The following is a 115,343-nucleotide window of genomic DNA, read 5'->3' as shown; positions in this document are numbered from 1 at the left end:
TCAATACAAGAAGCTAGGAGCGATTCCTCACGCAAGAGGCGCGGATTACTCGTCAGCCTCTTCAGCCGCCTTGCCGCTGCGCTTGCGCTCGTGTTCCTTGAGGAAGCGCTTGCGCAGGCGAATGGCCGTCGGCGTCACTTCGACCAGCTCGTCATCGCCGATGAACTCCATCGCCTGCTCCAGCGTGTAGCGGATCGGCGGGACCAGCACGACGTTCTCGTCCTTGCCGGCGGCACGGATGTTCGTGAGCTTCTTGCCCTTCAGCGGATTCACGACCAGGTCGTTGTCGCGGCTGTGAATGCCCACGATCTGGCCTTCGTACACTTCATCGCCGTGGCCGATCATCAGCTTGCCGCGCTCCTGCAGGCTGAACAGCGCGTACGCGAGCGCCTTGCCCTGCGAGTTGGCGATCAGCACGCCGTTCTGGCGCTGACCGATCTCGCGATCGAGCACCGGACCGAAGTGATCGAAGATGTGATGCAGGATGCCGGTGCCGGACGTCATCGTGCGGAAGTCCGTCTGGAAACCGATCAGGCCGCGCGAAGGAATCGTGTAATCGAGTCGCACGCGCCCCTTGCCGTCTGCATGCATCCCCGTGAGTTGCGCGCCGCGCTCGCCGAGCGCCTGCATGACCGCACCTTGCGACGTATCGTCGAGGTCGACGGCCAGCGTTTCATACGGCTCACAGAGCTGACCTTCGATTTCCTTCACCACCGCCTGCGGACGAGACACCGCGAGCTCGTAGCCTTCGCGACGCATGTTCTCGAGCAGCACGCCCAGGTGCAGCTCGCCGCGGCCGTAGACGCGGAACTTGTCGGCGTTGTCCGTATCTTCGACACGCAGCGCAACGTTGTGCAGCACTTCGCGCGCGAGACGCTCACGGATCTGACGGCTCGTGACGTACTTGCCTTCGCGACCGCAGAACGGCGAAGTGTTCACTTCGAACGTCATGCTGATCGTGGGCTCGTCGACGATCAGCGCCGGGAGTGCTTCGGGATTTGTGGGATCGCAGATCGTGTCTGAAATCTCCGGGTATTCGATACCCGCGAACGCAACGATGTCGCCGGCGCTCGCCTCATCCACTTCGACGCGATCGAGACCGAGGAAGCCCATCACCTGGATGATGCGCTCGTTGCGCACCTTGCCTTCGCGATCCACGACGGTGACCGGGCTGTTGCGACGGATCTTGCCGCGCTTGATGCGGCCGATGCCGATGGCACCGACGTAGCTCGAGTAGTCGAGCTGGCTGACCTGCAACTGCAGCGGGCCGTCCTCATCGATGTCCGGCGGCGGGCAGTGCTTCACGATCGCTTCGAACAGCGGCGTCATGTCGGTCGCGAGCTGCTTCGGGTCATTGCCCGCGAAGCCCCTGAGGGCCGAGGCGTAGACGACCGGGAAGTCGAGCTGCTGCTCGTTCGCGCCGAGCTTGTCGAAGAGATCGAACGTCTGATCGAGCACCCAGTTCGGACGCGCTTCATCGCGGTCGATCTTGTTGATCACGACGATCGGGCGCAGACCGTGGGCAAACGCCTTCTGGGTCACGAAGCGCGTCTGCGGCATCGGGCCGTCGACCGCATCGACCAGCAGCAGCACGGAGTCGACCATCGACAGCACGCGCTCGACTTCGCCGCCGAAGTCAGCGTGTCCAGGTGTATCGACGATGTTGATGCGGTAGTCGCGCCAGCGAACGGCGGTGTTCTTGGCCAGGATGGTGATGCCGCGCTCGCGTTCGAGCGCATTCGAGTCCATCACGCGCTCCGGCGAAGCCTTGCGGGCGTCGAGCGTCCCGGATTGCTGCAGGAGCTTGTCGACCAGCGTGGTCTTGCCATGGTCGACGTGGGCAATGATCGCGATATTACGAAGCCGGGAAATGGACATGTGTGGGCACGGGCGCGAAATGGCCCTGGGAAAAGGGCCGCGCATGGTATCGGAAGAACGGGCGAATGATTAGGGGGTCGTGGTGGATAACCCCCTTACGCAGTCAAAAGCAGGTGGCGCCTGTAGTCCGGACCCTGGAAAGAACCCGGGGTCGGGTCTCACCCGCGCAGGCGGGTGTCCATACCTTTTTGATTCACAAGGCCCGCCTGAACAGCCCCTATCGAGTGGTTTCCTGCGCCTTCATGGGCTGCACGGCCTGGCCGGTGGCGTCCTTCACCGCCGGGACCGCCGGCTTCTCCTGGGCCACGGACGCACCTGCCACGAAAGGAATCGCAAACGTGCGGCCCAGCGTGGCTCCACCAATCTGTGTATCGACCGAGACGGTGATGTAGAAGACGCCATTCCGGTTCGCGAGCACCGACACGGTGTGACGATAGGGCTCACCCGCCTTCACTGTCGCAAAACTCGCCGCAAGTGATCCGGCCAGGGTGATGCCGTCCATGCCGCTGATCGTGGCATTCATCGAATCCACACCCGCGCTTGGAACGAGCGCGATGCTGAGCTCGACAGCCTTGCCCACTTCAGGGCGCGACGTGAACTCGTACTTGATGTCCACAGCGGCACCCGGTTTTCCGTTGCCGACGGCGCGCGCCATCTTGTCGGTCGGATCCGGCGCGGGAGGTGTTGCCGGTTGCGCGACCTGTGCTGGCGGCGGTGCGGCAGCTGTATCGGCCGTCGCCGTGGGCTCCGGATCCTTCGAGCAGGCACTCAAAACCGCCATGAGGCCGATGCACATGAGGCGTCGTACGTTTGTCATTCCATCCCCGGCGAAATACTGAAACTGCTTTTTCATGTGCCTGTCACCGATACGCTCATGCAGCGCGGCTGCAAACTCGTGGCGGCCAGATCGAAGTCATGGACTTCGATGATGTAAGTGCCCGCGGCAAACGGCCGTTGCGACAACGTCTCCGTCGCCCCGACGTTCAGAGAGGTCTCGATGAGACCGCCGCTGAACACATAGATGTCCGGATCGGTGGCCGCTACGGTACCTGCGCCCGCGGCGAATCCAGTGGCGACAATCGTGACTACGCTCGGGTTGGCGAGCGTCAGCCGCAGGTACCGGCGATTGCCCAGTTTGTTGTTGTTGTTGCCGACACCGAATGTTGCGCTGCTGCAAATGGCCTGCGTGACAGGCGTATTCAGCGTGACCGGAATGTAGAGCGGAATGGCGCTCGGGCTGCCGTCGGCATCCGTTTCATTGTTGCCGAACGCGTCGCTGTTGGAGATCGACTCCCCGGCAAGCAAAGCATTGATCGCTGCGGCATCCGCGGGCCGGTCGCTCTTCAGCGCGGCGGCAAAGGAGAAGATGCTCGTCAGTGCTTCCGTACCGGCCTGCTCTCCCGTCATCACCGAGTAGATCGGCGCAAAGCCCAGCGCCAGCGGGTCATCGTTGCCGGGGTCGAAGAGGTCCCAGAGAATCTCGCCGACGGATGCTTCGGAGAACCAGCCTTCATCCGTCGCGGTGTCCGTTTCCAGGTCGAATCCACCGTCCACGTCGACGCCGCTGAAGGAGTCGCGATAGAGAGGATCGTCGAGCACCATGCCGGAGTAGGCATTGCCCCAACCCTCGCCGAATGCCACGCGCATATCGAGATGATCGCCGGAGACATGTTCCCCGCCGATCGAATCCGACCGCGAGAAATTGTCTTCGACGTAGTGGCCGAACTCGTGGGCGATCACATGCTGGTCGAACTCGTCCGTATCGCCGTTGCCGTTCGCATAGTCACCGAGGACGTAGATGCCGCCTGGCAGCTCGATCGAGGGCGTGCAATTGCCCGCGTCCAGAGCGTTGGCGCCGTTGGTGTAGAACGTCGTGCCGATCTGACCATCCCGTGTACAGAACGTCGTCACGGTCGGACGGTTCGTCGGACTCCAGTAAATATCGAGGGGCGGAAACTCGGTTGCCCCGTCGGCATTCGCGATCAACTGAACTGCGCTATAGACCGTATCGAGGATGGCGAATGGGGCTGCCGCCCGGTCTGCATTCACATAGGAAGTCCCGTTCCAGCCGGTGAGCGCACGCAAATCGCGCGTGCTGCTTGCGGTGCCGCTGTTGAACTCCGCACCGTCCATGACATAGAGCGCATTGTCGTTCGTGTTGTTCAACACGCGAATGAGCCACGTCGGCACGGCTGCCGCCTTCACCATTTCGGCTCGCGCACGAATGACCATGTTCGTGTTCTCCGGCACGACCAGAGAATAGTTGCCGTTGTCATCCGTCGTGGTCGCCTGGCCGAACCGGGCGCCCGTATTGGGATTGACGGCTTCGACCACAATCTGCCGCGCCGGCTGCACCACGGGCGCATCGATGTCGAGGCCCTGTCCCGCGGCTGCATTGAAGGGAACGCGCTCGAATTCGATCAGTCCGCTGACGACGACGGCTGCACCCACGGCCACAGGGATCGTTTGGGTTGTTGTGCCACCGGGGCCTGTGCATGCCAGGGTGAACGATGTCGTGGTGGCCAGGGGACCGACCTGCTCGATGCCGAAGGTGGGACGAGTGCCCGTCCACCCTTCCGAGGCGGTGCATTCCGTTGCATCCGCTGACGACCACTCCAGCTCCGTGCTCTCTCCCGGCAGGATCGACGAGGGTGTGGCAGTCAACGTCACCGTCGGAGCGACCGGCGGAGTCACCGTCACCGTGACCGAGCGCGACACCGAACCTGAGGTGCCGTTGCAGACGAGCGTGTACGTCGTGGTGGCAGTCAGCGGTCCGACCACTTCGGTACCGGAGGCGCCCCGGGAACCGGTCCAGCCCTGCGATGCCGTACAGCCGGTGGAATCGGTAGTCGCCCAGGTCAGGGTAGAGGTCAGACCGGTAACGATCGACCCCGGACTGGCGGTCAGGGTCAGAGTGGGCGGCGGACTGGGCGGAGGCTTGCCTCCGCTGCCGCCGCAACCGGTGAGGAGAGCGGCGAGACCGAGTGTCCCAAGCAAGCCGATCAGGCGGCCTGTTTCCATCGAATGAAGCCCGGTCATAGTGTCTTTTTGATATCTCGGACTGAAGGCTGCGGACGCTACCATAACGACGCATACCGGTCGAAATCACGGCCGAAAACCGGCCGGCGATTCACAACTCCAGCGGACCTTCGGCGATGGCCGCCAGCTGTTCGCGCAGCTGCAGCACATGCGTCTCCCAGTACCGCGGTTCCCTGAACCAGGGAAACGCCTGCGGGAACGCCGGATCCGACCAGCGCCTGGCCAGCCAGGCCGCGTAGTGAATCATGCGCAACGTTCGCAGACTTTCGATGAGTACCAGTTCACGGTGATCGAAATTCGCGAAGTGCGTATACCCCTCCAGCAGCTGCGACATCTGCTCGGCCATTTCGGCCCGTGAGCCGGCAATCAGCATCCACAGGTCCTGGATGGCCGGGCCCATGAGGCAGTCGTCCAGGTCGACGAAATGCGGGCCGTCGTCGGTCCACAGGACGTTGCCCCGGTGGCAATCGCCGTGCAGGCGGATCTCCGCATGGCCCTGCGCCGTCAGAAAAGCCTCGCCGATCTGCTCGAGCAGGTCGGACGTCAGGGTGTCGTAGGCGGATTCCAGATGCGGCGGGATCCAGTTCTGCGACAGCAGGTAATTGCGTGACTCGATGCCCAGCGCTTCGACGTTGATCCGTCCCCGGTACCGGAAACGCTGTCTTCGTCCCGTCATGTGCATCCGGCCGAGGAACCGGCCCATCCATTCCCGTTCCGTGCGGGTCCCGAGCTCCGGCCAGCGGCCTCCCCGGCGCTCGAAAATGGCAAACCGGAAACCTTCGTACGTGAAAAGCGTTTGCCCCTTGCGCACGATCGGTGGGACGACGGGGATTTCCGCGGCCGCCAGTTCGAGCGCGAATCCGTGCTCCTCATGGATCGCTTCGTCGGACCACCGCCCGGGCCGGTAGAACTTCGCGATGATCGGGGCACCGCCTTCGATGCCGACCTGGTAGACGCGGTTCTCGTAGCTGTTGAGCGCGAGGATGCGCCGATCGGACACGCGACCGAGCGATTCGACGGAAGCAATGATCGCGTCGGGAGTCAATCGGTCGTACGGATGGGGGTCAGGTCGAGGCATCGAATGGTAAGAATAGGAGGAAAGCGACGATCCGGTGCGCTGATCCATGCGGTCATCCTGCAATGTGATTCCGTTCAACAAGCATCGGGCCTGCAGCGACGATGATATCCACGTTAGTCTTCATTCCTTCAACCTTCGCAACTGAATTTCCGAGCATCGATCCATGACCATTCTCGTGACCGGCGGCGCCGGCTACATCGGCAGCCATGTTGTACGTCAGCTCAACGACCGTAACGAGCGCGTCGTCGTCCTCGACAATCTTTCCACGGGTTTTCGTTCGGCGATACTGAATAGTCTGTTGGTGGTGGGCGACACGGGCGACCGCGAGCTCGTTTCCGGTCTGCTGCGCGAACATGGCATCGATACTGTTCTGCACTTCGCGGCGCACACGATCGTGCCCGAGTCCGTTTCGAACCCACTCAAGTACTACGGCAACAACACCTGTTCGACGCGCAACCTCCTGCAATGCTGCGAGGCTGCGGGCGTCAAGCACTTCGTCTTCTCGTCGACCGCCGCGGTCTACGGAATTCCGGACGGCGGCATTGCGGCCGAGGACAGCCCCAACCGCCCCATCAATCCGTACGGTACGTCCAAGCTGATGAGCGAGTGGATGCTGCGTGACCTCGCAGCCGCGAGTCCGTTGCGCTATGTAGTGCTTCGCTACTTCAACGTCGCAGGCTCGGATCCAGGCGGCCGCATCGGCCAGTCCACGATCAACGGCACCCTCCTCACCAAAGTCGCGTGCGAGACGGCGGTCGGCAAGCGGCCGCATGTGTCGATCTTCGGTACGGACTATCCGACGCCGGACGGCACCGGGGTACGCGATTACATCCATGTCGAGGATCTCGCGAGCGCCCACCTGAGTGCGCTCGACTACCTTCGCGCGGGAGGGGGTTCGCAGACTCTGAACTGCGGCTATGGCCACGGCTACAGCGTTCGCGAAGTGATCTCCACGGTGAACCGTCTTCATGGCGAACCGATCAAGGTCGTCGAAGGCCCGCGCCGCGCAGGCGATCCGCCGACCCTGGTGGCAAAGGCCACGCGCATCCGCGAGGTCCTGGGGTGGGCGCCCCGGCACGACGATCTGGAAGTGATCGTCCGATCGCAGCTCAACTGGGAAAAGCATCTGCTCGCCAATCCGGCGCTGCAGAAGAACTGACGGAGAATCGGGCCGTCGCCGGTCGGCGATGGAGCCCGAGTCGTCGGGCCGGGGAAAACCATCGCCCCGGCTCATCGTCATTGCCACGCCGTTCTTCAGGGCCAACCCTCCGGCGCTTCTGTAGAATCGGCACAATGCGTTTTCCCCGCCCGAAGTCGCTGAGCAGCCTGATGCTGACCGGTTTCGCACTGGTCTCCGCGCCATTGCTGCTGGCGGTCGTGATCGGTGCGGCCAAAGTGCGCGATCTTTCAGAGGAAAGCGCCAGCCTGGTCCGGACCGGCGTCGAGGCGACGCACTATTCCCAGCAGCTCTTCCAGCAGATCGCGTCGATGGAACGCGGCGCCAAGCTCTACCAGGTCCTGAACGACCCCGCCCTCCTCCAGGTGTATCGCGACAGCCGCGAGCGGCTCCTTGTCACGCTGAACAACATCGAAGGCGTCGCGGATGACCCGCTCCGCCAGACGCACATTCAGGCTTTGCGTGGTGGACTGCGTCGGCTGGACGCGGCTCTGCTTTCGTTGACACCGGCTTCTCCGGAAGTGATGCGTGAAGGACTCGAAGCTGTTGCCCCGATGTGGCAAGCCGCGTTCGAGCTCTCCAATGCAACCGGCGAGCAGATCGAGACCGGCTTGTCACGCATGCAGGCCTCGACCGCCGAAACCGAGCAATATCTGCTCTGGCTGTCCGCCGGACTGATCCTGCTGACTGCCGTCCTCGTGGGTGTCTTCACATTCGTGCTGATGCGACCGATCCGGCAGATCGACAATGCGATCAGCCAGCTCGGCAAGGGGACGTTCTCCAAGCCCATCGCCGTTCGCGGACCGAGCGACCTCGAGAATCTGGGGCGACAGCTCGAATGGCTGCGCATGCGGCTGCTGGAGCTGGCGCAGGAACGTAATCGTTTCCTCCGCCACATGTCGCACGAGCTCAAGACGCCGCTGGCGAATATCCGCGAAGGCACTGAACTGTTGATGGACGGCGCGGTCGGAGAACTCGACAGCGCTCAGCGCGAGGTCACGACGATCCTGCGCGACAACAGCATCAAGCTGCAGCAGCTGATCGAAAACCTGCTGTCCTTCAGCGCGTGGCAGGCCCGGCACGCCGGCCTGGAAGTGAGCGAGTTCCGGCTGCGCCCCCTGGTGAAGTCCGTGCTCGAAACGCACCAGCTGACCCTGCTGGCCCAGCGCCTGCACCTCGAACTGAAAGTGCAGGACATCGAATTACGCGCCGATCGCGCCAAGCTGAAACTGATTCTGGACAATCTGTTGTCGAACGCTCTCAAATACAGCCCGCGCGGCGGTACGATCTACATACATGCAAAAGCGGACGACGATCTGCTGGTCCTCGACGTTGGCGATACCGGACCCGGCATTTCAGTCGATGAACGAAGCGCGATCTTCCAGGCGTTCTACTCCGGTCGTACGCCGGTCGCGGGACATCTCAAGGGAACCGGCATTGGTCTTTCGGTCGTGAACGAATTCGTGCAGGCGCACGGCGGCTCGGTGGAGATCGTCGATGGCGTCTTTCCGGGTGCGCATTTCCGCGTCCGGGTGCCGCTCGCTCCGGCGCTCGAAGGTACGACGGTCTGAATACCCTGAACGCCCTGGACGCACAGAGCAAACAGAGCGCTTAGGACTCGAAAACGCACAATGGAAAGCAGGCGTATCAATTCCCGCTCACGGACCGCACTCGAAGGCGGCGCACGATTGTCGGCGCTCGCGCTGCTGTTGCTGCTCAGCGGATGCGAACTGGCCAACCTCGGTCAGCGCGAAGTGGAGCAGCCCGCCGCCGTACCCACGATCGCCAACGAGACTCTGCTCGCTTATCTCGACACGATGAACGGGCTCGCAAGCGCCGATCCCGCGCGTCAGGCAGATGTCTTCTACGAAGTCGAACGCGAATACACCCGCGCTCCGACGACTGCGAGCACATTGCGCTACGCAGCAGCACTCGTCACTCCTGGCCACCCTGCGTCGAAGCCCGCGGATGGCAAGAAACTGCTCGAAACCTTGATGGCGACACCGGAACGGATGACACCCGCCGAACGTTCACTGGCGGCCGTGCTCATCCTCGAGACCAACGCTCGTCTGAAGCTGGAGGCCGAGAATCGTCGGTTGCTGGCGACACTCGACGATCGCGGGCGCTCGCAGGCAAACTCGGACAAGCGTGTACAGGCACAGCTCGAAGAAAACGCTCGATTGCGCCGTGCCCTTGCCGAAACTCAGCAGAAACTCGACGCCATCAAGGAAATCGAGAAGGACTTAAGTGAACGCAGTTCCACGCCCCCTGGCAATCGCGACACCGCCAACAGTGAAACGCAAAGCTCGTCTACTAGTCGTTGACGACGATCCCGGGCTGCTGCGGCTGCTCACGATCCGTCTGCGCGCCGAGAACTACGACGTCGAAGCCGTCGAGAGTGCGTCTGCTGCGCTAGCTGCCCTCGCGCGGGTGCGACCGGATCTGGTGCTCACCGATCTGCGAATGGACCAGATGGACGGCATCGGCCTGCTGAAGGAAATCCAGAGCCGCGCTCCCGGCCTTCGCGTCATCATCCTCACCGCGCACGGCACGATTCCCGATGCGGTCCAGGCCACTCAGAGCGGTGCATTCGCCTTCCTCACGAAGCCCGTCGACAAGCAGGAACTGCTCGACCAGGTTCAGAAGGCACTCAAGGTTTCAGGCTTCGCCGATACGACCGAAGATTGGCGCAGCGAGATCGTCACCCGCAGCGCGGTGATGGAAGAACGTCTCGCGCAGGCGCACATGGTCGCGGGCACCGACGCGCGCGTCATGATCACCGGCGAGAGCGGCACCGGCAAAGAACTGCTGGCACGCGCGATCCACAAGGCCAGCACTCGTCGCAATCGTCCGTTCGTTGCGATCAATTGCAGCGCTATGGCAGAGAACCTGCTCGAGAGCGAGCTGTTCGGCCATGTGAAAGGCGCCTTCACCGGCGCGATCCGCGAACATCGCGGTCTCTTCCAGGCCGCCGATGGCGGCACGCTGATGCTCGACGAGATCGGCGACATGCCGATGCGCCTGCAGGTGAAGCTGCTGCGCGTCCTGCAGGAAAACCAGGTGCGCCCCGTCGGCAGCACCGATGCGATCACGGTGAACGTCCGCATCATTTCGGCAACTCATCGCGATCTGAAGCAGCTCATCATGGGCGGCCATTTCCGCGAGGATCTGTACTACCGCCTCAACGTGGTCCACATCGAAATGCCTTCGCTCAACAAGCGACGCGAAGACATCCCGCTGCTGGTATCGCACTTCCTCGAGAAGATCGCGCAGGAGACCGGCCTGCCCCGCCACATCTACGCGCCGGAAGCCGTCGAGGTTCTGGTGAGCGCCGACTGGCCGGGTAACGTGCGTCAGCTCGAGAACGTGGTCCGTCAGAACGTCGCACTGGCCACGAGTCCGATCATGAGTGCCGAGCTCGTGCAGGCTGCCCTCGGTGGCGGCCCGACGCGCCTGCCCTCCTTCGACGAAGCCCGCGACGATTTCACGCGAACGTACCTGTCGCAGATCCTGCAGATCACCGGCGGCAACGTGAGTCAGGCAGCTCGCCTGGCGAAGAGAAATCGCACGGACTTCTACAAGCTGCTCGCGCGTCACCAGCTGACGCCGGAAGACTTCAAGCAGCGCTAGTCGACGCAGCCGCTCGTCCTAGGCGAGCGGCTGTAATTCCGGATGGGCGCCAATGGCGTCCAGCGTCTCCGGATTCCTCATCGCTCCCCGATTCGTCAGCGGCTTGCCGTTCAGCAAGTCGCGCACAGCTTTCTCCGAGTACTTGCCGCTGTGCGTCGCCGGAAGGCCCGGCACCTGGACGATCACCGCGGGCACGTGGTTCGGCGAACCCTTCTGGTTCAGTTCCTTCTTGATTCGCAGCGTCAGGCCTCGATCGAGCACCACGCCCTCCTGCAGCACCAGCAGCAGCACGAGCCTCGACCCGCCCGGCTCACGCGGTGCCTGCTGTTCGACAGCCATCGCTTGCACGACGCCCGGCACACTGAGCACCACGCTATAGATTTCAGCAGGCCCGATGCGCACACCGCGCACATTCAACGTTCCGTCGCTGCGTCCGAGGATGCGCGCCGATCCGCGTTCGAGCAGGCGCACCTGGTCGCCATGAGTCCACATGCCTGGGTTTTCTGCGAAGTACGTCTTGTGGAAGCGATCACCGTTTGAATCACCGTAGATTCCCACTGGGCGCGACGGGAACGGATTCATGCACACGAGCTCGCCTTCGCCGTGTCGCTGCACGCCCTGCCCCGTCATGACCCGCACGTCCATGCCCAGACTCACGCACTGGCTCTCGCCGCGATACGTCTGCAGCAGCGGATTCCCGAGCACGAAGCAGCCGACGATGTCCGTACCGCCGGAGATCGAATGCACCTCGAGATGCTTGAACTCGGATGCGATCCAGTCGTACTGCGCGTCGTAGAGAATCGAACCCGTGGACTGCAACGTGTGAAGCTTCTCGAAGGGGGCGACACTCGCCGGCGACAGACCCAGTTGCTGCAGCGCATGCAGATAGGTCGCACTGGTGCCGAAGATCGTGACCTGTTCGCGATCGAGCATTCGAAGCAGTGCATCCTGGACAGGAAACGTCGGCGAGCCGTCGAAGACCACGATCTGCGTGTCGCACGCGAGCGCGCTCAACTGCCAGTTCCACATCATCCAGCCGGCAGACGTATGGAAATAGAGCTTCTCTCCCGAACCGAAGGAACTATGCAGCACATGCTCCTTGTGGTGCTCGATCAGCGAACCGCCCGCGCCATGCATCAGGCACTTCGGCGCTCCGGTCGTCCCTGAAGAGAACAGGACGAACAGCGGCTGATTGAACGGAAATTCGTCCCACTCGGACATCGGCAAAGCGCCGTAACCTTCCAACTCCTTGCGGAGCACGACGCGCACGCGAGTCTCGAGTGACAGCGATGCGATGTCCGGTCTCTCGTCGAGTGCGACCAGCGTCGTGACCGTACGCAGTTCCTTCGCGAGCAGTTCAGCTCTCTCACGCAGAGACTTGCGAACGCCATGGACGATGTACTCGCCGTGTGTGATCAGGACGACCGGATCGAGCTGGGAAAATCTGCCGAGCGCGGCAGCGTCACCAATGTCCGGTGCCACGGACGACCACATAGCGCCAATCGCAGCGACTGCCAGGCACGCCACAATGGCCTCTGGCGTGTTGCGGACGACTGCGACCACCCGATCGCCGGGCTTTACACCCAGGCTGCGAAGTCCTGCCGCAAATCGCTCCACTGCCGCGCGCAGCTCGGCTCGTGTGAGTGCGGCGCGGTTACCGTCCTCGCGCACGCCAACGACGGCTTCGCGATTCTCCGCCTCAGCGTCAAACGACCGCAGGAGACAGCGCGCGTAGTTGAGCCGAACGTTCGGAAAGAATTGGGCGTGCTCGCAATCGCTGCTGGTTACCGTGGGATCGGGCGAGCCGCTTACCGGAAGCCGGCTCCACTCGAGGAACAGTTTCCAGAACTCCGCCGAGTCGCGGATGGCCCATTGCTGAAGCTGCGCATAACCGTCGAACTTCAGTTGCGTCCGGTTCGCACAGAACCCCATGAACGCACGCATGGCGCTCGTGTTCGCGCGCTGTTCATCGACATCACGATAGAGATCCGCGCTCAAGCGGGTTCCCGGTATCCGGGCAGCACACTGATGTAACGCACGATCTTCCCGAGACTGTCGAAGTTCTCGGGCCGCACGTCCTTGCGGTCGATGCGAACGGTGAACGTGTCCTCGAGGAACAGCATCAGCTTCACGAAGCCGAGGCTGTCGAGGATGCCGTTGCGCAGGAATGATTTCTCGTCGTCTCCCGCGAGAAGCGCCTCGGTATCGCCGAAGTGATAGTTGTCATCGAGCCAGTCGACGACGCGTTGACGCAATGCGAGGCTCATCGTTCGTCCTCAGAATTGCTGGTACAGGAAAGTGCTCGCGCCCAGCGGCACGAACAGCAGCAGGTAGACGATGCCGAGGCCATAGGCCGCGCCCCGCACGGGTGCCGGCATGGCTGTGAACTTCTCCCAGAGCTGCGCAACTGACTTCGTCGCGATCGCATGGCACGCAACGATGAAGCCAAAGCCGAGCAGCAGGTTCGCGACCGCGACGATCCACAGATCGAAGGTACGCGTGCCCGCGGATGCAAAGAGTCCCGCGGCGAAATGGCCGGCGGTCGCCATGTCGGGCGACCGGAACGGGACTAGCGAGAGTACGAACGTGAGCTGCGTCAGCACCCACGCAACGAATGCGTAACCCAGCGTCTTGCGCCACTGCACGAAACGCCTGTCGGCCCTGCACCAGCCGCGATAGCGCTCATCCCATTGGCGCTGCACGATCATGCCCACACCGTGAATGGCGCCCCACAGGATGAATGTCGCAGCCGCACCGTGCCACAGGCCCGACGCGAGGAACGTGATCATCAGCGCGACATCCATCCGGCCGCGGAACCAGCTTCGGCCAGTCGTCAGCGGACTGTATATGTAGTCGAACAGCCAGCGATTCAGCGTGATGTGCCAGCGTCGCCAGAACTCCGGCAGGCTGCGGCTCAGGAAAGGCCAGTCGAAGTTCGGAGGCAGTTCGATCGCGAACAGTCTCGAACAGCCGATCGCCATCAGACTGTAGCCCGCGAAATCGCCGAAGACCTGCAGCGCATAGGCGACGATGGCGATCCAGTGCGAAAGCACACTCCACTCATCAGGGGCTGCGAAGACCGGATCGACGAGTGTCGGCCCGTAGGTATCCGCGATCCATCCCTTCAGCGCGTAGCCCAACAGGAAGGCGGCTGCACCCCGCGCGATCCAGGAAGCTTCGAGCGACCGCGGCTGCTCCAACTGGCGCAGCAACTCGGACGCCCGTGCAATCGGACCGGCAGTCAGCTGCGGAAAGTAGCTGGAGAACGCTGCGAACGTGAGCAGCGATCGGCCGGCGGTCTCACGGCCGACGTAGACGTCGACCACGTAGCTGATTCTCTGCAGCGTATAGAACGAGATGCCCAACGGGAGCACGATGCTCAGCGCGGGCGTCGCCGCATCGACGCCGAAGAGCTTCAATAGTTCAGCGGCGGACTCGATGAAGAAGTTCGCGTACTTGAAGAAGCACAGCGCGCCGAGATTCCAGACGAGGCTCACGGCCAGCGCGAAACGTCGTTGCCCCGCACCGGATTCGGCACGATGCGCTTCGATGTGCCGGCCGGCCCAGTAGTCGATCAGCGTGCCCACCCAGATCAGAGGCAGCCAGCGCCAGTTCCAGGTCGCGTACAGCGCCCATGACAACAGCAGGAGATAGGCGTTCTGCCAGCCCGCGCGACGCGGCAGCAACCAGTACGCGATGAGCGCGACCGGCAGGATGAAGAACGCTTCGATGTCGACGAAATCCATGCGTCACCGGGCCGTCATGCCGACTGTCGAAGTCGGCGTGGTGTGTTGCGCGAGGAACGCGAGATCGCCATCGAGAAGCCAGCCAGCCAGCTTGCGGTTGCCCTGGGCATTCACGTGATCGTAGTCGGCCATGTAATCGTCATTACCGAGCGGCGAACGCGTCGTGATGTCTATGAGCCGCACGCCGTGCTCATCGGCAAATTCGCGCATGCGCGCCGAGTACTCCGCGAGCGTGCCTTGAATCGCCTCTTCGCTCAGCGTGCCCGGCCTGCGGGCAAAGATGACGATCGTGACGTCGAGTCCCTGGGATTTCAGGTAGTCGACGATGTGCGCGTACGCTTGCGCCTGGTCGTCACTGAAGAGACAGCGCTTGCCGCCCTCGTTGTACTTCAGCCACCACTCGGTGAAGGCTTTCTCTTCCTCCGCCGTACGGCCGGTCGGCTGGCCCCGCAACTCCGCCATGCCGTCCTTGAGGATGGCTCCGCGACCACGATCCGTGACGAGCACGGAATCAGACAGCAGCCGCTTCCAGCGCCAGCGCAGATAGTTGCGATTGATGGGGGTAATGCCCTGCTGCTCGACATCGCGAACGAAATGCCCGAGCGTCCACGCGTGCGAAGGCAGTTCAACAGCGGGCCTGCCCTTCTCCCACGAACAGCTGTCCCACCATTCGGTAACCAGCAATGCGCGCTCCAGGTGATCGTGGACCCGCCTGCCGGTCGCATCGCGCTCCTCGATCAAGGGCCGCAGGCGCTCATCGAGCACGAACTGAAAGTGCGTGGCCTTGCCTGCTTCCATCGCGACCGACACCATGACGTCGGACTCGCCAGTTCTTCGCGCGAGTTCCTTGCCGACGACATCCATCGATCTTCCGTGACTCGAACTGATCGACAGGATTCGTGGATTGGAATGCGCGAAATCGCGGACGCCATCGTCGACCTGTCGCAGCCAGATGCGGGGCGTCACGTAGTGAAACGCGTAGTCCGCGGCAACGATCACTGCGATCGCCGCGAGGACGACGGCCCCGATGGAGCGCCAGGAAGCCTGCTTGCTCATGATGGATCAGGGGTCGGTACGGACCGCTGGTGCCTTCACGCGCCAGCGGCGTCCCGAACGATAGAGCGCAGCCAGGCCGAGAATGACCATCGGCAGCAGGACGAACACGGTGTAAACGATCGATGCCGCGAAGGCATTGGGCGCCGTCACATGGAAGGCAGCGAGCCCGAAGGTGAACCCGAGCTGCGTCGTGCCGACGTGAATCGGCGCAGCCGGCAGCGTCAGCCCCACGACGATGAGCACGAGCACCGCGATCGCGGAGACAGCCTCGGTAGTCAGTCCCAGCGACCGCATGCTGGCGAGAATGCCGATGAGAATGCACGTCCATTGCAGCACCGACAGGATGATCACTTTCGGCAGCAGCCTGCCATTGCGGATGGTGCTCAAACCGCTCAGCGCTTCGCGCAGGTGCCAGAGGATTTTCTCGCGCCAGCGCGGCGAGACGAAGAACAGGAGCTTCTCTGCAAGACGCAGCGCAGCGTCGGTCCAGAGGAATACGACGACCATTGCGAACAACGCGCAGATGACGAGTCCCAGTGCAACATAGCTTGCCGAGACGACCATCGGCGCCACTTCGTCAGTGGTCAGCACGAGCACGCCGAGAAACACGAGCACGGAAGCCGTATCGAAAAGCCGCTCGATCGCGATCGTGCCGAGCAGCGCGCTTGCGGGCACGCGATGGCGCTTGCTGACGATTGCCACACGCGCCAGCTCACCTACATGCGAAACGACGAGATTGACCGCGGTTCCGGCGTACACCGCCGTAATCAACTGGGTGATGCGGAAGTCGTAGAGCGGCGATAGCAGCACCCGCCATCGCCAGGCTTTGAAGCACATGAAGGCGATCGACGCGACGATCGCGACGAGTTCCCAGGGAAGATGCGCCTGCAGGGCGATGTTCAGGCTTTCGGACAGGTTCACCGACCGCAGCGACAGCCACAGGAATACGCTCCCGATGGCGAGGCCTAGGACGAGCCAGGACGGGCGTGACGTCATCTGCGGTACCGGATGAGACAGACCGTCTCTGGATTACTTACCATAAGCAACGAAAAACGTGGGAAAGTGCTCGGGCCAAGCAACTTTTGCGACCTCTGCAATGTTCCAGTGGGCGAGTGACGCGTTCTGTCGAAGCAGTCACAATCCCGCCGGCCAGACCAGCGCAATGACAGGAACTTAATAGTGGTAACGCCCCTTTCCCGCAGGACCTCGCATTGGCGCTGGACCACGTTCGCGGTTGCATTGCTGTGCACCGCCGTTGCGGGAGCGAGCTCGCTCGAGTTCTTCGAGAACGCGGCGAGCGATTACGACTACGGGCGGCAGAACACCATTCCCGCCGGGTTCGGCACCGGCGAGTTCACGCTGGAGATCTGGCTGCGGCCGGACAGTTCGCTGCCGGTCGGCTCCACGGACAGCGGCACGAATCAGCTGCGGAACTGGAGCAACGCGAACCCGACGCCGTACAGCTCATCGAGCTGGTGGTACGCCGGAAACTTCCTGCTCGATGGTCACAACAACACCAGCTACTCGAGCGGAACGTTCAGCCTGCAGTTCTTCAACGGCGGCCGTCTTCGCTGGTTGTTCGGCGACGGCGCACCCGCGGACGCACGCAGCGGCGACTTGCACGCCGTGCAGAACGCAAGCGGCGCTTCCCTGCTCGACGGCCAATGGCATCAGGTGACGCTGGTGCGGCGTCAGAGCGGCAGCGGCGCAACGCTGGAAATGTGGATCGACGGTGCGCTTTCCGACACCGAAACGACCAGCGAAATGACGGACATGCGGCAGTGGTGGAACAACTGGACCGGCTTTCCGCAGGCGGGCTGGATCTGGGGCGCGGAGAAGCAGGCAGCGCTCGGTCAGATCACCCAGTACGAAGACTACAAAGGCAACATCGACGAACTCCGGTTCTGGTCGATCGCCAAGTCCAGCACGGACATCGCACAGAACTATCGCGCACGGGTGACTGGTGCCGAAACCGGGCTCGCGGGCCACTACACATTCGAAGCGACGAGCCCATGCAACCAGGTGGGCGGCGGCGGTGCCTGCATCAACGCAAGCAATCTGAAGTCAGGAGCTCTTTCTTCCGCCGAGCCTCCGCTCACTGGATCGGGTGGCGGCAGCGATACGTCGGCACCTACAGTACCCGCTAACCTTCGCGCCTCCGGAGCCACCGCAAGCGGCGTAAATCTCGCCTGGGACGCAGCCACCGATAACGTCGGCGTCGCCGGCTACGATCTCTATCGCGACGGCGACCTGATCGCCTCTCCGACTGCTACGAGTTACACGGACTCCGGGCTCACGGCCGCGAGCACCTACATCTACACGGTGCGCGCCCGTGATGCTGCGGGCAATGCTTCCGACAGGTCCGGCGGTCTTACCGTGACGACGATTACAGTGACACAGCCGCCGCCGAGCGGCGGTTCGGGTGGTGGTGGTGGCGGCGGTCAATTCGGACTCGGATTCATTGTCTTCGGCTTCCTCGCCTTGCTCGCACGCCGCGGATACAGCTCGCCGACCCTTCGCGTCGCGCGATGAGTTCCAACAAGCGTTGGCTCGCGCTCGGCGCGGGCGTCGTGCTGAGCGCCATCCTGCTGGTGTTCGCGCTTCGTGATGTTGACGGCGCAGAACTGCGCCGCGTGCTTGCGGCGGCACGATGGTGGGTGATCGGCCCCTTCCTGCTGAGTCTCTTCGCCTACTACTGGGTGAAGACCGTTCGCTGGGCATACTTGCTGCGCAGCGTGGTTCCTGGCGTGACGGCGGGCCGCCTCTTCGCGCCGGTCATGATCGGCTACGCCGCGGGTGCGTTGCTGCCGATGCAGTTCGGCGAGATCGTGCGCGCGTGGCTGGGCGCTCAGCGGTTGAACATCCGGATGCTCGCCTCGCTGATGTCGGTCGCGCTCGAACGGGTGTTCGATCTGCTGTCGATCCTTCTGCTCGCGGCGCTGGCCTTCCTGACGGCGAAATCGGCTTCAGCATGGCTTTCGTCGGTCATCTGGCTGCTGGCCGCCGGCGCATTCGTCGCGCTGATCCTGTTCCTGATCTTCGTGTTCCGGACGGAGCAATGCCTGGCTCTGTGCGAGCACCTGCTCGGCAAGGCGCCGCCGCCTCTGCGCGCCCGCATCCTCGATCAGCTGCGCGCGGCCGCGACCGGCCTCAACGCATTGCGCAGCATCCGCTCCATTTCCGCCGTGATGGCGATGTCGATCCTGCAATGGCTGTTCATGTTCGCGTGCATCTGGCTCAGTCTCTACGCCATGCACCTGGACCTGGGTGCACTCGCCGCGGTGCTGACGACAGTCTTCACCGTCATCGGCATCAGCCTGCCGAACAGCCCAGGTTATGTCGGAAGCATCCAGCTCGCCTTCACACTCGCCCTGGAGCCGTTCGGCGTTCCTGGCGCGGAAGCCATCGCGGCATCGTTGTTCTTCCACCTGCTGGCCTACGTTTCGGTCGTCGTCTGCGGCCTCGCGATGCTGCCCGTCGTGGGCATGAGCGTCCGCGACGTGGCGAAAGGCACGCGTGAAGCGAACGCTGAAAGCAATACCCCGTAAGGACCTGTCGGACAGAAATCGCCCTTTCGGAACAAGAATTTGCGCCAGTTCACACTTTTCCCTCACAGCGCGTCGAAATAGTTAACAGCGGGCCTCCGTCGACCCTCGAAAAACGCGATAACCGAATGAACTGATTCAGCTTTTCACTCTTGGTACGGGGCTTGCAACTCTTGGTGCACTGTTAAGTCGATGCCCAGAGGTCCGAGATCGTGAAAGCGTCGTTGTTCGGTTCCACGTTCACTGCACGGTTGATTGCAGTGTTGCTCATGTTCGCGGCAGTGGTCGGGACGGCCCAGGCGAACATTACTGACGACTTCCAGAGGACGGACAGCGCCACCATCGGCAACAACTGGGTCGAAAAGAACGCCAGCGCGTTCTCCATCGCCTCCGGCCGCGTGACCAAGCTGTCGGTCGGCACCGGCTACCCGGACAACCTGGTCTACCGCCCGGCCGCCGAGAACGTCGCGGACGTCGAAGCATCGGTAGAGCTGCGCTTCACCGGCAGCCCGGGCTACCCGCAGGTCCATACGCGTGTTCAGACGAACACAGTGACCTTCGCAGGCTGGCTCGACAGCTACATGCTGTACATCAACGACAGCACATCGCAGGCCATTCTCGGACGCCAGAGCGGCACGGCCTTCGTCACGACACTCGCTACGATCTCGCTGTCCCCTGCCCTCAACACGACGGACAACTTCCGCCTCCGCCTGCGGACCACAGGCACGAGCCCGGTCGAACTCGCCGCTTACGTGGAACGCTTCAGCGGCGGCAGCTGGCAAGTCGTCGGCCAGGCGCTCTACAGCGACTCGTCGGCACAGCGCATCGTCAACGCCGGCTCGGTGGGTTTCTCCGGCTACGTCGAGACGACCTACAGCTTCGACAACTTCGTTCGCACGAACCTGACCGGCGCGCCTTCGAACCCGACACCGACCCTTTCCAGCATCGCTCCGGGCAGCGCCCTCGCCGGTGAATCCGGTCTGACCCTGACGGTCACCGGCTCCGGCTTCGTTGCAGGCTCTGAAGTTCGCTGGAACGGTGCTGCACGCACGACGACGTTCGTGTCCGCAACGACGCTCGAAGCAGCGATCACATCGGCCGACCTCGCAAGCGCCGGTTCGGCTTCGGTCACGGTGTTCTCGCCGACTCCGGGCGGCGGCACCTCGAACGCACAGACTTTCACGATCAACCCGAACGGCGGCTCGAATCCGGTCCCCGTAACGGCCAGCCTGAACCCCTCTTCGCGCACCGTGGGCGCGGGCGCCTTCACGCTGACGGTGAACGGCTCGAGCTTCGCGAGCGGCGCAGTGGTGCGCTGGAACGGCTCGAATCGCACGACGACTTTCGTGTCGAACTCGCAGCTTACGGCGGCAATCACCGCGTCCGACGTGGCGAGCACCGGCTCGGCTTCGGTCACGGTCTTCAATCCGACGCCGGGCGGCGGCACCTCTGGTGCGCTGACCTTTACGATCACCGCGGCCACGAATCCCGCACCGACGCTGTCGAGCCTGAACCCGACGTCGCGCACCGCGGGTGCCGGCGCCTTCACGCTCACCGTCACGGGCGCGAACTTCGTCCCGTCGTCGGTCGTCCGTTGGAACGGTTCGGCCCGCACGACGACGTATGTCTCTGCTACCTCCCTCACAGCTGCCATCACGGCGGCCGACGTCGCGACCACAGGCTCGGCATCGGTGACGGTGTTCAGCCCGACGCCGGGCGGCGGCACTTCCGGCGCACAGACGTTCACCATCAGCTCGAGCGGCGGTGGCGGCGGCACGCCCGTCCTCACTGACCTCGCACCGATCTCCACGATCGTGGGCTCGGCGAACGCAGTGGTGACGATCAACGGCTCCGGCTTCACTGCCAGCTCCGTGGGTCGCTGGAACGGCTCGAGCCGCACGACGAACTTCGTCTCGGCGACGCAGATCCAGGTCACGCTGACGACTGCCGATCTGAACGGCGATCGCATCGGCGCCATCACGGTCGCGAACAGCACGAACGTTTCGGGTCCGCTGAGCTTCTACGTGCTCCCGGGCACTGACTCCGCGTTCTTCGACGGCTTCAATCGTGGCCCGAACGCCAACATCGGCAACGGCTGGGTCGAGAAGACGCCGACCGCGTTCTCGATCAACGCGGACGGCACGGTTTCGGCGGGCAACACGTTCCCGGTCGACTATCACGATGCCATCGTCTATCGCCCGACCGGTGAAGACCTGCTCAACGCGGAAACGTCGATCGAATTCATCCGTCAGCCGAACGGCGAACGCTTCGCTCAGCTGCACTCACGCGTACAGCGCAACACCGTGCAGCAGACCGACACGCTGCACAGCTACATCCTGTACGTCGAAGACTATCTCCCCTCGCCGGGCGCGCTGGCCTTCGCAATCCAGCCGCCGACCTACAACCTCGGCGAGTGCGTGCTGCAGTTCGTTCCGCTGCCGAGCCCGCTGGTGAACGGCAACCGCTACCGCCTGCGTTTCCAGGTCACGGGCACTTATCCGGTCCAGCTGAACGGCATCCTCGAACGCTTCAACGGCGGCTCGTGGGACCTGGTCGTGTCGGGCTCGATGACCCACGACAACAACACCCAGGACAACGGCTACTTCTGCCCCTACGCTCAGACGCCTGCACCGATCGGGACGGCCGGTTCGGTCGGCTTCGCGAAGTGGGAGACCAACTCGGAGGCCTACGACAACTTCCACTACCGCACGCTGTCGAACGGCGCGCCGGTGAGCAACGTGCCCGCGGTCTCCGGCATCGTGCCGACGGCCACCACAGCAGGTGCTGGCGCGTTCAACCTGGTCGTGAATGGCGCGAACTTCACCGCCGGCTCGGTCGTCCGGTGGAACGGTGCCAACCGCACCACGACATTCATCTCGCCGACCCAGCTGCAGGCGGCGATCACTGCGGCTGATGTGCAGTCGGCAGGCACAGCGAACGTGACGGTCTTCAACTCGGGCGCCAATGGCGGCACGTCGCCGCAGAGCCCGCAGTTCACGATCGTCGCGGCTGGCGGCGGCGGCTCGTTCACTGATGCGTTCGGTCGTTCGGATTCGGACACGATCGGCAACGGCTGGGTCGAGAAGACCCCGTCGGCCTTCTCGCTGGTCGGCGGCCGCGTCGTGAAGCAGGCATCGACGGTCGACTACCGCGACACGATCCTGTATCGCCCGTCGTCCGAAGCGCTCCTGAACGCGGAAGTTTCGACGGTGCTGCGCATGTCGAGTACTTCGATCGGCTATCCCTCGCTCTTCACACGCGTTCAGTCCAACACCGTCGCGCAGAGCAACGTCGTCGACGGTTACATGCTGTACTTCGATGACAGCTCGACGAGCGTGGTGCTGGGTCGTCAGCGCGGTCAGCAATTCGTGACGACGCTCTCGTCGTTCACGCTCTCGACGCCGCTCAACACGACGGATCTGTTCCGCTTGCGCCTGAGCGCAACGGGCACTTCGCCGGTTCAGCTGCAGGCGGTTGTCGAGCGGTTCGTATCGGGCAACTGGACGATCATCGGCCAGACGACGGCGAGCGATTCGGCATCGGATCGGCTCACGACGCCGGGCGTGGGTGCACTCGGCGGCTATGTCGAAGCGACCTACTCGTACGACGATTTCACGGTCACGACGCTTTGATCTGACCTGAAGGGAAAACGTCCTTCTGCTCTCGCAAGGGAGCAGAAGGACCGAAGGGATGCATCAGGCGCGCAGCAGCGAAACGCCTGTGTAGAGCCGGACCAGCTTGCCGCCGATCGGCGGCACGAAGACTTCGTCTTCCACCTTGAAATGACGCTTCAGCGCGGGCAGCAGCCGCTGCCGGCGATCCGAGTACTGCTTCGGGCTCTCGCCCGTCGACAGCTTCAGCGCGAGATCCCAGATCGGTGAAACGCCGGGCGTCGCGATCGCGATGACACCACCCGGCTTCATCACGCGAATGAGCTCGCGGCAGGCCTTGTCGATGTCATCGACGTACTCGATGGCGCTGACAGACACGGCGCAATCGAAGAACCCATCTTCGAACGGCAGCGACTCCGCACCGGCAGTCGCAAGCGTCGCCTTGATGCCATGCTTCGCGAGCGCGGCCTCGACTTCCCTCGGCATCGGATGAGGATCGATGCCATACAGCTCCGACGCCCGCTGCGCCAGCTCCGGCATGAAGACGCCGCTGCCGTAGCCGATCTCCAGCAGCCGGTTGAACTGGCGCCCCGCCAGCAGGCGGCGAATCAGGCGGAAACGAATGCGCTGCACCGTTCCGATGAAGGGACGGTAGTTCCAGTCCGCGTGGTCGACGGGCCCGGTGCGCACCAGCGCAGACTCAGGCAGTAACTTCAATTCGTTGTCCGATGCGCCCATGAGGGTCCTTTGTGTTGGAGGGCGAGGGATCCGCTTATCCCGCGCTTGCCGGTTGCCAGAGAAATTCGACGGTCTTCTTGCGCCAGCCAGGCACGACATCGAGACCGGGTTGCCAGCCGTTGCCCAGATAGAATAGCCGGGCCTCGAGGTTGTCCGCATCGACGATCACGCGCGCACGCGTCACCTTCTTGTCGGCGAACTGGCCCATGGCTGACTTGAGGAGGTCCTGGCTGATGCGCAGTTTCGTACGAATCATGAACTCGCGCGCACGGAATTCGGGCATCACACCAAAGGACAGCACCTCACCGGACTGGGGTGCGTTCGGATCCGGCGGCGGCAGATTGCGCATGATCTGGAGCGCCTCCCACACCGCTGCAATCCGCTTCGGGTCCTTGAGGACGGATGTCGCCATCACCCAGCCGATTCGGAACAGACTCCGCCGGATTGCCTGCTGCATGAAACCGGAAGAATCATCGGTGACCACGATGAACCCCGCGGGCCTGTCGTCCATGTAGGCCACTGCGCCGGAGATGAGCCCCATCCGCGGCAGGACGCTGTAGTAAAACCGGCTCATGAAGTCAGGGCCCAGCAGCGCCACGGGACTGTGAGAGAGCAGCGCGCCGTGCAACGATGCGAGATCCCGGGACACCTCTGCCGTCACTCCCGTGCCGAAAGGCTGAACCCGATAGTTGATTCTGGCGCTCACATTGGAGCTCATGGCGCGATATCCCGCTGCAAAGAAGCAATCACCGTAACAATGAGCGCAGGGTCCGTGGGCAGATCATCATGCCTCACCTCGCGTTGCCACAAGACGTTCCCAGGCGTGGTCTCCGTGCCGTTACCGGCAAGCTCATGGAGCTGCAATCCGCCTGCCCCATCGAGCACGGCGCTGGTTTCGGGCCGCAGCCACTCATCGGTGCCCAGGCGGAACGTCGTGTACTGAACGTGGCGCATCTCATCCGGAGGCAACGATGCTACTCCCGGCCGATCCGTCCCGCGTCCGAACGGAGTTTCGTCGGCAGGCTGGTCCCGCGTCCCGTTCAGTTCGACCTGCAAACGATGGCTGGTGGCGTCCTGCGCAAACGCGGGGCACAACTCGCGATTGCCTTCCCCGGACAAGCCGCACAACGCATCGCTGCCGTGATTCGCAGGCGCGATGCCGACGAGATTCCTGACGAGGTCCGCCCTGCGTTTGGCGATGTACCAACGCGCCGACATCGAGCCCATGCTGTGAGCGATGATGTCTATCTTCTCGGGCGGCGAGCATCCCGCTTCTTTCGCCGTTGCCTGCGCCGCATCGAGCAAGCGGCGCGCTGCTGGCTCGATCGTCTGCTCCGCCGCCGCAATGCTCGAACCATCCGACGGCTTCAGATCGACAGCGACCAGCCAGGACGACGGATATCCCGCCGACTCGAAAGCGCCGCGCATCGGCTTCCACGTCGATGAATCGAGTCCCGACCCGTGAACGAACAGGACCGGCCGGCCGGATGCGCATCGCTCTGCCTTGCCGCAGCCCGCAGCGCCCAGCGCGAATGCGGCCACCGCAAGCATCCCAGTGCTCGGCAAGCATTGCATCGCTCAACCCTGGGCAGGCTTTCGCGACGCAATGACCTTCGCAGGAACACCGCCGACGATCTGGTACGACTCCACCGGCGAGTTGACCACTGCGCCGGCCCCGACGATTGCACCGGTCGCCACTTCCGCCATGACGACGGCGTTCGTTCCGATCCAGCAATCGTCGGCGAGAGAAATGCGGCGCAGTTTGCCGCCCTGCAGTGCCATGGGCACATCTGTCCGGTCGTAGTTGTGATACTTCGCGCCGCTCAGGAAACGGCAGCCCTCTGCCGTGAGCACGTACGATCCGAAATCGCAGTAGTGGATCGTGTTGTACATGCCGATCAGCACGTTGTCACCGATGCTCACGTCGCGATACAGGAATACCGTGCCGAAGCCGATCATGACGTTGCGGCCGCATCGGGTCAGCGTGAAGCGATAGAACTCGTAGCGGACGATCGTGCCGAGGAGATACGGCACGAACGCGAGGATCTGCGAGCAGGTCAGGAAGATGAAATCGGACAGTCGCGAGAACAGGACCAGCGGCAGGACGATCGGCCAGGTCAGGACCCCCGTGACCGCCATCGCGATCCTCAGCACACGGGATTGCGTGAACTGGTGATAGTCGATGTCGTGATAGCGCTCCGCGCTGATCCGCTCCGCCTTACGCATTGGACGACCCGCGCGTCATCCTAGTCGCCGCGTCGCATCTTTTTGAACCGCTCGCCGTGCATGGCCTTTTCGACCAGCTCGATCTTTTGCGGAATCTTGAAGCGCGCGAGCTTGTCCTTGCAGAACTCGTGCATGCGCTTGCGAAACGCGGGCAAGTCCTCATCCGTCGATAGCTTCACGCGCGCGAACACGACGTGGCCCGTGATCGGATTCGGCTCACCGCGTACGGCGACGTCTTCGACGCCGTCCATGAGCTGAAGCGTGCTCTCGACCTCGGCCGGGTACACCTTCTCGCCGCCGACGTTGATCAGCTCCGACTTGCGGCCCAGGATCTTGATGTACTCTCCATCGACTTCGACGGCGTCTCCGGTCTTGAACCAGCCGTCATCGGTGAACGGGCTCGGGGCGTTCAGGTAACCGAGCATGGCGGACTTCGCCTTGATCTCCAGCAGGCCTTCGACGATGCGCGTCTCGAAGCCTTCCCCACCGACCTTCACCCACAGCGAATCCGAGGATTTCGACTTGGACCGCATGATGCCGACCTCGGACAGGCCGTAAGTCTGCTGCAGCTTGATGTTCGGGAACAATGCGTGGAACCGACGCAGCGTGCTCTCCGGCATGACCTCGGTGCCGTAAGTCACCGTCTGCAGGCTGGAGAGATCGAACTGGCGATACGCTTCGCTGACCAGGAGCAGGTTCACGAACGTCGGCGATGTCGGCAACAGCTGCACCTTGTGCTGTTCGATAGCCCGACAGATCGTGTCAGGACGGCGATCGGCAACAGTGATCACGCAGCCGGAGTTCGACAGGTTGTACATCAGCGTGTTGAAGCCGCCGATGTGATCGAACAGCAGGAACGTGATCGTCCGCAGCGTCTGCCGCGGCACTTTGAACTTCTCGAGCATCGGGACGATGTCGTGCAACGCCGCTTTGCTCTTGCCCGTCGAACCCGACGAAAACAGGATCAATCCGGGCGACTGGCTCTGCTTGAGCCCCACCAGCAATGGATGACTCGCGGTAGTACCCGTGTTCCACGCGTGCAGCGAATCGTCGGAACGAATTTCGACGACCGACTCGACTTCAGCGATCTCGCGAAACTCGGGCTTCTTCTCTTCGACCGAGCTCGTGAGCGGCACGAGGATCGCGTTGCGTTCGATCAGCGCCAGCAACAACGCAACGGCGCGAGGCGAGAAATCCGCCTCCACGCTCACCACTGCACCGGTCTTCACGCCAGCGGCTTCCAGCGAAGCACTGAGACGATCGAGTTCCTCGAGGAGCCAGCCGTACGTGACCGACTGATCGCGCCAGATCAGGGCATCCTTGTCGCGTGCCGCCGCAAAGCGCTCGCGCAGAAAGTCGATGTGCACTAGACACCTCCCAGGAAAATCATCTGCCCGGTCACGAAAGCACTCTCGGGTTTGAGGAAGAAGTCGCACACGTTGGCGACGTCCTCGCAGGTCCCGAGGCGTTTGATCGCCTGGCGCTCGATCAGCGACGCAATCTTGTCCTTCGGAATGGCGCGGATCAGGTCCGTTTCGATCGGTACCGGACCGATCGCATTGATCGTGATGCCGAACTGCGCCAGCTCGCGGGCCATCACCTGCGTGAGCGACTGCACCGCCGCCTTCGATGCCACGTAGGCAGCTTCGCCTTCCAGCTTGAGCGGTACGGCGACGGTCGTGAAGTTGACGATGCGGCCGTACTTCGCGCGCTGCATGAACTTCGCCGCTTCGCGCGAGAAAAGGAAGGTGCCGCCAAGGTTCGTGTCCATCACCCGGCGCACCGTCGCGTACGGCGTCAGCAGCGAGTGGTTCATCGAAGCAATGCCGGCGTTGTTGATCAGGTGATCGAGGCGGCCGAAGTCCTTGCGCACACGTGCGAAGAGATCCTTGACCTGCCCTTCGTCGGTAACGTCGGCAGCGACGTGCGTGTAGTTCGCGTGCTCCCAGTCAGGCGCCTGGCGGCTGCAGCCGACGACGCGATGGCCTTGCGCCGCGTAGTGCTCGGCCAGAAAGCGGCCGATGCCTTTGCGGGTACCGGTGATCAGCGTGACTCGTTGCTCAGACATGCGCGATCGCCGTTCAGCCAGCTGCTTTCTTGGCTTCGAGTTCCTGTGCCGCGTAGGCGGCCAGCGAACCGATGGTGCGATACGGGCTGTTCTTCTGCGACAGTGCCTTGTCGTCAGCGATCTCGACGCGAACGCCAAACCGTTCTTCGATGCCCTGCTCCACCGCGATCACCAGCGACACCAGCGCCAGGGAATCGAGCAGGCCGCCTTCACCGAACAGGCGCGTGCTGTCGTTCAGTTCCTTCGACACGTCGATGCCCTGCTCCTCGGCGATGCTGCGGGCGGTCTCGACAATGAACGGCAACAGTTGATCTTTCATCACGACTCCCAGGAACGATCCTGTATCAGTTTCCAACGTTGAAAGCGGGCTCGAGCGTCGGCAGGCCGCGCCGTGCAAGCAACCGCTCGGCGTGTTCGCGCATCGTCACCAGGTCATGCTTGCGGCCCAGCGCATCGAGCGTCTCGTCGACGACCGCGAGCTTCTTCGCGAGCGGAATGGCCATGCCGGGGAAGAACTTCAGCTCGGGCGCATCATCAGGACCGAGGAAGTCCAGCGGATGCAGCAGGATCGACGGCTCGGTGCCGGTGAGCCGGCACATGCCCAGCGCGGTCTTGAAGTACGTGCGGGCGGCGAATCGCGAGTAGTGACTGAGATAGAGCACGTAGCTCAGGTGCATCGGCACCTTGAACAGCGGCATCGTGGTCACCGGAATCTCGAGCAGCCCCTTCTGCGGCAGGTTCCAGTTGAATGGCTTCACGGGACGCAGCGCGTCCGCGAGGGTTCCGAACAATGCTTTGCGCTGCTCGCGCTCTTCCTTGCTCAGGTTGCTGGTCGCGAAGAAGTACGCGCGTGCAAGCGGGTTGAGGAGATTCGGGAAGACGGAGGCGTCGTACAGATAGCCGCGCTTCGACAGTACGCGGAGCGTGGCACCCGACAGGCTGAACCCGGGGCCGCGGAAGCCGATCGGTTTCACGCCAGTCGCATGCTCGATGGCCTGTTCGGCACGCTCGAGCTCCTTGTCCAGGTCGCTCTCTTCGTAGAGATGCAGCCAGGGCTCGTGATTGAAACTGTGATTGCCGATCTCGTGGCCGGCAACAGCGATCGATCGCAGCAGCGCCTGGTTCTTCTCCAGCGCCGCATCCTGGCCGACGATGAAGAACGAGATCTTGAGCCGCCGCTTGTCGAGGTACTCGAGAATGCGCGGCACCGCGATATCGAAATACGACGGGAACGCCTGCCAGGCGTTGTTCCCGTGGGTCTTCATATAGGACCACTTGTTGTCGAGGTCCAGCGATACGCTTGCGCAAGGGTTCATCGTATTACCCGTTCAATGTCGCCGCGCCGTCGCGGCTGGTCTGAAGGAATTCCACGATCGCTTTGATCGTATGGTCCGCGGCGGCGCCATCGCCGAAGCCGCTGCGGATGCCGGAGGAGAAGTCGGCGCTGCCCGTCGCTATCTTGTCGCGCCAGTGGCCGACGGCATTGAGGATCGCGGCGACATCGACGCCGACGACGATGTTGCCGCCGCCCTCGACCGTCTCGACCCACTCAGTTTCGTCGCGCAACGTGACACAGGGTTTACCGAGAAAGAAAGCTTCCTTCTGCAGGCCACCCGAATCGGTCAGCACGAGTTTCGCCCCGTCCACGAGGCGCAGCATGTCGAGATAGCCGAGCGGTTCGACGATCCGCAGGTTCTGCGGCGGACGCCATTGCGGCAGGTCGGTCTTGAGCTTGTTGCTGGTTCGGGGATGCAGCGGCAGCACGATCGTCAGGCCGTCGCTGGCAACCCGGGCCAGTGCGTCCATGACCTGCTGCAACCGCGGCCCGTCCGTGTTCTCGGCGCGGTGCACCGTTGCGACGGCGTAGTCGACGCCTGAGAGCTCAAACCGATCCATGATCGACGAACGGCGCTTCGCGATCTCACGATTGAAATGGATCGCATCGAGCATGACGTCGCCTGTGAACTTCGTGCGCGAGCTCAGACGCTCCGCTTCGAGATTGCGGACGGCTGTCGGCGTCGGCGCCAGCAGCAGGTCCGACACATGATCGGTGGCGATGCGATTGATCTCTTCCGGCATGCGCCGGTTGAAGCTGCGCAGCCCCGCTTCGACGTGAACGACCGGAATGTGCAGTTTCACCGCGGCAAGCGCGGCTGCGATCGTGGAGTTGGTGTCGCCGTAGACCACGACGGCGTCGAGCTTGTCCTTGAGCAACAGCTGTTCGATTCCATCCAGCATGCGCGCGGTCTGCTGACCGTGACTGCCCGACCCCACGCCGAGCGCGACGTTCGGACGGGGAATCTCCAGCTCTTCGAAGAAGACATCCGACAGACCCGGATCGTAGTGCTGACCTGTGTGCAGGATCACGTTGTCGACCGGCGTCGCCGGATTGCGGCCGTTGTAGGCCTCGATCGCACGACAGACCGGCGCGAGCTTGACGAACTGGGGTCTTGCGCCAACGACGTTCAACAAGCGCATATCAGCGGCCTCCCGCGGCAACGCGCACAGGCGTCACGGCTTCCGCCGATTCACCCTGTACGCGCGCGAATTCTTTGCCGTACTGATCCAGGAATCCATTCACCGTCTGGATGACCTGGTTGTTGTTGAGCGTGTTGTTCACGAACTGCGCCGTGTTCACCACGTAGAAGTCCTGGTGCCTGGTGCGCGGCTGCTGCACCAGAGACGAGTAATTCAGCACCTGCAGCGGCTGCACCTTGATCGCGCGGTTGATATGCGCACTCTCGATATCGCTCTCGGAGAAATCCGGGAACATCTGGCGCAGGCCGTTCAGGAACAGCGCGCGCAGTTCTTCATCGGTCTTCTGCAGGATCGGGTCATCGGACAGCACGTACTTCGGCAGATACGAGAAATGCAGCCCGGCCGTCTCCTGCGTCGACACGAGATTGCTCATGCCGATGATGCCGGTGAACGGAATGCGCTCATCGCCGATGTTGAGGATGTAGTACGGCATCAGGGGGCGCTTCGTGACGAGCACCATGCAGACGACGCCGAGATACTCGACATCCTTACCCTGCACCGGCAGCTCGACCAGCGATTCGGCGACGGTCTGTCGCATCACGTTGACCGGCCCCGTGAAGATCACCTTGTCGAAATGCTCCACCTGCGAGCCGACTCGAATGGATACGCCGCCGCCCTCGCGCGGCTCTACGCGGGTGACTTCGACATCCGTCGCAACGGACCCACCAGTCGCTTCGATCCGTTCGCGCAGGCGCTGGAACACGGCGCGGTATCCGCCGCTGATGTGCCCGAGCTGTTCCTTCGACGCAGCCGCGTCGCGCGCCGAGAACATGCGCTTGATGTAAGACCAGATGAAGACGGCGGACACACGCTTGTACTGTTCGCCGAGCTTCGCGAGCAGCAGCGGCTTCCAGAACTTCTCGAAGGTCGCGTTGCCCGAGGTGCGCCGAAGGAAGTCCTCGACGGTGATCTTCTCGAGGCTGCGCCAGTCCGAAATGCGTGCGCAGTAGAGGATCGTCGCGGCGAGCCGGAACTTGTTCCAGAGGTTCAGCGGCGGAAACTTCAGGAAGTCGACGTTGTTGCTCAGCGGATAGAACTTCGAATCGACGTAGTAGCCCGTCTGCGTGGCGCCCCAGCGCATCCGGTCTTCGAGACCGATGCGCTTCATGAGCCCGAGCAGCGCTGCGTCGGTAGGCAGGACGACGTGATAGAAGCGGTCCCACACGAACTGTCCGAAGTCGTGCCAGGTCGTGAGCCCGCCGAGCTGCTTGCCGCGCTCGAACACGCTGACACGATGCCCGTCGCCTGCCAGATGATCGGCAAGCGCGAGCCCCATCAAACCGCCGCCAACGATACCGATCCGCATGAGTCGTCAGCCTGCTTTCTGCTTCGCCATGAACGCGCGCTGCCATTCGATGGCGCGAGCCATGCCTTCTTCGACGTCGACCTTCGCGCGCACGCCCAGCAGTTTCTCGCACAGACGGATGTCGGGTACCCGGCGCATCACGTCTTCGTACTTCTTGCCATTGAAGGACTCATACGGCGTGAACTGGATATTCAGCTCGCCCGGCGTGTTGCTCAGCCGCTTGATCAGCTTGGCGAGCTCGAGGATCGTGATTTCCTTGTTGTTGCCGATGTTGATGATCTCGCCGTTCGCTTCGGGGCGGATCGTGGCCTGGTAGATGCCTTCAACCGTGTCGGACACATACGTGAAGCTGCGCGTCTGCATGCCGTCGCCGTGAATCGGGATGGGCTTGCCGGTCAGCACGCAATCGATGAACACCGACTGGGGGCCGCCCCACCACGTCGTGTTCTGGTTCGGGCCGTACGAGCCGAAGAAGCGCAACGCCGTCACGGGGAATCCGTACGCGTCGGCGTAGGCCAGGCCGAGATGCTCGTCGAACAGCTTGGAAACGGCGTAGGCCCAGCGCGGGGACTTCGAGGAACCAATGACCGAGTCGGTGCCCTCTTCCGCGAACGGCAGATTCGGGTTGCGACCGTACACGTCCGAGGTCGATGCGAGCACCGCCTTGATGTTCCGGTTGCGCGCGAACTCGAGGGCCTGTTCGGTGCCCTGGTAGTTGATCTTCAGCGTATCGATCGCCTTGCCATAACGCGGGATCTTGAACGCCGCCAGATGGACGATCGCGTCGAACTGGCCGTCCAGGTCCGCAAAAGTCTCCGCGTGGATCACATCGCGCTTCAGGAAGCGGAACTTCGGGTTCCCTTCGAACGCGGCGATGTTCTCGAGCCGGCCCATCGACAGGTTGTCGATGCCGATGACCTCGTGGCCGTCACGCAGCATGCGCTCCAGCAGGTTCGAGCCCAGAAAGCCGGCCACGCCGGTCACCACGAAACGTCCGCTGGAGCGGGTCATGAACGACACCTCGTAAGGAATATCGACAGTGCCTCGACGGAGGCAATCCTATGAATTTGCCCGGAAATTATAGGCGAACGAATGGCCCCGAGAACGGGCAATTCGTCACACCTGACCGTTCGACTTAATCCCGTTCGAGCTGGTCGACGCGGCGTCTGAGCACTGATCCCTGGTGGAACAGCTCCTCGAAGTAGTTCTTCGCCTGGAGGGCGATGGCACCCAGCCCGATCAGCTGGATGGAGACCATCAGCGACAGCAGGCCGACGAGGAACGTGTGCGGATACCGCTGGTAGGCCATGGATACGGCCGCTGAGATGCGATCCGCGGCCTGGGCTGCATCCGGGCTCAGGTACGCCTCGAAGAAGTGCACGATCATCCAGATGTTTACCCACATCGAGAACGCCAGCATCACGAGGCCCGGCACCACCAGGAACATGAAGGGCCGGAACAGGAACCCCGAAAGGATCGTCGAGAAGATGTGCCGCAGGATGCGCATGCTCGACTGGCGCTGGGGACCGGCCGCGATCTGGCGGGTCCAGTCGAGATGCGCCGGCACCTCGAGAATGAGGCCGCGCAGGACCATGGTCTTGTAGACCGTCTCGGGCATCACATCCATGCCGAGAGAGCGCAGCGACAGCGCGCGAATGAACGGACCATCGTACGCACGGACCATGCACGTGATGGTCGATGCGTTTCCGCGGGCGAAAGCGCGCAGGAAACGGTTGCCCCAGATGCTGAAGAATTTGCGCTTGGCCGGCACGTTCGTGAGCTGCCCTCCTTCCATGTAAGGCGACGCCAGCACGAGCTTCGCGCGCGTCTTCACGATCTTGTCGAGCATCAGTCCGATGTGATCGGGCGCATAGCTCAGATCCACATCCATCGTCACGACGTAGTCGCCTCGCGACTCGCCGAATCCCGTCTTGAACGCCTGGCCGAGTCCGAAGTTGGTCGGGTGATGCAGGACGCGAAGATTGGAGAAACTCGATTCGAGGCGCTCGGCGATCTCGGCGGTGCCGTCGCGGCTGCCGTCGTTGACGATGACGATCTCGAAGCGATAGCGCGACTCGAGCGTGCGCAGATACTGCTCGATGACGCCCACGTTCTCTTCCAGCACTGCCGCCTCGTTGTAGGCGGGCAGAATGATGGTCACCAGCGGTCTGTCCTGAGTCGATTTCATGTCGAGCGTTATCCGTTAGTTCTTTTCTATTGTAGCCAGACGGGCGCCGCGGAGGGCGCGATGAGACATTGCGGCAATCGGCTGTAAAGGCTGCCGACAACCGCACCCACCGCGCTCTTCAGTCCCGGGCCTGATAAATCTTCAGCAAAGGCGTATCCACTTCCAGGGCCAGCCAGTCCGGTCGCGTCCCGGCGGCCAGCTCCCTGAAGAAGACGCGATGTTCGTTCGATTCGGCGGTCGGATCGAAGGACTCCGGGAAAAACAGCACGAACTTCACCTTGAATCGCTGGGCGAGGCTGTGCACTTCCGCCTCGGTCCATGTGCGCGTGGTCCATTCCCGGTCGGCGAGGCCGATCGTCGTGCGATCGATGAGCAAGCCGAGCAGCTGGCCGCCGTCGGACAGCAGAGCATCATCGCCGGAGGAATGCTCGAGCAGCCAGTCGCGAACGGATCGGTCCTCGTAGCGCTGGTTGAGCGCGGCCATCACGGCACCGAGTTGGCTTTCCCGCCGGAACCAGTCGCTCCAGTAGACACCCGCGTGGACCTGCACGGCCAGAAATCCCACCAGAATCACGCCCGCTGCCGACAGCGTGCGCATCCTGCGCACCGGTTCGTCGGGCCGGGCAGACAGGATGCCGGAGAACACGTACGCAACGATTGCGATCACGAGCGGCAGCAGCGGCAGCATGTATCGCGAATTGATCATCGCGGGCGTGCGCTGGTAGCCGAGCAAGGCAAGCAGCGCGACACTGAAGACGATCGATGACGCAGCAACGGCAAGCGGCACGTAGTTCGCGCCGGACAGTTCGGTGGTGTGTACCCGCCCCTTGCGCGCGGCCAGGAACTCCCAGGTGAACCAACTCGCCACCGCGAGAAGCAGAAGGACCAGGAACCCGCCCGTCGAGCCGTAGAAGCCAAGGGTCTGCAGCGTGCTCCAGATGAGACTGCGCGCGACTTCCATGCCGGTGCTGCCGTATTCGACCGAAGGCCCGCCGGACAGCGTTCCCGCCAGCATCAGATTGCGAATGAACGTTGCCGCCATGATCAGCACCGGGACGGCCATCGCCACGACTGCATCCCAGAACGTGCTCCATCGCGGCCGCGCCACCCATCGCGCCGCCATCACGACACCGAGCCCGCCGACGACGGCTATCCCCGCGTACCGGACCAGAAACGTCGCGATGGCGAAGACGCCCGCGAGAAAGCAGTCCCTGCGCGAAAGCTCGCGATCATGGGGCGCAAGCACGAGCAGCGTGAGCAGTGTGAAGAGCGCGTAAGTCGACTCCGACAGTCCGCGCAGCACGAGTACGTTCGGCAGCACCGCCACGGTCCAGGCGAGAGTCGCGCCGATTGCGATGGCCGGGACCACACGAAGCCGGCGCATGAGCACATAGAGAGCCACACAACTCGCGGCGTGACTCAGGACGGCTACGATGAACGGCGCGTACAGCGTCGGCACGCCCATAGCCAGAAGCAGAGCGATCATCAGCGGGAACACAGGCGGCCAGACGGTCTGGGGCGCGGGAGATACGCCCGAAGTCATCTGCTCTTCGTAATAGATGAGCGTCGTGGAGTAACCCCTGCCTTCGATCACGTTGCGCGCAGTATCGACGTACTGCGCGACATCGACGCTCAGGTATTGCGGGCGGTACGCCAGCGCGAGACCGACCACGACGATTGCGATCGGTGTCAGCACCAGCATCCATCGCTGCCACTCACTGCGGGTAGCAGTGGAACTCATTCGGGCACTCTCCGGGCATTCTCGGGGCGTCCCTCGCCACTAGCACTTCTTCCTTCGCTGACTGATCGAACACAACCGCCGATCCGGAACGTCAACCGCGCAGCAGGCGCTCCGACGATCCGATCGCCACTTTCGCCAGTCCCTTGAGCGTCTGAATGTTCACGACGCCGGCACCGGAGCTGGCCGCATGCCACAGATGCATCAATGCCTCGCGCGGCGAGCGTCGCGAGAGATGCTGAAACAGATCGGCGTGCAATCGGCCGATGATGTGCCGCAGAGAACGCTGCCGAGCGGCGTCCGGCTCCCCCGCCAGGATCTTCTGTCGCGTCCTTAGCTTCTGCCGCAGATTGTATTCCACGCGGTTCGATACGTTATTGCCATGTAGACGCCTGTCGAAGCCCACGTACGGTACGACCCCGACGTCTCCCATTCCCGCTACCCGATAGATCAGGTCGTAGTCTTCGCCCACGTGCAGCCCGGCGTCGAACCCACCCGACGCCTCGAACGCGGCGCGCCGGAACATGGATGCGCACGTACAGCCGAAATTCTCGATCAACAACGCGTCCCGCGCCTGTGAGCCCGTCAGCAGATTACTGTCGAGCTTCGCCAGAACCCGCCGCAGATTCGTGCATGTATCGAAATGCGTCCGCGGATACGGCCCCTGCTCCGTGAAGTTCCGGTAGTTGCAGATCGCCAGCTGCGCTGACGCATGGGACTCCAGGAACTCCACGAGCATCCTGATGTGGTCGGTCGTCATCAGATCGTCGGCGTCGAAGAAGGCGAGATAGTCGCCCCGCGCATGCCGTGCTCCGATGTTGCGGGGAACCGATGGCCCGCCGCTGTTCGTCGACTCGATCAGGGTCACCCCGTCGAACCGCCTCACGACCTCGCGGGTCGAGTCGCCCGAGCCGTCGTCGACGACGATGATCTCGATGTCGGAATAGCTCTGGCTCTGGATGCTCTCGAGCGTCTCCCCAATGAGATCCGCTGCGTTGTACGCAGCGACGATGACGGAAACGAGCGCGGTCACACCGACATCCTCACTGGGCTCCCCTGCGGCTGATTCGTGCGCGGAGCGAGCCCACCTGCTCGACGACGAGTTGCCGTTCCTGGGGCGTCACCACCCCGGTGGCCAGCAAAGCGCCGATGAACGCCACGAAGAGGATCGCTTTCACGACGATCCCGGCGACGACCCCGAGCTGCACCATCGCTCCCGCGCCGGCAAAGAGGATGGCCAGAACCAGCAGCTTCAGCAAGCGACCAAAGTCATAGCGGATCGCAAAAAGCGGCTGCGCCTTCTTCAGCGACAGCACCGTGTTGCAGGTATACGCCGCCAGGGAAGCCGCGAGGGCGCCCCAGAGACCCAGCAGCGGGATCAGTGCCGCATTGAGCGTCACGTGCGCCACCGCCGAGGTGATGTTCACGTGCGCCATGTATTTCGTCTGCTTGGAGTACAGGATCCCGAACTGGAAGTGATATTTCATCGCCAGGACGATCATGGACAGCCCGATGACCGGGATGTACTGCGCGGCCGGGTAGTACGCCGGCGTCGTCATGATCATGAGGACTTCACGCGCGTAGAACGCCAGCCCCATCGTCACGATCACGAGCAGCAGCATGTGGTAGTCGAACACCCGGGCCAGGGTCCGGGGCGCGTCGTCCTGTTTGGCGATCTCGAAACGCCGCGGCAGATAGGTCAGCAGGAACGGCGCGGTCACCAGCGTATGCACGACCGTGCCAAGCTTCTGGGCAAGGCCGTAGATGCCGGCATCGGCCGTCGACAGCATGTGATTGATGAAGTACCGGTCCGAGTACGCGATCGCGGTGCTGGCAAGCTCCGACGGGATCAGCGGCAGGGAGAACCGGTACATGTCGCCCGCAAGCGCCTTTGAGAACGCCATTCCGACTTTGCGGAGGATGGCCACGGTCAACGGCACCGCGATGACGATCTTCGTGATCAGGCTCGCGAGCAGGATGCCGAAGACGCCTTCCTTGGCGAAGAGCACGAAATAGATGTTCAGGCTGACGCTGAGCAGCAGGTTGGTCAGCGAGATGCCGACGTAGATCATCGATCGCTGCTGGATGCGCAGGTAGACCTGGCCCAGGTCGACGATCAGTCCGATCAGCAGGGACGCGAATGCCACATGGAAATACGAAGCGAACTGCGGACTGTCGAACAACGCTTCCGCGAGGAACGTACTTCCAAGCGCGCAGACGCCGATGATCAGTGCACCGGTGACGGTAACCAGGATGTAGATGGTGCTGATGACCCGGTCCTGATCCGTCCGCTCCGTGTACTCGAAATAGAACCGCGTCATCGCGCCGGCAACGCCCAGGCCGGCGACGAGCCCCACCATGTTGATCGACGTGTCGATGATCTCGAGCACGCCGTAGTCGAACGGCGTGAGCTGCGACGTGTACAGCGGCAGCATGAGGAACGCGACGATGCGCGAAAGCATGTTGCCGATGCCGTAGACCACGGAGTGCTTCGCGAGGAAGCGCAACTCGCCGGACCGCGGGGGACTCCTGCTCTCGTCAGTCATTCAGATCGGACACCGTGTTGGATTCACAGACGCATGCTGCCCGATTTGGACAGGCGCTTTCTGATCACGTAGCGAAGCGGCGGCCGGAAGGAATCGATCTCCCGGATGCGCCGCATGGTCTCGCGCGACATCTTGCGCCGCTCACGAACGGCCTGCGGCAACCCCTTCAACCCGTCCCATGCGCCCTTGAACCACCAGCGAAAGTGCCGGTCGCGGATCGAGTAGAAGAACATGGCCGCCGTCTGACGGAAGAACGTCCAGGAGCCGTACCCTACGGGAAGATTTCGCACCGCCAGCCAGAGCGTGTTGCGGGTATCGAAGTAATAGTTGCGCCACGACTTCCGCCCTTCCGGCGCGAACGAGTGCGTGACGTTCAGCGCGGGGCTGTAGATGACACGCCAGCCGCCGTTCATGACGCGAAAGGCCAGGTCGGGTCCTTCGTGGCTCAGGAAGAACGATTCGGGATAGCCGCCGACGTCGCGCAGCACGTTGCGGCGAAAAGCGACGGCGCCCTCGGTGATCTCGTACGTGTCGAACGTCTCGTCGGCGAATTTCTCGATTTCGCGGTGATGAACCCAGTTGACCACTCGGCCGGTGCCTTCCTCCAGCACCTTGAAGTTGACCGCGGCCACTTTGGCATCGGCGAAGATCCGGTCGAGTTGCTCCAGCGCATCGGTGCTCAGCCCGAACACGTCGTCGTCGAGGCAGACGATGACATCGCCGCGAGCCGCATCGAAACCGAGGTTGCGCCCCGCGGCTCCGAGATTCCGGGGCGCCCGCAGTGTCACGACATCCGGGTAGCCGGACGTGAAGTTGCTCGCCGGTTCGTCCGAAGCGTTGTCGACAACGATGATCTCGGCACCCGACCGGCTGAAGCTGCGCAGATCATCGAGCAGCCGCTTCAGCAGGTGACCACGGTTGAACGTCAGGATGACGATCGAGAAGGTCAGCCGGCGGGCGGTTCCGGCGGTCATCTCAGCAGTCATTGGCGCAGAGTCAGCCATCTACGAAAAACTCATGGTGCTCGAAGAAAAGTGTGAGCCGGGTCCATGCGCAACCGAGGTACGTCGTTTGCAGGCGTCGCATGCACGATCCGGCGGCGAATGTTCTCATGCCTTGCCGCGGCATGCTCTGGAACCAACGCGCCGATGTGATGCAATCGCCCTTCGGTCCAGGTCGGTGCAGGAAGCACCTCACACTTTTGACGTCGGGCCGGATGATCAATTGTGCTATGTTTTCGCGTTTCCGCGGCTTGCAACACTTCCTCCGGCACGCGGACCCGCTAAGGTCCCGTGCGAACTCTCGAGAAGTGCTCTTCGGGTACAGAGTCCATCAACGTGCGCGTCGACCAATTCGTTTTCAGGAACCTGATCTACCGGCCTGTCACCTGGATACGCGGTCAGAACGTCTTCGGCTATCTCGGACGCCTCGACAAGACCCAGTGGCTCCCCGCGGACAAGATTGCAGCGATCCAGCTGGAACGCTTGCAGGCGCTGCTGCCGACGGTACGGCGCGACTCCCCGGCCTATGGTCGCCGCCTCGCCGACTCGCCCCGCACGATCGCCAGCCTCGACGACCTGCACCGGATCCCGACGCTCAGCAAGCAGGACCTTCGCAGTGAGAAGGCCGAACTGCAAAGCACGAACCTGCCGGCGCTCTGCGTATCCAAAACGACCGGCGGATCGACCGGCGAACCGGTCACCCTGCTCAAGACCCGATACGCAATGGCGTGGGAGCTCGCGGCCACCTGGCGCGGCTACTCCTGGGCCGGCATCGACATCGGCGACAGCCAGGCGCGCTTCTGGGGCGTGGCGATCGATTCGAAGAGCCGGGCCAAGGCACAGCTGATCGACTTCGTCTGTCATCGCAAGCGCTTCTCGGCCTTCGGCTTCAGCCGCGACAGTTTTCCGGAGTACGAGCGTCGCCTGAAGGAATTCTCTCCCGACTGGTTCTACGGCTACGTTTCGATGGTCGCTGAGTTCGCGCGCTGGTACATCGAAAGCGGCCGCGAATCTCCGGTGCAGCCGCGGGCAGTGGTTACGACTTCGGAAGTCCTGTCCCCCGATGACCGTGCGGCGATCGCGACCGCTTTCCGCACACGCGTATTCAACGAATACGGCTGCGGCGAACTGGGCACCATCGCGCACGAGTGCGCAGAAGGCCGGCTGCATACGAGCGACGAGAACATGATCGTCGAAATCCTCGATGGCGAGCGGCCCTGCAAGCCCGGCGAAAAGGGCGAGATGGTCATCACCGAGCTCAACAACACCGCGATGCCGCTCATCCGCTATCGCACCGGTGACTTCGCCGCGTTCGCCGAGGAGCCCTGTCCTTGCGGACGCCAGCTCAAGGTGATCGACAAGCTGTACGGCCGCGCCTACGACTTCATCCTGAGTCCGTCCGGTCGCAAGTTCCACGCCGAGTTCCTGATGTACATCTTCGAAGAAGCGCAGCGGCACGAGATCGGCATCGCACAGTTCCAGGTTCGTCAGACGAAGATCGACACGCTCGAGGTGCTTGCCGTGCCATCTCCGGGCGGCTTCACGCCCGAGGCGGAAAGGTCGCTGGTGAACCGCATCCGCTCCCTGCTGGGTGAGGACATGACAGTCAATGTGACACGCGTGCAGCGCATCGAACGTGAGCGTTCGGGCAAGATGCGCGTGATCGTTGGGCTGCCGCAGGCGTAGGCACGAGGACCGGTCAGGATGTGTGGCATAGCAGGCATCTACTATTTCGACTCCGCGGCTCGCGTGGAGCAGCCGTTGCTCGAGCGCATGACGTCGGTGATCAGTCATCGCGGACCGAATGGGCACGGATTCTTCATCGATGGCCAGGTGGGCCTTGGTCATCGCCGCCTTTCGGTTATCGACCTGGACGGCGGCGGCCAGCCGATGATCGACGAGCCTTCGCGCCGCGTCATCGTCTACAACGGCGAGATCTTCAACTACCGCGAGCTGCGCGAGACGCTGAAGAACGGCGGCACGAGCTTCCGGACGAAGAGCGATACCGAAGTGCTGCTCAAGCTCGCCAACCCCGCCGTCGAGAGCTGGGCGCACGAGCTCAACGGCATGTTCGCCTTCGCGCTGTGGGATCCGCGGGAACGGTCGCTGCTGGTCATGCGGGATCGCTTCGGCGTCAAACCGCTCTACTACGTGAGCACGCCCGAGTTCTTCGCCTTCTCGTCCGAGATCAAGTCGCTGCTGCAGATTCCCGGCGTGCGCGCCGAAGTGAACACTGACTCGGTCGCTGAGTACCTCGCGTTCCGGCACGTCCTCGAACCCTCGACCTTCCTGAAAGGCGTTCAGCAGCTTCCCGGTGGACACTACATCCATATCACTCCGGGCAGCCGCGGCGTGCAGATCAAGCGCTGGTGGTCGGAAACGGAAGCTCTTGCGCGGTTTCGCGCATCCGGCGCCGCGGACGCTTCACTGCTCGACATGCTGTCGAGCTCGGTGAGCTATCGACTGGTCAGCGACGTCCCGCTCGGCACTTTCAACAGCGGCGGCGTCGACAGCTCGCTCATCACGCGCGAAGTTCGGAATCACAAGGTCGGCGAACTGCACACGTTCTCCGTCGGCTTCTCGGAACAGAGCCACGACGAGAGCAAGTACGCGCAGGAAGTCGCAGGCAAGCTGGGCACGATTCATCACGCCGAATACATCAGCGTCGATCAGTACGCGGAGTCGCTGCCCAAGGCCATCTGGCACAACGATGAACCGCTGTGTCATCCGCATTCGGTGCACCTGATGCACCTGTGCGGAATCGCCAGCAAGTATGTGACCGTGGCCCTGACGGGCGAAGGTGCCGACGAGCTCTTTGCGGGCTATCCACGACTGCGGATACCGCTCTACTCCAACGCCGCCGGCCCGCTGGGCCCATGGGTCGGGCGCCTCGCCAGCAGCACGGCGCGCGGGCTGGGCATGCGACGGCTGCGCAAACTGTTCGATGCCATGTCAGGCGACGTGGACGTAAGAATCGATTCCCATCGATTCATCGATCGCGACGATCTGGACGCGCTGAAGCCCAGGGTCAGCTACGTCGGCAGCCGTGAAGCACTGCGCTCCGGCATTCCTGCGAACCAGCCCTTCCTCGAACAGCTGCTCGAATATGAGCGCCGCTCCTACATGCAGTCGCTCGTGGTCCGGCTCGACAAGATGGCAATGGCTCATGGCCTGGAAGCGCGGACTCCATTCCTCGACTACCGGATGGTGCTGTGGTCGAAGACGCGGCCCGCCTCCGAGAAGGTCGGCAGCGGCTGGGCGAACAAACCCACGCTCAAGGCAGAGTGCGCACGCACGTTCTCGCACGAACTCGTCTACCGGCCCAAGGTCGGCTTCGGCGTGCCGCTGACAGTGTGGTTCCGCCAGCAGCCGGCGTTCCGCTCGATGCTCGATGACATGTCGGGCGACAAGTCCATCGTTTCGAACCTCTTCCCGCGCGACGTCATTCGACGACTCGTGAGCGAACACACGAGCAGCAAAGCAGATCACACGGAAGCGCTCTGGGTCCTGCTCAATATCCATCTGTGGCAGAACGCCATCGCGCAACCGGCGGCCAGCCACTAGAACGCTCAGACCGGCTGGGGTGGCGTGCCCACTCCGCTGGCGAGCCTCCACAACGTCAGCGGCAGATCGACGCCAGAACGGACTGCGTCGTCAACATCGCGAAGCAGCGGCAACACGCTGCTTATCGTGAGCTGCCCATCGGCATTGGCGCCGAACTCAACAGTAGCGGCGCCGTGCCATCCGCGTCGACCAAGTTCTGCTTGTGCCAGCTGAACCCAGTCCGCCGCGGATGCACCCTGCTCCGTGGTGAAATACTGAATCACGCTGCCGCCGGCGCAAACGCAGACGAGCCGCGCTTCTGCCCCTGACGAACCACCGGGTGCGGTGCGTGCAGAAGATTGCTGCAGCAAAGCTCCGCGTCTCGCCGGATGATCCAGCGACAACTGCGAGAGCCACTCGGCGGATGCTTCATCGCAGGGAACGACCAGCGTCGCGTCGTCGATCGCATCCAGCTCAGAGTCCGCAACGGCTTGTACGCGCACGTCCTCACTGCGACTGACAGATTCCCAGGCATCGATAGTCGAAGGATCGGCATTCACCAGCAGAACGAGGTCTCTTCGCTTTGCACACGCGGCACCTCCCAGCGCCGGCAATTCTGCCGGGGTACGCGGTTTCACGCTGTCGCGAATCGTTCGTGCGTGCTCCTTGAGTTTTGCCAGGGTTCGTTTGCCGCAATGGCGATGCCAGAGGAAATTTCGATCGTATCGGACCAGCGAAGCGAACCGGTTCTTGAAGGTCTCGTCGCCGCGACTGAAGTCGAGCTCCGCGAGCCCGGCGTCCTGCGCGTTCTGCACGAGAGCCTTGAGCAGAACATCGCCGGGCGAATGCTCGCGCAAAGCCACGTCGAATGCCGGCTTGTACCAGATCAATGTATCGCGCGACCGCAACCCGAAATGCTGCGCGACCACCCTACCGTCCAGAGACACGGCCGTGTATTGCACGCCGCCCGTCGGCGCGAGAGCCGCAGTGATCTGCCGATAGAATTCACGAGGAGTTTCGGAGCGGAACAGGCTCGGACTGCTCGAGCCCTGCCATCGGCTTTCATGTTGAGCAAACAGCGCCGGCAGCCGCTCACCGATGGCTGCGGCGCTCTCGAAATGTTCCACTGCCACCGCACCCAGCATGCTCAGGCTGCGTTCGCTGCGACGCAGGCTCGCCTTCGCAAGCACTCTCGCCGCACCGTTGGCGTTGTGCCGGAGTTGAAGCGTAGGGCAAGGCGTCACAGCGTCCGCGGTGACCTCTCCTCGGCGTGCACGCGCAGCCAGGCAAAGCCCCAGAGACGAAAACTGCGGTACGTCGAAGAAGCCGATCGAGTCCCCCGGCGGCAACGACCGATCGATGCAGTCGAGCAGCGCTTCGGTGATCGCCGCATCGCCTCGCCGGGCGAGAAACGACTGGTAATCAGAATAGTCGTCGCCGAGGATCAGCCAGTCGGCACCCTGGCCGCGGTCGGACGAACCTGCACGCATGAGCGGCGCCAACCCGACGACGTGGCCACCCTCGCTGGCAACGAAGATCTTCAGAGCGTTCGGCGCGAAGACCCGTGCGTACGTCTGGAGCCACTCCCGGCGCTGGAACACAGTCGCGTCCGGGCACTGTTCCCAGAGCGCATCCCATTCGCGCGAATCGATCGAATGAATGTTGCCGGTCTCGATGACAGAAACGGCACGCAGTGCCGGGAGACCGACGCGGGCTGTCATACCTTGCAGATGGAGAAACGATACTTGGCGTTTCGTTCCTGCGTGAGGCGCTCGACCTTGTTCAGGTGGATACGGACATCTTCACCGAACTCCGTGCGCAGCACGCCCTCGAGCTCGCGGCCGGCGTGCTCCGTGTATTCGGGCGAGGGCACGAGATTCAGGACGAACTCGTCGAGCTTTTCCTGGACGATCTGCAACTGGCCGAGCCCGGGGATCGCCGTCAGCGTCTTCTCCACGAGCGAGATTCCCGCCACGCGCGAACCATCGCGACGTTTGAGGAAATCGGCGGTGCGTCCGGTCAAGCGCTCCATGAGCGGCAAGCCCCTGCCACACTCACAGCGGCGCGCCGACGGCACGCCCATGTCACCGACAGCGTAGCGGATGAGCGGCATGCCCCGGTTCATCAGGTCCGTCACGACGATGCGACCCTCCTCGCCTGGTTGAGCCGGCTCGCCATCCTCCCGGATGAACTCGACGAACACATGCTCAGAGTTGAGATGCATGCCCCGGTGTACTTCGCATTCGCTCCCGATCAAGCCGACTTCTTCACAGCCGTATCGGTTCGTGACGGGCGAGCCGAACACCGACTCGATCACCTTGCGCTCGCTGTCGATGAGCATCATCGACGTCGAAATGATTCCGTCCACGCGCGGCACAGGAATGCCGCGCTGCTGCAGGAACTGCGCAAAGATGAAGAGCGAGTGCGCGTGACCGAAGAGCATCTCCGGTTCGAGCCTGCGCATCGTCGCCGCGAATTGCGTCATCGATGCTTCGTCCAGCCGCATCGTGTCGAGAAAGATGAGACGGTCGTGGAACGTGTTGCGGATCTTCTCTTTCAGCGTCACCGGCACGGGCGGTGTGCCCCACAGTCCCGCAATCATCGAGCCGGGACGCCAGCCGGCCCACCCATCGGTGCGCATGGCGGCGGCGTTCCGGGCCTTCTGGGTGGGCTCGTCGAAGTAAACGCGTAGGGCAACGCCGGTGGACCCGCCCGTCTTCGCCGCGACCAGCGATTCGGATTTGAATTCCGATGAGATCAGATCATCCACGTGGGCGCCGACATCCGCTTTCTCGACGATCGGGATCTGTCTCAGGTCGTCGAGGCGATCGAGCCGCGGCACCTTCGCCCAGCGCTCGCGATAGAAACGACAGTTGCGGTGGGCATAGCTCACGATCGCACGCAGCCGCTCGAGCTGCAGTTGCCGCAGGCGATCGCTGTCGAGGTACTGCGATTGGCGCAACGAACGCAGCTCCCGCAACCGACCGGTCCCGTCCCACAGATCCCAGATCGGATATGTCACGTACGTACATATCGCCTGCCACATAGTTGTTCCGGACCCCATCGTGCTTAGGCTTCGCTGACCGCTGCTCTCGTTTGATTGCGGGCAATCTTATCGCGGTTGCGGGCCCCTGGCCTTTGCACTGCATCAAGTTGCCCCGAAGTACCAGTTCCCGGACCGCCAGGAAACCGACGCGTGTGGTCAGGGCATCCTGGCCGGGAAATCGGGCCGGAAATGCAATCGCAATGGTCCGTCCGCATGCTGTGTGAACTGCGTCACAGGTTCGCTGCGGGAATCGGCAGACGATGACGCCCCGCATTGACGCCCGGTTGCAGGCACAACATAAAGTGCGCGTGTGCATGCGAGCGAAAGGACGCTTCATTACACCGACCTGCGATGATGAAATCGTCGCATGTCAGCGACGAATCGCCAGGCTGCTGTCGTCGCGTACCGACGATTTCCTTTGGCAGTCGGTATGGACAATATTGCAGTATCCGATTCGCGTTCCCCTGCGAGTGTCGGAGGGTTACTTTTCAGGGAGTGTCAGGGGGTATTGGAAGTCGCTCAGCGGTATAAATATCCCACGCTCGCTTCTCCCAGGGAAACGGCCTCCATTCAGTTCATCGAGGTTTGGTCAATGAAATTGCATCTACAGTCGTTGTGCGCACTCGCGGTCGCATCCGTTCTGGCAACGCAGGCGCAGGGCGCTCCCACTGTGTCGCAGGCATCGGGCACTTTTTCGAATGGCAACTCCGTGACCATCACGGGCAGCGGCTTCGGCACGAAGTCGACCGCGGCGCCGCTCGTCTACGACAACTTCGAAGGCGGCAGCAACGGCTCGAAGGTCATGACCAACAATGCCGTCGTCGGCAAGTGGGAAGATGGCGCGGGTCACGACCAGCCCGTGTACACCACTGAACTGGCTTACGCCGGTTCGAAGTCCGTCCGACTCTCCGCGCGCAGCAACGGCGCGTACAACCTTTCTGTCAATCAGAACGGCTCGTTCCCCGTCATCTACATGGACTGGTGGGTCCGTGTGAATCAGCTCAGCGGCGTGTCGCGCAACTGGAAGCCGTGGCGCATCTACGGCAACGCCGACACGATGACCGCGAACGCCGTCATCATGTGCAACGGCTCGGGCCTGAGCGTCATCAACGAGTCCGCTGAAGCGGGCTTCTGGTGGGAAGGCGGCGACTTCAACAACGGTCAGTGGCAGCACTACCAGGTCGCGCTGCGCGCTTCGTCCTCGGGCGGTGCAGCTGACGGCGCAGTGATGCAGTACATCAACGGCCGACTCATCAGCAACCACACTGGCGTGGTGACGCGCCGGGGTTCTGCGCACTGGGATCAGATCCGCATCGGTCACTACTGGGCGATGGACGGAGTCGCTGAGTGCGGTGCCAACAGCGGCGCCGACCTCTTCCTCGATAACGTGTACATCGACACCTCGTGGGCGCGCGTGGAACTGGGCAACGCCAACACCTACTCCGGCTCGACGAAGCGTGAAATCCAGGTTCCGACCGCATGGTCGGCGAGCTCGGTCACAGTCAACGTCAGCACTGGCACGTTCGCTTCGGGCTCCACCGCGTACCTGTACGTGGTCGACTCGAGCGGCGCGGTGAACTCGAACGGGATCGCCGTGACGATCGGCGCGGGCTCCAAGGCCCCTTCCCCTCCGACGAACGTGACGGCGAACTGATCGCAGTTCGCATCGCCGGCGCATCGCTGGAATGAAAAGAGGCGGCCTTGGCCGCCTCTTTTTTTTCGCTTCGACAATCGACCGGGGAGCGAATCCCTGAATGAGGGGTCACCGAAGCGATGACCCCCGGTGGTCGATCGACTTATTCGCGCGCCTTTCGACGGCTGCGCCCCAGCATGATCCCCGCGACACCCAGCCCCAGCAGCGCCAGCGTACCGGGCTCGGGAACACTCGATGCGGTGAAGCTCACCTGGCTCAGCGCCAGACGACCCCATTCGCCGGTGAGCAGCCCGACATTGAGCGAAGTGAAGCTCAGCAGCAGCGCCGACACCGGGTCTGTAAGCGCCTGGAAGGCCGCTGCATCGAATGCCGGCCCGCTGCGCGCATGCCCCAGGCTGAAGCTGCGACCGCCGTCCACGACACCCAGGGCGGCGTCATAGAACGTCGATGTCTGATCTCCGCGCAGGAGTCCGTCGGCGAGATTGCCTGACCACAGCGGAGCTCCGTCGGCGAGGAAGGTCACACCCGAAACGCCGATGCCGTCGACGGAGTATCGGGTGAGCGTCTGCGCCGAAGTCGGCGTCAGCTGGCCCATCGTGTAATTGGCGGCATCGAATGCTTCGCTGTCCATGAACCACGATCCCGTGATCGTCGTGGGAACAGCACCGGAACCGGTCCAGTTCGTCGGCGCACCTGGCGATGTGTTGACGCCGAACTGAACATCGAAGCGAACGATCGCTGCTTCGCTGAAAGATGCGAAGCCGACGAGCGCCACCAGCAATCCTGATCTCAGCATGGAGATTCTCCCTGTCGATGAATCCGATCATTTGCTCGCGTTGTGCCGCCTCACAACGTCCGCTGTCATAACAACTCACGTCGAGAGCATACATCTGCATTACAGTTCGCAACAGGACGAATAATGTAAAAATCCGCGACGTAGAAAACCACCGACACCAACGTGCACACAGCGGGGAGCCGCAGTGCCGCATGGCATACTTCACGCACGAATCCCGGCACGGACCGGCGCTCGCAACGACAATGAAAATCGCGTTTCTCATCGACACGATCAGCACCGACACCGCGGGCACGCAGAAGCAATTGCTCGAGATGATTCGTCGTCTCGACCGCACGGCATTCGAGCCGCAACTCATCTGTCTGTGGGAGTCGCCATGGATGACGCGGAACACGCTGCCTTGTCCGTGCACGGTGCTCGGCTACCGCGGCTTCGTGAAGAGCAATTTTCCGGGAGTCGTTCGCCGGCTCGCCGCAATGTTGTCCGAGCAACGCATCGACGTCGTGCAGACGTTCTTCGAGGATTCGATCTTCGTCGCCTGGCTCGGCGCTGCGCTTGCCCGCCCGCGTCCCGTGCTGCTTTCGAGCCGCAGGGACATCGGCCTCGGCCGCGAAAATCAGCCCTGGTATCACGGACTGTTCGGACGAGCGCTGCCGTACGTCAATCGCACGTTCGCCGGCATCGTCGCCAACAGCGAGCAGGTCAGGCAGTACGTCTCCCAGCGTGAACGCACACCGCTCTCAAAGATCAAAGTTCATTACAACGGCGTCGCGTTTCCGGATGCAAACATCACGGTCCCCGCCCCCGACCTCCTCGCCACGCACGCAAACGACGTCTGGATCGGCATCGTTGCGAGCCTGACGCCGGTCAAACGCCACGACCTGCTCATTCGTTCCTTCGCGCGTCTCGGCGCTGCATCCCCCGCCCGATTGCTGCTGCTCGGTGAAGGACCGCAACGCGCGACGCTCGAGGCGCTCGCACGCGAATGCGGCGTCAGCGAGAGAGTGCATTTCGAAGGTGCCGTGAAGGATGTCGGCGCGTACCTGCGGCATGTCGACATCGGCGTGCTCTGCTCCGATCGCGAAGGACTGTCCAACGCGATCCTCGAGTACATGTCGTACGCCCTTCCAGTGGTCGCAACGCAGGTCGGCGGCAACGGCGAACTGGTCAATGCCGACAACGGCGTGATCGTCCCGCCGGACGACGTGGACGCCATGGCCTCAGCGCTGCAGAGGCTCGTCGGTGATCGCGAACTACGGGGAAGACTCGGCAGGACATCACGCGAAAAAGCTCTCACGCTCTTCTCGTGGGAAAAATCGATGTCGGATATCGAGGCTTATTACCGATCGCTGGTGCAACCGGTCAACTGAGAAGCGGCCCTTTCCCGCTAGCTGGCTAGCGGGCCAGCTGGCCGATTCCGCAGCAATCCCTCATACACCTCCGCGTACCCCTCGAACATCTGCCTGCTCGAGAAAGTCTGCTGCAGGCGATGCCACGCGCGCTCCGCCAGCGTACGGCGCAACTGCGCATCCATGGCCAGCCGTTGAATCGCGGCTGCAAGCATTGCTGGCTCCTTCGGCTCGACGACGATGCCGCTTTCGCCATCCGAAATGAGCTTCGGAATATCGCCGACCGGCGTCACGATCACGGGCACTCGCGACGCGACAGCCTCCAAAAGACTGATCGGCATGCCTTCATCGAGCGAAGCGAGGACGAAGATGTCCGAGTCCGACAGAAGCTTTCTCACGTCGTCGCGAAATCCCAGCAGCCGCACGCTGCTGCCCGATCCCTGGTCCGCGATCTGCTTCTCGAGCGCGGGGCGCAGCTCGCCCTCACCGACGATCAGAATCTCCGTGTTCACCTTCCGTGAAGCGAGCACACCAGCCGCGGCGATCAGATCCGTCTGAGCCTTCTGCTCAGCCAGCCGAGCTACGTTCAATACCCGGATCGAATCCCGCGGAGCCTCGCTGTGCCGCTCGCTCTCGTAGTCGGCCAGCACGATGCCGTTCTTGATCACTCGTGTGCGTTCCGGCCGGACGCCGTTCTCGAGCAGGATGCGCTGGATCTGGTCCGACACGGCGACAACCGCCTTGTAGCGACTGTACAGCCGCTTCTCGATCGAGATCATGACGCGCATCTTCCACGGCGCGTAGCTGTCCATGAACCACAGGTGACAGGTTGCGACGACCTCGATGCCGGTCAGCTTGCCGATGAGGTACGCGAACACACCCGGCTTGTAGCCGTGACAGTGGATCGCATCGATGCGAAGCGCCCGCAGCCGCTTCGCGGCCAGCAGCAGATCGAAGGGCACGAGCTTGTTCGAAATCCTGATGCGATGAGCCTCGATGCCGTAGGTCGCGGCGACATCGACGAGGTCGGTGTGCTCGTCCGCTTTCTGGACGATGCAGCCGACGACGGGGACGAACCTGCCGTCCGCCTGCATTTCCCGCGAGAGATTGAGAATCACGCTCTCGGCACCGTAGATGCCCGCGGATTCGATGAGGTGCATGATCCGGCGCCGGGGAGGCGCCGCTGCGGTCGCCGCGCTCATCGCCTTCGGTAGATCCTGTACTTCAGGCCGGCATCGCCGCCGCCCGCACCCGTCTTCTCCGCGACGAACTCGAACTGACTGTCCAGCAGATCGCGAACGGCCGGCGCGAGGTCGAGATCGAACCGGTCCTGGACCACCAGGAACTGGATGGCGTCCCATCCGACGACGCTGCCGAAGACTTCCGGCGGCGCGCTGTGGAAATCGTAGAACTCGTAGCCCGGGTCGAACTTGCTCCCGAGCATGTCGAAGAGCATGAGCGTCGTGCGCTCCTCCCAGTTCTTCACGTGTCGCTCCGTGAACGACACGCCTGCCGCACGATCCTGATCCAGCAGGTGCTGAACGACCTGTCGCGTGCGGGCCATGCATTGCGTGTTCTTCGGCGCCGTCAGCGCATCGTAGCCGAGCACGTAGAACGCGCGATCACGAGCGTCCTCGAACGCCCATTGCTGCAACTCCTGATATGGCGCCGCCCGCAGATCCGAGATCTGCTTCACCGATTGAGCAGCCAGCACCGCCAGCATCGCTGCGGATGCGGCGAGCCCGACTGTCCGCGCTCGCATGCTGCTGAGCGCATGTACCGCCATCACGTAGAACACCGGCAACGCGGGCAGCATCCAGTAGGCCCGCATCTGGCGTATCGAACCGAACAGGAGCAGCCAGCCCAGGGCGACCACGGCGAGGGTTCCAATCCGCTCCGCTTCTTTGGTGCCTCGGGCGACGAAGGCCATCCAGATGCCCACAAGGGTTGCAGGAACGATGATCCAGCCGGTGCCGCGCAGAAGCGTCACGAACTGCTCGCCCCACAGGATCCACGGCGACGCATCATCCTTGACGTTAGCCATGCGCAGCTTGAGGTACATGAGCGGATCGAACAGCGGCGATCCGGCGGCGACGCAGAAGAAGAATCCCGAGATGCCAGCGAGCAGCGCGAATTTCCCGAAGCCGTTGCGCAGTCCGTGGACACGCAGCAGATCGATGCTCAGGAAGATCGCGAGGAATGCCCCGTGAAGCTTCTGGCCTCCTGCTATTCCCAGGAACACGGCGCTTGCGATGAGCCAGCCGGTTTGCCGGCCCGCGTCGGAGCGCAGGTAGAACAGCAACCCCAGGGCACAGTAGAGAGTCAGGAAGGAGTCCGGACGAGCGACGATGCCCGACCACAGGATGTTGTAGGAAAGAACATACATCGCAGCGACGATGACGGCCGCCCAACCGCCCCATCGATCGCCCAGCACGTGACGCGCGATGCGATAGATCAACCAGGTCGAGACGAGATCCACGAAGAGCGTGAACCATCTGTACGCAAGCACGTAGGCGCTCGGATCGGCGTAGAAATCGCGGTAGGCGTCAGCGACGAGATTGACGCCGATACCAGTGCCGACGAGTCCACCGAATACCTTGCCAACATAGACGACGATGCAGACGAGGCCGTAGAGCCAGCTCTCGATGTACATGCGCTGCGGCGGCGCCTGTCCGAACCAGACCAGGAATCCGCCTTCGAACGCCGTGTCGTCGTCGATCGTGATGTGCGGCGCGCCGACCCCGATGACGCTGACACGCAGCAGGATCGCTACGGCAAACAGCGCGAGCAAACCGAAGGTCGTCGGCTTCTTCAGAGTATCGAGGAGTGCCGGCATCGCCTTGCTGCCATTCATTTCAGTTGATCCCGGGGTTCGCGCGCACCCGCGAAGGCCCACCACTTGTTGCCGGCAAAGTTCGCCACCAGTGACGCTCCGATCGCTCCGATCTGCGCGACCTCCGGACCCAGCCCCGCACTCTCGGTGAGGTACTTCAGAACCAGCAGGTTGATGCCGAGCGAGACGACGTTCACCGCCGCGAATCGCAGGAACTCCTTCGAGTTCGCGCGCGTCGTGACCTTGAACGTCCACAACCGGTTCATGACGTAGCTGTTCGCTACGCCTGCGCAGTAGCCGATCGCCGACGCCGCCAGCATCGGTACACCGAACACGCGCAGCAACAGGACGAACACGACGAAGTGCACCGCCGTGTTGATGACTCCGATCAGGGCGAAGACGAGGAACTGTCGGGCGCTGCCCATCATTCGAAATTGACTTCGTCCTGCACCACGTAGAGCGGCCGGCGCTTCACTTCTTCGTAGATGCGGCCCACGTATTCACCGAGAATGCCGAGGCAGATCAGCTGCACGCCGCCGAGGAAGAGGACGGCGGAAAAGGTCGATGCCCAGCCAGGGACGACCGTCTCCGGATAGAACGCCTTCTGCACCAGGCCGTACACCATCGCCAGGAAACTCACGCCGGCGGCCAGCAGGCCGAATGCCGATGCGAGCTTCAGCGGCACCTGTGAGAACGACAGCACGCCATCGATGGCGAACTTCAGCATTTTCTTGAACGGATACTTCGTCTCGCCGGCGAAGCGCTCTTCGCGCACGAACTGCACTTCGCCCTGCTTGAATCCGACCCAGCTCACCATGCCGCGCACGAACCGCGCCTGCTCACGCATCCGGTACAACTGGTCGAGCACGCGACGATCGATCAGGCGGAAGTCGCCCGTGTCGACCGGAATCTGCACCGCCGTCATGCGACGCAGGAGCCGGTAGAACATCTTCGCGGTGATCTTCTTGAACCAGGATTCGCCCTTGCGGTGGGCGCGCACGCCGTACACGACGTGATAGCCCTGCCGCCACTTCTCGAGCATCTCGGCAATCACTTCCGGCGGGTCCTGCAGGTCAGCGTCGATGACGACGATGCACTTGCCGCGGGTGCGGTCCATGCCGGCGGTGATCGCGATCTGGTGACCGAAATTGCGTGAGAAATTGATGAGCTTGACTGCCTTGTCCTTGCGGCAGATGTCGAGCGCCAGCTGGACGGTCTTGTCGCGGCTGCCGTCGTTGACCATCACGATCTCGTAGCTGTCGACGCAGCCCTTGAGCGCCTTGGTCAATCGATCGTACATCGCACCGATGACCAGCTCCTCGTTGTAGAGGGGCACCACGACACTGAGCGTGACGTCGGTGGAGGCAAGGGCGAGAGGCGCCGATACGGTAGCGGTCGGGAGTGCGTGGTCGCTGAGTTGTTGCATTGGAAATTCTTACCCTGTAATAGCCCGCGGCAGCCCAACCGGGTCGCACAGGCGCGGCGAGTCTGACGAGCGCCCGCCGGGATTTCAACGCGTCTTACGGTCTATTCGGCGGTCTATTCGGCGGTCTATTCGGCGGTCTATTCGGCGGTCTATTCGGCGGTCCAATCGGGGCGGAAAGGCGCCCATCGCTCCGAGCCGGGAAATCGTAGCCCCGGGGCCCGCGGCCGACCTGTGACGCAGTCACAGATCACCAACATTACTTAGGATGAGTCGGGCCTGTAACATAGTCCGAGGAGTCAAGAATTCCGACAGCGGCGATCCGGAGACCGCCGCGCGCAACCATGGCCACCACCACCAACCCCATTCCTTCCTCGTATCCGACCCTCAGCCTCCCGCAGATCGTCGTATTCAATCTGCTGATCTTCGTGTGGTGGCTGGAAGTGGGCCTGCGCGTGTCGTTCCTGGGCACGATCCGGTTCGAGTTCCTGCTCGCGGCCACGGCCACGGCCATGGCGATCATGCGAATGCAGAGCCGCTCCCGGGCGCCGCAGCGCAAGCGGAAGGTCGACGACAACTCCGATATCACCCGCGTCATCATCATCTTCATCGTGGTGCTCACGCTGAGCCTGCCGCTCGCGATCGACTTCAACATCGCGTGGTTCAATTTCTTCAACCGGGTGGCGAAGCTTGCTCTGATCGGCGTACTCATCTCGCAGTTCGTCGTATCGCCGCACACCCTGCGGATCTACCTGCTCACCTCGCTGGCCGCGTTCATGAAGATCGGCCAGGAAGGGTTCCTGGGAAAGATCACCGGCAACATGGTGTGGGAAAACCAGGGCGTGCCGCGACTGCACGGAACCGCGGGAACGATGTTCGGACATCCGAATTCGCTGTCCGGAAAGATAGTGAGCCTGGTGCCCTGGGTCTGGTATCTCTATCCCGTGATCCAGAACCGCTGGGTGAAGATTCTCATCGCGATCCAGCTCGTGTTCGTCATCAACATCGTCGTGTTCACCGCATCGCGCACCGGCTACATGACGGCGATCGTCGCCGCCTTCCTGATCATCATGTTCTCGGGCAAGAAGAAGATGCGGCTGATCATGATCTTCATCGGCGCGAGCATCCTGACTGTCGCGGTCTTCCCCCAGGAATACAAAGAACGCTTCATGTCCTCCTTCACCGGCGTGGAGGCGGAAGGCGCCTCCTCGGCAACCCGCAAGGGACTGTTCTTCGATTCACTCGGTGCGTTCGCGGACAATCCGCTCGGTGTGGGCATCGCCTGCTTTCCGACGTACCAGGCAATGCACGATCGAAACGCACAGGACACCCACAACCTCTACACGCAGGTACTGGCGGAAACCGGCATCCAGGGCTTCCTCTGCTTCATCGCGCTGGTCATCGTGGTGTTGCGCAAGGCGTTTCGCTGCCGCCGCTCGTTCAGCGCGATCGTCGAAAGGCTCGAGCGACACAGCGCCGCCGGACCCCCGGGATCCAATCAGCTGGCGGGATCCAATGAGCTCGCGACATCCGAACTGGGTGATGCGCGGCTGATGCTCGCGACCACGAACGCCCTGATCGTCTACACGCTGGTGCGACTCGTCCTGGGCGTCTTCGGCCACGACTTTCTCGAAATCTACTGGTGGCTCGCCGCCGGTCTGGTGATGGCGCTGAACAACATGAGGATCGTTGCGGAACAACGTTGCGACGAGCTGGCGGCAATCGCGCCCGGTGCCGTGCCAGCGCAACGCGCGCCTTCACGCGCTGTGTTCAACCGACCCCGATACGGCCAGCAATGAGCCGTTCCGACGGAAAAACTGTGACCTGCAGGCAGCTTCCACCCTCCCCTGTGGCTATCATGCGGGATTCGCCCGTCTGTGCAGGCGAGTAAGAGCACCCAGGTTCCTCACGGCATGTCCATTCCCACCGTCAGCGTCGTCATCGCAACTTACAACTCGGGCGACTACCTGAAAGAGGCGATCGACTCCGTCCTGGGTCAGACCGTCGCCGATCTGGAGCTCCTCGTCGTCGACGACGGATCGACTGACGGCACGCGCGATCTGGTGGCCCGTGTCTCCGACCCTCGCCTGACCTACATCTGGCAGCCCAACGCGGGCCAGACGTCCGCCAAGAACCACGGCGTACGCCGTTCGCGCGGCGAGTTCATCGGCTTCTGCGACGGCGACGACTACTGGTATCCGAACAAACTGGAACTGCAGCTGCCGAAGTTTCAGCAGTCCGAGCGCACGGGCGTCGTCTACAGCCCGGCCGACACGATCGACGAACACGGCAAATCCCTCGGCGGAGAAATCGCCGAGAAGTTTTCCGGACAGGTGACGCACGAGCTGTTCCTGCGGAATTTCGTTCCCTTCGGCACGGCGATGGTCCGGCGCCGCTGCATGGAAGAAGTCGGCGGCTTCGACGAGTCGCTCGCGATGGGAATCGACTGGGATCTGTGGCTGCGCATCAGCGCCCGGTATCACTTCGACTACGTGGCCCAGTCGACGTACGCGTATCGCATCTGGTCCGGCCAGATGTCGAAGAACTGGCGCGGTCGCTACTCGAATGCCTTCCGGATCATGGACAACTTCCTGCGCCGGCACCCGCAGGCTGTGGCGCCGAAAATCCAGCGCCGTGCATTCGCCAATACCTACTCGAACAGGGCACGGGCCAGGATGCACGAGCATCCGATGGCGGCGATCCAGGATGCCGCGCAGGGACTCGCACTGGATCCCTGGACCGCCTATTCATGGAAGACGACGGGACGCACGCTGCTGAACGCGATGCGCACGCGGGGCAAGGTGACGGAGTTCGAACGGCGCGGCGACAATCACTACGCGCTGAAGCGATCGCTCTCCCCCGCGGTCCGATTGCTGACAGGCGCGGAGCCGCGAATCTTCATGTACCACCGCTTCGGCCGCAAAGCCGCCGAGCGCGCGATGAGTCCGGACGAGTTCCGCAGCCAGATGCTCATCCTGAAGGCGCGCTGCGACGTCGTCACGCTGTCGGAATTATTCGATGCAAAGCGGATCGGCAACGGCAAACCGCGAGCGGTCGTGACGGTCGATGACGGCTATGAAGATTTCTTCCGCATCGCCTATCCCGTGTTGCGCGAGCTGGACCTGCGCGCGACGGTCTTCGTCACGACAGGCTTCATCGACCGGAAACTCCATCTCTGGCCCGATCGCATCCGCGCACTGCTCGATCGCGCTCCGGCGAGCAGCATCGAACTGACGGGATTCTGGGCAGGACAACAGGCGAACCTGACGAACAAAGCCGAACGCGAGCTCACCTGGAACCGGCTGGCGGATCAGCTCGTCTTCGTCACCGAATCGGTCCGTCATGCAGCGCTCGAGGATCTCGAGCGTTCACTGGGCGTCACGCTCACCGACGCCGACATGAAGCCCTACGACGCCATGACCTGGGAGCAACTGCGGCAGCTGAAGGACGCGGGCTTCGAGATCGGCGATCACTCGCCCTCTCATGCCAGCCTGTCGCTGGTCTCTTCCGAGACGCTCGGTGCGGAGCTCACCGAAAGCAAGCGACTGCTCGAGTCCAAGCTCGGCACGGCTGTGCGCAGCTTTGCGTATCCGAACGGCACTCGCGACGATGCGCCCGAGAATGTGGTCACCGCAGTCCGGCAGGCGGGTTATGAGCAGGCGGTGCTGTCGGTCCCCTCCGAGGTCTCCGCGAACACGCGCTTCGAGCTCGGCCGGTTCTCGGGGATGTGCTCTTCAGAACGATTCCGGAGCCTCGTGGACGGCTTCGGCATCCTCAGGCGCTGACCCCCCCCCTCATCCCACCCGGGGCTGCCAGAGCACCTGCTTCTGGCCGCGCAGGAAGCGCGTAAAGGCGACAGCCGACGCCCAGTTGAGCAAAGCGAAATAGAAGCAGTAGCGCCCCAGCGCCGATTGGCCAATGGCCCGGGGCCCGATAAGCGCGGTTGCCACGAAGACCAGGAATACGAGCTGGCCGACGAGGGCCGCGATATAGATCGGTCCGGAATCGAGCAGCCACCAGTTGAGCACCATGGCCACCACCAGCGGGAGGAAGCTCATGTATCGCAGCACCTTGTGCGACCAGAGCTGCCAGGCGAACAGTCCGTAGCGAAAGGGATTGAGCAGCCCACGCTTGTCCCAAAGCGCCCACAGCGCGCGCAGAGCAACGCGAACGCGCATCCGGTACTCGGAGCCCTCCGTCGTGAGCGTGTCCTCTGTGAGATTGGCTTCCGGCTCGAACACGACGCGGTACCCCTGTTCCACCACCGTCAGCGGCAACACGAAGTCCGGCAACTGGTCGGCGCGCATCGGCTTGTAGAGGCGCGGGCGAACCGCATCGACGCCGCCGTCGACGCCTACGACGCTCCCGACCTGCGTCTCGGCGGCACGCAGCGCGTTCTCATAGCGCATGAAGGCACTGCAGCCGTCGCCCACCAGCGAGCCGTCCGGATTGACGTAGACCATCTTGCCCGTGACATAGCCGACTTTCGGATCCGCGAAATTCCGCACGAGACGACGGATCGTGTCGGGGCGATAGATCGAATTGGCATCGGCGAAGATCACGATCTCGCCGCGCGCTTCGGGCATGGCGAGATTGAGGCCCGAAGTCTTGCCCTGCCTCGGAACCTGGCGCAGCAGCCGCACGCGCGAATTCTCGGCAGCGATGCGCGCGACGATGTCGTCGGTCCCATCGACCGATTCGTCGGAGATCACGATGACGTCGAGCAGCTCCGCCGGATAGTCCTGCTGGAGCTTGTTGCGCACGGTCGCTTCGATGTGCGCGGCTTCATTGAACGCCGCGGTCAGCACCGTCACCCGCGGCAAGTAGGTGTCGGAGGCTGCAATGCGCCGATGCACGACCTTCCCGATCAGCTTCACGAAGATCGGATAGAGGACGTACGGATAGACGCCCAGCAGCAACAGGATCCAGAAAATCCATTCGAGCATAGAGTGCTAGCCCAAGCCTTCAGGGCGCCAGCAGGCCCGTGTCGGAGAGCACGTTCCTCACCGTGGTGAAGCGGAACTCACCGATGAGATCGCGCAGACGCTGGTGAGTCTTGCGCAGGTTCGTGTAGTGGCGGAAGCGCGAGAGCAGGCCCGCGTCGATTCGCGGCTGTTCAGGATCGACTTCCCAGGGATGGAGATAAAAAATGAACGCCTGTTTCAGATCGCGGTTGATCTGGCGCAGGCCCATCTTCGTCACCCAGTACGGCAGCAGTCGGAAATAGCCGCCGCCGGCAACGGGAACGCGGACGCCCATGAACGTCGCTGTCGATGGCGGGAACTCGACCAGCGATTCACCGCTCGGCGTCTTCAGGATGCCGGGGCGCTTCGGCGCATCCGGGATGCCGTACAGGTCGTGGCGAATGGGAAACACGCTCGAGTCGTACTCGAAGCCCGCCGAGTGAATGACGTCGAGCGCCCAGAGCGACTGCTTGGTGATCGACCAGCTGGCGGCGCGGTACCCGCCCACCTTCGATCCGATCGCGTCTTCGAGCATCGCCTTCGAATCGAACGTTTCCTGCCTGAACTCTTCGGGCGTCTGTTCGTACACGAGTCGGTGACTCATGCCGTGGCAGGCGACTTCATGCCCCGCGGCATGGATGTCGCGCACGAGTTGCGGACTGCGGCGTGCAACCCAGCCCAGGATGAAGAACGTCGCCTTGATCCCGGTCTCGGAGAACAGGTCGAGCAGCTTGTGGGTATTCGCTTCGGCCCGGTATTCCATCGTCGGCCAGTCGTCACGACTGATCACGCTCGAAAGCGCGGCGACGTGGAAGTAATCCTCCACGTCCACGGTCATCGCATTACGCAGAGCAGTCTGGGCAACCTGAGTCATGAGCGATCCAGCGGGGACCAGATGAGAAAGAGCGACGCCTGATTTTCGGTGTACTCCGTGCCCGCGTCCGTGCTCTCACGGTCGAAGCGGTCGTACTGCAACCGCAGCGAAAGCGTCCTGCCGAGCGCCCAGTTCAGATACGCGCCAGCGCGCAGCTCGTCATCCTCGAAATTGGTCGCCTCGAACTCCTCTTGCTCCAGCGACGCGAAGATGCGCAGGTCCATGACCCGTGACAGCTGCCGGCTGAAGTACGCCCCATACGTCGTGACGTCGCGATCGAGATCAGTCTGGGTCTCGTAGCTCTCCTTGCCGTACGAGACGCTGACACCGAAAGTGGTCCGGTTGCGGTTGAAGTCATACCCGAGCGAAGCGGAGCGGCTCTCGAACGGGTCGCTCGTGCCGATGACGTTCTCGCTGTCGAGACTCACGCCCCGCGTATTCTGGCCCTCGCGGAAAATGTCGCCTGAATCCGAGAACTGCTGCCCGAGACCGAACGACAGCGTCGATGCGGGAGACAGTCGACGCGACAGCGACACTCGCCCGAGAAGACCGTCGGAAGTTTCTCCGTCCATATCGAGCGTCGTGTAACCGCCGTCCACGGACAACGTCGTGCGCGAGCCCTGAAGCTCGTACCGCAGGAAACCCTGGTAGCGATCGTAGTCGGTGTTGAGAAGCTTGTTGTCGAACTCGAACTGTTCGCCCTCGGCATTCAGCGAGAGCGACGCGGTACCCGACAACCTGCGGATCAGCGACAGCGTGGCGCCGTACTGCTCCCCGTCGGTCTCGGTCACTTCGTACTTGAGATCCGAGTAGCGCGCGGACGCGCGGAAGGACGTCGCGCTGCCGAAGTTGAGGATCAGATCCGGACCGGTCGTGAAATAGTTGACGTTCTCGCGATTGTCCGGCGTGCTGGCCGCGAAGGGATCGGAGGTGATCTGCCCGAAGTTCTCCTGGAAGAACCAGAGGAACCGTTCCGGCACGAGGCCGACATTGAGCGTGGCGTCGACGCCGCCGACGACGTCGCTGTCGAATTCGTCGTCGAAGTAGTGTTCGTATCCGGTATTGAGGTCGATGTCGGCGTCGAGACGGCGGGTTCGCTGCTCATAGCCGAGCTCCACGCCCGCCCGACCGATCGTGCCTTCCTGCTCGTCCGTCGGCGTACGCGCAACGTTGTCCGAATAGCTGGCGCCGCCGGTCACGGCGAAGCTGAAGCCACCGTCATCGGCTTTGGCCGGCGATGTGGCAGCGGCAGGAGCCGTTTGCGCAACGGCACCGGCCGAAGCCAGCGCCGCGGTCAACGCGATTGCAACGCGCAGGCGTCGATTGCGAACTTCGCACGACATCGTTGTCTCCCTTCTGTTCTGTTTGCCGCAACCGGCCGAGCGTCACGGGCTCGGGACGGTGGTCGCGTCGCCGTAGCCGTAGTAATAGCCCGGCGTTGCGGTGTTGCTCTGGTTCAGGATCAACCCGATCGACTTGTTCTCGCCGAGGAACGCGATCGCATCCATGACCGCCTGCTGCGGAGTGAATCCGGCTCGGATGACGAGGACGATCTGCCCGACCCAGTGAGCCAGCGCGCGAGACTCGCTCGTCAGCAGCAGCGGCGGCGAATCGATCACGACCACGCGTCGCGGATTGGCCGTCGCAAGGTGGTTGACTGTCTCTTCCATGCGATGGCTCGCCAGCAGCTCGGTCGCAGTATCGGAGCGCACGCCAGCGGGCAGAATGCTCAGATTCGGGACGTCGGTCGGAATGATCACGGACTCTACCGTGGTCTTGCGATCGCGCAGTACGTCCAGAAGTCCAAGCTCCGACTCGACGCCGAACGTCCTGCTGATGTGCGGCTTGGGCACGTCGGCATCGACGAGCAGCACGGAAATGTCTTTCTCCAGCGCCATGCTCAGCGCCAGGTTGATCGAAGTGAACGTCTTGCCTTCGCCCGGCATCGCACTCGCCATCATGATGAGCTGGCCGCGGTCGAGCCTCTGCCCGCCTCGCCCCGTGGCCGCGGCAATGAGCGGCCGCTTTATGTGTCGATACTGGTCGGCGAGCGCGCGTTCCTGATTCTCCGGCGGCATGAGGCCCGCGGCTCGCAAGGCACGGCGATCGACGAGGAGCATCTTGTCGGTCCGATGCTCGACGGGCTGCGATCCAAGCGCCCGGTGGACGCCCGTTGAAACCATTTCACCCACGACGCCAGGTGCAAGGCGTGCGACAACCGGCGCTGGCTCCGCCAGAGGCACAGTGCGAGGCCTATCTGCTGCCGGTGGCTGCGGCACGGGCGCATCGGACGCACCACGTGCTGCTGCCTGCATTTTCTTGATGGCCAGTTCGACGAGGCTCATGGGCTTCCTCAGCTGATCAGGCGCTGCATGAATCGCGCGCCGGCACTCTGAAACACCACCACGCCCAGAAACACGACGACGAGGGCCGCCGCCGCTCCGCCGAAGGCAATCTTGCGCAGACGACTCTCCGCGCGTTTCCTGTCCACGAACGTCATGCTCACGGCACCCAGCACCGGCAGGCCGGTAATGTCGGCGAGCGTTCGGGTGTTGTTGAAGACCGGGCGCAGCTGATGCAGCAGGTATGCGATACCGCCGCCGATGGCCAGCCCGACGACCAGCACCATTGCGAGCAACCGCACGCGATTCGGCGCGACCGGTGAGAATCCCGCGGAGGGCGGATCGACCACTTCGAACTTCACGACGCCCGTTTCTTCCGCACGTTCTGACAACCGTGCCTTCTGCAATCGGTCGACGAGCTCGCGATAGCCCTCTCGCGTCACTTCGTAGTCGCGGTTGAGGCGCGCGAATTCGGCTTCGACCTGCGGCACGGTGTCGACCATCCCACGCAGCTGGCCGACCTTGCGGTTGTGCTCGGCGATTTCACCGCGCAGTGCGGCGATCTCGACTTCGACCTGATTCAGCGCGAGCTGGATGCTTTGATAAACGGGATTCGATGCGGCCCCCGCCGTGGCCATCGCGCTCGGATCGCCGCGCCTCAGCGCGTCGACCTCCGCGTCGCGACGCTGCTTCAACTGCTCGAGCGTTTCGCGTGTAGCAACGACGTCCGGATGCTTGTCGGTGAAGCGCAGCAACAATTCATCCAGGCGGGCCTGGGTCTCCTGAATGCGCGTCGAGGTGTCGCTCCCACCGCCGCCACTGCCGCCGGAGTTCTTCGAACCGCCCGTCGATGAGCCTGCCGCCAGGAATGGAACCTCCCCGCGCAGCTGACGCTGCAGCTCCTCGCGGCGACTGAGCGCAACGCCCAGCGACGATTCCGCCTTCTTCGTGGCATCGATTTCGTTCTGGAGGCGCGAGAAGTAATCGCCCGTCTGCTCTCCCGGCATGAGGCCGACGTTCTTCTTCTTGAACTCGGCCAGCCGGTTCTCGGCCTCCGACAGTCGCGCTTCGTATTCTTCGATCTGCTTCAGCAGGAAGCGCTGCGCCGTCTCGGACCCTTCGCGATTCCCGCCCAGCGTGTCCTCGACGAAACTGTTCAGCAGCTTCTCGACGACCTGGATGCTCTTCTCGCGATTCTCGTCCTGGTACGAGATGACGTACAGGCCACCGCTGGTATCGCGGCTGCTCGCAGCGCCGCCCTGGATCGTGATCCGGCTGCGCAGCTTGTCGATGAGCGCGGCTCTCTGCTCGGGGGTCTCCGCACGAAGATCGAGGTCGGTCTCGCGTGCAACCCGTTCGAGCTGCGGCCGGCCGAGAATGGCCTGACGCACGAGACGCAATTGCGACTCGACGTCGGTTTCGACAGTGAGCTTCTCGAGCAGCGGCTTGAGGATGGTGCGGGTATCGACGTAGACCTTCGCGGTCGCCTCGTACATGTCGGGCATGGCGAAGACGAACAGCCAGCCGCCCAGACAGACCGCCCAGGCAGCCGCCATGGCGATCCAGCGGAAGCGCCACGCGCCCCGCAGTTCATCAACGACCTGATCGACGACCTGACTCATGCGGATGCGTCAGAAAGCAGTTTCGGGAATGACCAGAACGTCACCGGGCTTCAGCGCGACGTTGGTCGCAAGGTCGCCCTTGTTCACAACGTTGTCGAGCTTCACCTTGATCTCGCGCGGCTTGCCGTTCTCGGTCCGGATGATCTTAGCGCGGTTGCCCGATGCAAACGGCCCGAGGCCGCCGACGGCGAGAACGGCGTCGAGGACCGTCATGCCTTCGCGATACGCGAGCGCCTGCGGGTTCGTGACCTGGCCGATGACCTTCACCTGACTGAATGTGCTGACCGGCTGCGTGACGATCACGTTGACCTGCGGCGAGCGAACGTATTCAGCGAGCACCTTCTCGATATCGCGCGCCAGCTCGGATGGTGTCTTGCCCACAGCCGTCATGTCCTCGACGAGCGGCGTGGAGATCTTGCCATCGGGACGCACTGGAATGGTCGTCGTCAGTTCAGGATTGCGCCAGACGAAAACCTGCAGCGTATCGCCTGGGCCGATCACGTAGCTCGGGGTCACGCTTGGGGCCGGCGCAAGCGGGGCCGGCGCAAGCGGTGCCGCAGCGGGCGCCGGCTGGGTTGTATCCGCGGCCACTGCAGACACGACGAAAACCAAGCCTGACAGGAGGCTCGAGAGAAGGAACGTGGTGCGGTTCATCAGGGAATTGCCGACGGATTATGTGCGGTCGAGGGCCGTACCGCAGTGCGCTCAGGGTGCCGAAAGCCTATCAGATACTGTCGAATACTGGTGGCCAAGCTTGTGAATCGGTTCGCATTTAAGCATCGCCCGCCGTAAGGATTTCCGACGGGTCCCACACTCATCCGCCCGGTGGGGATTCGAGCAGTTTGCGGGCCTCCGCGGCCTCGGGGAAATTGGACGAACGATTCAGGAGATCGTTCAGCCGCTGGCGCCCTTCCTGTGCCGCACCCGACTCTATCAGTGCGACCGCGTAGTGATAGTCGATCGAAGGATCCTTCGCCTCGGCAGCCGCGCGCTTCAGCACATCGACGGCCTGCGTCGCCTTGCCAGCATGAACCAGTATCCACCCGTACGTATCGGCGATCGCAGGGACCGATGGTGCTGCGTCGTAGGCCCGCTTCGCCACTGCCTCCGCTCGACCGTCCTTGAGCTCATAGTAGAGCCACGCCAGATTGTTGAGCACGATCGCGTTCGTGCCGCCGTTGCGATCGATGATTTCGTACTCCGCAACCGCGCGACGCTTGTCGCCTGCCTGCTGCCAGCCCTCCGCGAGCACGAGCCGGACGGTGTTGTCGGCCGGATGCGCAGCCAGCCAGCTTTCGAGCGGCTGCAATGTGTTTGGAAGGCGACCGGCCTGTCGGGCCTTGTAGGCCTTCATTGCCAGCACGCTGCTGGGCTTTGCCGCGATCGCAGCGTCGTATGCGCCCGACGCCTTCGGGTAGTCACGAAGCGCCATGTGAACGTCGCCTTCGAGCGCGAGCACGGCAGGGTCCTGCGGTCGATCGGCTTTGACGCGCGTTACCCGATCGAGCGCCGACTGCCCTCGCCCTTCTTTCACATCGAGCATCGCGAGGACGCCGACTGCGGGAATCCAGCCGGGCTGCGCGGTCAGCGCTCTTTCGAGCGCCTCGCGCGCAGTGGCGCTGTTTCCCAATGAAATCTGAGCGCGCGCAGTGTTGAGCCAGTACTCAGGCGTTGCATTGTCCTGCGCCGTCGCCGCCTGGAAGCGAGACAGCGCTTCGTCGTAGCGGCCGGCGTCGAGATACAGCAGGCCGAGTGCGTTCAGGATCTCGGGCCGATCCTTGCCGAGCGCAGCCAGTTCCTCGACAACCGGTCCCGCAGCATCGGCCTTGCTCTGCCGCAGATACAACCGCGCAAGCTGCAATCGCGCTTCGACAGCCGCAGGGTCGCTCTTGCGCAGGTCCTCGAGCACTTTGGTCGCGGCATCAAGATCGTTGCGGCGCAGAGCCAGATCCGCGAGCGCCATGTGCGCGGGGCCGCTCTTGGGATCCACGGCGATCGCCTTGTCCAGCCACGTCTGTGCCGCAGCCGCTTCGCCCGCCGCATTCTCGATTCGTGCGCGCGCAAGAAGCGAAGCAACGTCATTCGGCGCCGCATCGATCGCGCGTTGCGAAGTCGCCCGCGCCCGATCGAATTCGCCCTGCCGTGCAAAGAAGGCCGCAGCCAGGTTCAGGACTTGCGCATCGGGCGGCCGAGCGGCCAGCAGCCGATCGATCTCTACCCTCGCGTGCTGCATGTCCTTCGCAGTTGCGAGCGAAGCGATGAGCAAGCCCATCTGTCGAACGTCGGCCTTCGACCGATCGATGCCGGACATCAGCTGCAGCGCCTTGTCCGCCTGACCGGATCGCAGATATGCGACGGCGAGATCGAGCTTCAGGTTCGCGTTCTGAGGTTGCGCGGCGACCGCGCGCTCGAGATACGCCACGCCGCGAGCATCTTCACCCTGCTGCAGATGAGCGAGTCCAAGAAGCGCGGCGAATTCCGCGTCATCTCCCGAATCCTGCACCGGCAGCAACACTTGCATTGCGGCATCGGGTCGCCCGAGCCGCAATCGTGTCTGCGCCAGGAGCTTGCGTGCCTCCATGTTCTCGGGCGCGCGTTGCAACGCCTGCGACAACTGCTGCTCCGCCTGCCGAAGATTGCCCTGCGCAAGGAACGCAGCGCCAAGGAGAAAGCGGTTTGGCACGAAGTTCGGCGCGGCCGCGAGTGCACGCTGCAGCTCGGAGATGGCCGCTGTGTAGTCCTGTTTCGCGAGCGCGATGCGCGCTGCGATCGTGCGGGTCACGACCGCATCGGGTGCGAGTTTCGCGAGCTCCGCATGCGTCTGCGTCGCCGCGTCCGGCAAGCCGCGGGATACCTGGACCTCGGCGATCGCAGCGAGCAGGTTCAGATACTGCGTGGAGCTGAAACTGCCCTGCCCGCTTTGCCGCGCCTGCTGCAGATCCTGCTCCGCAAGTTCGAACTCTCCCCGCTTGGCGCGAATGACGCCTCGGACAAGGAATGCCTGAGGCGCTTCCGGCGCCTCTTTCAGCACGGCATCGAGCAGTGCGATTGCCTCATCGCTCTTGCCCTGTCCGGTCAGTGCCTCGGCAATACCGACGCGCGCCGGCAGCCAATGTTCATCGCCTTCAGCGACCTGGCCGAATGACGCCTGCGCCTGTTCGTACTGCTGCAGCTGCAGCAGCGCCTGGCCGCGAAACAATGCGCGGGTCGGCTCTGACAAAACCACCTCGCCTGAATCGATCTGCACGACCAGCTCTTTGGCGTTGCCCAGCGCAAGCTGCGTTCGCCCCATCAGTTCCGCGGTCGCTTCGGGCGGAGCACCCAGTTCGATTGCCCGGCGCAAATCCTTGTCCGCAGCGGGTGCGTCGCCGAGCGTCAGTTCGACTTCGGCCAGCTTCAGGCGGGCGCCCATGTGGTTGGGCTGATCCTGCAGCGCGTTTTTCAGCTCGATCATCGCTGCGCGATAGTCCTTCGCGGCGATACGCTCGTCAGCGCGAGCGACACGCTGGTCGGCGCTCAGAAAGGCATCGCAGCCCGATGCCAGCAGCAGCCACGCCAGCGCAGGCACTACCCACACGAAGCGTCTGTGTATCGAGTTGATCATCGTGCCCTCACTGGCCGGGTGATGCCGCGATCGCCCTGACGATCGCCTTGTCGAGTTCGTCGAGCAAATCCGTCGCATCCTCGGTCGCCGCTGCGCAGTCGGATGTACATTGCGTTCGCACGGCGACGATCTGCGAAAGTACCGGGCGGCGCAACGAGGCCGCAGCGTACGCAAACTGTGCGCTCAAATCACCGGTCTCGCGCCGGTCGCCGATCAGGTAGCGGTACGCAACGACGAAGCGCTCCCTATCGTTCCCTGCTTCGAGCAGAACGACGTCTCCTTGTTGTGTCCGGACCTGCTGGCGCGAATGCACGGCACCGCCCTGCTCGCCGGACACCGCGTTGTCGTAGCCGATCAGCTCCTTGCCCTGGCGCTGTTGCAGATATTGCGCGACGAACGCGGTGGCAACACGACCCTCGCGGCGATAGTCACCGGCTTGCGATCTGTCGGCATGAGGAAAGAGCGGCCGCCATGCACCGCCGGCTGCCTCAGGCCCGGTCCAGCGATCGCTCGAGGCAGGCAACAGCACGGGTGAGGCGACGGCGTCGCGAATGGGCGATAGCGCATTGAGTGCCGGTCCGACACCCGCCGCGACGAGAGCGATGATCGCGCCGCGAATCCACACCGACGGAGTGCCCCCGTCGCCGGCAACGGGAACGGCGCCTTCTGCTGATGCCGGCATCCGACCCGCGAGCCAGAAGAAAGCGGCCATCGTGAAGACGAAGAGGAACCAGCCGAAGTAGTAATGATCGACGGTGATCAGGTAGTGCTGCATGTCCGTCAGATGTCCGGCGACGATAATGACGTACACGCGCACCCAGTTGCTGATCATCGCGAGCACCGCCGCGAGAGCGAGCTGCTTGATTCTGACTCGCAGCGAATCGTAGTGGATCTCTCCGAAGAGCGCGGCGATGGCGATCGCCACGATGAAGAAATGCAGACCGCTGCAGCCGCCGGCAATCTCGAACGCGCCTGCCGGGATGTAGACGAAGTTTCCCGTCACGTACGCCGGCACCGCGGTGATCTGCAGCAGCAGTTGAACCGCCTTTACCGTGATCGCCTGCAGGATCCCGTTGCCCGCGCTCCAGATGGGAATGGCGAAGTAGAGATACGCGAACCCGAAGCCGAGCTTGCAGCCATTGCGCACGCCGAACGCCGCGCACGCCGCGACCAGCGCCATCGGCGGCAGAAGGATCTGATGCAGAAGCTCGATGCCCGCCCTGAGGCACAACAACCAGCACAAACTGAGCACAACGAGTACGGCAGCGAATCGCCAATCGGATGTCGCTGTCGCGTCGAGCGTCTTTGCGGACCGCATCAGCAGCCACAGGCTGATGGCGGCGACGAGATAACCGTGTGTATAGGTAAGGCTGTCGGTATCGGTCCAGGCGATCCGCAGCGTTTCAATCGTCGGCCAGAACACAATCGCCAGGGCCGCGATCAGCAACAGCACCATGACGCGGCGGGAACGCCAGCGGCTGGTCGCCGGCGCACTTGGAATCCCCTGGGTTTGCGGATTGAGCCCGGATTCCGCCATTACTGCGGAGCCCGGATGCCGTATTTTTCCATCAGGTCGTAAAGCGTGGGACGACTGACGCCGATCAGCTCGGCCGTCTTCGAGATATTGCCGTCGGTGATCGACAGCGCCTGGCGAATGGCCTGCCGCTCTGCACGCGTCCGCACTTCCTTGAGATTGAACAGCAGCGTCCCATCGACCGATTCACGCAGCCCGAGATCCTCCGCCGTGATCAGCGACCCTTCGGCCATGATCATCGCGGTCTTCACCTTGTTCTCGAGTTCGCGCACGTTGCCGGGCCACTCGTAGGCCTCGAGCGCCGCCACTGCCTCGTCCGTGAAACCTCGCTTGGGCCGCCCGTGAGCGCCCCCGAATTTGCGCAGCAACGCATGCGCGAGCACCGTCGTGCCGCCCGGCCGATCGCGCAAGGGCGGCACGTTCACCGTCACCTCACCGACCCGGAAATAGAGATCCTGACGGAACTGCTGCAGATTGATCTGCGCCTGCAGATCCTTGTTGGTCGCGCAGACGACGCGGACGTTGACCGGAATTTCCTGTCGTCCGCCCACGCGTTCGATGACGCGATTCTGCAGGAAGCGCAGCAGCTTCGCCTGCAGCGCCAGCGGCATGTCGCCGATCTCATCGAGGAACAACGTGCCGCCGTCGGCGAGTTCGACCTTGCCGATGGTCTGCTTCACTGCGCCGGTGAAGGCACCCTTCTCGTGCCCGAACAGTTCGCTCTCGAGCAGCTGCTCCGGAATCGCAGCGCAGTTGATGGCGACGAACCGGCCTTCCCTGCGATTGCTCTGCGTATGCACGGCGCGAGCGAGCAGCTCCTTGCCGGTGCCGCTCTCGCCGAGAATGAGCACTGACACGTCGGTCGGCGCGACCTTCTCGATCATGCGGCAGACTTTGAGCATCGCTTCGTCCGTGGCAATGAGCCCTTCGAACGGCGAGTTGTACTGCGCTTCGCGCAGCTGCCGATTCTGTTCTTCGAGCGCGTGCATGTTGAATGCGCGGCTCACGATCAGCCGCAACACGTCGGTGTCGACAGGCTTCTGGTAGAAATCGTAAGCGCCGAGCGATACGGCGCGCACTGCGTTGTCGCGATCGTGATTGCCGGTGACGACGATCACTTTCGTCTGCGGTGCGATGCTCAGCGTTTCCTTCAGCGTCGCCATTCCTTCGCTGACGCCTTCGGCGTCGGGCGGGAGGCCGAGATCCTGCAGTACGACCGGCGGTTCGAAACGCCGCAGCATGACCATCGCTTCGGCACGCGTGGCGGCCATGAACACTTCATGGTCGTCGAAGCACCACTTGAGCTGGCGCTGCAGGCCCGCGTCGTCCTCGACGATCAGCAATTTCGGCTTGGCATCATTCACGTCTCACTGCTCCGATGACTGCTGATATTGGGTACTGCTTGTTGTCGCTTGCCCGATGGATCGGCGACGTTCCGGTCCGCATCCGCCGCGCCGGCCACCTGCTCGAGCGGCAGACTAATCGAAAACGAGGTCCCCTGACCGGGACTGCTCTGCACTTCCACCCGCCCCCCGAGCATCTGGACGTACTCGCGGGTCTGGTACGCACCGATGCCCATCCCCTTCGATCCCTTGGTGCTGTCGAAAGGGCGGAACAGCCGCTCGCGGATGAACTCCGCGTCCATCCCCTTGCCATTATCCTTCACAATGAGAATCGCGCGACCGCCATTCTCATCCAGTCGCACGGATACGCCTCCCGTGGGTGTCGCGTCCTGGGCGTTCCTGATGACGTGCTCGACGACCGCGGAGAGCCGCTGAGGATCGGCCCGGACCCGGATGCCGTCGGCATTCACGACGAGCTCCGGCACAGGCGTTCTCAGACTGCATCGATCGACAGTGTTGCGCACCAGGTCGTCGAATCGCACCGACTGCAACTGCGCTCCGGCGGTGGAGTGACGCAACTGCTCGATCAGTCGCGTCATGCGCTCCACCGTGTTGTCGACCGTCTCGATGGCGTCGTCGACGAACTCTGGATTGTGCTTGTGCCGGCCCGCGTTCGCGACGATGAGCTGCAGCTGCGCCACCGAATTCTTCAGGTCGTGCATCATGAACGCGGTCAACCGGTTGTAGGCCTCGAACTGCCGGCTCTCGGCGAGACGCCTGTCCGCATCCTGCTGCGCAAGCTGCGTCGCAACGTGACGTCCCACGGTCTTCAACAGGTCCCGGTCTTCGTAGGTCAGCTCGAAGGGCGGCGGCGGATCGTACAACACGAACAGGCCGAAGAGCCGGTCCACCTCGAGCAGCGGAGAAATGATGCGCAGCGATGGGTTTTCGCCGAGCCAGACGGGCAGCTCGATGTTCTCGTAGATGTCCGGTGCGCGCCGGTATTCGTGAACGTCGATGATCCATTGCCGCTTGCGGACGAAACGGATCAGCTCGCTGTCGGCGTTGATCGGTCCGACACCGTTGATGCTCTCGAGCCGCAGCGGCCAGGCACTCACCGGCACGAACTGTCCGGCCTGTTCATCGGCAAGAAAGAGTACGCCGCCCGGACTATCGAAGATCTGGGCGACAGCACGAATGGCCGTTCGCCTGACGCTGTCCTCGGTCGTCGTCGACAGGGTGCGGATGAAGCGCAGCCACTCGATCCGGTAGTCGTACTTGTTGCTGTAGAAATGCTTGTTGATGAAGACGACGGCCTGACGTCGCAGCGTGTTCGACGCAAGCAGGAACGCAAGCACCACCGCTGCACCTGCGAAGAACAGGATCTGCCCGACCGCGCCCCACGTTCCTCCCAGGTCCTGGATGATGTACCCCGCAAGCGCCATGACGACCAGATAGATCCCGACCGCGACGAAAGTGGTCGTGTAGAAAACCACCTGACGCGATACGAAGATATCGAGCGACCACTGGGGATTACGCCGCACTGCGAGTGCAATCAACGGCACCGCGAACGTGACGACGATGCCGCGGGCTTCCCACGCGGTGACGGAGATCCCATGCATGAGCTCCGCTTGCGAATAGAGAAAGAGGTCGTAAGCCAGTATTCCGCCGACACCGATGACGAGGTAGCGCAGCGACGCACGACCGGCGTGACTGGAATTGCGATAGATCTGTTCGAGAAGAATGAGTCCGCACAGCGCCAGAGCGAGCCCCGCGCGCGAGAGCAGCATCGAAGGACTTTCAATCGGGATGTTGAGTTTCGGCAGCAGCGGCGCTGCGAATCCGAACACGAGCAGTCCGATCCACAGAATGTGCGCGCCGGTAATCAGGATGCGGGGTGCGGTCGCGCGGGCAAGTTCAGTGAGGACGAGGAGCCACGCTGCGCCCTTCGCGATCTCCGCAACGTAGACGAAGATCATGGGCATCGAGCCGCGCGCACTTTCGAACGCGAGCGTCAGCGCCCACAGGAACGTCACCGCGCTGGCGCCGATCAGTCGGGCACCGACCTTGCGGCCGCGCCAGCTGACGACGAGCAACGCCGTCAGGAACAGAAACGCTGTTCCCGCGATGCCGTAGCCCGCTACTCCCGCATTACCCATCGAAGTCGTTCAGCCCTTGTGGTGCGGGCCGCGCTGGCCCCTTTCGCGCGGGCGATCTACCGGGCGCCCTTGCCCCAAACGATGACTTCCACTGTCTGCAGGATGATCGCCAGATAAAACAGCAGCGAATGATTCTTCACGTAGAACAGATCGTACTGCAGCTTCTCCGCCGCATCCTGTTCCGACGAGCCGTATGGGTAACACAACTGCGCCCAACCGGTAATCCCTGGTTTGATCGTGTGGCGCTCGCGGTAGTACGGAATGCGCTCGTTGAGCTGTTCGACGAACTCGGGCCGCTCGGGGCGCGGTCCGACGAAGCTCATCTCGCCCCGCAGCACATTGAGGATCTGCGGCAGCTCGTCGATGCGGGTCAGCCGGATGAACGACCCGACGAGAGTGACGCGATTGTCGTTCTTCTGCGCCCAGACAGCGCCGTCGCGTTCGGCGTCTTCGCGCATGCTGCGGAACTTGAGCAACTTGAAGGGATGACCGTACTGGCCCACGCGCACCTGCCTGTAGAAGACGCTGGCTCGCGGACCTTCGGTGAGCTTGATCGCAATCGTCGTGAGGAGCATGAATGGCAACGCGACGACGAGCAGCAGCAGGCTGGCCAGAACGTCGAATGCCCTCTCGAACGTGCCGTGGATCCGGCCCTGGCGGAATCCTTCGGAGAAAATCATCCAGCTCGGATTGAGAACATCGAGCCGGACCTTGCCTGTTTCGCGCTCGAGGAAGGTGATCAGTTCGATGATCTCGAGACCGTCGAGGCGGCACTCGAGAAGCTGATCCATCGGAAACTGCCGGCGACGATCGTCCATCGCGACGACGATTTCATCGACGCGAAGGCGATGACACACCTCCAGCAGCGACTCTCCCGAGCGGATCTTTTCGTCCTCGGGCACGCCGTCGAAGTCGTCGCCGTCCGCTGGAACGTAGCCCACAGGCACGAACCCGCGTCGGTCCGATCGGCGGCGCAGACGCGCGATGCTGAGCGCGCGCTTGCCCGCGCCGTAGATCAATACGCGTCTCTTGAACACATCCTCATCGGCCACTTTGTCAAAGATGACCCGGGAAATGGCCGAACCCACGACCGCCACGAACGCCGCGAACATGAGGGCCGCGCGGCCGATCTGCAGTGCCGGAAACAGATAGAAGATGACCGCGATCACCAGCACGCCGCCCAGCACGCTGGCGCCGACACGCGCCAGGAGACCCGACAGACGCGAACGCTGCCGCGCGTTGTAAAGCCCCATGGCCGTCATCGACAGGAACAGCACGCCGGAGAACAACAGCGCGCGAGGGAAGATGGTGTGATTCAGGGCCGCAGATTTCGGCAACTCGGGATCCAGGCCAAGAATCACCGCCGAATAGGGAGCCAGGAAAAAAATCGCCGCCTCGACGAGGGCCAGAAGCGCCAGTGGAAGCTGCCAATAGTGCTGAAATATTCGAATCGCCACTGGGTTCTGATGCCTTCTAACCGAAAAAAGCGTGATCGATCAACGTGGAACCGTAGCGTCGGGCGTCAGCCCAAGGCGACCGGGGTCGGTATGGAGCCCGAGGGAGATCGGTTCAGCAAGCGGACCGAAGTCTAATCACATCACCCTCACAGGCGCGTGAAAGGCTTCACAGGCACTACTGTCAAATCCCGAAGCAGCCCTGAGGGATTCCGTTCCCAGATCGGCGTTCTGTTAATTGACAATCATTCGCATTTGTATTTAGATGGGCACATCTTAGCCGGACTGACCTCCTCCATGTACGTCTGTCTCTGCAACGGAATCAGTGATCGCCAGATTCGCGAAGTCGTGGATCGTGGCGCGGGCACGCTGACGGAAGTCCAGTGCTACCTCCCTGTCGCCAACTGCTGCGGCCGCTGCGAAGACACCGCGCAGGAAGTCATCGAAGGCCACATCGAATCAGCGTCCCGGCCCGTCGCGGCCTGAGTTTCGCGGGGCCGACGCGTAAGCGGCTGACTGATTACCATTCGCCACAGTATTCGTATCTATAGAAAAACCTTCGGGTTTTCTCCTCTTTCGACGTTGCCTCCACCCTGAGCGTCCTTCAAGATTCCGCCCGGCCGTCCGGCCCGTCTTCGGAGTCTTTCCATGCAAGGCAATGCCACGATCATCAAGCACTTGAATCTCGTCCTGAAGAACGAGCTGACCGCGATCAACCAGTATTTCCTTCACGCCCGCATGTTCGACAACTGGGGGCTCAAGAAGCTGGGCAAGCACTCCCGCGACGAATCCATCGATGAGATGAAGCACGCCGACAAGCTCATCGAGCGCATCCTTTTTCTGGATGGCCTGCCCAATCTCCAGGATCTCGGAAAGCTGTTCATCGGAGAGAACGTGCAGGAAGCGCTGGAGTGCGATCTGAAGCTGGAAATGCAGGCTCATCCCGACCTGCGCGCCGCGATCGTCGACTGCGAAAAGTCAGGCGACTACGTATCGCGCGAGATCTTCGAGCGAATCCTGGAATCGGAAGAAGAACACATCGACTGGCTGGAGACGCAGCTCGGCCTGATCAAGCGGATCGGCCTCGAGAACTACTGCCAGCTGCAAGTGGAAGCGAGCTGAGAGAGCTCGCGATGAATTGCGGGGGCTCCTTCCCGGAGCCCCACGCGCGAATGGATTCGCGATCAGCTGATGGTCTTGGTGGCGACGTTCGACGGCACGCTCGAAGCACCATTTGAGTTGACTGCAACCACCGCGAAGAACCAGGCACCCGACGTGAGATTCTCGACGACGTAGGTGCTGAGCGAGGGATTGCTGATGTTCACGGACAGCGTTAGATCGCCCGCACTTCGGCCGTACAGAATCGTGTAGCCCGCAAGGTTCGTCAGCGAGCTTCCATCCGTATTCTGCGTCGGTGCCACCCAGGACACCGTGGCGCTGCCCGAGCCCACCGCGGATACCGTCAGGTTGAAAGCAGTGAGAGACGCACTCGCCTTTCCATCCGATACCGTGAGCGTGATGCCTGAATACGTTCCGACATCGCCCGCCGCGGGCGTGCCGCTCAGCCGACCCGTGCTGGCATTGACGGACAACCAGGAAGGCAAGTTCGTGGCGCTGAAGGTCAGCGCATCACCATTTGGATCGTTCGCCGTGGGCTGAAAACTGTAGCTCTGGCCCGCCAGCACCGATGTGCTGGGCTGCCCCTGAATCGTCGGAGGCGAGTTCGTCGCTGCAGGAGGGTCAGGATCGGTCTGGGGCGACGAGCTGGGCGAATCACCGCCGCCACCGCCGCAACCTGCCAGCAGCAGCGCCGTGAGGAGTGCCGATGCCCATCTCTGCCTGTTGAATGCCTGCATATCGCTCCGCGTTTGCTGCGCTGCCTCCGCACTTTCACGGAAGCGTCGAGCGTTCGTTACAAAAGCTATGCCAGGAAGATCAAAAACCCTGTAAGTCTTTCAAATCAACGGGTTGCCGATAACGCGCTGCATTGGCCGAACGTTCCATGTCGCCGATTGCGCACAGCCAATCGGCGCCAAGCACCCGCCAACCCGATAACTTACTGATTTGCATGGACGGCCGACAGAGTCGCTGAACGGCAACAGGTTCGCGCGACTGATCAACGAATTGGCCACCGTGATGAAGTGGCGTCCCCAAAGGGATTCGAACCCTTGTTACCGCCGTGAAAGGGCGATGTCCTAGGCCTCTAGACGATGGGGACGCAAATCGAAACAACGAAGGGCTTGGTGGAGCTAGCCGGGATCGAACCGGCGACCTCTTGCATGCCATGCAAGCGCTCTCCCAGCTGAGCTATAGCCCCACGCGAGAGGCGCGCAATGTATTGGAGGGTCCCTGCACTGTCAAGGAAAGATCGGGCCGATTCTCACCCGCTCTTCCCTGACTGATTTCTCAGGCTGCACCCGCAACTGCGATTGCACGATCGATGCGGCTGAGCGTCGTCTCACGACCCAGCACCTCGAGCGTGACATCGATGGGCGGCGAAACGGACGTGCCCGAGACAGCGACGCGGATGGGCTGCGCCACTTTGCCGAGTCCGATGCTGGACGTTGTCGCGACCTCGTTCACGGCATCGTGAATCGCAGCGGCCGTCCACGCACTCAGCGCAGAGAGCTTCGCGTGAACCGAACGAAGCACGGGCGCGCTTTCCGCGGTCAGATTCTTCTTTGCCGCCTTCTCGTCATACGTCTTGATCTCGACGAAGAAGAACGTGCTGTTCTGCGCCATCTCCTTCAGCGTCTTGGCGCGCTCCTGCTGAGCCTTCGCCACGGCAGCCAGCTTCGCGTCATCGATCACATCGATGCCCAGCGCGGCGAGCTGGAACTTCAGGTGCGGTACGAGCGATTCCGGCGTCGCACGCATGATGTGCTGCTGATTGAGCCACAACAGCTTGTCGGGATTGAACGCCGAGGCCGACTTGTTGACGTCCTTGATGTCGAACAGCGCCTGCATTTCTTCGAGCGAGAACACTTCCTGATCGCCATGCGACCAGCCGAGACGCACCAGGTAGTTGAGCAGAGCGACCGGCAGGAAGCCCTCTTCCCGATACTGCAACACGCTCACAGCGCCGTGCCGCTTCGACAGCTTGGCTCCGTCAGCGCCCAGGATCATGGGCACGTGCCCATACACCGGAAGCACGGCGCCCAGTGCCTTGAGCATGTTGATCTGACGGGGTGTGTTGTTGAGATGATCATCGCCACGGATCACGTGCGTGATCTTCATGTCCATGTCGTCCACGACGACGCAGAAGTTGTACGTCGGCGTGCCGTCTGAACGCGCGATGATGAGGTCATCGAGCTCGGTATTCTGAAACTCGACGTTGCCGTGAATGACGTCCTCGACGACGACAGATCCGTCGAGCGGATTCTTGAATCGGATGACGGGATCGACACCTTCCCGCGGCTGCGTGCGATTCCTGCACGTGCCGTCGTAGCGCGGCTTCTGTTTGGCTGCTTCCTGCTTGCTGCGCATCTCTGCGAGCTCTTCTTTCGTGCAGTAGCAGTGATATGCGTGTCCGTCGCGCACGAACTGCGCGAGGACTTCGCGATAGCGGTCCATCCGGCGCGTCTGATAGAACGGGCCTTCGTCGGCCGCGAGGCCGAGCCATTCCATCCCGTCGAGAATGACCTGCGTCGCCTCGTCGGTGGATCGCTCGCGGTCCGTATCTTCGACGCGCAGGATGAAGTCGCCCTGGCGACCCTTCGCGTACAGCCACGAAAACAACGCCGTCCTCACGCCGCCGATGTGCAGCATGCCGGTGGGACTCGGTGCGAAACGGGTTCGGATGGTCATGAGGAGGAACAGCGCTCAGCGGATGGTGAATACCGCCGAGGCGGATTGTTTTGCCCATCCGCCATCCGCTATCCGCCATTCACGTCTGGTTGATGGTGGGCGGTACAGGGATTGAACCTGTGACCCCTGCCGTGTGAAAGCAGTGCTCTACCGCTGAGCTAACCGCCCAAATTGTCGGGACTGACCCGGAAAACGGGTGCGTAGTGTAGGGACGAGCCTTCGGCCGGTCAACGCGACGACGCCTGGAGCATCGGGGTTTCCCCGCTTCAGAGCGCCGCGTGCATGGGGGGCGGTCGATTCAGGAGGATCCAGTACAACCCCAGGCTGCTCACCGCCTCCACGAAGGCACCGAACTCCACCGGCTTGCGCACGTAGCTGTTCGCACCAAGGTTGTAGCTCGCAATGACATCCGCGTCCTGGCTGGAGGAAGTGAGGACGACCACCGGCAGCATGCGGGTCTTTTCTTCGGCACGCAGCCGTTTCAGGACCCCGAGCCCGTCGAGCTTGGGCAGCTTCAGGTCCAGCAGAACGACCGTCGGCATGCGGGACAGGTCGCGGCCCACGTATCGGCCCTGCCCGAACAGGAACTCGATCGCTTCCACCCCATCGCGGACGACGATGATTTCATGCGCCAGATTGTTCTTCCGCAGACTGAGAAGCGTCAGCTCCTCGTCGTCGGGATTGTCTTCGACCAGCAGGATGTATCGATCCGTCATCGCGGCTCCTCGGCCAGCGTGAAGTAAAACACCGCCCCTCGATCAACCTCGGCTTCAGCCCAGATGCGGCCCCCGTGCCGCTGCACTATGCGTTGAACTGTTGCGAGCCCCACTCCTGTTCCAGGAAATTCCGTCGTCGCATGCAATCTCTGGAACACCCCGAACAAATTACTGGCATAGCGCGGGTCGAATCCTACGCCATTGTCCCTGACAAGAAAGGCCCGGTCAGCACCCATTTGACAGACGCCGAAAACAATATCGGCCGCTGAGCGGCCCGCTGTGAACTTCCAGGCGTTGTCCAAAAGGTTCTCCAGCACGATCTCCAGCAGGCGCAGATCCGCCCAGACATGCAGCCCCGGCTGGATATCGAAGGTCGCCGCTCGTTGCGGCGACCGCTCGCGAAGGCGCTGGACGATCGCTTCCGCGAGGCTCGAAAGGTCGACCTGCTCGCACTTCAACTCCAGCCGCGTGACACGTCCCAGCTCGAGGAGATCGTCGATGAGGGCTGCCATCCGCTGCGTGCCCGCCTCAATGCGCTCGATGTAGCGCTGGCTGTCGTTGTCGAACGTTCCGAAATGCCGCTCGCGCAAAAGTCCGGTAAATCCGGAGATCGCGCGCAGGGGGCCACGAAGGTCATGCGAAACCGAATAGCTGAAAGCTTCGAGCTCCCGGTTCGAATGCTCGAGCTCCTGCGTCCGTTGCCCGACCCGCGCCTCCAGTTCGCCATACAGCCGCGCATTCTCGATACCGACCGCCGCCAGATTGGCCAGCTGCCCCAGCACTCGCTCATCGTTGGGATTGAAATCGCCTTCACGCTTGTCGGCGACGCGGATCAATCCGTTTGCGCGACCCGCGGGCGTCACGAGCGGAACGGTGAGCAGGCCCGACGAGGCAATGATCTGCGACTCGCTGCTGGCCTCCTCATCCGCCATCGCCGTCCGGGGCGCTCGCATCGCGCCCTTCAGCTCCCGGGACGACTCATCGCTCTCATCCAGCGTCGCTGCCAGAAGAGCCACGCTGTTGAGGCTCGCGTATTTCTCCGAAGCCGAACTGCTTCGCAGTTCACTCCTGTCCGCCTCGTCCGGCCACACGACGCCGATGGCGATGTGGCAGCCGACGAGATCGCGTGCGATCTGCGTAATGGTCTGCAGCAGATCGGCGACCGACAGCACGGAGTTCACCTTCCGCGCGGCATCGGCCAGGAAGGCCAATTGCATCAGATAGCGACGCCCCTCTGCTTCCGCGCGTCGTCGATCGGAAATATCCGACAGCGTCCCGATGACGCGGGTGGCACGTCCGTTGGCATCGATGACTGCCGAGCCGATGGCTTCAATGTCCAGGACTTTGCCGTCGAATCGGAGGATCCTGCAGGCGACGCTGATGCGCGCGCCTTTGAGCATTCGCTTGATAGCCTGCTCGACCATTGCGAGATCATCCGGATGCACGACCTTGCGCCAGATATCGAGCGGCAACTTGGGCGCCGTCCCGACTGCGTCACCGAGGATCTCGCGGATCGCACCCGCGCAGTTCACTTCGCCCCGTTCGATGTCGCAATCGACTATGAGCTGCCCGGTGTGCTCGGCCATCAGTCGAAAGCGCTCCTCGCTCGCCTTCAGCTCCGCGGCAGCACGATGCTGGGCAGTAACGTCTTGAATGGTGCCGACGATCTTCACGATGCGGCCCGATTCGTCACGAATCCCGCGACGCTGGGCGAGCACATGCCGGATTTCTCCGTCGGACTGACGGATGCGAAACGAAATCTCGCGCAGGTGTGGCCGATTCGCGGCCACGTCTTCCCCAGCTTCGATGAGCAGATGCCGGTCCTCCGGCACGACTTTCGCGAGCAGCTGATTCAGGTCGAGTGCCTGATGGGCGTCGGCCTGGCCCACGATGTCGTTGATCCGCCCGAACGAAACAGCCCGGTTGCGAACGACGTCGCGCTCCCAGTAGCCGAGCCTCGCGATGTTGTGAGCAAGTTCGAGACGCGTCAGGTTCTCGCGAATCGCCTGGTCGATACGCGAGCGCTCGATTGTGTCCGCGATGAGCGTGGCGAAAGTCCGTGCGGCCTGCAGATCGGCTGGCGACGGATTCGTCTGCACGAGTGCGAAGACTGTCAGGACGGCGATCGTGCTACCGGACGTGCCCGCGACCGGGAGCGACCACGATGAGCGCAGCCCCTGCGCCAGCGCGGCATCGCGAACCTCTCTGCAAGTGGGATCGGCGGCAATGTCAGCGTGAACAGCGAACTCGCTTTCACGCGACGCACTGAAGCACTCCGCTGCAGAGGACTCCATCAGTGACAGAAAAGCTTGCGGCAGGCCCAACCCGATCGCCGCCGCGATCGATCCGCAACCCTGGTCGTACAGTACAATCGCGCAGCGGCGATCGCGGTTCATTGCCTCGACGACGCCACAGGTCTGCTGAAGTGCGCCCGCGAGCGCGATGTCGATTCGACATGAGGGGCTGGGCGCCTGGATCGGCTCTCCGACAGCGACACTCACGAGAGTTTCTCCCCAGGACCAGGGAAACGCGGTAGACGCGCGAAACGATGCAGATGGAACCCGGCACTATCCATGAGGGGCTGTTATCCACTGTGGGCGGGAGTCTGGCTTCCGCGTCCGCCAGCGATGCAATGCCTCCCGCATCGCCACTATACCTGCTGCTCGCCAAACCAGGCTCGGGGGATTCCTGATTCAGGCGGCCGCCGCTCGATGCTCGATGAGCCGCCGTTCAATGCGCAATCTCGCCTCCGATCATTTCGAGCAACTCGCGCGTCTTGGCCTGCATGAGCGCCACATCCTGCCGACTTTCCACATTCAGGCGAATCAGGGGCTCGGTGTTCGAGGAACGCAGGTTGAAGCGCCACTGACCGAACTCGATCGAAAGTCCGTCCGTGTAGTCGACCGACAGACTGCCCGGCTTGTAATGCGCCTCGACCTTCTGGATCGTGGCCTTCGCGTCGGCGACCTTGCGATTGATCTCGCCGCTCGCAGGAAACGCAGCGATCCGCTCGCCGACGAGTGACGACAGTTTCTTGCCGGATTCGCACATGAGCTGCGCCACCAGCAGCCAGGGAATCTGCCCGCTGTCGCAATAACCAAATGCCCGGAAGTAGTGATGAGCGCTCATCTCGCCGCCGTACGCCGCATCGGCCTGGCGCATCACATCCTTCATGAAGGCGTGACCGGACTTCGACATCACGACCTTGCCGCCGAGTGAAGTCACCATGTCCTGCGTAGCCCACGTCAGCCGCGGGTCGTGCACGATGCTCGTGCCGGGTTCACGTCGCAGGAACATCGAAGCCAGGAGGCCGACGATGTAGTAACCCTCGATGAAGGAACCCGTTTCGTCGAAGAAGAAACAACGGTCGTAGTCGCCGTCCCAGGCCACGCCCAGGTCGGCCTTGTGCTCGCGGATCGCCTCGATCGTCGACGCACGATTCTCTTCGAGCATCGGATTCGGCACGCCGTTCGGAAAGTGACCGTCGGCCTGGTGGTTGATCTTCACGAACTCGAACGGCAGATGCGGCTCGAGCTGATCGACGATGGCGCCGGCGCCGCCGTTCCCGGCGTTCACGACGATCTTCAGCTTCCTGAGCTTCGACCGGTCGAGATAGGAAAGCAGATGATCGATGTACTTCTTGCGAGTATCGAGATCGAAGCGCTGCCCCTTCTTTGCCGGTGTCGAGTACGCATCGGCCTCGGCGATCTTCTGGATCTCCTTGAGCCCGGTATCGCCGCTGATCGGACGCGACTGCTCGCGCACGAATTTCATTCCGTTGTAGTCGGGCGGATTGTGACTGGCGGTCACCATGACACCGCCATCCATCTTTTCCGAGAACGTCGCAAAGTAGACGCCTTCCGTTCCACACAACCCGATGTCGTAGACGTCCACCCCGGAATCGATGAGGCCTCGCGTCAATGCTTCGCAGAGCTCGCCGCTCGACAGGCGAATGTCGCGTCCGACGACGATCCGCTTCGGCTTCAGGAATTCGGCGTAAGCACGTCCGATGCGATACGCGACATCGACGTTGAGTTCGCCGGGAATGCGGGCACGGTAGTCGTAGGCTTTGAAACCGGTGATGGGGCGCATGTGATGTAGCTTGGCGTTGTTCGACTCAAGGAAACGAAGAAGGCCTCGTGCGAGTTCCGCGCAGCGTTCAGCCCTTCTCTCCTTCCCGACCGTACCGGTCCTCCAACCGCACGATATCGTCTTCACCGAGATAGGTGCCAGACTGCACCTCGATGATGTGCAGCGGAATCTTCCCCGGATTGGAAATGCGGTGCTTGGCACCGAGCGGGATATAGGTCGACTGATTCTCCTCGAGCAGGAAGGTCTCTTCACCTCGGGTGATCCGCGCCGTTCCGGACACCACGATCCAGTGCTCGGCACGATGATGATGCATCTGCAATGACATTTCGGCGCCCGGCTTGACGGTCAAACGCTTCACCTGGAAGCGCTCGCCGGCGTCGATGCTGTCGTAGCTGCCCCAGGGGCGGAACACTTCGCGATGCATCGAGGTCTCGTATCGGCCCTGCTTCTTCAGCTGCGTAACGAGCAGCTTGACGTCCTGGACGCGATCCTTCGGCGCAACCAGCACTGCATCCTTGGTCTCGACGACGACGTGATCCCTGAGGCCCACGGCCGCGACGAGCCTGCTGGTCGATTGAAGGTAGCAGCCACTGGAGTCTTCGGTGAGCACATCGCCGAGACACACGTTGTTGCTTTCATCCCCAGGCACCGCTTCATGCAGTGCCGACCAGGAACCGACATCGCTCCAGCCGGCATCGAGAGGAACGACGACGCCGTGCTTCGTCTTCTCCATCACTGCATAGTCCAGCGAATCGCTGCGGCAGGCGCCGAACTCCTTCGCGGGCAGACGCGTGAAATCGAGATCACGCTTCGAAGCAGTGTAGGCCTGCGCACAGGCTTCGTAGATGTCGGGTGCGAGCGCGCGCATTTCATCGAGGACTGCAGTCGCACGGAACAGGAACATGCCGCTGTTCCAGAAGTACTCCTTCGACTCGACGTATCGAGTGGCAGTCGCGAGATCCGGCTTCTCGACGAACTGCGCAATGGGGAAAGTCGGTCCGTCGCCCGCGGCCCGCTTGATGTAGCCGTAGCCAGTTTCCGGCTTGTCCGGGACGACACCGAACGTGACCAGCTTGCCCTGCTCGGCCGCTCTGCGGCCCACGGACACGGCGCTGCGGAAGGCGGCAACATCGCGGATGACGTGATCGGCTGGGAGCACGAGAAGCAACGGGCTCGTCTTGCTGTTCGATGATTCGGCGGCGACGGCTGCCATTGCCGCGATTGCGACCGCAGGTGCCGTGTTGCGCCCCACCGGCTCGAGCAGGATCGATTGCGGCTTCGCGTCCACGGCACGCAACTGCTCCGCGACCAGGAACCGGTGGCTGTCATTGCAGACCACGATCGGCGCGCCTACATCCTCCACGCCCTTCATGCGCGCCAGCGTCTCCTGCAGCATCGTGCCCTTGCCGACCAGCGGCAGAAGCTGCTTCGGATACAACTCGCGCGAAAGGGGCCACAGACGCGTCCCCGAACCGCCAGAAAGAATGACGGGGATCAGCATGGGGACTCCGAGAGAATCATCGTTGGATTCGGGCCGCTGCCGAACGACCGCGGGCGCGGCTGGAAAGGAAAGCTGGACACGGGTGGTTCGATCATTGGATCAGACTTTTCTCGCGAAAGCGCGCATGCATGCAACATGCGCGACAACCGCCAAGTTCCCCGGCGGCGACGGATCTGAAGTGTCTCAGCGTCCGCCGCCTTCTGCGCTGTGTCAGCTTGCAGCGACGCTGTCGCCGCGACCGATCGCGTAGTACGTCAGTCCGAAGCGCTTCACGAATCCCGGGTCGTACAGGTTACGACCATCGAATACGACCGGGTGCTTCAGCTCCGCTTTGATCGTATCGAAGTCCGGGCTCCGGAACTCCTGCCACTCGGTCATGATCGCGAGCGCATCGGCGCCTTTGATCGCTTCGGGACCGGACTTCACGATCTGCAGATCGCCGCGCTCACCATAGATGCGCTTCGTTTCGTGGCCCGCAACCGGGTCATAAGCGCGCACCTTCGCACCCGCCGCCCAGAGCCGTTCCATCAGCGTGCGGCTCGGCGCCTCACGCATGTCGTCCGTATTCGGTTTGAAAGCGAGCCCCCACACCGCGATGGTGCGGCCGGAGAGTTTGCCTTCGAAGTGCTTGTTGATCTTCTCGAACAGCACGTCCTTCTGACGCTTGTTCACGGCTTCCACCGCGTCGAGCAGCTCGGCCTTGAACGAGTGATCGCGGGCACTGCGCGCGAGCGCCTGCACGTCCTTTGGGAAACACGAACCGCCGTAGCCCGCGCCGGGGTAAATGAAGTGATAGCCGATACGCGGATCCGAGCCGATGCCGAGACGCACCTTCTCGATATCCGCGCCCATGCGCTCCGCAAGGTTCGCCAGCTCGTTCATGAAGCTGATCTTGGTCGCGAGCATCGCGTTCGCTGCGTACTTGGTCAGCTCCGATGAGCGCACGTCCATCACGATCATGCGCTCGCGACTGCGGGTGAACGGGTCGTAGAGGGCCTTCAGGAGCTCGGCTGTCCGGGGATTGTCGGTGCCCACCACGATGCGGTCGGGCTTCATGAAGTCGCCGATCGCGGCGCCTTCCTTGAGGAATTCCGGGTTCGAGACGGTATCGAACTCGATATCGGCACCGCGAGCCTTCAGGGTCTGCAGGATCTTCGCCTTGACCTTGTCCGCCGTGCCGACCGGCACCGTGGACTTGGTGACGACGACACGGTACTCGGTGAGGTTCTTGCCGATTGCTTCGGCTACCGCCAGCACGTACTTCAGGTCGGCCGAGCCATCCTCGTCCGGCGGTGTGCCGACGGCGATGAACTGGAACAGACCCCATTTCACGCCTTCCGCAGCGTCTGTCGTGAAGCTGATGCGCCCCGCGGCGATATTCCGCTTCAGCATCTCATCCAGACCGGGCTCGAAGATCGGCGATTCGCCGCGCTTGAGCATCTCGACCTTGCGCTCGTCAACGTCGACACACAGGACGTTGTTGCCCGCCTCCGCGAAGCAGGCACCGGTGACCAAGCCGACATAACCCGAGCCGAAGATCGTCAGACGCATCTATAACTCTTGGAACAATATGGAAAAATTGGGGCGTCGAGCTTAACTGAGCAGGTGCGGTGGGTAAAGGAACTAACGTCCGGTAGCGCCGGACACCGAGCCTCTCGCCTCAAATCGCCGGCCCGACCGCCGGCCCGAACCTGGATTCGACCAACGGGCGCCAATCTTCCGGGGTTCCGTTACGGCCGGATTAAATGTGAGGGAATTTCCTCGTGATTGTCGCTTATTTGTGCGGGAACCACTGAAAGGTCAAGGGATGACCGGACAGCTCCCCCAGGGAGGATTCGGCAGGCCGTGCAAGGACGCGCGCAGTTGGACCGCCATTCAATAGGGAGCGAATGGCGGTTCGATCAGGCTCAGGAGCGAGAAGATTCAGAGCTGGCCTGCCGACCTACGTCCCGAGTCACATCCGAGTCAGGGTCACATCCCGATCAGATTGTGTGCGGTGGGCTCGGCGCCGCGAGCCGCGCTCTCCTGCTTTGCAGGTTCGTGACGTTCGTGGTCTCGCCATTCGCGACTTCCGCCTTGCGAGTCCAGACGAGGTCCTGCAGGTCCTGCGAGGGACGGTACTCATCGACCGTCTGCATCAGCAGCTGGCGCGCCCTCTCGCAATCAAAGCGGTTCAACGCAACCGAGAGCTCATCCAGCACCTGCTGGACCTGCGGCCAGGGCAGCGAATGCTCTATGGCCCGCATGATCATCGGGTGTTCGGTTCCGGTAACGTTGGTGCCGATCAGCAGCTCTTCGAACAGCTTTTCGGCAGGACGCAATCCCGTATAGATGATCTCGATGTCGCCATCGGGATTCTCTTCGTCGCGAACCGTCAGGCCCATCAGGCTGATCATGCGCTTGGCGAGATCCGCGATCCTCACCGGCTTGCCCATGTCGAGCACGAATACGTCGCCGCCCCGGCCCATCGAGCCTGCCTGCAGCACCAGCTGCGCAGCCTCGGGGATGGTCATGAAGTAGCGGATCACGTCCTTGTGGGTCACGGTGACCGGTCCGCCCCGCTTCACCTGCTCGCGAAACAAGGGCACTACCGATCCGGATGATTCGAGCACATTGCCGAATCGCACCATGCAAAACCGCGTTTGCGAACCGCGGTTGTGCAGCCCCTGCAGCACGATCTCGGCGAAGCGCTTCGTCGCTCCCATGACATTCGTCGGATTGACCGCCTTGTCAGTGGAGATGAGCACGAACGTTTCCACGCGACACTCGAGCGCGGCTTCCGCCGCATGCCACGTGCTGAAGATGTTGTTGTAGATGCCCTCGACGATGTTCTGCTCGACGATGGGCACATGCTTGTAGGCCGCGGCGTGATAGATGGTCTGCACGCCATAGGCCTGGAGAATTTCGCGTACCCGATTCTTGTGATGGGCATCTCCGAGCAGGCCGACGATCGCAGTCGAGATGTGCTCGGTGCCCGCGAGGTACTTCAGCTCTCGTTCGATGTTGTAGAGCGCGAGCTCCGACATCTCGAACAGCAGCACCTGACTCGGCCGCAACCGGAGTATCTGCCGGCACAGCTCGGATCCGATGGAGCCGCCCGCACCCGTGACCATGACGACCTTTCCATGGATACACGCGTCGAGAAGTCGCTCGTTCGGCGGCACGGCGTCGCGTCCCAGCAAGTCGCCTGCGTCGACGTCCCGGACATCTTCGACCTTGGCGTGACCCGCAAGAATGTCCGCGTAGTCGGGAACGGTCTGCACCAGGAGGGACAGGGGCTCGATGGCCTTGAGAATCTCCTGTCTGCGTCGCCGGGTCTGGGAGGGCAATGCCAGGAAGACCGCGGCGACGCCGTCATCGGCTACGAGGCCGGGAAGTTCGGCGAGCGGAAACACCTCGAGCCCGTTGACCGTGCTCCCGTGCAAGCCGACGTTGTCGTCGATGAATGCCACGGGGTGGTATCTGCCGCTTCGAGCCAGGCCGGTAGCGAGCTGCACGCCGGCTGCACCCGCCCCGTAGATCGCCACGCGTTGCGTGCCGCCGGACCATCGGAAATTGAGAAGCCCGCGGACCATGAACCGCGTGCCGCCTACGTAGATCAGCGCGAATGCCCAGTAAATGGGGAGCGTGGAAACAGGAATCGTCTTCTCAGGCCACGCCAGCGCCAACGCGCAGAGCAGCGCAACTGACAAAGTCACCCCGGAGAACACCGCCAGGATCGCCTTGGGCCCAAGGTAGCGGATGACGGCGCGATAGAGTCCCATCCTCACGAACACGATGATGCTCGTGACCAGAGCCGCTCCGTAGAACCAGGCTTCTCCGCTCAGATCGTGAACGTACGTGCCCAGGCGCAGCGATACCGCAAACCAGAGGACGAACGGAATGCCCAACAGATCCGCCAATAGCATCAGGAGCCGCTTCTGCGAGCGAGGCAGCTGAGCCAGCCCGTTGGCGAACCGCTCAATCCATTTAGGCATCGATTCCGTCACGAAACCCTCCCTGACCTACTTTGCCCTCCCTGAGCACTTGGTGCTCACAAAATCAGAGGGCGAAGTACTCACAGAACCAGAAAATTCTCCCAGATCAACACGTGCTTTGCATCCGTCGCGCACATCCGACATGCCTGCGGAAGCCGGCGCCACGGGAAAAAGCGGCCGATCGGACCCCTTAGTATCGTTCGGTAACAACGGTTGCCGCACCCGGGGGCGGTGCCGGCACCAGTTCGGCTTCTCGGGCCGCTACGCGCAGGAGCTCGTCGGGAGCACCACGTTTCTTCATGTCCTTCACAACTGCCCTCAAGGCAGCCGAGCGCGACGCGACCGCCAGGACCGTCAGCATGATGAGCTTGAGGTCCAGGAAAACGCCGGAGTGCTCCAGATAGAACAAGCCCAGATACCCCTTGTAGGGCCGGATGAGCTGGTTGTAAGCAATGTCCGGGTCGGCCTTGCCTTTCAGGATCTCCCCCTCGTCGGAGAAAACAATCGAAGCGTAGTCGGTGATCCCCGGGCGCACGGTGAGCAAGCGCTTTTCCTGGGGCGTGTACATCCGCGTTTCGCGCTCGACGTTGGGGCGCGGGCCCACCAGCGACATGTCCCCTTTGAACACATTCCAAAGCTGGACCACTTCGTCGAGCTTGTACTGCCGGACGAACTGGCCCACGCGCGTGATGCGACGATCGTTGGCGGCAGTCGAGTCCACACCCGACTTGTCCGCGTTGATGATCATCGAGCGCAGCTTGATCATCCTGAACGGCTTCTCCCCTCTCCCCACGCGAGGGGCGATGTAGAACGGCGAATGCTTGTCCTGCCACCAGATCAGGAACATCACGGGGAGCAGGATCGGTGCGGCCACCATGAGGCCGAGTGCTGAGATCAGGATGTCTGAGAGTCGCTTCATAAGAATTGTCAGGCCTCGTCCGGCTCAGCGCAGTATTCCAAGCGCCGCCTGCACGACGGTTTCTTTGGTCGGATAGTAAAGCTTTTCGAGAGGACGGCTGGTAGGTGCCGGCGCATCGGGCAACGTGACACGGACCGGACGGGCACGCATCGAGTCGACGGCCTCGCACACGCTCGCGATCACCTCACCCGCCAGGCCGGCCGTTCGCCAGCCGCCGTCGACGACACACAGCCGCCCTGTCTTGCGCACCGACTCGATGATCAGTTCCGGTCGCAGTGGGCTGACCACGCGAAGGTCTATGACTTCCGCCTCGATGCCCTGGGCAGCGAGCACGTCCGCTGCCTGCTCGCACAGATAGCTCGAGTAACTGCTGCCGACCAGCGTGATGTCTTTTCCCTGGCGCCGTACCCGTGGACCCTCGCGTCGAAGATCCAGCTCTTTCACCGGGGCGAGATCTTCGGTTCGCTCATAGAGCCAGCGATCGTCGATGTACATCACCGGGTCGTTGCACAGAGCCGCGGCGATCAACAGGTCTCGTGCATCGCTCGCCGTGGAGGGCATCACCACCCGCAGTCCAGGCACATGAGCGAACCATGAGTGAAGTGCTTGCGAGTGCTGCGCACCCTGCTCGCCTCCGCGGTTGATGATCGCGCGGATGGTCACCGCAGGCGCATCCTGTGCACCGAGCATGTGCGACCACTTCGCCGCCTGATTCACGATGGCGTCAGTCGCGTACAGCATGAAGTCCATGCGCGGATGAACAACGATCGGACGAGTGCCCGCGAGCGAGGCACCGACTGCCAGGCCGGTGCAGGCGAGTTCGGAAACCGGCGTGTCGATGACGCGGTGCTTGCCGAACTTCTTGTCGAGCTCCGTCATCGAGTTGCCAACGTACCAGGGGCTCCAGAGCCCCTGCCCGATGACGAACACTTCCGGATAACGGGACAGCAGATATTCGAAGGCATGGCGGATGGCGACTCCATACGACACGCCCGCCGCGGATTCGGAGAGATAGTTCATTTGTCGATGTAAACCCTGGCGAGCAGTGCTTCCGGCGCCGGGTACGGATCCGTCGCTGCCGTTGCCCACGCCGATTCGATCTCTTCGCGCAGAGACCTTCTGATTTCTTCGCCTTCCGCCCGGGTCATGTGGCCCGCGCTCAGCAAAGCGGATTCCAGTCGCGCCACCGGATCGCGCCTGCGCCACTGATCGAGGTCCGCGGTCGACCGATTGACTCCCACATCGATGTCTTCGCGCCAGTCGACGTGGCCATACCAGCGCTGCGTAACCGCCTCGAGGAAACCCGGACCTTCTCCCGCCCGTGCGCGCTCGATCAAACGGCCGGCGGCGCGCTTCACCTCGACAATGTCGTTGCCATCGACGAGCTCAGCAGCCATGTCGTGAGCGTGCGCGAAGCGCACCGTTGCGTCCTTGGGTTGACGCAGCGAGATGTGCATGTGACTGGAGAACAGGTTGTTCTCCACCACGAACAGCACGGGGATCTTGAGAATCTGCGCCAGGTTCAGGCACTCGTGGACGACGCCTTCCTCGACCGCTCCGTCGCCGAAGTACGCGACAGCGACATCCCCGGTCTTCTGCATCGCCGCGGCCAGCCCTGCGCCCACCGCGAGCGAGATGGTGCCGGCCACGATCGGGGTCGATCCGTAGAAGCCGTTCGGCTTGTCCCACAGGTGCATCGAGCCTCCCATGCCACGGGAAAGCCCGGTGTCCTTGCCAAGAATCTCCGCGAACAAACGCCGAACATCGGACCCGAGTGCAAGCAGGTGCGAGTGTGATCGATGGCCGCCGAACACGCGGTCAGTCCGCCGCAGGTGCGCCGATACGCCGACCGCCACCGCCTCCTGCCCCACGCCAAGGTGCACCGGCCCGCCGATGTGCCCGTCGCGTCGTTGAGCCGCGAGCTGCTGCTCAACGAAACGGATCTTCAGCATCGATCGCAGTGCGGCCTTCAGCTCATCGACATCGCACGCGGCGATGTCGATCGGTCCTTGAAACTGCGCCGCATCAGCGAGCGCGCCCAGTTCGGTCCGCGACACGATCAGAGCCCGTAGAACGCGCGGATGTGCTGAACGATGTAGTCGACTTCGTCGTCGGTGATGGCGGCGTTCATCGGCAACATGAAGCAGCGCTTGAAGAACGCATCGGTGCGCGGCAACTGGACGTCGAATCCGAGATCGTGGAACTGATGCACTGGCGTTCCCGCCCACTGGATGATGGTACGGACGCCATTCTTCTCGAGATGAGCGCGCAGCTCATCGCGGCGATCGGCCTCGAGCTCGTAATTCTGATAGACGTCGAAGTGACGCGAATCAGCATCCGGCGCCGGCGGCAGCGTGAGCTGCTTGAGATCGCCCAGGCCACGCTGATACCGCGCAGCCACTGCGCGGCGTCTCTCGACATCCGCCGGGAACGTCTTCAGCTTGAAGTTGAGGATCGCGGCCTGGAGGTTGTCCAGACGGGAGTTGTAACCCCACGCGACTACGCGGCCTTCTTCGTTGCGGCCGTGATCGCGCAGCAACGCGATCTGCTTTGCCACGGCATCATCGTTCGTCACGATGGCACCGCCGTCGCCGAAGCAGCCGAGCAGCTTCGCGGGGTAGAAGCTGATCGTTCCGAACTTGCCGAACGTTCCGGCACTGCGACCTTTGAACTTGGATCCCAGGCCCTGCGCGGCATCCTCGACGATCATGACTCCGTGCTTGTCGGCGACGGCTTGCAGTGCATCCATGTCGCACGTCCGTCCATTGACCTGAACGGGCATGATGGCTTTCGTGCGCGGAGTAATGCGCTTGGCGACGTCCGCCGCGTCGAGCATGTGATCGGCGCCGCACTCGGCGAGCACGGGAGTTGCGCCCACCATGTGCACGGCCGCCGCGGTCGCAATGTAAGTGTGCGAAGGCAGGATCACTTCGTCGCCGGCACCGACGCCGACAGCCTTCAACCCGATGATGATCGCGTCGGTCCCGTTCGCGAGACCAAACGCGTGCTTCACGCCCATGAACTGCGCGAGCGATGCTTCGAACTCACGGCAATCTTTCTGCAGGATGTACGCACCCCGCCGGCACACGTCGATCATGACCGACGTCAGCTCGCTCTCCTGCGCCGAAAACAGCTGAGAGTAAGGAAAGAAGGGAATGTTTCGCATCGCGGTTCTCTGGGTTAATTGAGTCAATTGACGAACTGAGGGTTGCCGTCGATCACGCCGCACTCAGCGGCTCGCGCAATCAGCAGGCGGACAGTCATGATTTCCGAGCTGCGCACAGAATAACCTTGTGCACCTGATCGGGCCGCGCCGGATCCAGCGGTGCCAGCGTCAAGGCAGTCGGCAACATTGCGGGGGTGATCTCCGCGGGGAACGGGCTCATCGAACCGAAGACCAGTTTCTTCAGGAGCTTCTTGCCCGCCATGCTTTTCGGCATGAGATTCAGGGCGACCACGGCACGCTTCACTGGCCTCAGGAGCTTCTGCCGCCATGAGACCGACTGCATGGGCACGTCGCCGAAGAACGAGGCCGAGAAGCCATGCTGCGCGAACGCTTCGCGCAACTCTACAACCCCGTGATAGACGTGACTATGCGGGCTGGGATTGAAGTCGCTCAGATCCTTGTTGGCATTCGAGATGAGCACGTGGCCGCCCGGCCGAAGGACGCGCCGGCATTCCGCGAAGAACAGCTCCGGGCGCGGCAGGTAGTACAGTGCTTCGAAAATGATGACGACATCGACGCTGGCATCCTCGAACGGCAATGCCTGGGCGTCCAGCGTGCGCAGATCTATCGCATCGCGGTAGTGTGCCCGGGCGCGACCGAGAATGGTCTCGCTGATGTCTCCGGCGACCAGTGACTTGGCGACACCACGGAGCAACCCGAGTCCGGGTCCGGTGCCGCACGCGACTTCGACCACATCCTTGCTCCGGCAGAAAGGCAAAGCCCAGGCGTAGCGGGTGCAAACACGTTGCACCTGCTCGCCGCTCACATCATCGCCAGCGAGTTCGGTGACTTCGGCAAAGTCAGTCATGAGTCATCCTGTAAATCAACATGCAACGACGGTCCAGCGGAATGCACCTCCACTGAGAAGCGCAGTTCGACGAAGGGACCGAGCAGGCAACCTGCCCCAAGTGGTGAGTGATGCGTGCCGGTGTAGGTCGTAGCGACCGAATAGCGCGCAGACCGGATCCTGTATGTAATATCGGCGGATTGTCCGTCCAGTCTTCGACGACACGGCACCAATGGCGATAGAGCGTAAATCCTTTGTGTCAATATCCGCACCGCGCGTCACCACACTACGGTACGACAAACGCCCTGCGGACGGATCGGCGCTCAGCGCGGCCTGCATCCTGCTGCAGAATATCAGCGGAATTTTGCCAGCAAAGCGGCTCCCGTAACAAGGTGGCCCCCCAGCGGAATACCCCTGAATCGGGCGGCGAGAGACACCTGGTTCCCAGTGCCGCTTGGCCCGCACGTGCCGACTCCGGCATAACTCCGAGGTGAGGGTGCACGGATCAACGCCGCCGCCCTGCCTCATCTGCTGCGACTACCTCCAGATGCGACGCTAGTCCGTCGTAAACAGCGGTCGCTGAATACCTGGCCTCGAATGCTCGCCTGGCGTTGGCGGCCATCGCGTCCCTCAACGACGAATCGGCACACATGGCCCTGACAGCGGTCGCAAGGGCGGTCGCGGATCCCGGTTCGTAGAACATGCCGCACCGTTCAGATTCGACAACGGCCCGCGCCTCTCCCGGCAGACTGACAAGGATAGGCAGGCCATGGGCCATGTACTCGAACAGCTTGTTGGTCAAACTCATCAGCGCACCGGCCTTGTACGCAGCGAGGCCAACCCAAGCGATCGACGCGAGCGCCTGCAGCCTGTCCTTGTCTACCCACCCGGTGAAACGGACATTGCGCAATCCGTGAGCCTGCGCCCGCCACTCCGCATCCTTCTCGCCGGAGCCTGTCAGCACGAAAACCACGTTCTGGTCGTCGAGGATCCTCGCCGCCTCGATCACCGTGGCGAGATCGATGCTTCCGACGAACGTACCCACGAACCAGAAGACTCGTTGCGAGGCGTCCAACCCGAGTTCCGTCAGTACGTTCTGCACATCAGCCTGGTTGGACAGTTGCTGGGAGGGATACCCGTGCGTAAACACAGCATCGGCGTCGTTGCCAGCACGCTGGGCGTGCTCCAGTCCCCAAGCCAGGTAGCGCCGCGAGATTGCTACCATTCCCGTGGCACGCTTCAACGCAAGTCGCGCGTCGCGGTACATGGGCCACAACAGGAGCGGAGCAAGAGAGCGCAGGAATCGGGGGAGCCGAGCTGCCATTTCGTCGGGCCACAGGTCGCGTATATCGAGGAGTACCGGAATTCCGTGCTGTTCGCCGAACAGCACCGCAGCGGCACTGAGTTCGATCGTGGGATACGAGCACAGGATCACGTCGGGCTTTTCTTCGACTGCAGCGAGCCGCGTGAATTCGGCGGCAATCTGACGATGGTTGCGCCAGCGAGCCGCGGAAATGTTGCGCGTGTACAGCTCCCCATAGAGGAACTGCAACTCCAACAGAGCATTCACTCGTACGCGATCCGACCTGTCGACGTGGAATCGTTTGTTGAAGTGATCGACGGCGGACGTCCACCATGTCACCTCATGCTGCCTGTCCACCAGGGTCTGCGCCAACAGTCCCGTTCGCCACAGCCTCGCCGACGAATCACCCAGTGGCAGCGGCTCACCGACGGTGATGAGCCATATCCGAAGTCTTCCCCGAGGCTTGCTCGACGGGCCGGTGGTCGCGCCGCTCACTTTGTAGAACGCAACTCGAATGTGAAGATCCAGGACATCAGTTGCACGCCCGGTATCCGCGTCAGAATCTTGTCCACCAGATTCAATGCCGGCAGCATGAACGGCACGTGCGGGGCAACGATGCTTGTGATGTGCCAGTAGCGGGTTTGCTGCACATCAAAGAAGCGCCTGGCGAATCTGAGATCCTTCAGGCTGAGAATGTGTGCCTTCTCCCATTCGGTGCGCATATCCGGCGTGAGCTTGCGATACAGCTTGATCATCGGATTGTAGTCGAGCGCCTCGATCGCAAGAATCTTGCCGCCCGGTGCCAGAATGCGCCGCAACTCGGGGAATGCGTAGGAGAGATCGAGGTGATGCAGCATGCCGCTGCAAATGATCACGTCGATCGAGCTGTCGGGAAGCTTGGTGTCTTCCGCATCCGCCTGTATGAAACGAGCGGTGGCCGATAGGCCTTGGGCGGCCGCGTCTTCCGTGGCGTTCTGTACGGACACTCTGCTGATGTCCAGCCCAAGGGACAACGCGGCTCCGGCGCGGGCGGCCTTAATGGCGTTCACTCCATTGCCACAAGCATAGTCCAGGAAAACCTTCCCCGGGACGTGTGTCTTGATCCAGTCATCGACGTATCGTTTCGAGTCATCCGTGGCCTGGTAGTACTTCTTGTTGCCGTAAAACCGCTCGTACGTGTCTTGATCGATCTGAGTCAGCGCCTTTCGATCGCGATCGCGATCATGGAACTGCAGCTCCGCTCGTTTGCGATCAGAGAGGCCGTTGAACCAAGTCTCGTTGGATATGCCTCCGATCTCGTCCAGCTTCGCCTTCAGTAATTCACGTGTGCTCATACTTGCATCCGAGTCCTAAGGTCTGTATGCGAATCCGTTGTATGCAGTCGCTGCCGCGTCAACGCTGCTGCAATTGAGCGTAGAAGCGGTCGAGCAAATCGACGCAGCGCTCGAGTTCGTAGTTGTCGACGACGTGACGACGACCCGCCTCGCCCATTGCGCTTCTAAGGGCCGGGGCCGTCGCAAGCTTGCCGATCGCATTCGACAACGCCTCCACGTCCCTGGGCGGCACAACGATCGCACTCTCGCCCTCGAGCACGACCTCGGGCAGGCCACCCACGTTGCTTACTATCACTGGCGTGGCGCAGGCCTGCGCTTCTATCACCGAAACGCCGAAGCTTTCACTGTCCTCCACCGAAGGAAACACAGCAATATCGAGAGCACTGTGCATTTCCGGCGTCCGGGCGTAGTCCACTCTGCCGGCGAACACGGTTCTCCCCTCGATACCGAGATCACGCGACAGCTTCTCCAGCGCTTCGCGCCTGCTGCCTCCGCCCACGATCAGCAATCTCAGCCGCGGATCCGGCACCCTTTCGCACGCAGATGCGAATGCGCGCAGCAGAACATCGATCCCATACTTGTCTTCGAGCGACTTGACGGTCCCGACAGTAAGCTCACGAGACTGCGGACGATCGCGCGGCTGAAATCTTCGCGTATCGATACCGAACGGCACTACGCCGATCTCGCGCCGACACAGCCGCAACGTTTCCTGCCTCATGACATTGCTCGTTGAGAGGACAATGTCCGCGGAACGAATAGCCGCCGTAACGATCATTCGATGGAGCATGCTCCTGTGCGGCGTATTGTAGACATCGGCACCCCAGACCGATACGACCAACCGGGGCAGCCTCGCCAGCATTGCGAGGACGCCGTAGCTGCTCGCGTAGTGCGCATGGCACACGGACGGACGGAACTCGCGCGCCAATCGCCGGATCATCGGCAGTGCCCGCAGGTACAGCAGTTTCCGGGCCGAGCCTTCGTTCGAATACGCCAGATCGACTCCGATTCCCGCCGTCTCGAAACGAACCCCCGGAATAGAGAGGAGCGCGGGCGTCAGCGGCACTGTGAGACTGAAAAGCAGGATCTCGTACCCGCGCTGGGCCAGGGCGACCGCCCATCTCTCGGTGTGGGCAGTATTTGCATCCGAGAGGAGGAAGAGCCTTTTTCGATTGATGTCCGTCATGTCACTGCAAGGGTGGGGCTGGATCGCGAAGAACTGGACCGCGGCCCGTGCTGGCCCATTGAATCATCCCCAAAGCGACGCATATGAGCATCGCTACTGGCAACAGGTAGTAGGTATATCCGAGCCCGATAACAGAATTGCCGCGTGCCACCATCAGCCAGCCCACTGCGGTTGCCGGCATCACCAGTACCGCTGCGATCGGAGGTACGCGCTCCAAAACCCTCTCCAGCAGCACGGCTTGAAACGCCAGGAGAACTGCGGAAAGCGGGATGGCGATCCATCCGCCGTTTACCCAGAACTCACCCCAGAGCATCGGATGAATGGAACCGGTATCGCCCTGCTGGAGCAGCAACAACATCTGGTCTATGGCTGCGTATGAATCGAAGACGCCTCCATTCGCCGCATGCCGCCACAACGCATAGGTGACGTCCTCGGGCTTGAGGTCCGGTACCAGTGGCCGCGGCACGTACATGGTGAACCAACGAGTGACGCTCGTAAGAGGCGAGACGTCCGCGAACGGTCCGTTCTGCACCACGAATACGAGATACCGGGCGATCTCGAACTCACCGCCTGTCCACTCGACCGATTCACCCACTTCCTCCAGCAGTCCCTGAAAGTTGATCTCGCCCGTGAGCAATCCATAGATGCCGCCTACTCCGAGCCCCCGCACGACTCGACCCACGATGTGCAAGAGGAGCCCGGCCAAAGCCACTATGGCGACAACACGAAACTTCGCCTTCCTTGTGAGCGGCGATCGGATGATGTCGATCGCAATCACCGCCAGGCCCGCGAGCAGTGCCGCGCGCGATCCAAGCAGCGCGAACAGCACTACTGCGAGGATGGCGAACATCACCGCCCAGAACGGTTTGTGTGCCCGGTACGCAAGCCACGCGGCGGGAAAGACGAAGAACTGCAACAGCGTAGCTATCGAATCGACGAAGGTTGCTTCTGCACGAACATCTTCCCAGTTGACGGTGAGCAGCGTCGATCCTCTGCGCATCGCGATCGCCAGTGTGACCACGGCGCAGAGCACTACAATGGTGGCGTACTTCGACCAGGCCTCCTTCACTGCAAGCGCCGGATTCAGCGAGATCGGGCGCAGAACCGACGCGGAGACCCGCTCGAGAAACATGATGGTCGCCACCAGGATCGTCGAGCCGGCCAGAATGACGCCCTGACTCTTGTAGACAGCCTCCGCCCCGAACTCTTCCATCAACGGGCCGAGCCCGAGCGCCGTCACGCCCTGATATGCAAGCAACCCAAGAAACAGGAAGCTGTAGAGTCGGCGGCGCTGCAGCGAATAGAGCGTGCCGAGGCCCACGATGAGCAGGCTCAGCAACTGCAATACCACGAGAGCTATGAGGTCAGCGGTCACGGCCGCTGCTACCAAATCTGAACCCGGCCAGGACGATCAAACCCAGCGCGATTGCTGCGTATTCGCTGCAGACCAGGGTCAGTATCGCGTCACGCGGCTCGAGGGCGAACATCACCAGGCCAAGTACGAACAGCAGCAGCTTGGCGGCATCGACGATCGAGCTCAGCCACGGTTTGCCTGCGGCACTACAAAGCACGGTCCACAGTTTTGCCATCGATTGCGGAGCGACGAGCAGACTGAGCAGCGCAAAGAAAGCTGCGAAGGGCACGTATTCCGCGCCGAAGACGAGCCTCACGATCTCCGAGGAGAAACCGTAGACGATCGATGAAAACACGATCGTAAACACAAGGACGATACCGACCGCCCAGATGAACTGATGACGCCGGCTCTCGGGTGTCAGGCTGGTCCACTCTTTGAACAGCAGCGGTGACATCAGGTTGAGAGGAGTCACTGCGATTGATGCCAACGCCAGAGCAGCGGCAGTGGCGCCCGCAGCCTCCCCGCTACGTTCACTGATCCATCCCAGCGCGATGAACACGACACCGCTTTGACAGACCGTGGGCACCCAACTCGCCACGCCGAAACGCGCCAATCCGAAAAAGGAGACGGTGCGGCTCGAGGACATTTCACGCTGCTTCAGCTGCAGGAGCCCCCAAGCGCCGCAGGCGGAGAACGCGCCAAGGAAGAGGAGCGCCACGAGGAACTGACTCTTCATCAGTTGACTGTTCGTCGCCAGGAGTGCTCCTACGAGCAGCAATATCACCACGGCTGGAGCAGCACTGAAAATCGCGAACGCGCGCGAAGACCTCACCGACAGGAGAGCGCCCCGCAGGATCGAGTAGTGCACCGAGCTGCCGGCAGCAGCAGCTATTGCAGCGGCCGTCGCAAGGTTCTGTTGACCTCTCAGCACCGACACCACACCCCACAACAGTGCCAGAATCGTCGCGAGCATGCCCACGCGCGCGGCCAGCTTGACAGAGGTCGCTATCGGGAGGTCGCCCTTCTGCACGAAGTAAAACACAGCCTGCGGCAATCCAACCACCAGTGTGGCCATGAGGAAATCGACCTCGGCCTTGACGAGGCTGAAGCCGCCCTGGACCTCCGGCCCTCCCAGCCGAGCGAGCAGGAGTTGAACGAGAAAGGTCGCGGCCGAGCCGGTCAGCTGTATGGCGCTTGCTTCAACGAGCCCCCAGATCCGATGCGATGAGACGTCGGTCCTAATGGCGAGGCACCGCACTGACAAACAGGTTCGAGGGGTAGAATCTGCGACCGAAGAGCGCAACCGCTCGCGCAGTCAGATGCAGCATCCGCTTGCAAGTCCTAACCAGCGTCGCGCCTGAGTATTCCTGCCCGAGTTCTTGCCGCCGCAAGCGACGCCTCTCGACATCAAAAGCAGTCTCGTGCGACCAGATGCGCGCAGATCTCAGCAACATCAGACCTGCGTCGTCAATCAGACGCAGGCCATCCTCCAGCGAGTATGCACGCAGATGACCTGACGCATCCTCAATTCCGTAGTCGCGAAAGGCATTGGACCAGCTCTTCTCGAGAGGAAGGTTGATGAGGACGAGCCCCCCGTGCGCTGCTGCTTGACGGAGAAAGCCCACGTCATCGGGAACATGCTCGAGGATGTCACTGAGAATCACGACATCGGAGCGGAGGTCGGAATCCGTGAAACTACCAGCCACAAATTCTATGTCCGGGTATCTCGCCCTGGCGGCAGCTACGTTCAGCGGCGATATATCGAATCCAACCTTCCGCGTCCGCACCCCGCCGGCTGAGACCGCTGACGGAAACGCAGCCAGCAGATCGCCCGTCGCGCAACCTATTTCCATCACGCTCGAATAGCGATGATCCGGCGGTATGACACTTACCAGCCCTGGAACCTTGAACCGCTCGACTTCCAGCTTGATCTGACGGGCGTTGTGAGACGAATCATCCCGGCGCGCGATGTACTCCGGGTTCGAGTCGTACAAATCGCGCAAGGTCTCATCGACGATCACTTCCCGGTTGCCCGGCGACGAACTCTTCATAGCACTCCTGCGGCCCGCAGTCGGGTACGCATGTCTGCAAAAATCATGAGAAAGATCGCCATCGCGATCGCGAGACCGACCGAACCGGCGACAATCAGTCCGCGTCGCGGCCTGGCGAAGTCGGCCGGGTCGGGCGCAACGGCGCCATCGACGATCTTGGCCGCGTATTCCGTGCGCACATCCGCCAGCATTGCCGTCTTCAGCTCGACCTCGATCAGCTTCGACAAAGCCTCCCTGATCGAAATGTCGGAGGTGGATGCAAGCCGCTTTTCCAGATAGGAAAGATTGCGCTGTGATTCCGCTGCCGCTCGACTTCGCATGTCCTCGTTGAACAGCGCGACATATTCGTTCGCCCAGCGCGCGGCGACGACTGGATCCTCCCAATACACCGCGACGGTAATGATGCCGCTTCGCCTGTCCTCGGAGATGACACGCACCTTCTCCACGAACCGCCGCATCGCTTTGAACGATACTGGTGAGCGCGCTGCATCGCCTCTTCCATCGAGCACACCGGAGATTCCGGCGGACTCGATGAACCGGTGGGCCTGGGCCCTCGACTCGAGGATCTCGACGCTGACCTCCCTTCCGCTGCCACCGTTCAGTCCTTGATTCAACCCCGCCAGGTCCGCTAGCCCACCGAGGCGCCCCATCATCTGGGTAAGACTTGAACTGTCCGCAGCGGGATCGATCGCCACCAGCTTGACCTCGGCCCGATAAAGCGGGCGCAGGAGGTATGCGACCGCGACACCGAGGATCAGCCCGGCGAAAGCGGCCAGCAGCAGCCACCTCGTACGGCGGACCAAGAACACCAGCAGGCGAACGCTGCCGTCCTCTGATTCCAGTTGCGATGCGTCAGCCATACAGCCTAGAAGGAGTTCACTGCCGCTACTGAGATCGCCAGGTTATAGATGATCGTCGTTACGGCGGTCCAGAACGGCAAAGGCCTCATGCGTTCGGTATCGAGCGGTACCACGATGGTGTCGCCGGGCCTGATGTCCACCCGCCCGCCGCTGAACCATGCATTTCCCTGGTTGACGACCACGCTTCCGTCGGCCCGGACGACATAGATCCGGTCCTCATCGGCACGTGCGGTCAACCCGCCGCTCATCTGGACGTATTCGTCGCGACCGATTGCCGGGTTGTACAGGTGCGACGTAGTGCTCTGCACCTCACCTATGACGGTGACTTCCTGGGTGATTCGCGGCACGAGGAGCCTATCGCCGTCCTTGAGAACTATGTCCTGCTCCGAACTCGGCACCGCAACCATGGACTGCTCGAGATCGATCACCAGTCTGCCTACGGGCTTGGCATTGCGCAGATCCGTCAGCAGGGATTGCCCGACTGCCAGCGCTTGCCCGGCGTCCTTGCCAGTTTCCTGTGCGGCTTGCAGGGAGACTTGCGCAACGTCGGATTGCATGCGATTCGCCAACGTCTCGATCTGCTTGCGTTCGCGCTCGCGCAACTCGACCCGCGTAAAGACGCTTCCGGGAACAAACGCGAGGTCCGTCACGCCACCCGCTCGCTGCATCACTGAACGCAGCGTCTCACCGCGATGGATTGGGTAACGGCCGGGGAATTTCACTTCGCCCATGATCTCGACTTCTTCCTGGGCTCCCCACAGCGGGACTTCCTTGATGACGAGGAAGTCGAAGGGTTGCAGGGCGATGTTTGCGACCGGATCACCCTCTACGACACGACGCAGATCGATTTCGATCAACTCTGCTTCGCGCGCCTGACCGTTGGTTACTGAATAGCGGGTCAACTCCGCCTGGCCGCCGTACGCTGACTCGTCGAGCGTGCCGCCAGCGCGCAGCAGGTCCGCGACACGCATGCCCGGCTCGTAAGGATACGTGCCCGGAATCTTGATCCTGCCCGCGACACTCACCTCGCGCGTCGGCTCATCGAGGTTCGATTGCAGCCGCAACTCACGCATGAGCGGAGCGACAACAGGGTCGCGACCCGACTCGAGATCGAACACGTAGACGCGATCGCGGGGTGCAAGCTCGAAATTGGCTGCTGAGTTGGGTGCGCCAATTGCTCTGGCGAGATCGGCGGAGAAAACGCTGATCTTCCGGTCGGGCGGTAACTCGCGGCGAATCAAGACGTACCGTTGATCGGCGTTGGGCTTGAGCTCATCAACACTCGGGATGAGGTCCGTGAGTCGCATTCCCGCGCGATACTGGAACTCGCCTGGCCGATATACATAGCCGCCCAGCGCAACGGACTCCTCGAGAACGGGACGAATCGAAGGCACCCGCAGCACATCGCCGCCGCGCATTACGACAGTCCTGGTGGATTGCTTCGAAAGATCAATGTCGATGATCACGCGCTGGCGGTCGTCGCTGACCCGCTCGATCGTCGCCAGCTTGGCATCGGCTTGCGGAGTCAATCCGCCGCCCAGCCCGACCAGTTCAGCAGCGCTTGTCTCGCCTCTCAATTCATAGATGGCGGGCCGGCGCACGTCGCCGGACAGCCCAACTGTGGCGCCCACGGGCGGGATGAAGATCACATCACCCGGCAGCAACCTTGCGTCCGCTCTCGTATCGCCCTTGAGCAGCAGATCGTAGAGATCGAGCCGCGTCACCGTCGCACCATTGCGCTTGAGTTCGATATTGCGAAGCGACCCGATCTTCTTGACACCGCCGCTCACGAACAGCGCATTCGTGATGGTGGAAAGGCCGCTCACGGTGTAGGAGCCCGGCGTCTCGACGTCGCCAAGGACGAAGACTCGGATAGACCGGAGTTCGCCGATGGCAACGTTCGCTTGCGTGCCTACCATCTGCTCTTGGACTCGCGACTCCAGCATTGCGCGCACCTCTTCGAAGCGCATGCCGCCCACTGCAATGGGGCCGAGTTCGGGGAAGTTCACGCGACCGTCTCGGCCGACCACCAGGGAGTAACGTCCCTTTATGTTTCCGGTGAGCTGCACCTCGATGTTGTCGCCGGGACCGACGACGTACTCCGAAGGAACCGGAACGTCCGTGGCCGGCGCGAATGTCGAAGTGAGTCCCGCGAACAGGTCATAGCCGAAGGGCTTCAGCGATTCCGCACCCACCGGCCGGAGCGGCAAACGCAGCACATCGATATGAAAATCCTTGAGAGTCGGCTCGGCTGAGAGTCGCTGACGAGCCTCCTCCACGGTCAACCCGCCTAAGGGGACTGGCCCGAGTTCCGCGACGTTGAGGATGCCCCACTTGTCGAGCTTGTATGGGTTCCGACGCATGACGCGGTCTCGGAAATCCTCAAGCCTGCGGATATCGTATTCCGACCGCACGATAGCCTTACGAGGTGATTGACCGGCGGAGGCATCCGTCTCATTCGCCCCAGGCACGCGACCTGGAATCGCCGGCTGAGAAACGACCCTTGGATCGAACTCCCGGTCCTTCCGTTCACGCTCGATGCGTTCCTGTTCGAACGAACGCTCGAACTCGCGGAGCTCCAGGGAGAGCAGGATCGTGTCCTCTCCCTTGAGCCGCGGCTCGCGTTCAGACTGCAAGCCGTCCTGCAGCAGCTGATCGTCAGCACGGACACGGGGCACGACCGTGCGGGGAAAGCTCAGTTGCCGGTCCGATCGAACACCGCGCTGAGCGCCGCTGGCTCCCGTGCCGTTGGTTCCCAGGGATTCGAGGATGGCCTGCTGCTGATCGGGCGGCAGAGTCTGGAACATCTCCATCTGTTCGGCGCTCGGCACTTGAGCGTGCACGGGCGACAGCAGCGTCGAGCCACAGACCGCAAGCAAGAGCGCCAGCCCGGAGAGCGGGCCGGTTGTTCGGTTTCTGACCATCTAGCGGGTCGCTTCTACGTATATGTCCCTGCGACGAAGGGCCGGGAGTTTACACAGCCGGGCTGCAGAGCGCGACGGGTAATTGTTCTCGATTTGTGTTTGTGTCCAAGCAGATACGTGGGGCCAAACCCTTAGGGCCGACGCTCAAGTCGGGCCTCTCGCGCCCGGCTCGCCCCGACGAAACTTCGGCCCGGAACCTCAGCGAATCGATCCGCGCGGGCGCGTCTCAGGAACGCCACTTCGCCAGCTGGTGCAGGAGCCCTTTGAGGCTGGCATCGGCGCCGTCGCCATCCGCCTTCTCCACCGCCGGCGCCAGCGAGTCCGCCAGCTTCTTGCCCAGCTCCACACCCCACTGATCGAAGGCGTTGATGCCCCAGATCACGCTCTGCGTGAACACGTTGTGCTCGTAGAGCGCGATGAGGCGGCCCAGGGTCTTCGGGCCCAGGCGCGGGAAGAGGATGAGCGTGCTCGGGCGGTTTCCCTCGTGCAGCTTGTGGGGGATCAGGCGGCGGATCTCCGCTTCCGCGGTCCCCTTGGCCGCCAGGTCGGCACGGATCTGATCTTCGGTCTGTCCGAAAGCGAATGCCTGCATCTGAGCAAAGCAGTTCGCCAGCGCGAGGTTCTGCTGTTGCTGGAACTGGCTCGACGCATTGACCGGCGCGAGAAAATCCATCGCAACCCGGGCGGTACCCTGATGCAGCAGCTCGAAGAACGAGTGCTGCGCATTCGAGCCCGGCTCGCCCCAGATCACGGCACCCGTGTCCCCCTCAACGGGGGCGCCTTCGAGCGTCACCGATTTGCCGTTCGACTCCATCTGGAGCTGCTGCAGGTATGCGGGGAATCGATGCAGCCGCTGGTCGTAGGGCAGCACCGCGAGCGAGTCCATGCCGAGGAAATTGCGGTTCCAGACCGCCAGCAGTCCCATGAGCACCGGGAGATTCTTTTCGAATGACGCGGTGCGGAAGTGTTCGTCCATCTCGAAGCCGCCTTCGAGCATGAGTTCGAACTGATCCATGCCGAGCGACAGCGCGATCGAAAGGCCCACGGCGGACCAGAGCGAGTAGCGTCCGCCGACCCAGTCCCACATCGTGAAGCGGTTCTGCGGCGGAATCAGGAACGCATCCATTGCCTTGCTGTTCGTGGACACCGCCGCGAAGTGCCGCGCCGGAGCGCCCTCCCCCAGCCGATCCACGATCCATTGCCGCGCGAGCTTCGCGTTCGTGAGCGTCTCGAGCGTCGTGAACGTCTTCGAGCAGACGACGAACAGCGTTCGCGCCGGATCGCATTTCTCGAGCGTGTCCGATAGCTGCACACCATCGATATTGGAAACGCAGTGCAGCCGCAGATTGCGGTTGCGGAACTTGGCGAGCGCTTCGGTGGCCATCACGATGCCGAGATCGGAGCCGCCGATGCCGATGTTGACGATATCGGTGAACGACTTGCCCGTCGCCCCATGGATGCGGCCGCCGTGCACGCCTTCGACGAAATTGCGCATGCGCTCGAGGCTCGCGCGAACTTCGACCATCACATCCTTGCCGTCGACCGTGATTGCGCGATCAGACCGGTTGCGCAGCGCGGTGTGGAGAACGGCGCGATTCTCAGTCGTGTTGATCTTCTCGCCGGCGAACATCGCATCGATGCGGCCGCGCAATCCGCGCGCGTTCGCCAGTGCCAGCAACAGCGTCAGCGTTTCTTCGGTGAGGCGCTGCCGGGAGAAATCGAACAGCAGGTTGGTCTCGCAACGAGAGAACTTCTCGAAGCGGTCAGGCGCGGCCGCAAACAGGTCGCGCAGATGGACGGAGCGGAGGCTTGCGGCGTGCGCCTGGAGCGCTTGCCATTGCGGAAGGCTGGCGAGTGAGGACATTGACGTCACTGCGAATCGTGAGAATCCGGAAGAGATTTTCACGATACGCGATTTGTGACGGCCGGGGCAACGCTCGGCTGCGATCGAAGGAATTTACGCGGTGACGAGACGGCAAACGCCATTCTCGAGGACGTAGCGATCCCCTGTATGCGGGCACACGGCTTCGCCGCTTCCCTTGACAGGCAATTCCAGCCGTTCCCCGAATCTGCTCATCCAGCCGATCTGTTTGGCGGGCACTCCCACCATCAGCGCGAACGCCGGCACGTTGCGATTCACGACACTGCCGGCGCCCACGAAGGCATTCTCACCGACGACGACGCCGCAGACGATCGTGCAGTTGGCGCCGAGCGTCGCACCGCGCTTGACCAGCGTGTCGCGATATTCGTCCTTGCGCGTCACCGCCGAGCGCGGATTGTAGACGTTGGTGAAAACCATGCTCGGACCGCAGAACACGTCGTCTTCGAGCGTGACGTTGTCGTACACGGACACGTTGTTCTGGATCTTCACGTTATCGCCGATCGTGACGCGATTGCCGACGTACACGTTCTGACCGAGCGAACAGCCCTTGCCGATCTTCGCCTTGGGACTCACGTGAACCCAGTGCCAGATGCGGGTGCCGTCGCCGACAACCGCGCCTTCGTCCACCAGCGCTGTGGGATGAATTTGTATGCCCATGATCAGAACTGCAGCGGCAATGCGACGCGACGACCGTCGCGCGCGGACATGTAACTGGCGATGAGCAACTCGAGGGAGCGCAGACCTTCGCGCCCATCGGTCTCGGGATCGGCTTCACCCCTCAGCACCTTGATCACGTTGTCGTAGTACAGCGGATGACCGAATCCGTAGACGGACGTCGTCTCGTAGTTCGCGTTCCTGATGCCCTCGTCCTCGGGCTGCTGATCCGAGAAGTCCCACGTCTGGATCTCGTTGACGGCCACGCCGCCCACACGCACCGTGCCCTTCTCGCCGATGATGGTGATCGAGCCTTCGAGATTCTTCGGATACGTGAGCATCGTTACGTTGACCGAGCCCAGCGCGCCCGCTCGCCAGCGAATCCCGACGGTGGCAGTGTCTTCGACCTGGATATCGCGTGCCAGCGTTGCGACGTAAGCCTGCACGCTTTCGACCGGCCCGATGAGCCAGTCGACCAGATCGATGTAGTGGCTGGCCTGATTCATCAGCGCACCGCCATCGAACTCCCACGTGCCGCGCCACTTCGCGGTGTCGTAGTACGACTGCGGCCGCGTCCAGAACACGTTGATCGTGACCATGTAGATGCGACCGAAGCGGCGCTTCTCCATGGCCTGCTTGAGAAGCCTCAGCGTTGCGTTGCGCCGGTTCTGCTTCACGACGAAGAGGCGGACGCCTGCTTCGTCCGCTTCGCGCACCATCTCGATACCATCGGTCCAGCGCGTCGCCATCGGCTTCTCGGTCATCACATGCTTGCCGGCACGTGCGACCTGGATTGCCTGCGCCGGGTGCATTCCGCTCGGCGTACAGAGCACGACGAGGTCGGCGTCCGAACCGTGGAGCAACTCATCGAGCGAATCGAATCCGGTGACGTGATACTTCTCCTCGGCCGCGCGCAGCGCCTTGGGATCGGTGTCGCACACGGCGACCAGCTGCAGCTGGTCCTTCTGCGCTTCGATCGAGTTGAAGTGATTGACGGCAATGCGTCCACATCCCACGACCGCAACGCGGATGCGACGATTCGTAACGAGTTCTCTTCTGCGGGCCATGCTACGAGACCTTGTAGTAGTCGACATACCAACGCACGAACTTCTCAACGCCGGCCTCGACCGATGTCGCCGGCCGGTAACCCACGTCGTTCACGAGATCATCGATGTCCGCGAACGTATCCGGCACATCGCCCGGCTGCAGCGGCAGCAGGTTCTTCTGCGCCTTCTTGCCCAGGCACTGCTCGATCAGCTCGATGTAGCGCAACAGCTCGACCGGCTCATTGTTGCCGATGTTGTAGAGACGATACGGAACCTTGCTGGTCGCAGGATCGGGCTCGTCGCTGTTCCAGTCTGTGTTCCCCGTCGCAACGCGGTCCATCGAACGAACGACCCCTTGCGCGATGTCGTCGACGAACGTGAAGTCCCGCCGGTGCTTGCCATAATTGAACACGTCGATCGGCCGGCCCTCGAGGATGTTCTTGGTGAACATGAAGAGCGCCATATCCGGCCGGCCCCAGGGACCGTACACGGTGAAGAAGCGCAGACCCGTCGTCGGCAGCCCGTACAGGTGCGCGTACGTGTGCGCCATCAACTCGTTCGCCTTCTTGGTCGCGGCGTAGAACGACAGCGGATGATCGACGTTCTGGTGCACCGAGAACGGCATCGCCGTATTCGCGCCGTACACGGAACTGGTCGACGCATAGACGAGATGCTCGACTCCGTTGTGCCGGCAGCCTTCGAGCACGTTGGCGAAACCGACCACGTTGCTGTCGATGTAGGCGAGCGGATTCTTGATCGAATAACGAACACCCGCTTGCGCGGCGAGATTGATCACCCGATGAAACTTCTCGCGCTCGAACAACGCGGCCATGCCGGGACGATCCGCCAGATCCAGCTTCACGAAACGAAACCGCGGATGACCCTTCAGGATGTCGAGCCGCGCATTCTTCAACGACACGTCGTAGTAGTCGTTGAGGTTGTCGAGACCGACAACCTCGTCACCCCGATCCAGCAGGATCTGGGAAACGTGGAAGCCGATGAAGCCGGCGGCGCCGGTAACGAGGATTTTCATGGTCGGGAAGTAGATAGCGGATAGCGGATAGCGGATAGCGACTCGAGACGATGCGCGGCGTGTTTCTCGATGCACGCCGAGATTTTCGTGACCGCATACAGACGCCCTGCTGCCCACAATTGCAGTGGTGAGTCAGGGAGGAGCGCGGTCAAATGGGCACAGTTTCGAGTCACAAAGACTTGCTCGTGTGGCAAAAATCGGTTTCGCTGGCCAGCCGGATCTACGCGGCCACCGCAGCATTGCCGAGTGATGAGCGGTATGGCCTGTCGACGCAGATGCGGCGCGCGGCAGTGTCAGTTGCTAGCAACATCGCGGAGGGCGCGGGTCGCAGCAGTCGCGGCGAATATATCCAGTTCCTGAACGTGGCACGTGGCTCTCTGTCGGAACTTGAAACACAAATTCTCATTGCTGGCAATCTGCAGCTGATCGACAAGAACTTGGGCCTCGATGAGTCCGCATCCGAGATCGGCAAGATGCTGACATCACTGATTCAGAGGCTGCGGGAGCGGCGCGAACTCGCGGCTCGCAGATAATGCTCCGACTTCTGCTCTGAACCAGTCACTATCCGCTATCCGCCATCCCCTTCCTACAATCTGCCATCCACCTCATCCGACTCAAACACATACTTGATGTCGTAGAGCACGTGCGGCTTCTTGGCGAAGCTGCGGATCTGGGCGGCGCCCATCTCCTGGAATTCTTTGTGCGCGACGGCGAGGACGACCGCGTCGTAGGCGCCCTTCGCGGGCTTGCGCACCGGCTTGAGCCCGTATTCGTGCTGGGCTTCCTTCGCGTCGACCCACGGGTCGTACACGTCGACCTTCGCGCCGTACTTTTTCAGTTCCTTGATGACGTCCGCGACCTTCGAGTTGCGCAGGTCCGGGCAGTTCTCCTTGAACGTGAGTCCCAGCACCAGGATGCGCGATCCCTTCACGTGAATGCGCTTGCGGATCATCAGCTGCGCGACACGCTCGGCGACGTAGATCGCCATGTTGTCGTTGATGCGACGGCCCGCGAGGATCATCTCGGGGTGGTAGCCGATCTCCTGCGCCTTGTGGGTCAGGTAGTACGGATCGACGCCGATGCAGTGGCCGCCGACGAGACCCGGACGGAAAGGAAGGAAGTTCCACTTCGTGCCCGCGGCTTCGAGCACTTCTTCGGTGTCGATGCCGAGGCGATTGAAGATGAGCGCGAGCTCGTTGATCAGCGCGATGTTGACGTCGCGCTGCGTGTTCTCGATGACCTTGGCGGCCTCGGCGACACGGATGCTGGACGCCTTGTGCGTGCCGGCCGTGATGATGGTGGCGTACAGGCTGTCGACGAAATCAGCGACTTCGGGCGTCGACCCGGAAGTGATCTTCTTGATCGTCGGGAGCCGGTGCTGCTTGTCGCCCGGATTGATGCGCTCGGGGCTGTAGCCGCCGAAGAAATCCTGGTTGAACTTGAGGCCGGAGATGCGCTCGAGGATCGGCACGGCGATCTCTTCGGTGCAGCCCGGATAGACGGTCGACTCGAACACGACGATGTCGCCCTTCTTCAGCACCTGTCCGATCAGGTTGCTCGCCCCTTCGATGGGACGCAGGTCAGGCCGCTTGTAGTCATCGATCGGCGTCGGCACCGTGACGATGAAAACATTGCACGTACGCAGATCCTTGATCTTGGTCGAATAGGTCAGGCGCTTCGCGCTGCGCAGCTCAGCGGGTTCGACTTCGAGCGTGCTGTCCTTGCCCTTCTTCAGTTCGGCAACGCGCGATTCCTTGATGTCGAAGCCAACGGTGCGCAGGTGCTTGCCGAACTCGACGGCGAGAGGCAGGCCGACGTATCCGAGACCGATGACGCCAAGCTTGCAGTTCCGGAGACTGAATTGAGACATAAGCCGCTAACTACCTGGTCCTGTCTTTGGATTTCTGGCCGCTCGCAAGGCGACGGCGTCGGGGGCGGCAAGAATGCCACAAAATGGCCGGAGAAATAGAGACTTCCGTCACCTAAGCATTTGCCCGAAAGGGCATCCGAACGCGCTTCCAGGCGTGCAACCAAGGGCTCGTTCAGAGCAGATAGATGACCGCCAGCAGACCCACCGTCGTCATGACGATCGTGTAGGGCAAGGCCATCCATACCATCCGCCCGTAGGACAGCCGGATCAGCGGCGCCAGCGCGGACGTCAGCAGGAACAGGAAAGCCGCCTGCCCGTTGGGAGTCGCGACGCTGGGGATATTCGTCCCCGTGTTCACGGCGACCGCGAGTGCATCGAACTGTTCCCTGCTGATCGCGCCCTCGAGGAAGGCTGCTTTGATTTCGGTAATGTAGATCGTGGCGACGAATACGTTGTCGCTGATCGCAGAGAGCAATCCGTTGGCCGCGTAGAACAGCGCAACCTGTGTCTTACCCTCGTACTGCAGAACCCAGGCGACGATCGGTTCGAACAGATGCTGATCGTGGATCACGGCGACGACGGCGAAGAACACGACGAGCAATGCCGTGAACGGCAGCGCGGCCTCGAACGCCTTGCCAAGACGGTGTTCATCCGTCACGCCGCTCATCGCGGTGATGAACACGATGATCATCAGGCCGATCAGTCCGACCTCAGCAATGTGGAAGCCGAGAGCGATCACGAGCAAAACCGCGCCCACGGCCTGCACGATCAGCACTGCATGATCACGAGCGGTACGCTGCGCTGCCTGCGCCCGGTCGTCCTCCTCGAGAATCGTGCGTACGCTCTGCGGCAGGGACGTGCCGTAGCCGAACCATTTCAGTTGGTCCACCAGCACACAGGTGAGCAGACCGGCAACGAGCACCGGCATCGATACGGGTGCGACGTGTACGAAGAACTCCTTGAAGTTCCATTCCATCTGGTCCGCAATCAACAGGTTCTGCGGCTCACCGACCTGCGTACAGACGCCGCCGAGCGCCGTCCCCACGCTCGCATGCATCATGAGGCCGCGCAGGAATCCGCGGAACTGATCGAGATCCGATCGGTGCAATTCGTGAACTTCCGCATCGTGGCTGATGTCGTGCTCCACCTCCTGTCCTTTGCCCGACGCGAACCGGTGGAACACCTGATAGAAGCCTGCCCCGACCGTGATCACGACGGCGAGCACAGTCAATGCATCGAGGAAGGCCGAGAGGAGCGCCGTCGTCATACAGATGAGCAGCGACAGCAGCGACTGCGAACGGACGTTGAGCAGGATCTTCGTGAAGGAGAAGAGCAACAGCTCCTTCATGAAGTAGATGCCAGCCACCATGAAGATCAGCAGCAGGATCACGGGGAAGGCGTTGACCGTTTCAGCGTAGACAGACTCTGCTGATGTCAGGCCGATGATGACTGCCTCGACTGCGAGCAGGCCGCCCGGCTGCAGCGGATAGCACTTCAGCGCCATGATCAGCGTGAAGATGAACTCCGCGAGCAGAAGCCATCCGGCGATCACCGGACCGTGCGCGCCGCCGAAGTAGAAGACCAGCGGATTGAGCATCAGGAAACCGACGATGGTCAGCTTGTACCAGGTCGGTGCGTTGCCCAGGAAATTCCGGACGAAGGCGTTGGAGAGCGTCATCGACATCCGGCGTTCAATTCATGTTCGCCGCCAGAGCCGGGGGCTCTGCTTCCATGGCTCGCCACAACGTCTTCTTGCCGCTCGCCTTGTCGACGGCATTCAGCGAGCGATCGTGCGCAGCGAGTTCGTCCGGCGACGCCAGGATGATGCGCAGTTCCCCGACCGGACGAACCGCCATCTCGCGCTCGACGACGACGGAGATCCTTTCTTCCTGGGATTCGCCCAGCACGAGCGCCGTCTGACCGCCCGTCATGGCCAGGTAAACGTCCAGCAGGATCTGCGCGTCGAGCAATGCGCCGTGCAGCTCGCGATGCGAATTGTCGACGCCGTAGCGCTTGCACAGTGCGTCGAGGGTGTTGCGCTGGCCCGGGTGCATCATGCGCGCCATCGGCAGCGTGTCGAGAACGCCGCAGAGATCTGCCACCTGGCGTCGCGGACCTTCGAGTCGACGCAACTCGGCATTCAGGAACGCAACGTCGAACGCCGCGTTGTGAATGATGAGCTCAGCGCCGGTGACGAACTCGAGGAACTCCTCGGCAATCTCCGCGAACCGCGGTTGCTGGGCGAGGAACTCGTTCGTGATGCCGTGGACCTGCAACGCGCCGCGGTCCACTTCCCGGTCGGGGCGGATGTAGCGATGGAAAGTGCGCCCCGTCTTGCGACGGCGCACGATCTCGACGCAACCGATTTCGATGATGCGATGACCCTGTTCGGGTTCGAGGCCGGTGGTTTCGGTGTCGAGGATGATCTGGCGCATCGAAGCGGTCAGCGGTTGGCAGCTGGGGAAGATCTGTCATTCCCGCGCAAGCGGGAATCCATCCGGACCGAAGGCATGGATTCCCGCTTGCGCGGGAATGACGAACCAGGACCTGTGCAAGGCTTCACCAAGCGCTTCCCTCTCAAGCCAGAACCGATTCCTTCAACGCCTTCACCACCGCGACCTGCTGATCTTCGGTCAGGTACGGGTGCATCGGCAGGCTGATCACGCGGCGCGCGACGGATTCGGAGATCGGGAATGTGCCTTCGCCCTGCCCCAGTTCAGCGAACACAGGCTGCAGGTGCAGAGGGACAGGATAGTGCACGGCCGTCGGAACGCCGCGGGCCTTCATCCCCTCCTCCACCTTCGGGCGATTCGGGACTTCGACCGTGTACTGCGCGTACACGCTCGTGCAGTCCGGCGCGAGATACGGTGTCGTCACCTTCTTCTGCGGATCGTCGATGCCGCGGAACGCCTCATTCACCAGTTCGGAGTAGCGGGCGCCGATCTTGGCGCGCTTCGCCACTTCATCGGGGAAGATATCCATTTTGCCGAGGAGCACTGCTGCCTGCAGCGTATCGAGACGGCCGTTGATGCCGAGGCGCGGGTGGTGATAGCGACGATCCTGACCGTGGACGCGGATCTCCGCCATGATCTTCGCGAGCGCGGAATCGTTGGTGAACAGCGCGCCGCCGTCGCCATAGCAGCCGAGCGGCTTCGACGGGAAAAACGACGTCGATCCGATCTCGGACACGGCGCATGACGCCTTGCCCTTGTAGTACGCACCGAAGCTCTGTGCTGCATCTTCGATCACCGGCAGACCGCGCTTCGCGGCCACTGCGTTGATGCCGTCCATGTCGGCACACTGTCCATACAGCGAGACCGGCATGATCGCTTTCGTGCGCGGCGTGATCGCAGCTTCGATGAGGGCCGGATCCAGGTTGTACGTGCGCCGGTCGATGTCGACGAACACCGGTTTGGCGCCCGCCAGCGCGATCATTTCCCCCGTGGCGATGAACGTGAAGGGCGAGGTGATGACTTCATCGCCCGGCTTGATCCCGATCGCCATCATCGCGATCAGCAGCGTATCGGTGCCGCTCGATGCAGCGATGCAGTGCTTCGCGCCGACGAACTCCGCAAGACGCTGCTCGAGCTCGACGACCTCCGGCCCCATGATGTACTGACCGTGGTCGAGCACCTTCTGGATGCGCTCGTTCATCGGCGTGCGAATGCGTTCGTACTGGGACTTGAGATCGATGAAGTTCATGGTGCGAAACCGGTGGATCGGTGGATGGGGAGTGTACTAGAGGAGACGCCTCCAGCGGACACCGAAGATTGCGGGACGTGGATTTGTCCCACAACGTACCAACGACCTACTCGATCAGCATCTCGTCGATGGCTTCGTTCGCCAGCCGATCCGCCCGCTCGTTGCCCGGGACGCCGGCATGACCCTTGACCCAGTGCCACTCGATCCGATGTCGCTCGATCTCCTTCTCGAGCGCCTGCCACAAGTCGACATTCTTGACCGGCTTGCGATCGGCGGTCTTCCAGTCGCGCTTCTTCCACTGCGCCAGCCATTCCAGGATGCCTTTGCGCACGTACTGCGAGTCCGTATAGAGATCGATGTCGCAAGGTCGCTTCAACGCGGCCAGCGCGCGGATGGCGGCCGTCAGCTCCATCCTGTTGTTCGTCGTCTCGGCCTCGGCACCTTTGAGTTCCTTCTCGTGTTCGCCTGCGAAGAGCACAGCGCCCCAGCCGCCCGGGCCGGGATTCCCCCGGCACGCGCCGTCTGTGTAGATGATGACGCGCGCGTCGGCGCGCGGCTTTGTCTGAGAAGCGGAGGAATCAACCACGTCGGATGCTTTTCGTTTGCGAGCTTATTTCTGGCGGGGTCCGCGCGCTTCGAGCCGCGAACCGGTATTCATGCGGGTTGTCGGTTCGATGAGTCCGCCGACCACTTTGGGACGCAGCTTCCAGCGCGGTCGGACGGGCGTGATGGCGTAGACGCGTTTGCGGGCCTTGAGCATGTAGGCACCGGCGAACATCGGCCAGATCCGCTCTCCCGTTCGTTCGAAGAACCCTTCAGGGGACGCGGCTCTCCAGGGGAGCGCGAAAAGATACCGGCGTGAATCGACGATCTCGAAGCCGAGAAGCTTGAGCCAGTCGCGCAGGCGACGCTCGCCGATCAGTCGCTGCGTTCCGGGCGGAAATCCGTGCCCGGCGAACAGGTGCCGGATGCCCCAGCTCGAGAACGGTCGGAACCCGAGCACGATGAGGTGGCCTTCGCCGGAGAGGATGCGCCCGACTTCGCGCAGGATTTCATGCGGGTCGGGTTCATATTCGAGCGTGTGCGGCAGCAGCACGGCGTCGACTGAATCGGACGCCACGGCCAGCGAATCGGTTCGCGACCGGATCATTGCCGGGACCTGCTCCGCACTCCGCGAGGCAGTGCCGTGCCAGCCTAGAACTGATTTTCGCTGCGTGCGCGCATCGGCGATCAGTCGATCGTCATTACCCCAGAAACCGATCTGCAGCAGTTGCCAGCCGAAGACCTGGGCCAGCGCTTCGCTCGTCAGCTTGCACTCGAGTGCATACAGCCGCTCTCCGATCGGAGAGCCGAGCCAGGCGTGGAGGCTGTCGGCGCTGTGGGGCTGCATGCGGAGAGTGTAGCCCGCCGCGTGCGCGCGGGTCGAAAACGGGCCCTCGCGAGACGTAATGGCGCTCTTCTGAACGCTTGCCGCTC

The 115,343-nt window shown here is 62.5% G+C and carries 90 protein-coding genes and 3 tRNA genes; 16 read left to right on the top strand and 77 right to left on the bottom strand.

Features of this window, described 5'->3' with window-relative positions; all coding sequences use genetic code 11:
• Positions 1 to 45: 45 nt before the first annotated feature.
• The 4 genes from typA to HNQ60_RS02660 all read right to left on the bottom strand — a co-directional run bounded on the left by typA (position 46) and on the right by HNQ60_RS02660 (position 6,043).
• Complete coding sequence (gene typA, locus HNQ60_RS02675; protein ID WP_184329464.1) at positions 46 to 1,878, bottom strand: translational GTPase TypA; 1,833 nt, start codon at positions 1,876 to 1,878, stop codon at positions 46 to 48.
• A gap of 217 nt (positions 1,879 to 2,095) precedes the next feature.
• A complete protein-coding gene (locus tag HNQ60_RS02670) occupies positions 2,096 to 2,695 on the bottom strand; it encodes a hypothetical protein (protein WP_184329463.1) in 600 nt (199 codons plus the stop codon).
• 32 nt (positions 2,696 to 2,727) lie between these two features.
• The gene (locus tag HNQ60_RS02665; protein ID WP_184329462.1) at positions 2,728 to 4,917 is read right to left on the bottom strand and encodes a hypothetical protein; all 2,190 of its coding nucleotides are present in this window, start codon (positions 4,915 to 4,917) and stop codon (positions 2,728 to 2,730) included.
• Between the two features lie 91 nt (positions 4,918 to 5,008).
• Positions 5,009 to 6,043, bottom strand: a complete 1,035-nt coding sequence (locus tag HNQ60_RS02660; protein WP_221303977.1) for a serine/threonine protein kinase — start codon at positions 6,041 to 6,043, stop codon at positions 5,009 to 5,011.
• 115 nt (positions 6,044 to 6,158) lie between these two features.
• Here HNQ60_RS02660 and galE point away from each other — a divergent pair, with 115 nt between their 5' ends.
• The 4 genes from galE (at position 6,159) to HNQ60_RS02640 (ending at position 10,802) form a co-directional block, all read left to right on the top strand.
• A complete protein-coding gene (gene galE, locus HNQ60_RS02655; protein ID WP_184329461.1) occupies positions 6,159 to 7,154 on the top strand; it encodes a UDP-glucose 4-epimerase GalE in 996 nt (331 codons plus the stop codon).
• A gap of 134 nt (positions 7,155 to 7,288) precedes the next feature.
• Positions 7,289 to 8,743 carry a sensor histidine kinase gene (locus HNQ60_RS02650; RefSeq protein ID WP_184329460.1) on the top strand — a complete coding sequence of 485 codons (1,455 nt, stop codon included), beginning with the start codon at positions 7,289 to 7,291 and terminating at the stop codon, positions 8,741 to 8,743.
• A gap of 60 nt (positions 8,744 to 8,803) precedes the next feature.
• Positions 8,804 to 9,496: a hypothetical protein gene (locus tag HNQ60_RS02645; RefSeq protein ID WP_184329459.1), complete on the top strand. Its 693-nt coding sequence runs from the start codon at positions 8,804 to 8,806 to the stop codon at positions 9,494 to 9,496.
• Positions 9,465 to 10,802 carry a sigma 54-interacting transcriptional regulator gene (locus tag HNQ60_RS02640; protein ID WP_184329458.1) on the top strand — a complete coding sequence of 446 codons (1,338 nt, stop codon included), beginning with the start codon at positions 9,465 to 9,467 and terminating at the stop codon, positions 10,800 to 10,802. Before HNQ60_RS02645 ends, HNQ60_RS02640 begins: the two co-directional genes overlap by 32 nt.
• A gap of 18 nt (positions 10,803 to 10,820) precedes the next feature.
• Here the strand turns inward: HNQ60_RS02640 and HNQ60_RS02635 are convergent, their stop codons facing one another.
• From HNQ60_RS02635 to HNQ60_RS02615, 5 genes are read right to left on the bottom strand one after another with little or no spacing between them, the layout of a single operon-like run.
• Positions 10,821 to 12,800, bottom strand: coding sequence for an acetoacetate--CoA ligase (locus HNQ60_RS02635; protein WP_184329457.1), 1,980 nt, complete (start codon positions 12,798 to 12,800; stop codon positions 10,821 to 10,823).
• Positions 12,797 to 13,069, bottom strand: coding sequence for an acyl carrier protein (locus HNQ60_RS02630; protein WP_184329456.1), 273 nt, complete (start codon positions 13,067 to 13,069; stop codon positions 12,797 to 12,799). Before HNQ60_RS02630 ends, HNQ60_RS02635 begins: the two co-directional genes overlap by 4 nt.
• Before the next feature lie 9 nt (positions 13,070 to 13,078).
• Positions 13,079 to 14,548 carry an MBOAT family O-acyltransferase gene (locus HNQ60_RS02625; protein ID WP_184329455.1) on the bottom strand — a complete coding sequence of 490 codons (1,470 nt, stop codon included), beginning with the start codon at positions 14,546 to 14,548 and terminating at the stop codon, positions 13,079 to 13,081.
• A 3-nt stretch (positions 14,549 to 14,551) separates the two neighbouring features.
• Complete coding sequence (locus HNQ60_RS02620) at positions 14,552 to 15,604, bottom strand: SGNH/GDSL hydrolase family protein (RefSeq protein WP_184329454.1); 1,053 nt, start codon at positions 15,602 to 15,604, stop codon at positions 14,552 to 14,554.
• Between the two features lie 6 nt (positions 15,605 to 15,610).
• Entirely contained in the window at positions 15,611 to 16,600 is a 990-nt protein-coding gene (locus HNQ60_RS02615) for a lysylphosphatidylglycerol synthase transmembrane domain-containing protein (RefSeq protein ID WP_184329453.1), read from the bottom strand.
• A gap of 183 nt (positions 16,601 to 16,783) precedes the next feature.
• On the opposite strand from HNQ60_RS02615, the gene HNQ60_RS02610 reads away from it, so the two are divergent.
• The 3 genes from HNQ60_RS02610 (at position 16,784) to HNQ60_RS02600 (ending at position 22,781) form a co-directional block, all read left to right on the top strand.
• On the top strand, positions 16,784 to 18,136 hold the full coding sequence (locus HNQ60_RS02610) for a LamG-like jellyroll fold domain-containing protein (RefSeq protein ID WP_184329452.1): 1,353 nt from the start codon (positions 16,784 to 16,786) through the stop codon (positions 18,134 to 18,136).
• Positions 18,133 to 19,152 carry a lysylphosphatidylglycerol synthase transmembrane domain-containing protein gene (locus HNQ60_RS02605; RefSeq protein WP_184329451.1) on the top strand — a complete coding sequence of 340 codons (1,020 nt, stop codon included), beginning with the start codon at positions 18,133 to 18,135 and terminating at the stop codon, positions 19,150 to 19,152. The genes HNQ60_RS02610 and HNQ60_RS02605 overlap by 4 nt, the downstream gene beginning before the upstream one ends.
• Before the next feature lie 209 nt (positions 19,153 to 19,361).
• Positions 19,362 to 22,781 carry a beta strand repeat-containing protein gene (locus HNQ60_RS02600; protein ID WP_184329450.1) on the top strand — a complete coding sequence of 1,140 codons (3,420 nt, stop codon included), beginning with the start codon at positions 19,362 to 19,364 and terminating at the stop codon, positions 22,779 to 22,781.
• Between the two features lie 63 nt (positions 22,782 to 22,844).
• On the opposite strand, the gene HNQ60_RS02595 is transcribed toward HNQ60_RS02600, so the two are convergent.
• The 16 genes from HNQ60_RS02595 to HNQ60_RS02520 all read right to left on the bottom strand — a co-directional run bounded on the left by HNQ60_RS02595 (position 22,845) and on the right by HNQ60_RS02520 (position 39,082).
• Positions 22,845 to 23,477, bottom strand: a complete 633-nt coding sequence (locus HNQ60_RS02595) for a class I SAM-dependent methyltransferase (protein ID WP_184329449.1) — start codon at positions 23,475 to 23,477, stop codon at positions 22,845 to 22,847.
• Positions 23,478 to 23,532: 55 nt separating this feature from the next.
• On the bottom strand, positions 23,533 to 24,216 hold the full coding sequence (locus HNQ60_RS02590) for an N-acetyltransferase (protein WP_184329448.1): 684 nt from the start codon (positions 24,214 to 24,216) through the stop codon (positions 23,533 to 23,535).
• Positions 24,213 to 25,049, bottom strand: coding sequence for an esterase/lipase family protein (locus HNQ60_RS02585; RefSeq protein WP_184329447.1), 837 nt, complete (start codon positions 25,047 to 25,049; stop codon positions 24,213 to 24,215). The genes HNQ60_RS02590 and HNQ60_RS02585 overlap by 4 nt, the downstream gene beginning before the upstream one ends.
• 27 nt (positions 25,050 to 25,076) lie before the next feature.
• On the bottom strand, positions 25,077 to 25,724 hold the full coding sequence (locus tag HNQ60_RS02580) for an acyltransferase (RefSeq protein WP_184329446.1): 648 nt from the start codon (positions 25,722 to 25,724) through the stop codon (positions 25,077 to 25,079).
• Positions 25,725 to 25,744: 20 nt separating this feature from the next.
• The gene (locus HNQ60_RS02575; protein ID WP_184329445.1) at positions 25,745 to 27,091 is read right to left on the bottom strand and encodes a class I adenylate-forming enzyme family protein; all 1,347 of its coding nucleotides are present in this window, start codon (positions 27,089 to 27,091) and stop codon (positions 25,745 to 25,747) included.
• Positions 27,091 to 27,792 carry an SDR family NAD(P)-dependent oxidoreductase gene (locus HNQ60_RS02570; RefSeq protein WP_184329444.1) on the bottom strand — a complete coding sequence of 234 codons (702 nt, stop codon included), beginning with the start codon at positions 27,790 to 27,792 and terminating at the stop codon, positions 27,091 to 27,093. Before HNQ60_RS02570 ends, HNQ60_RS02575 begins: the two co-directional genes overlap by 1 nt.
• 13 nt (positions 27,793 to 27,805) lie before the next feature.
• Positions 27,806 to 28,111 carry an acyl carrier protein gene (locus HNQ60_RS02565; protein ID WP_184329443.1) on the bottom strand — a complete coding sequence of 102 codons (306 nt, stop codon included), beginning with the start codon at positions 28,109 to 28,111 and terminating at the stop codon, positions 27,806 to 27,808.
• Positions 28,112 to 28,136: 25 nt separating this feature from the next.
• A complete protein-coding gene (locus HNQ60_RS02560; protein ID WP_184329442.1) occupies positions 28,137 to 29,108 on the bottom strand; it encodes a polysaccharide deacetylase family protein in 972 nt (323 codons plus the stop codon).
• 4 nt (positions 29,109 to 29,112) lie between these two features.
• Positions 29,113 to 30,270: a non-hydrolyzing UDP-N-acetylglucosamine 2-epimerase gene (wecB, locus tag HNQ60_RS02555; RefSeq protein ID WP_184329441.1), complete on the bottom strand. Its 1,158-nt coding sequence runs from the start codon at positions 30,268 to 30,270 to the stop codon at positions 29,113 to 29,115.
• 1 nt (position 30,271) lies between these two features.
• Positions 30,272 to 31,636, bottom strand: a complete 1,365-nt coding sequence (locus HNQ60_RS02550) for an NAD(P)/FAD-dependent oxidoreductase (protein WP_184329440.1) — start codon at positions 31,634 to 31,636, stop codon at positions 30,272 to 30,274.
• Between the two features lie 6 nt (positions 31,637 to 31,642).
• Complete coding sequence (locus HNQ60_RS02545) at positions 31,643 to 32,647, bottom strand: NAD-dependent epimerase/dehydratase family protein (protein WP_184329439.1); 1,005 nt, start codon at positions 32,645 to 32,647, stop codon at positions 31,643 to 31,645.
• Between the two features lie 124 nt (positions 32,648 to 32,771).
• Positions 32,772 to 33,824, bottom strand: coding sequence for a glycosyltransferase family 2 protein (locus tag HNQ60_RS02540; protein WP_221303976.1), 1,053 nt, complete (start codon positions 33,822 to 33,824; stop codon positions 32,772 to 32,774).
• 118 nt (positions 33,825 to 33,942) lie between these two features.
• Entirely contained in the window at positions 33,943 to 35,565 is a 1,623-nt protein-coding gene (locus HNQ60_RS02535) for a hypothetical protein (protein ID WP_184329438.1), read from the bottom strand.
• Positions 35,566 to 35,656: 91 nt separating this feature from the next.
• Entirely contained in the window at positions 35,657 to 36,595 is a 939-nt protein-coding gene (locus HNQ60_RS02530; RefSeq protein ID WP_184329437.1) for a glycosyltransferase family 2 protein, read from the bottom strand.
• A 10-nt stretch (positions 36,596 to 36,605) separates the two neighbouring features.
• Positions 36,606 to 38,108, bottom strand: coding sequence for a lipopolysaccharide biosynthesis protein (locus tag HNQ60_RS02525; RefSeq protein WP_184329436.1), 1,503 nt, complete (start codon positions 38,106 to 38,108; stop codon positions 36,606 to 36,608).
• A gap of 23 nt (positions 38,109 to 38,131) precedes the next feature.
• Complete coding sequence (locus HNQ60_RS02520; protein WP_184329435.1) at positions 38,132 to 39,082, bottom strand: glycosyltransferase family 2 protein; 951 nt, start codon at positions 39,080 to 39,082, stop codon at positions 38,132 to 38,134.
• A 363-nt stretch (positions 39,083 to 39,445) separates the two neighbouring features.
• On the opposite strand from HNQ60_RS02520, the gene HNQ60_RS02515 reads away from it, so the two are divergent.
• Complete coding sequence (locus tag HNQ60_RS02515) at positions 39,446 to 40,795, top strand: phenylacetate--CoA ligase family protein (protein ID WP_184329434.1); 1,350 nt, start codon at positions 39,446 to 39,448, stop codon at positions 40,793 to 40,795.
• A gap of 18 nt (positions 40,796 to 40,813) precedes the next feature.
• Positions 40,814 to 42,673 (top strand): asparagine synthase (glutamine-hydrolyzing), encoded by a 1,860-nt coding sequence (gene asnB / locus HNQ60_RS02510; RefSeq protein ID WP_184329433.1) that lies wholly within the window; start codon positions 40,814 to 40,816, stop codon positions 42,671 to 42,673.
• A gap of 5 nt (positions 42,674 to 42,678) precedes the next feature.
• Here the strand turns inward: asnB and HNQ60_RS02505 are convergent, their stop codons facing one another.
• A complete protein-coding gene (locus tag HNQ60_RS02505; RefSeq protein WP_184329432.1) occupies positions 42,679 to 44,373 on the bottom strand; it encodes a GNAT family N-acetyltransferase in 1,695 nt (564 codons plus the stop codon).
• On the bottom strand, positions 44,370 to 45,674 hold the full coding sequence (locus tag HNQ60_RS02500) for a phenylacetate--CoA ligase family protein (protein ID WP_184329431.1): 1,305 nt from the start codon (positions 45,672 to 45,674) through the stop codon (positions 44,370 to 44,372). The genes HNQ60_RS02505 and HNQ60_RS02500 overlap by 4 nt, the downstream gene beginning before the upstream one ends.
• 616 nt (positions 45,675 to 46,290) lie before the next feature.
• On the opposite strand from HNQ60_RS02500, the gene HNQ60_RS02495 reads away from it, so the two are divergent.
• On the top strand, positions 46,291 to 47,352 hold the full coding sequence (locus HNQ60_RS02495) for a hypothetical protein (protein ID WP_184329430.1): 1,062 nt from the start codon (positions 46,291 to 46,293) through the stop codon (positions 47,350 to 47,352).
• A 142-nt stretch (positions 47,353 to 47,494) separates the two neighbouring features.
• Here HNQ60_RS02495 and HNQ60_RS02490 read toward each other — a convergent pair whose 3' ends face one another.
• Positions 47,495 to 48,148 (bottom strand): PEP-CTERM sorting domain-containing protein, encoded by a 654-nt coding sequence (locus HNQ60_RS02490; RefSeq protein ID WP_184329429.1) that lies wholly within the window; start codon positions 48,146 to 48,148, stop codon positions 47,495 to 47,497.
• Between the two features lie 191 nt (positions 48,149 to 48,339).
• Between HNQ60_RS02490 and HNQ60_RS02485 the strand changes: the two genes are divergently transcribed.
• Positions 48,340 to 49,515, top strand: a complete 1,176-nt coding sequence (locus HNQ60_RS02485; protein WP_221303975.1) for a glycosyltransferase — start codon at positions 48,340 to 48,342, stop codon at positions 49,513 to 49,515.
• Between the two features lie 17 nt (positions 49,516 to 49,532).
• Here the strand turns inward: HNQ60_RS02485 and HNQ60_RS02480 are convergent, their stop codons facing one another.
• From HNQ60_RS02480 to HNQ60_RS02465, 4 genes are read right to left on the bottom strand one after another with little or no spacing between them, the layout of a single operon-like run.
• Positions 49,533 to 50,696, bottom strand: a complete 1,164-nt coding sequence (locus tag HNQ60_RS02480; protein ID WP_184329427.1) for a glycosyltransferase — start codon at positions 50,694 to 50,696, stop codon at positions 49,533 to 49,535.
• Positions 50,693 to 52,348, bottom strand: a complete 1,656-nt coding sequence (locus HNQ60_RS02475; protein WP_184329426.1) for an ArnT family glycosyltransferase — start codon at positions 52,346 to 52,348, stop codon at positions 50,693 to 50,695. Before HNQ60_RS02475 ends, HNQ60_RS02480 begins: the two co-directional genes overlap by 4 nt.
• A complete protein-coding gene (locus HNQ60_RS02470; RefSeq protein WP_184329425.1) occupies positions 52,345 to 52,755 on the bottom strand; it encodes a GtrA family protein in 411 nt (136 codons plus the stop codon). The genes HNQ60_RS02475 and HNQ60_RS02470 overlap by 4 nt, the downstream gene beginning before the upstream one ends.
• Entirely contained in the window at positions 52,752 to 53,753 is a 1,002-nt protein-coding gene (locus HNQ60_RS02465) for a glycosyltransferase family 2 protein (protein WP_184329424.1), read from the bottom strand. The genes HNQ60_RS02470 and HNQ60_RS02465 overlap by 4 nt, the downstream gene beginning before the upstream one ends.
• Before the next feature lie 341 nt (positions 53,754 to 54,094).
• Between HNQ60_RS02465 and HNQ60_RS02460 the strand changes: the two genes are divergently transcribed.
• Positions 54,095 to 55,549 (top strand): O-antigen ligase family protein, encoded by a 1,455-nt coding sequence (locus HNQ60_RS02460; RefSeq protein WP_184329423.1) that lies wholly within the window; start codon positions 54,095 to 54,097, stop codon positions 55,547 to 55,549.
• A 114-nt stretch (positions 55,550 to 55,663) separates the two neighbouring features.
• Positions 55,664 to 57,535 (top strand): glycosyltransferase, encoded by a 1,872-nt coding sequence (locus HNQ60_RS02455; protein ID WP_184329422.1) that lies wholly within the window; start codon positions 55,664 to 55,666, stop codon positions 57,533 to 57,535.
• A gap of 9 nt (positions 57,536 to 57,544) precedes the next feature.
• On the opposite strand, the gene HNQ60_RS02450 is transcribed toward HNQ60_RS02455, so the two are convergent.
• The 11 genes from HNQ60_RS02450 to HNQ60_RS02400 form a co-directional block, all read right to left on the bottom strand.
• Positions 57,545 to 58,696 carry a glycosyltransferase family 2 protein gene (locus HNQ60_RS02450; RefSeq protein ID WP_184329421.1) on the bottom strand — a complete coding sequence of 384 codons (1,152 nt, stop codon included), beginning with the start codon at positions 58,694 to 58,696 and terminating at the stop codon, positions 57,545 to 57,547.
• Between the two features lie 19 nt (positions 58,697 to 58,715).
• Positions 58,716 to 59,588 (bottom strand): XrtA system polysaccharide deacetylase, encoded by an 873-nt coding sequence (locus HNQ60_RS02445; protein WP_184329420.1) that lies wholly within the window; start codon positions 59,586 to 59,588, stop codon positions 58,716 to 58,718.
• The gene (locus HNQ60_RS02440; protein WP_184329419.1) at positions 59,585 to 60,931 is read right to left on the bottom strand and encodes an outer membrane beta-barrel protein; all 1,347 of its coding nucleotides are present in this window, start codon (positions 60,929 to 60,931) and stop codon (positions 59,585 to 59,587) included. Before HNQ60_RS02440 ends, HNQ60_RS02445 begins: the two co-directional genes overlap by 4 nt.
• 42 nt (positions 60,932 to 60,973) lie before the next feature.
• Positions 60,974 to 61,933 (bottom strand): XrtA-associated tyrosine autokinase, encoded by a 960-nt coding sequence (locus HNQ60_RS02435; RefSeq protein WP_184329418.1) that lies wholly within the window; start codon positions 61,931 to 61,933, stop codon positions 60,974 to 60,976.
• Between the two features lie 8 nt (positions 61,934 to 61,941).
• Complete coding sequence (locus HNQ60_RS02430) at positions 61,942 to 63,552, bottom strand: XrtA system polysaccharide chain length determinant (RefSeq protein WP_184329417.1); 1,611 nt, start codon at positions 63,550 to 63,552, stop codon at positions 61,942 to 61,944.
• A gap of 9 nt (positions 63,553 to 63,561) precedes the next feature.
• On the bottom strand, positions 63,562 to 64,206 hold the full coding sequence (locus tag HNQ60_RS02425; protein ID WP_184329416.1) for an XrtA/PEP-CTERM system exopolysaccharide export protein: 645 nt from the start codon (positions 64,204 to 64,206) through the stop codon (positions 63,562 to 63,564).
• Between the two features lie 160 nt (positions 64,207 to 64,366).
• Complete coding sequence (gene prsT / locus HNQ60_RS02420; RefSeq protein WP_184329415.1) at positions 64,367 to 67,156, bottom strand: XrtA/PEP-CTERM system TPR-repeat protein PrsT; 2,790 nt, start codon at positions 67,154 to 67,156, stop codon at positions 64,367 to 64,369.
• Positions 67,157 to 67,163: 7 nt separating this feature from the next.
• Positions 67,164 to 68,693 carry an exosortase A gene (gene xrtA, locus HNQ60_RS02415; RefSeq protein WP_184329414.1) on the bottom strand — a complete coding sequence of 510 codons (1,530 nt, stop codon included), beginning with the start codon at positions 68,691 to 68,693 and terminating at the stop codon, positions 67,164 to 67,166.
• Positions 68,693 to 70,054, bottom strand: coding sequence for a PEP-CTERM-box response regulator transcription factor (gene prsR, locus HNQ60_RS02410; protein ID WP_184329413.1), 1,362 nt, complete (start codon positions 70,052 to 70,054; stop codon positions 68,693 to 68,695). Before prsR ends, xrtA begins: the two co-directional genes overlap by 1 nt.
• Entirely contained in the window at positions 70,051 to 72,192 is a 2,142-nt protein-coding gene (gene prsK / locus HNQ60_RS02405) for an XrtA/PEP-CTERM system histidine kinase PrsK (RefSeq protein WP_184329412.1), read from the bottom strand. Before prsK ends, prsR begins: the two co-directional genes overlap by 4 nt.
• Positions 72,193 to 72,248: 56 nt before the next feature.
• Positions 72,249 to 73,649 carry a TIGR03013 family XrtA/PEP-CTERM system glycosyltransferase gene (locus HNQ60_RS02400; RefSeq protein WP_184329411.1) on the bottom strand — a complete coding sequence of 467 codons (1,401 nt, stop codon included), beginning with the start codon at positions 73,647 to 73,649 and terminating at the stop codon, positions 72,249 to 72,251.
• Positions 73,650 to 73,943: 294 nt separating this feature from the next.
• Between HNQ60_RS02400 and HNQ60_RS02395 the strand changes: the two genes are divergently transcribed.
• Positions 73,944 to 74,132 (top strand): (2Fe-2S)-binding protein, encoded by a 189-nt coding sequence (locus HNQ60_RS02395; RefSeq protein ID WP_184329410.1) that lies wholly within the window; start codon positions 73,944 to 73,946, stop codon positions 74,130 to 74,132.
• A 162-nt stretch (positions 74,133 to 74,294) separates the two neighbouring features.
• Positions 74,295 to 74,768, top strand: a complete 474-nt coding sequence (gene bfr / locus HNQ60_RS02390; RefSeq protein ID WP_184329409.1) for a bacterioferritin — start codon at positions 74,295 to 74,297, stop codon at positions 74,766 to 74,768.
• Between the two features lie 62 nt (positions 74,769 to 74,830).
• Here the strand turns inward: bfr and HNQ60_RS02385 are convergent, their stop codons facing one another.
• From HNQ60_RS02385 to HNQ60_RS02250, 28 genes are all read right to left on the bottom strand, one after another.
• Positions 74,831 to 75,502, bottom strand: a complete 672-nt coding sequence (locus HNQ60_RS02385) for a putative Ig domain-containing protein (RefSeq protein WP_184329408.1) — start codon at positions 75,500 to 75,502, stop codon at positions 74,831 to 74,833.
• A gap of 286 nt (positions 75,503 to 75,788) precedes the next feature.
• A tRNA-Glu gene (locus tag HNQ60_RS02380) sits at positions 75,789 to 75,864 on the bottom strand.
• Between the two features lie 23 nt (positions 75,865 to 75,887).
• A tRNA-Ala gene (locus tag HNQ60_RS02375) sits at positions 75,888 to 75,963 on the bottom strand.
• Between the two features lie 89 nt (positions 75,964 to 76,052).
• Positions 76,053 to 77,453: a glutamate--tRNA ligase gene (gltX, locus tag HNQ60_RS02370; RefSeq protein ID WP_184329407.1), complete on the bottom strand. Its 1,401-nt coding sequence runs from the start codon at positions 77,451 to 77,453 to the stop codon at positions 76,053 to 76,055.
• Between the two features lie 93 nt (positions 77,454 to 77,546).
• Positions 77,547 to 77,621 (bottom strand) — tRNA-Val (locus HNQ60_RS02365).
• Between the two features lie 98 nt (positions 77,622 to 77,719).
• Entirely contained in the window at positions 77,720 to 78,169 is a 450-nt protein-coding gene (locus tag HNQ60_RS02360) for a response regulator (RefSeq protein WP_184329406.1), read from the bottom strand.
• Entirely contained in the window at positions 78,166 to 80,670 is a 2,505-nt protein-coding gene (locus HNQ60_RS02355; protein ID WP_184329405.1) for a PAS domain-containing protein, read from the bottom strand. The genes HNQ60_RS02360 and HNQ60_RS02355 overlap by 4 nt, the downstream gene beginning before the upstream one ends.
• Before the next feature lie 229 nt (positions 80,671 to 80,899).
• Positions 80,900 to 82,261, bottom strand: coding sequence for a phosphohexomutase domain-containing protein (locus HNQ60_RS02350; RefSeq protein WP_184329404.1), 1,362 nt, complete (start codon positions 82,259 to 82,261; stop codon positions 80,900 to 80,902).
• 67 nt (positions 82,262 to 82,328) lie between these two features.
• Positions 82,329 to 83,762 carry a mannose-1-phosphate guanylyltransferase/mannose-6-phosphate isomerase gene (locus HNQ60_RS02345; protein WP_184329403.1) on the bottom strand — a complete coding sequence of 478 codons (1,434 nt, stop codon included), beginning with the start codon at positions 83,760 to 83,762 and terminating at the stop codon, positions 82,329 to 82,331.
• 210 nt (positions 83,763 to 83,972) lie between these two features.
• Positions 83,973 to 85,313 (bottom strand): UDP-glucose dehydrogenase family protein, encoded by a 1,341-nt coding sequence (locus tag HNQ60_RS02340; protein ID WP_184329402.1) that lies wholly within the window; start codon positions 85,311 to 85,313, stop codon positions 83,973 to 83,975.
• A gap of 431 nt (positions 85,314 to 85,744) precedes the next feature.
• The gene (locus tag HNQ60_RS02335; protein WP_184329401.1) at positions 85,745 to 87,739 is read right to left on the bottom strand and encodes a polysaccharide biosynthesis protein; all 1,995 of its coding nucleotides are present in this window, start codon (positions 87,737 to 87,739) and stop codon (positions 85,745 to 85,747) included.
• 190 nt (positions 87,740 to 87,929) lie between these two features.
• Positions 87,930 to 88,658, bottom strand: coding sequence for a sugar transferase (locus HNQ60_RS02330; RefSeq protein ID WP_184329400.1), 729 nt, complete (start codon positions 88,656 to 88,658; stop codon positions 87,930 to 87,932).
• A 24-nt stretch (positions 88,659 to 88,682) separates the two neighbouring features.
• Complete coding sequence (locus HNQ60_RS02325) at positions 88,683 to 89,678, bottom strand: alpha-ketoacid dehydrogenase subunit beta (protein WP_184329399.1); 996 nt, start codon at positions 89,676 to 89,678, stop codon at positions 88,683 to 88,685.
• Positions 89,675 to 90,715, bottom strand: a complete 1,041-nt coding sequence (locus HNQ60_RS02320; RefSeq protein WP_221303974.1) for a thiamine pyrophosphate-dependent dehydrogenase E1 component subunit alpha — start codon at positions 90,713 to 90,715, stop codon at positions 89,675 to 89,677. The genes HNQ60_RS02325 and HNQ60_RS02320 overlap by 4 nt, the downstream gene beginning before the upstream one ends.
• 2 nt (positions 90,716 to 90,717) lie before the next feature.
• Complete coding sequence (locus HNQ60_RS02315; RefSeq protein ID WP_184329398.1) at positions 90,718 to 91,824, bottom strand: DegT/DnrJ/EryC1/StrS family aminotransferase; 1,107 nt, start codon at positions 91,822 to 91,824, stop codon at positions 90,718 to 90,720.
• 94 nt (positions 91,825 to 91,918) lie between these two features.
• Positions 91,919 to 92,692 (bottom strand): class I SAM-dependent methyltransferase, encoded by a 774-nt coding sequence (locus tag HNQ60_RS02310; RefSeq protein ID WP_184329397.1) that lies wholly within the window; start codon positions 92,690 to 92,692, stop codon positions 91,919 to 91,921.
• Between the two features lie 484 nt (positions 92,693 to 93,176).
• Complete coding sequence (locus HNQ60_RS02305) at positions 93,177 to 94,469, bottom strand: glycosyltransferase family 4 protein (RefSeq protein ID WP_322096831.1); 1,293 nt, start codon at positions 94,467 to 94,469, stop codon at positions 93,177 to 93,179.
• Positions 94,466 to 95,308 carry a class I SAM-dependent methyltransferase gene (locus HNQ60_RS02300; protein WP_184329395.1) on the bottom strand — a complete coding sequence of 281 codons (843 nt, stop codon included), beginning with the start codon at positions 95,306 to 95,308 and terminating at the stop codon, positions 94,466 to 94,468. The genes HNQ60_RS02305 and HNQ60_RS02300 overlap by 4 nt, the downstream gene beginning before the upstream one ends.
• A gap of 58 nt (positions 95,309 to 95,366) precedes the next feature.
• On the bottom strand, positions 95,367 to 96,491 hold the full coding sequence (locus HNQ60_RS02295; protein WP_184329394.1) for a glycosyltransferase: 1,125 nt from the start codon (positions 96,489 to 96,491) through the stop codon (positions 95,367 to 95,369).
• Position 96,492: 1 nt separating this feature from the next.
• Positions 96,493 to 97,866, bottom strand: a complete 1,374-nt coding sequence (locus HNQ60_RS02290) for a hypothetical protein (RefSeq protein WP_184329393.1) — start codon at positions 97,864 to 97,866, stop codon at positions 96,493 to 96,495.
• Positions 97,856 to 99,148, bottom strand: coding sequence for a polysaccharide biosynthesis protein (locus HNQ60_RS02285; protein WP_184329392.1), 1,293 nt, complete (start codon positions 99,146 to 99,148; stop codon positions 97,856 to 97,858). Before HNQ60_RS02285 ends, HNQ60_RS02290 begins: the two co-directional genes overlap by 11 nt.
• Entirely contained in the window at positions 99,084 to 99,896 is an 813-nt protein-coding gene (locus tag HNQ60_RS02280) for a class I SAM-dependent methyltransferase (RefSeq protein WP_184329391.1), read from the bottom strand. The genes HNQ60_RS02285 and HNQ60_RS02280 overlap by 65 nt, the downstream gene beginning before the upstream one ends.
• A complete protein-coding gene (locus tag HNQ60_RS02275; RefSeq protein WP_184329390.1) occupies positions 99,893 to 100,756 on the bottom strand; it encodes a Wzz/FepE/Etk N-terminal domain-containing protein in 864 nt (287 codons plus the stop codon). The genes HNQ60_RS02280 and HNQ60_RS02275 overlap by 4 nt, the downstream gene beginning before the upstream one ends.
• Positions 100,757 to 100,761: 5 nt before the next feature.
• The gene (locus HNQ60_RS02270; protein ID WP_184329389.1) at positions 100,762 to 103,680 is read right to left on the bottom strand and encodes an SLBB domain-containing protein; all 2,919 of its coding nucleotides are present in this window, start codon (positions 103,678 to 103,680) and stop codon (positions 100,762 to 100,764) included.
• 226 nt (positions 103,681 to 103,906) lie between these two features.
• Positions 103,907 to 105,544 (bottom strand): glucose-6-phosphate isomerase, encoded by a 1,638-nt coding sequence (gene pgi, locus HNQ60_RS02265; RefSeq protein WP_184329388.1) that lies wholly within the window; start codon positions 105,542 to 105,544, stop codon positions 103,907 to 103,909.
• A 93-nt stretch (positions 105,545 to 105,637) separates the two neighbouring features.
• Positions 105,638 to 106,219, bottom strand: coding sequence for an acyltransferase (locus tag HNQ60_RS02260; RefSeq protein ID WP_184329387.1), 582 nt, complete (start codon positions 106,217 to 106,219; stop codon positions 105,638 to 105,640).
• Positions 106,220 to 106,221: 2 nt separating this feature from the next.
• Positions 106,222 to 107,283 carry a Gfo/Idh/MocA family protein gene (locus tag HNQ60_RS02255; RefSeq protein WP_184329386.1) on the bottom strand — a complete coding sequence of 354 codons (1,062 nt, stop codon included), beginning with the start codon at positions 107,281 to 107,283 and terminating at the stop codon, positions 106,222 to 106,224.
• Between the two features lies 1 nt (position 107,284).
• Positions 107,285 to 108,295 carry an NAD-dependent epimerase gene (locus HNQ60_RS02250; RefSeq protein ID WP_184329385.1) on the bottom strand — a complete coding sequence of 337 codons (1,011 nt, stop codon included), beginning with the start codon at positions 108,293 to 108,295 and terminating at the stop codon, positions 107,285 to 107,287.
• A 152-nt stretch (positions 108,296 to 108,447) separates the two neighbouring features.
• On the opposite strand from HNQ60_RS02250, the gene HNQ60_RS02245 reads away from it, so the two are divergent.
• Positions 108,448 to 108,828, top strand: a complete 381-nt coding sequence (locus HNQ60_RS02245) for a four helix bundle protein (RefSeq protein ID WP_184329384.1) — start codon at positions 108,448 to 108,450, stop codon at positions 108,826 to 108,828.
• A 53-nt stretch (positions 108,829 to 108,881) separates the two neighbouring features.
• Here HNQ60_RS02245 and tviB read toward each other — a convergent pair whose 3' ends face one another.
• The 6 genes from tviB to HNQ60_RS02215 form a co-directional block, all read right to left on the bottom strand.
• Complete coding sequence (gene tviB / locus HNQ60_RS02240; RefSeq protein ID WP_184329383.1) at positions 108,882 to 110,165, bottom strand: Vi polysaccharide biosynthesis UDP-N-acetylglucosamine C-6 dehydrogenase TviB; 1,284 nt, start codon at positions 110,163 to 110,165, stop codon at positions 108,882 to 108,884.
• 172 nt (positions 110,166 to 110,337) lie between these two features.
• Positions 110,338 to 111,849 (bottom strand): sodium/proton antiporter NhaB, encoded by a 1,512-nt coding sequence (gene nhaB / locus HNQ60_RS02235; RefSeq protein ID WP_184329382.1) that lies wholly within the window; start codon positions 111,847 to 111,849, stop codon positions 110,338 to 110,340.
• 7 nt (positions 111,850 to 111,856) lie between these two features.
• Complete coding sequence (gene dnaQ / locus HNQ60_RS02230; protein WP_184329381.1) at positions 111,857 to 112,600, bottom strand: DNA polymerase III subunit epsilon; 744 nt, start codon at positions 112,598 to 112,600, stop codon at positions 111,857 to 111,859.
• 142 nt (positions 112,601 to 112,742) lie between these two features.
• Positions 112,743 to 113,867 carry a DegT/DnrJ/EryC1/StrS family aminotransferase gene (locus tag HNQ60_RS02225; RefSeq protein ID WP_184329380.1) on the bottom strand — a complete coding sequence of 375 codons (1,125 nt, stop codon included), beginning with the start codon at positions 113,865 to 113,867 and terminating at the stop codon, positions 112,743 to 112,745.
• Between the two features lie 106 nt (positions 113,868 to 113,973).
• Entirely contained in the window at positions 113,974 to 114,453 is a 480-nt protein-coding gene (gene rnhA, locus HNQ60_RS02220; RefSeq protein ID WP_184329379.1) for a ribonuclease HI, read from the bottom strand.
• 24 nt (positions 114,454 to 114,477) lie between these two features.
• On the bottom strand, positions 114,478 to 115,257 hold the full coding sequence (locus tag HNQ60_RS02215) for a class I SAM-dependent methyltransferase (RefSeq protein ID WP_184329378.1): 780 nt from the start codon (positions 115,255 to 115,257) through the stop codon (positions 114,478 to 114,480).
• Positions 115,258 to 115,343: the final 86 nt, after the last annotated feature.

This window comes from Povalibacter uvarum, from assembly GCF_014202975.1.
Classification (GTDB): Bacteria; Pseudomonadota; Gammaproteobacteria; order Steroidobacterales; family Steroidobacteraceae; genus Steroidobacter; species Steroidobacter uvarum.
Note: the sequence above shows the minus strand (reverse complement) of the source record. Positions and strands in the feature narration are given on the sequence as shown.

What these genes read in the sequence shown, in the direction of transcription:
- typA (WP_184329464.1), bottom strand. Translation starts at nt 1,878, where the DNA reads ATGTCCATTTCCCGGCTTCGTAATATCGCGATCATTGCCCACGTCGAC.
- HNQ60_RS02670 (WP_184329463.1), bottom strand. Translation starts at nt 2,695, where the DNA reads ATGACAAACGTACGACGCCTCATGTGCATCGGCCTCATGGCGGTTTTG.
- HNQ60_RS02665 (WP_184329462.1), bottom strand. Translation starts at nt 4,917, where the DNA reads ATGACCGGGCTTCATTCGATGGAAACAGGCCGCCTGATCGGCTTGCTT.
- HNQ60_RS02660 (WP_221303977.1), bottom strand. Translation starts at nt 6,043, where the DNA reads ATGGATCAGCGCACCGGATCGTCGCTTTCCTCCTATTCTTACCATTCG.
- galE (WP_184329461.1), top strand. Translation starts at nt 6,159, where the DNA reads ATGACCATTCTCGTGACCGGCGGCGCCGGCTACATCGGCAGCCATGTT.
- HNQ60_RS02650 (WP_184329460.1), top strand. Translation starts at nt 7,289, where the DNA reads ATGCGTTTTCCCCGCCCGAAGTCGCTGAGCAGCCTGATGCTGACCGGT.
- HNQ60_RS02645 (WP_184329459.1), top strand. Translation starts at nt 8,804, where the DNA reads ATGGAAAGCAGGCGTATCAATTCCCGCTCACGGACCGCACTCGAAGGC.
- HNQ60_RS02630 (WP_184329456.1), bottom strand. Translation starts at nt 13,069, where the DNA reads ATGAGCCTCGCATTGCGTCAACGCGTCGTCGACTGGCTCGATGACAAC.
- HNQ60_RS02625 (WP_184329455.1), bottom strand. Translation starts at nt 14,548, where the DNA reads ATGGATTTCGTCGACATCGAAGCGTTCTTCATCCTGCCGGTCGCGCTC.
- HNQ60_RS02620 (WP_184329454.1), bottom strand. Translation starts at nt 15,604, where the DNA reads ATGAGCAAGCAGGCTTCCTGGCGCTCCATCGGGGCCGTCGTCCTCGCG.
- HNQ60_RS02615 (WP_184329453.1), bottom strand. Translation starts at nt 16,600, where the DNA reads ATGACGTCACGCCCGTCCTGGCTCGTCCTAGGCCTCGCCATCGGGAGC.
- HNQ60_RS02605 (WP_184329451.1), top strand. Translation starts at nt 18,133, where the DNA reads ATGAGTTCCAACAAGCGTTGGCTCGCGCTCGGCGCGGGCGTCGTGCTG.
- HNQ60_RS02590 (WP_184329448.1), bottom strand. Translation starts at nt 24,216, where the DNA reads ATGAGCTCCAATGTGAGCGCCAGAATCAACTATCGGGTTCAGCCTTTC.
- HNQ60_RS02585 (WP_184329447.1), bottom strand. Translation starts at nt 25,049, where the DNA reads ATGCTTGCGGTGGCCGCATTCGCGCTGGGCGCTGCGGGCTGCGGCAAG.
- HNQ60_RS02580 (WP_184329446.1), bottom strand. Translation starts at nt 25,724, where the DNA reads ATGCGTAAGGCGGAGCGGATCAGCGCGGAGCGCTATCACGACATCGAC.
- HNQ60_RS02570 (WP_184329444.1), bottom strand. Translation starts at nt 27,792, where the DNA reads ATGTCTGAGCAACGAGTCACGCTGATCACCGGTACCCGCAAAGGCATC.
- HNQ60_RS02565 (WP_184329443.1), bottom strand. Translation starts at nt 28,111, where the DNA reads ATGAAAGATCAACTGTTGCCGTTCATTGTCGAGACCGCCCGCAGCATC.
- HNQ60_RS02560 (WP_184329442.1), bottom strand. Translation starts at nt 29,108, where the DNA reads ATGAACCCTTGCGCAAGCGTATCGCTGGACCTCGACAACAAGTGGTCC.
- wecB (WP_184329441.1), bottom strand. Translation starts at nt 30,270, where the DNA reads ATGCGCTTGTTGAACGTCGTTGGCGCAAGACCCCAGTTCGTCAAGCTC.
- HNQ60_RS02550 (WP_184329440.1), bottom strand. Translation starts at nt 31,636, where the DNA reads ATGCGGATCGGTATCGTTGGCGGCGGTTTGATGGGGCTCGCGCTTGCC.
- HNQ60_RS02545 (WP_184329439.1), bottom strand. Translation starts at nt 32,647, where the DNA reads ATGACCCGCTCCAGCGGACGTTTCGTGGTGACCGGCGTGGCCGGCTTT.
- HNQ60_RS02540 (WP_221303976.1), bottom strand. Translation starts at nt 33,824, where the DNA reads ATGAAATCGACTCAGGACAGACCGCTGGTGACCATCATTCTGCCCGCC.
- HNQ60_RS02535 (WP_184329438.1), bottom strand. Translation starts at nt 35,565, where the DNA reads ATGAGTTCCACTGCTACCCGCAGTGAGTGGCAGCGATGGATGCTGGTG.
- HNQ60_RS02525 (WP_184329436.1), bottom strand. Translation starts at nt 38,108, where the DNA reads ATGACTGACGAGAGCAGGAGTCCCCCGCGGTCCGGCGAGTTGCGCTTC.
- HNQ60_RS02520 (WP_184329435.1), bottom strand. Translation starts at nt 39,082, where the DNA reads ATGACCGCCGGAACCGCCCGCCGGCTGACCTTCTCGATCGTCATCCTG.
- asnB (WP_184329433.1), top strand. Translation starts at nt 40,814, where the DNA reads ATGTGTGGCATAGCAGGCATCTACTATTTCGACTCCGCGGCTCGCGTG.
- HNQ60_RS02505 (WP_184329432.1), bottom strand. Translation starts at nt 44,373, where the DNA reads ATGACAGCCCGCGTCGGTCTCCCGGCACTGCGTGCCGTTTCTGTCATC.
- HNQ60_RS02495 (WP_184329430.1), top strand. Translation starts at nt 46,291, where the DNA reads ATGAAATTGCATCTACAGTCGTTGTGCGCACTCGCGGTCGCATCCGTT.
- HNQ60_RS02490 (WP_184329429.1), bottom strand. Translation starts at nt 48,148, where the DNA reads ATGCTGAGATCAGGATTGCTGGTGGCGCTCGTCGGCTTCGCATCTTTC.
- HNQ60_RS02485 (WP_221303975.1), top strand. Translation starts at nt 48,340, where the DNA reads ATGGCATACTTCACGCACGAATCCCGGCACGGACCGGCGCTCGCAACG.
- HNQ60_RS02480 (WP_184329427.1), bottom strand. Translation starts at nt 50,696, where the DNA reads ATGAGCGCGGCGACCGCAGCGGCGCCTCCCCGGCGCCGGATCATGCAC.
- HNQ60_RS02475 (WP_184329426.1), bottom strand. Translation starts at nt 52,348, where the DNA reads ATGAATGGCAGCAAGGCGATGCCGGCACTCCTCGATACTCTGAAGAAG.
- HNQ60_RS02470 (WP_184329425.1), bottom strand. Translation starts at nt 52,755, where the DNA reads ATGATGGGCAGCGCCCGACAGTTCCTCGTCTTCGCCCTGATCGGAGTC.
- HNQ60_RS02465 (WP_184329424.1), bottom strand. Translation starts at nt 53,753, where the DNA reads ATGCAACAACTCAGCGACCACGCACTCCCGACCGCTACCGTATCGGCG.
- HNQ60_RS02460 (WP_184329423.1), top strand. Translation starts at nt 54,095, where the DNA reads ATGGCCACCACCACCAACCCCATTCCTTCCTCGTATCCGACCCTCAGC.
- HNQ60_RS02455 (WP_184329422.1), top strand. Translation starts at nt 55,664, where the DNA reads ATGTCCATTCCCACCGTCAGCGTCGTCATCGCAACTTACAACTCGGGC.
- HNQ60_RS02450 (WP_184329421.1), bottom strand. Translation starts at nt 58,696, where the DNA reads ATGCTCGAATGGATTTTCTGGATCCTGTTGCTGCTGGGCGTCTATCCG.
- HNQ60_RS02445 (WP_184329420.1), bottom strand. Translation starts at nt 59,588, where the DNA reads ATGACTCAGGTTGCCCAGACTGCTCTGCGTAATGCGATGACCGTGGAC.
- HNQ60_RS02440 (WP_184329419.1), bottom strand. Translation starts at nt 60,931, where the DNA reads ATGTCGTGCGAAGTTCGCAATCGACGCCTGCGCGTTGCAATCGCGTTG.
- HNQ60_RS02435 (WP_184329418.1), bottom strand. Translation starts at nt 61,933, where the DNA reads ATGAGCCTCGTCGAACTGGCCATCAAGAAAATGCAGGCAGCAGCACGT.
- HNQ60_RS02430 (WP_184329417.1), bottom strand. Translation starts at nt 63,552, where the DNA reads ATGAGTCAGGTCGTCGATCAGGTCGTTGATGAACTGCGGGGCGCGTGG.
- HNQ60_RS02425 (WP_184329416.1), bottom strand. Translation starts at nt 64,206, where the DNA reads ATGAACCGCACCACGTTCCTTCTCTCGAGCCTCCTGTCAGGCTTGGTT.
- prsT (WP_184329415.1), bottom strand. Translation starts at nt 67,156, where the DNA reads ATGATCAACTCGATACACAGACGCTTCGTGTGGGTAGTGCCTGCGCTG.
- xrtA (WP_184329414.1), bottom strand. Translation starts at nt 68,693, where the DNA reads ATGGCGGAATCCGGGCTCAATCCGCAAACCCAGGGGATTCCAAGTGCG.
- prsK (WP_184329412.1), bottom strand. Translation starts at nt 72,192, where the DNA reads ATGGGTAATGCGGGAGTAGCGGGCTACGGCATCGCGGGAACAGCGTTT.
- HNQ60_RS02395 (WP_184329410.1), top strand. Translation starts at nt 73,944, where the DNA reads ATGTACGTCTGTCTCTGCAACGGAATCAGTGATCGCCAGATTCGCGAA.
- bfr (WP_184329409.1), top strand. Translation starts at nt 74,295, where the DNA reads ATGCAAGGCAATGCCACGATCATCAAGCACTTGAATCTCGTCCTGAAG.
- HNQ60_RS02385 (WP_184329408.1), bottom strand. Translation starts at nt 75,502, where the DNA reads ATGCAGGCATTCAACAGGCAGAGATGGGCATCGGCACTCCTCACGGCG.
- gltX (WP_184329407.1), bottom strand. Translation starts at nt 77,453, where the DNA reads ATGACCATCCGAACCCGTTTCGCACCGAGTCCCACCGGCATGCTGCAC.
- HNQ60_RS02360 (WP_184329406.1), bottom strand. Translation starts at nt 78,169, where the DNA reads ATGACGGATCGATACATCCTGCTGGTCGAAGACAATCCCGACGACGAG.
- HNQ60_RS02350 (WP_184329404.1), bottom strand. Translation starts at nt 82,261, where the DNA reads ATGCGCCCCATCACCGGTTTCAAAGCCTACGACTACCGTGCCCGCATT.
- HNQ60_RS02345 (WP_184329403.1), bottom strand. Translation starts at nt 83,762, where the DNA reads ATGCTGATCCCCGTCATTCTTTCTGGCGGTTCGGGGACGCGTCTGTGG.
- HNQ60_RS02340 (WP_184329402.1), bottom strand. Translation starts at nt 85,313, where the DNA reads ATGCGTCTGACGATCTTCGGCTCGGGTTATGTCGGCTTGGTCACCGGT.
- HNQ60_RS02335 (WP_184329401.1), bottom strand. Translation starts at nt 87,739, where the DNA reads ATGCCTAAATGGATTGAGCGGTTCGCCAACGGGCTGGCTCAGCTGCCT.
- HNQ60_RS02330 (WP_184329400.1), bottom strand. Translation starts at nt 88,658, where the DNA reads ATGAAGCGACTCTCAGACATCCTGATCTCAGCACTCGGCCTCATGGTG.
- HNQ60_RS02325 (WP_184329399.1), bottom strand. Translation starts at nt 89,678, where the DNA reads ATGAACTATCTCTCCGAATCCGCGGCGGGCGTGTCGTATGGAGTCGCC.
- HNQ60_RS02315 (WP_184329398.1), bottom strand. Translation starts at nt 91,824, where the DNA reads ATGCGAAACATTCCCTTCTTTCCTTACTCTCAGCTGTTTTCGGCGCAG.
- HNQ60_RS02310 (WP_184329397.1), bottom strand. Translation starts at nt 92,692, where the DNA reads ATGACTGACTTTGCCGAAGTCACCGAACTCGCTGGCGATGATGTGAGC.
- HNQ60_RS02300 (WP_184329395.1), bottom strand. Translation starts at nt 95,308, where the DNA reads ATGAGCACACGTGAATTACTGAAGGCGAAGCTGGACGAGATCGGAGGC.
- HNQ60_RS02295 (WP_184329394.1), bottom strand. Translation starts at nt 96,491, where the DNA reads ATGACGGACATCAATCGAAAAAGGCTCTTCCTCCTCTCGGATGCAAAT.
- HNQ60_RS02280 (WP_184329391.1), bottom strand. Translation starts at nt 99,896, where the DNA reads ATGAAGAGTTCGTCGCCGGGCAACCGGGAAGTGATCGTCGATGAGACC.
- HNQ60_RS02275 (WP_184329390.1), bottom strand. Translation starts at nt 100,756, where the DNA reads ATGGCTGACGCATCGCAACTGGAATCAGAGGACGGCAGCGTTCGCCTG.
- HNQ60_RS02270 (WP_184329389.1), bottom strand. Translation starts at nt 103,680, where the DNA reads ATGGTCAGAAACCGAACAACCGGCCCGCTCTCCGGGCTGGCGCTCTTG.
- pgi (WP_184329388.1), bottom strand. Translation starts at nt 105,544, where the DNA reads ATGTCCTCACTCGCCAGCCTTCCGCAATGGCAAGCGCTCCAGGCGCAC.
- HNQ60_RS02260 (WP_184329387.1), bottom strand. Translation starts at nt 106,219, where the DNA reads ATGGGCATACAAATTCATCCCACAGCGCTGGTGGACGAAGGCGCGGTT.
- HNQ60_RS02255 (WP_184329386.1), bottom strand. Translation starts at nt 107,283, where the DNA reads ATGGCCCGCAGAAGAGAACTCGTTACGAATCGTCGCATCCGCGTTGCG.
- HNQ60_RS02250 (WP_184329385.1), bottom strand. Translation starts at nt 108,295, where the DNA reads ATGAAAATCCTCGTTACCGGCGCCGCCGGCTTCATCGGCTTCCACGTT.
- HNQ60_RS02245 (WP_184329384.1), top strand. Translation starts at nt 108,448, where the DNA reads ATGGGCACAGTTTCGAGTCACAAAGACTTGCTCGTGTGGCAAAAATCG.
- tviB (WP_184329383.1), bottom strand. Translation starts at nt 110,165, where the DNA reads ATGTCTCAATTCAGTCTCCGGAACTGCAAGCTTGGCGTCATCGGTCTC.
- nhaB (WP_184329382.1), bottom strand. Translation starts at nt 111,849, where the DNA reads ATGTCGATGACGCTCTCCAACGCCTTCGTCCGGAATTTCCTGGGCAAC.
- dnaQ (WP_184329381.1), bottom strand. Translation starts at nt 112,600, where the DNA reads ATGCGCCAGATCATCCTCGACACCGAAACCACCGGCCTCGAACCCGAA.
- HNQ60_RS02225 (WP_184329380.1), bottom strand. Translation starts at nt 113,867, where the DNA reads ATGAACTTCATCGATCTCAAGTCCCAGTACGAACGCATTCGCACGCCG.
- HNQ60_RS02215 (WP_184329378.1), bottom strand. Translation starts at nt 115,257, where the DNA reads ATGCAGCCCCACAGCGCCGACAGCCTCCACGCCTGGCTCGGCTCTCCG.